A 111261-nucleotide genomic window follows, 5' to 3' on the forward strand; every position below is an offset into this window, starting at 1 on the left:
CGTTGATTGGAAATTCTGCTGTTTCGGATGCGGATCTGGCCCTAGCCGAAAACCTGCTATCTGCGGTCGGTGAGACGGTTAGATTGCAGGATGAGGCGCAGATTGATGCCGTTACCGGGCTGAGCGGGTCCGGCCCTGCCTATGTATTCCACCTTATAGAAACGCTCGCTGCCGCGGGTCAGGCTCAAGGCCTGCCACATGATTTGGCGATGAGGCTGGCCAAGTCCACGGTCGCCGGGGCAGGGGCCTTGGCCATGGCGTCTGACGAGGACCCTTCGCAACTGCGCGTCAATGTCACTTCGCCTAATGGAACCACGCAGGCCGCGCTTGAGGTCCTGATGCACGACGAATTCGGTTTTCCCGACCTGCTGCACCGCGCTGTTAAAGCCGCAACCGATCGGTCCAAGGAGCTGTCTCGTGAGTGAAATTACATTCGACGATTTTCTCAAGGTCGACATTCGCGTCGGCGAGGTTATCCGCGCCGAGCCCTTCCCCGAAGCGCGCAAGCCAGCGATCAAGATGTGGATCGATTTTGGACGAGACATCGGCGAGCGGAAAACCTCGGCCCAGATCACTGCGCATTATGATCCCGCCTCATTGGTGGGCAAGCAGGTGATGGCGGTGGTAAATTTCCCTCCGCGCCAGATCGGCAAGTTCATGTCCGAAGTGCTTGTTTTGGGATTGCCCGATGAGACTGGTGAGATCGTCCTGATCGGGCCGGATGGCAAGGTTCCAACCGGTGGGCGGATGCACTGATGCGTGTGTTCATTGCCCGACCGATGACCGCCTCCGTCGCAGCACGTGCACGCGCAGAGTTTGACGCAGAGATGCGCAGTGAAACCTTGCCGATGTCACCCGAGGAAATGGGGCATGCGCTGTCCGAATTCGATGTCGTGGTGCCGACCTTGGGCGACCTGTTTTCTGCCCAGATCTTTGCTGAGGTGCCGAAACCGCGATGCAAGCTGCTGGCAAACTTTGGGGTTGGGTACAATCACATTGATGTGGACGCGGCCCGTAACGCCGGAATTGCCGTGACCAACACGCCGGGCGCTGTCACAGATGCGACTGCCGATATCGCCATGACATTGCTGCTGTCCACGGCCCGCCGCGCCGGAGAAGGCGAACGGCTGGTACGTTCAAACCTTTGGCAGGGCTGGCACCCGACACAGATGTTGGGCCATCACGTGACCGGCAAACGGGTCGGCATTGTGGGCATGGGGCGCATTGGGCAAGCCATCGCGCGACGTTGCCACTATGGGTTTGGTATGCACGTCGCCTATCAATCGCGCAGTCCAAAGGAGTTAGAGTTTCCGGCGGATTATGTCCCAGGCCTCAAAGCTTTGGCTGCCGGTGTCGATTTCCTGATCCTGGCTGTGCCGGGCGGTGCCGAAACCCGGCATCTGATCAATGCGCAGGTGCTGCAGGCGATGAACGCTGCTGCCATCCTGATCAATATTTCTCGGGGAGAGGTAGTGGATGAATCGGCCCTGATTTCGGCGTTGCAAGAAAAGCAATTCGCGGGTGCGGGTCTGGATGTCTACGAATTCGAACCTGCAGTGCCGCAAGCTCTGATAGATTTGCAGAACGTGACCCTGCTGCCCCACCTGGGTACCGCGACTGAGGAGGTCCGCAGCGATATGGGGCACATGGCGCTAGATAATGTTGCGGCCTTTGTTCAGGGGCGTCCGCTGCCAAATCCGGTTTAGGTGCCCACGGCCTCGCGCCAATGCCTGCGGCACAGCGAGACATAAGTTTCGTTGCCACCAATTTGAACCTGAGCACCCTGGGTGATGGGATTTCCATTCTCGTCCTGACGAATCACCATTGTTGCCTTGCGGCCGCATTCGCAGATCGTGCGAACCTCACGCATCTCATCCGCCAGCGCCAGCAAGGCGGCCGATCCGGGAAACAGCCGACCCTGAAAATCGACCCGCAACCCATAAGCCAGCACCGGCACGTTCTGGTCATCTACGGCGCGGGCCAGTTGCCAGACCTGATCTTCGGTCAGGAACTGGGCTTCGTCGATAAAGACACATGCAATTTTGCCTTGCGCCAGACGGGCTTCGATCATGGCGAAAACATCATCATCGGTGTCAAAAGTATCAGCCTCGGATGATATCCCAATCCGCGAGGCAATTTTCCCAGCACCGGCGCGCCCATCCAATGCGGCCGTCATCAGGTAAGTATCCATGCCGCGCTCGCGATAGTTATGCGAGGCTTGCAGCAACACGGTCGATTTGCCCGCGTTCATAGTCGAATAGTTGAAGTAAAGTTTTGCCATGGCTCGGGTCTAATTCGCCAGCCCCGCCTGGGCAAGCCATCTCATGTGGCAAAATGAGCGACGCCGCCGTTGTCCAGTTAGGGGATGAGCTCACGCTCTTTGGGGATGGAGCCCCTGCACTCACAACAGCGACGCCTTCGGCCTATAAGCGGCCTAAACGAAGCGGGGCTAATATGTGCCCCGCTATCACTCGCTACCGGCATTATTGCCGCCACTCACTCACAAAACCCTCGCATATCTGAGGGATAGCCAACATATCGCATTTCAATTATGACTCAGGTATGGGAAATTTCATTTCCCTTTCCCCCGCAATGGCAGATGTAGTGGGGAAGGCAGGTAGCAAAGGTAAAAACATGGCAGATATCGGGGCCTATCTCAAAAAGCACACCGAAGCGTTGGTCAAGGACGTTGGAATTGAGTCCGCGTGCGAGATCACGGGTAAATCCAAAGCCACGCTTGGCCGATATTATTCAGATAATGCAGAGCATGCTGATCGGTTCATGCCGGTTGATGCAGTTGCACGCCTTGAAGCGGTGGCCAACTTTCCGCATGTGACGTCGGCTTTGGCCGACCTCAAGAACATTACGCTGTCATATGATGGCCGCAACACGGACGCTCCTCGCACCGGAGGTGTTAATTCGGATGTCATCGCGTTGAGCCAACGCTTTGCCATGCTTATGACCGAATACCAGTCTGCTATCGAAGACGGTATCATCACGGTGAACGAGGCCAAACGCCTGTTGAAGGAAACCAGCCTGCTGCAGCATGTTCTGATCGAGATGAAGCTGCACCTGGAAGAAGAAAGCGTGAGCTGAGGCAAGGGAAGCTGCGTGTCTTGATCCAGTTTGGTGTGCGTACCGATACTCATGACATGCTAGGTCAAACTTGACCCGATCTGAACGCTCGCATGCTGGGGCTTTTGCCGCTTGCCGCCGGACGGGGTGATGCCAGTGCTGAAACAAGGATCAAACAACCAAGCCGGGTCGAATGAGCCCGGTTTTCTTGTACGAATTTGTAGTTGCGCGGAGTGTTGTCTTAACCGTGCCGTTTCACGATTACCGAACCCACGGAATACCCCGCTCCGAAGGAACAGATAAGGCCGATCTCGCCATCGGTGAAATCGTCCGAGTATTTCGAAAATGCGATGATCGACCCTGCCGAGGACGTGTTCGCATAGTCTTGCAGGATGTTTGGCTGCTCTCCGGGGGCGGGCTCGCGGCCCATGACTTTTTTACCGATGAAATCATTCATCGTTTTGTTCGCCTGATGCAGCCAAAGACGTTTGAGATCGGCGTTGCTGATACCTTCGGCGTCCATATGGTCGGCAATGTGCTTGCTGACCATTGGAAGAACCTCTTTGAACACTTTACGGCCGTTTTGCATGAACTGCATATCGCGGCGGTCGGTCAATCCCTCTGGCCGAGTGCGACGCAGGAAGCCATTATTGTTTCGGATGTTGTTAGAAAAATCCGTGGCGCAGCTGGTCGACAAAATCTCGAAATGCGGTCCGGTCGCATCCTCGATCCGTTCAATCAAGGTGGCCGTTGCCACGTCACCAAAAATAAAGTGGCAATCACGGTCGCGCCATTCCAGGTGGCCCGTGCAAATCTCGGGGTTTACCACAAGCGCACATTTGACCGAACCGGACCTGACCATATCCGCCGCCGCCTGAATGCCGAACGTGGCCGAAGAACAGGCAACGTTCATATCGAACCCGAACCCTTTGCATCCCAGCGCCTGCTGGATCTCGATCGCGATTGCAGGATAAGCCCGTTCATGGTTCGAAGCCGCGCAGATTACCAGATCAACATCGTCCCCGTTGCGCCCGGCCTGTGCCAGCGCTTTCTTGCAGGCGTCAACGGCCATTTCGGTCATGATGCTAGGTTCATCGTCAGAGCGCTGACGAAACAGCGGGTGCATCACGTCGGGATCCAGAACGCCCGCTTTGTCCATCACATAGCGGTTCTCGATTCCGGAGGCCTTCAGAATGAACTCTTCAGACGAATGCTGCATCGGCTCAACGTCACCAGCGGCAATCGCCTCTGCGTTCTGGGTGTTCATCTTGTCGGCATATGCATTGAAGGCCGAAACGAGCTCGGCATTCGTAATGACATTATCTGGCGTGAAAACACCCGAGCCGGTGATTGCTGGCGTATACATGTTGGGTCCTGGATTTCTGGATTCACCCAAAATGCCGTTATGATTGGTATTGTTCAAGAGAGATTGACCCGAGGGAATGTTAAGCTTGGTTGGAAATTGAGCTTCAGTTCTTGAATAGTTCGTTTTTCGAAGTATATACGCGTCAAATTCTGCAAGGAATCATCCCATGGCCCATGATCATAACACTCTGTTGCATCGCTTAAGCCCCGAGATGCAGGCGATGATGGGTGTGTATGCGCTCTATTGGAAGCTCGAGGAGAGCTTTGATGCCATCGAAATAGAGCTGAGCCATCAGGAATGCCATATGGTGATCAAATTGGATCAGCCCAGGCGCATGGGCGTTTTAGCGGCTGACATGCTGTCAGTTCCTTCGACAATCACGTCGACCGCCGATGCCTTGGAAAAAGCGGGCTATCTGAGACGCGAACGCGATCCAGAGGATCGCCGTGCATGGCTTTTGGTTTTGACCGAAAAAGGCACAGAAACACGCCAGATGCTTGTAGCCCAAGCGGGCGCCCTGTTTCAGCGCGCGTCCGGACTGAACAAAGATGAAACCGCAGAATTCGCAAGACTGGCCCGGAAGATCCGGGAAAACATACTGAAAACTGGAATTCCCGAGGGACTGAAGAAATGAAACTGATCTCTGCTTTGGGCGTGGCCCTGATCTTCCTCTCCAGCTCAATCATGGCTGAAGAAGCTGCCAAGCCGGTAAAGCTGATGGTGGTAAAGGAAACCACACCTGGGTTCACACGTCAGTTCTTTGGTCGCGTCGCTGCGCGGCAAACGGTTGATCTGGCCTTTCAGGTGGCTGGACAGATTGTTGAAATGCCAGTGGCTGAAGGATTTGTCATCCCCAAGGGTGAGCTGATCGCCGAGCTGGATCGTGAGCCGTTCCAGCGCCGCTATGATCGTGCCGTTCTGCAGAAAGATCAGGCGGATCGGACCCTGGCCCGCCTGTCTCGGCTGCGGGGAACTGCGGCCAGCCAAGTGGCTGTGGACGACTCTGAGACTGCGGCGCAACTGGCTGATATCGCTGTGCGTGACGCGCTTTACGACCTGGAACAGGCGACATTGACGGCACCATTTAACGCGCTGGTGTCCAGCCGGGCGGTCGAGGCCTTTACCACTGTTTCCGCAGGTACCCCGATCGTGCGCATCCATGATATGTCCGAACTTCGGATTGAGGTCGACGTACCCGAAATTTTGTTTCAACGGTCGGGCCAGCAGGATGACATCACCATCACCGCGAAATTTCCGGTGAGCGACGAAGTCTTCCCGCTTCAGATCCGCGAATTCGATGCTGAATCTTCAAGCGTCGGTCAAACCTTCCGCATCCAATTTGGCCTGACACCGCCTGAAGGGCTGCAAATTCTGCCTGGTTCGTCGGCTACTGTGACCGTTCGGGTCAAGGACCAGAAACGGGGAATCTTTGTTCCGCCTACAGCCATTGTGGCCGATGTCGAAGGGGCGCTTGGCGTAATGGTGTTTTCTCCGACTGGGGCTGACCAAGGGACACTGCGCCGCGTCTCCGTTACCATCGAGCCCACGGAAACCGGTGATGTCAACGTACTGGACGGCCTAAGTGACGGGGAAGAAATCGTTGTCGCCGGCGGCGACGTTTTGATTGACGGTCAGGTGGTGCGCCGCTTTACCGGTCTTGCCAACTAAGGGGCGGATTGATGAACATCGCACGCGCATCCATTGATCGCCCTATCTATACATGGCTGGTCATCCTGATCGCCTTGTTCGGCGGCATCTGGGGATTTCTGTCGCTTGGCCGTCTGGAAGATCCAGCCTTCACAATCAAAAACGCCGTCATCGCTACCCAGTATCCGGGGGCAACGGCTGAACAAGTGGCGCTGGAGGTTTCAGAGCCACTGGAATCCGCCATCCAGCAGATGGGCGAGGTCAAGACAATCACATCAATGAACCAGCCCGGTTTTTCGCTGATCGAGGTCGAGATTAACTCAGCCTATGATGGGACCGAGCTGCCGGAGATCTGGACCAAATTGCGCGCCAAGGTCGGTGACGCCTCACGGGAGCTGCCATCGGGGGTGGGTGAACCGCTGGTCAATGACGGGTTTGGCGATGTGTTTGGCTTGTTTTATGCGGTCACGGCCGAGGGCTTCTCGGACGCTGAAAAACATGAGCTTTCCACATTTCTTCGGCGCGAACTACTGACGGTTGACGGTGTCGCGGATGTCGAGGTGATGGGCCTGCCGCAAGAGGCGATCTTTATCGAACCCGACCTGTCTATTTCGGTGAACCAGAACGTGCCTCTGCAGGCGCTTACCGACGCGATTACAAATGCGGACTCGGTAAACTCGTCGGGGTCATTGCGATCAGAAGATGGCCGGACCGCGATATTAACCGCCGAAGGATCCGATACGGTTTCCGCCATTGCTGGCCTTTCTGTTGGATCGCAGGGCCAGGTTATCAACCTGTTCGATATGTCGAATGTACATCGTGGTCGCCTAACCGATCCTAATGTCATCATCCGGTTCAACGGGACCGAAGCTTTCACTCTGGGTATCGCTGGGCTTTCGACTGATAATATCGTTGAGGTTGGCAAGCGTGCTGACGCAAAATTTGCCGAGTTGGATCCTCAGATCCCCTATGGTGTCGAAATCCTGCCGATTTACCAGCAGCACGTCGTTGTTGAGCAGGCATCGAACGATTTTCTGGTGAACCTCGCGCTGTCGGTCTCTATTGTTGTTGCGGTTTTGGCCCTGTTCATGGGTTGGCGCGCGGCTGTGGTAGTGGGAACAACTCTGTTGCTGACCGTGGTTGGCACGTTGTTGTTCATGGCATTGTTCTCGATCGAGATGGAACGAATTTCGTTGGGCGCTTTGATCATCGCGATGGGTATGTTGGTGGACAACGCCATTGTGGTGGCCGAAGGAATGCAGATTGCAATGCTGCGCGGCAAGAATTCGCGCGATGCGGCGGATGAGGCTGCGGCCAAAACGCAAATCCCGCTGTTGGGAGCAACGGTGATTGGCATCATGGCTTTTGCCGGGATTGGTCTTAGCCCTGATGCGACGGGCGAGTTCTTGTTTTCGCTATTTGCTGTAATCGGGATATCGCTGCTGCTGAGCTGGACCCTGGCGCTGACGGTGACTCCGATGCTTGGGCACTATTTCTTCAAGCAGGGCAAAGAAGGTGAAATTGATGCCTATGGCGGGATCATGTTCCGTGTTTATGGCGCGATCCTAAACTGGGCGCTGCGGTTCCGTTGGATGGTGATTGCAATGCTGGTGGGCATTACCGTGGTCTGTTTCGCAGGATTTGGTTTGGTCAAACAACAGTTCTTTCCAGACTCGAATACACCGCTGTTTTTCGTGCATTACAACCTGCCGCAGGGCACACCCATTGCGCGCACCGCCGAGGATATGGCTGTTTTCGAAAACTGGCTGGCGGATCGGGACGATGTGGTATCTGTCACGACATTTGTTGGGCAAGGAGCAACTCGTTTTTTGTTGACCTACTCTTCGGAAAAGCCGAACCCCAGCTACGGTCACATGATCATCCGGACGGAAACATTGGATGACATTCCGGCTTTGCGGGCGGATCTCGAGGCGTTTGGCTCGGCGCAGTTCCCCGAAGGCAAGTTCCGCACCAAGCGGCTGGTCTTTGGTCCTGGGGGCGGTGATCCAATTCAGGCCCGTTTCTCGGGAAGCGATCCGGCGGTGCTTCGGCAACTTGCGAATGAGGCTGTGCAGACGATGCGCGCGGCCTCGCCCAATGCGCTGAACGTCTATCACGACTGGCGCGAACAAGGGCTGGCTGTCCAGCCAATTTATGCGACCGAACGGGCGCAGACCGCAGGGGTGTCGCGCGAAGATATCGCGGCGACTCTGCAATTCTCGACCGATGGGATCACCGGTGGTGTGTTCCGCGAGCGCGACCGTCTGATTCCGATCATCTTGCGCCGCCCAGTGGACGGGGATTATTCGATCGTGGATCAGGTTGTATTCTCGGACCAGTCGCAGAAATTCGTGCCGATCGAGCAAATGGTCGACAGGTTCGAATATAAGGCACTCAATACGCTGGTTCACCGCCGGGATCGTGTGCTGACCATTACGGTAGGGGCCGACATCCCGCCGGATTTGACAGCTGCGCAGGTTCATTCCGAAGTCCGCACAGCTATCGAAAGCATGGAGCTGCCAGCGGGCTATCGACTGGAATGGGGTGGAGAGTTCGAGAATGCTGGCGATGCAAATAAAAGCCTGGGTCGTCAGTTGCCGTTGAGCCTGTTGATCATGGTTCTGATTTCGGTGCTGATATTCAACGCCATTCGTCAGCCGATCATTATCTGGCTGTTGGTACCGATGTCGGTAAACGGAGTGGTGATCGGTCTGCTGGGAACGGGTCTGCCGTTCACATTTACGGCGCTACTGGGACTGCTTAGCCTATCGGGGATGCTGATCAAGAATGGTATCGTTTTGGTCGAAGAGATCGACTTGGTACGTGCAACCGGGCAGGGGCTGCGTGAATCGATCATCGAGGCTTCGGTCTCGCGTTTGCGCCCCGTGATGCTGGCCGCAATCACGACGATTTTGGGTATGGCTCCGTTGTTGACGGATGCGTTCTTCAGGTCGATGGCGGTGACCATCATGGGAGGTCTGGCCTTTGCCACGGTCCTTACCATGGTGGCGGCCCCCGTGTTCTACATGGTGTTCTTCCTGCCGGAGGAACGGCGCAAGAAACCACCGCAGCCGGTTGTCTAAATGAAAAACCCCCGGTCATGGACCGGGGGTTTTGCTTTATTCTGGTGTAGTGGGAGAAGGTCAGCCTTGCAGGGACCTGACCTCGACATCCCCTTCGGCCTGCGCCTTTATCGCCAACGCGGCAGCGTGGCTGGCGGCGGCGGTGGTGAAATATGGGATCTTGTCATAGAGCGCGATGGACCGGATGGCCTTGCTGTCCTCGACCGCCTGTGCACCTTCGGTGGTATTCATCACCAACTGTACCTGACCATCTTTAAGCATGTCAGCCACGTCAGGACGGCCCTCATAGACCTTGTTGACCAGATCACAGGCAATACCGTGCTCGGCCAGCCAGCTTTGCGTTCCGCGGGTGGCGACAAGGGCAAAGCCCTGCGCGGCCAGAACCTGTGCGGCCTCAAGCATGGCAGGCGTCTTGTCGGCATCCTTGATCGAAATAAACGCACGTCCCGAGGATGGCAGCACCATTCCCGCACCCATCTGTGCTTTGAGGAAGGCGCGGGGGAAGTCGCGGTCCCAGCCCATGACTTCTCCGGTCGAGCGCATCTCAGGCCCCAGAATAGTGTCGACGCCGGGGAACCGGGCGAAGGGCAGCACCGCCTCTTTCACCGAGAACCACGGCATATCCGGGTCTGCCAGTGTCATCTGGTCGGCGATCTTGGTGTCGTCCACGGTCTTGTAAGCCGGGCGCAACGGGAAATCCGCCAGCTTCTCGCCGGCCATCACACGCGCGGCGATGGAGGCAATGGCGCTGTCCGTGGCTTTGGCCACAAATGGCACGGTGCGTGAGGCGCGCGGGTTGACTTCGATCAGGTAGATATCATCATCCTTGATCGCGAACTGAATGTTCATCAGGCCGACAACGTTCAACGCCTTGGCCAGCTTGAAGGTCTGTTCCTTGATCCGGCCAATCACCTCTTTCGACAGCGAGTAGGGCGGCAGCGAACAGGCGCTATCGCCCGAATGCACGCCAGCCTCTTCGATATGCTGCATGATGCCTGCGACATGTACGTCCGTGCCGTCGCACAGGGCGTCGACATCCAGTTCAACCGCGCCCGCCAAATAGCTGTCCAGCAGCACGGGGCTGTCGCCCGAGACCACCACGGCCTCGTTGATATAGCGCCGCAGCTGGTCCATATCGCGCACGATTTCCATCGCGCGGCCACCCAGAACATAGGACGGGCGGATCACCAGCGGAAAGCCGATATCCTCGGCGATTTTCAGCGCCTGCTCGTCGGTCGATGCGATGCCGTTATTGGGCTGTTTCAGGTCCAGTTCATTGACCAGCGCCTGAAACCTTTCGCGGTCTTCGGCGAGGTCGATGGCGTCGGGTGTAGTGCCGAGGATCGGAATGCCTTCTTCTTCCAGCGCGTTGGCCAGTTTTAGCGGGGTCTGACCACCGAACTGAACGATAACACCGTGCAGCGTGCCGTTTTCCTGTTCTTTCGTCAGGATTTCCATCACGTGTTCAAAAGTTAGCGGTTCGAAATACAACCGGTCTGAAGTGTCATAGTCGGTCGAAACCGTTTCGGGGTTACAGTTGATCATGATGGTCTCATAGCCCGCATCGGTCAGTGCGAAGCAGGCGTGACAACAGCAATAGTCGAATTCGATCCCCTGACCGATCCGGTTGGGTCCGCCGCCCAGGATAACAACCTTCTTGCGGTCACTCGGGCGCGCCTCGCACTCAACATCACCCATCATAGGGGCTTCGTAGGTCGAGTACATATAGGGCGTCTGCGCCTCAAACTCGGCAGCGCAAGTGTCGATGCGCTTGAATACTGCGTTAACACCCAGATTGCGGCGGGCGCGGCGTACATTGCCTTCGTCACGGCCTGTCAGGTTGCCCAAGCGCGCATCGGTAAAGCCAAGCATTTTCAGCCTGCGGATGCCTTCTTCGGTCACCGGCAGGCCGTCTTTGCGCAACTGACGCTCGGCCTCGATGATCTCGCGGATGCGGGCCAGGAACCAAGGGTCAAATTTGGTGACCCCAAAAATCTCATCATCGGTCAAACCATGACGCATGGCCTGCGCGATGGTGCGCAGACGGTCGGGGGTTTGCTTGCTGATCGCTTTGATCACCGCGACTTTGTCACTGACCTCGTCCCAGACACCAACGTTCAGGCCGGGGATTTCCACTTCATCAAAGCCAGTCAGGCCGGATTCCATCGAGGCCAGCGCCTTTTGCATCGATTCGTGGATCGTGCGGCCAATGGACATGGCCTCACCCACCGATTTCATCGCCGTGGTCAGGTAAGGTTCAGAGCCGGGGAACTTTTCGAACGCAAATTTCGGAATTTTTGTCACGACATAGTCGATGGTTGGCTCGAAGGAGGCGGGCGTGACCTTGGTGATGTCATTGTCCAGTTCGTCCAGCGTATAGCCAACAGCCAGTTTGGCCGCGATCTTCGCAATCGGGAACCCGGTCGCTTTGGACGCCAGCGCGGAAGAACGCGACACGCGGGGGTTCATCTCGATCACGACCATTCGGCCGTCTTCGGGGTTGATCGCCCATTGTACGTTCGAACCGCCAGTCTCGACCCCAATCTCGCGCAGAACGGCGATGGAGCCGTTGCGCATGATCTGGTATTCTTTGTCGGTCAGTGTCAGGGCAGGGGCCACGGTGATAGAGTCGCCGGTATGCACACCCATCGGATCGATATTCTCAATGGAACAGACGATGATGGCGTTGTCGGCCGTGTCGCGTACCACCTCCATCTCATACTCTTTCCAACCCAGCAGGCTCTCATCGACGAGGATTTGGTTTACCGGCGAGGCATCCATGCCCGAGCGGCAGAAGTGAATATAATCCTCGCGGTTATAAGCCACACCGCCGCCGGTGCCGCCCATGGTATAGGCGGGGCGAATGATGGCAGGCAGGCCGATGTCTTCCAGATCGCCCAAGGCAATCTGGACGCCAGCATCAAGATCGGTGGAGCCGTCGTCGCGCTTGGGGGCGGTAACGATGGTGGCCTTGGGGTTTTCGATGCCCAGCCGATCCATCGCTTCGCGGAATAGTTTGCGGTCTTCGGCCATTTCGATGGCGTCGCGGGTCGCACCGATCATCTCGACACCGAACTCGTCCAGTACGCCCATCTCTTCCAGTGCAAGTGAGGTGTTCAGTCCGGTCTGCCCACCCATTGTGGGCAACAAGGCGTCGGGGCGTTCTTTCTCGATGATCTTGGCGACAACTTCGGGCGTGATCGGCTCGATATAAGTGGCATCGGCCAGACCGGGATCGGTCATGATTGTAGCCGGGTTTGAGTTTACCAGAATGACCCGGTATCCTTCTTCGCGCAGGGCTTTACAGGCCTGTGCGCCTGAATAGTCGAATTCGCAGGCCTGACCGATGACAATGGGGCCCGCCCCGATGATCATGATCGACTGGATGTCGGTTCTTCTCGGCATAGCCTGTTTCCTTCGGTTAACTGCGAGTCAGGGCACCGCCCGCGTGCCCAAATTGTTCTGCGTTATAGGGACCGCGCCAAAAGGTTCAAGAGGTATCGGAAACAGGGGCGAAATTGCCGCTTTCCCCTCTTTCCCTTACCGCCGTATTGTCTATACCGCGCAGCACGACAAATGAGGATGCACGTGCGTATTCGTTTTGATCAGGGGCCGGCCGGATCGGGAACTTATTTCGAACGGCCAGACCGGGTGATCCGCGCAGACAAAGCGGAAGACGTGCCACAGGCTTTGGCGGCGCTGGATGAGGCACGCGCGGATGGGGCCTGGCTGGCCGGTTATGCAAGCTATGAGCTTGGATATGCGTTGGAACCCCGCCTGTTGGACCGGATGCCTGTTGACCGCCGCCTGCCACTGCTGTGTTTCGGCGCCTATGATGCGCCAGGCCAGTGCGATCTGCCCGCACCCCTGGGTGGTGTTGTCGAATTCACACCGCGCTGGGACGAGGCAAGATATGCACGCGCCTTTCAGCAGGTCCATGATGCGATCGGGGCCGGGGATATCTATCAGGCCAACCTGACGTTCCCCATTGACCTGACATTGCAAGGGGATAGCGCCTCGCTTTATGCAGCGTTGGCTGTGGGCCAGCCGGTCGGTCACGGAGTGCTGGTTCAGCAGGATGGTTTGCCCGATTTGCTCAGCCGCTCGCCAGAGTTGTTCTTTCGCACCGGTGCAGACCGGACGATCGAAACCCGCCCGATGAAGGGCACACAACCCCGCAGCGAAGACATGGCCGAGGACGCGCGCCGCCGCGATTTCTTGTCGAGAGACGAGAAGAATCGCGCTGAAAACCTAATGATCGTTGACCTTCTGCGCAATGACATCAGCCGGGTTGCGCTGCCGGGGTCCGTAAAGGTACCCGAGCTTTTCAAGGTCGAAACATATGCAACCGTGCATCAGATGATCTCGCTGGTGCAGGCGCAGCTACATCTGGGGGCAGAACTTTCCGATATCCTAAACGCGTTGTTTCCCTGCGGCTCGATCACCGGCGCGCCCAAAATTCGCGCGATGGAGATTTTGACCGATCTCGAACCCTGGCCACGCGATATCTATTGTGGTGCTATCGGCTGGGCCGCGCCAGACGGGCGATCCGAGTTCAACGTGGCTATTCGTACGCTGATGGTCGAGGGCAACAAGGCCACGCTGAATGTGGGTGGGGGTGTTGTCTGGGACAGCACAGCCCCATCCGAATATGAGGAAGCGCTATGGAAGGCACGTTTCGCCCACCAGCTGACCCTGACTTCCGTCTGATCGAAACACTGGCATTCCGGCCAGAGAGCGGGTTTGTGCGTGTTGGAAAACACTTGGCCCGGATGGAGCGTTCGGCACGGGCATTGGGGCTTCCTTTCGATGCAGGGCGCGCGATTGCAACGCTCGACCAAGTTGCGGGTTCAACCTCGTTGCGCTGTCGATTGACGATGGACATCAGTGGCGGGTTTGGTGTGACAACTGGTGCACTGGCGGATAACCCGTCCGTCTGGCGGGTCGCAGTTTCCAATACGAAGCTTGCCGCCTCTGATATCTGGTTGCAGCACAAGACGACGCAGCGCGATGTTTATGACCGGGCCCGGGCGGAACTGCCCAAGGGCGTAGATGAGTGGCTGTTTCTGAATGAGCGTGACGAAGTGTGCGAGGGCACCATCACTAACATCTTTCTGGACATGCCCGATGGTCGTTGCCTGACGCCGCCCTTGTCCTCCGGCTTGCTTCCCGGGATCTTGCGCGAAGACTTGCTGGAAAATAATAAAGTCAGCGAGGCGGTGCTGACCATGACCGACCTGCAAAGCGCGGAAAGGTTCTGGATGGGCAATTCCTTGCGAGGCCTGATCTGGGCAGAATTGGCGGTACTGTGAACAGGCAAACCGATTGGGCTGAAGCCGCAGCACCTTCCCGTTGGTTGCGACTGGAATTCGGTTTGTTCTTCATCGCCGTACCTGTGCTGATTGCCGTACTTTTCCCGCCCAACTGGATGTTTCCATCGCTGTTTACCTTTACGGCCATCGGGATCGTGTTGTTGCATTTCACGCACGGATTTGCCTGGGCGGAATTGCGATATAACTGGCGCAACTGGTCCTGGCCCGAAGTCGCCGGCTTTGCTGTGGGAATGACCCTGTTTTGTGTTGCGCTAGTACGACTGACCCGTCCCGAAGCTGCCTTTTTCCTGTTGCACAACCAACCCGAGCTGCTGGCGATGATTTGGGTGTTTTACCCATTCGTTTCCGCCCTGCCGCAAGAGCTGCTGTTCCGGTCGCTGTTCTTTCGTCGTTACCACGCGATCCTGCCCAATGGACGCACAGCTTATCTGCTGAATGCATCGCTCTTCTCGCTTGCGCATTTGATGTATTGGAGCTGGATCGTAGCTCTGATGACATTTGCCGGAGGGTTGCTGTTCACCTGGGCCTATCGCAAACGCGGATCGTTTTTCTATGCGGTTCTGCTGCATGCCATCGCGGGGAACATCATCTTTGCAGTGGGTCTGGGCATCTATTTCTACTCAGGCAACGTGCAAAGGCCGTTTTGACGGTGCGACTTGCCTTGACTTTCCCAGTCTGACGCGGTGTATCGGCCCGACCAATTCTGCGCCCGAAGGGATATGATCCATGCACGCCTATCGCAGCCACACCTGCGCCGCTCTGACCGCCGCCAATGTCGGTGAAACCGTTCGCCTGTCTGGCTGGGTGCATCGGGTCCGAGATCACGGCGGCGTTCTATTCATCGACCTTCGCGATCATTTCGGCGTCACACAGGTTTTGTGCGACGGCGACAGCGCGGCATTCGCCGAACTGGAAAAAGTCCGCTCGGAATGGTGTATCCGTATCGATGGCACAGTCAAAGCGCGCGCCGCTGATCTGGTGAACGCGAAATTGCCCACGGGCGAGATCGAAGTTTACGTGCGCGAGTTGGAAGTACTGGGCGCCGCTGACGAGCTGCCGCTGATGGTGTTCGGCGATCAGGAATACCCTGAGGAAACGCGCCTGCGCTATCGCTATCTGGACCTGCGCCGCGAAGTGATGCAGCAGAATATGACCTTGCGCTCGGACGTTGTTGCCTCGATGCGCCGCCGGATGTGGGATCAGGGCTTCCGCGAGTATCAGACGCCAATCATCACGGCGTCCTCGCCTGAAGGCGCGCGCGATTTCCTCGTTCCGTCACGTCTTCACCCGGGCAAGTTCTACGCGCTGCCGCAGGCCCCACAGCAGTTCAAACAGCTGATCATGGTGTCGGGCTTCGACAAGTATTTTCAGATCGCGCCCTGCTTCCGGGACGAAGACCCGCGCGCCGACCGCTCACCCACCGATTTCTACCAGCTTGACCTTGAGATGTCGTTTGTCGAGCAGCAGGACGTATTCGACACGATTCAGCCCGTTCTGACCGGCGTGTTCGAAGAGTTCGGCGGCGGCCGTAAAGTCGATCAGGACTGGCCGCAGATTTCCTACAAGGACGCGGCCTTGTGGTATGGCAGCGACAAGCCCGACCTGCGGAATCCTATTAAAATGCAAGTGGTCTCCGACCACTTCCGCGGGTCTGGGTTCGCGATTTTCGCGAAGCTGTTGGAGCAGGATGGCACCGAAATCCGCGCTATCCCTGCGCCGACGGGTGGCAGCCGCAAGTTCTGCGACCGCATGAACGCCTTTGCCCAGAAAGAGGGTCTGCCCGGTATGGGCTATATCTTCTGGCGCGATCAGGGCGAAGGGATGGAGGCCGCCGGTCCACTGGCCAAAAACATTGGCCCTGAACGGACCGAGGCGATCCGCCAGCAGTTGGGTCTGGGCGTCGGAGACGCTGCGTTCTTCCTTGGCGGCAAACCGAAAGCCTTTGAAAAGGTGGCCGGCAGGGCGCGCGATGTGATCGGTGATGAACTGAACCTGACCGAGAAAGACCGCTTTGCCTTTGCCTGGATCGTCGATTTCCCGATCTATGAGCAAGACGAAGAAACCGGTGCGATCGACTTTGAACACAACCCCTTCTCGATGCCGCAGGGCGGGATGGAGGCGCTGCAGGGTAATCCTCTGGACGTGCGCGGTTATCAATATGACCTGGCCTGTAACGGATACGAGCTGGTCTCGGGCGCGATCCGGAACCACAAGCCCGAGATCATGCTGAAGGCTTTTGAGCTGGCTGGCTATGGCGCGGATGAGGTGAAATCCCGCTTTGGCGCGCTGTTCAACGCCTTCCACTATGGCGCCCCGCCGCACGGTGGCTGTGCAGCTGGTATCGACCGGATCGTGATGCTTTTGGCCGATGAAGCCAATATCCGCGAGGTCATGATGTTCCCGATGAACCAGCGTGCCGAGGATCTGATGATGCAGGCACCGTCCGACCCGGCCTCGGACCAGCTGATGGAGTTGGGCCTGCGGATTATCCCTCAGGACTGATAGAAAACCCGCCACAGTCGCCTGTGGCGGATTTTTTTCTGTTTTCAACCCATTCCCAATTCTCTGTTAGCGGGTTTACAGGAAATGGTCCTTTTTCCTCTCGCGGCTGTTCCGAATGTCACGCGCGCTGACGCGTGTCTGTCTGTATGCCCACAGACAAAGGAGCGATGCGGTAATTAAATATCCGGTTGTCACTTCAGATAGCCTCGCGCTGTTCCAGACGGGCCTGCACTATTCCCGCAACCTGGGCTGTCAGAGCGGTGATGGGCATACCTGCGGCGCGTGAGGCAGCCAACTGCTGGGCGGCTTCGGCCAGAACCGTATCTTCAGCATCACGGGCAACGCCGCGCAGGAATTGGGCCGCATAGTCCAGTGACCGATGGTCATTCGGTCCGGCCAGAACATCGGCGATATGTGCCATGTCGTCCTGATAGGCCATAGGATCGGGGCATATCACCTCATCCCGAACGGCGTGGAGCGTGCAGGGGCGGCGGTCTTCAGGTAGACAATTCAGAATAGACGACTGGAAATAGGACAGTGAGTTAAGCGGTTTGGCAAGAAACCCGTCCGCGCCAACCTCTGTCGCAAGGGTTTCTGAATTGTCGTCGCCTGACATGCCCAGAATCGCTCCGATCCGGGGCGTAGTCATGGCCAATTCGGCAATCAGATCAGCACCAGAGCCATCGGGTAGTCCCATATCCACCAAGATCACAGAAGGCCGATAGATTTGAAGGTGGCGTCGGGCGGATTTCAGGCAATCGGCTCGCCTGATCCGCGCACCCGAATGCAAACACATTAACCGGATAGCGTCGCAGGCATAGCGGCTGTCTTCAACAACCAAAATGGTTTGTCCCAGCAGCGGCCGCGTGGCCGTTGGCTGTGCGGGTGAGGTGAAGGGGCTCGAATCGTCCATGGCAGAACTCCTATTCAGCAGATGCTTCACGCTAGGAACTTCTGGCTAACACGGGGTTAACGGCAATTTGGCGCACTTGTCCTTTGCCTGATCTGTCCCCATAACCGCTGCAACTCAGAAGGTAGGAGAGTTCCATGATTGGCCGCTTAAACCACGTTGCCATTGCCGTCCCTGATCTTATGGCGGCGTCTGAACAGTACCGCAGCGCTTTAGGTGCCAAGGTTGGCACGCCGCAGGATGAACCTGATCACGGCGTTACTGTGGTGTTCATTGAATTGCCCAACACCAAGATCGAGTTGCTTTATCCTTTGGGCGATGACAGCCCGATCAACGGTTTTCTAGAGAAGAACCCCGCCGGCGGAATCCATCATGTCTGCTATGAGGTAGAGGATATCATTGCCGCGCGTGATCACCTGAAAGAAACCGGCGCCCGGGTGCTGGGTAGCGGTGAACCCAAGATCGGTGCGCACGGGAAACCGGTTCTTTTCCTGCATCCCAAAGATTTCAACGGCTGTCTGGTCGAGTTGGAACAAGTATAAACACCGGAGGTGTACACATGACGATCACTGCAGGACTGGTTCTGTTTGCCGTCATCTGGTTCATGACGCTTTTGGTGATTCTGCCGATCCGCATCAAGACCCAGGGTGATTTGGGCGAGGTCGTTCCCGGCACCCATTCAGGGGCCCCGGAAGTGCATCACATGAAGAAAAAGCTATGGATCACCACCGGGGTGTCGGTCGTGCTCTGGGCTATCATTGCAGGGATCATTATTTCGGGCGTGATTTCGGTACGGGATTTCGATTGGCTAAATCAAATGGAACCGCGAAACTAAGCTTCAGGGCGTTGGCCCTGACAGCTTATGAAAGATATGCGTGAATGTAGCAGCTCCGATAATCGGGATCACAAGGTTCACCAGCGGAATAGACAGTGGGATGGCCATCAACGTGCCCGCAAGCCAAATTGTTGACGAATGTTGTGCCCGCAGTTTTCGCGCGCCCTCACGCCCGATACGGCGCATGGCTGCCAGCGTAAAATACTCACGCCCCAGCAGAAATCCGTTCATCGCCCAAAAGATAAACGGGGCCAGTGGCGTGAAGATCGCATAAAGGATCAGCGCCAGAAGGTTGGCCAGGATCAACACGCCCATAAATCCAAGCGCGTCAGTGATCGCATCGCCTATCGGGATGCGTGGAACCGCGGGCAGGCTCGGATAATGCCTGTCCTCTACAGCTTGCGTGACATCGTCCAGAAACACAGACGTGATGGCTGAGGCGACGGGAATCATCAGAAACACTGGCAGGATCAGCACCAGGAAAATGCCGGAATAGCTGAGGACGTCATTCAGCCAGGGAACTGCACCAATGAATGGCAGCGATATCTCGTCCCCTGACAGCCGGTTGATCAGCCAAATTGCACCGGCGCAGGCTGCGATCAGCATCAGGATGGTCAGGCCGATACCTCGCAGCAGAACCCTGCGGAATTTCGGGTCTCCGATCTGACCAAGCGCTGAAAAAAAAGCGTTGAGGATGATCATTCTGTGACCCATTCGGTCAGGGCATCAACATCCGGGCGGGGGCGTTCGGGCGGGGTCGAGCCTTCGGTCGCGATATGGATCAGACCGGCAACCCGTTCGTTATCCTGCAATTCAAACGCCTTGCGACAGAATTCCGGATCGTGGGTTTGCCAGCCAGACAACCAATTCGCGCCCCATCCTGCGGTCAAAGCAGCGTTCAGCAAAGCAAGGCAAACAGCCCCGGCGGAATAGGTCTGCTCGATGGCTGGAATCTTTTCCGAAGGCTTCTGAACCTCGATCACAGCGACGGCGAGATGGCCTAAATCAAACTGTCCGCGCGCTTTTTCAATGTCTTGAGGGGATTTGCCAAGCGCCTCACCGCATTCCTGCGTTAGCCCCGACAGGCGCCCCATTGCGCCTTTTTCAAGCACGATGAACCGCCAGGGTTCCAGTTTTCCGTGATCCGGGCTGCGGGCTGCTGCGGTCAGCAGGGGCATCAGCTGCTCACGGTCGGGGGCTGGTTCAATCAACGTTTTGGCTGGGCGCGACCGACGGGTCTGCAGAAACTCAAAAGCGGCCGGATTCTTCAAGGACATATGTTAACTTCCTTTACATAGGCTGTCTGTATCTGGTTGAACGTCTGGCGAGTTTCAAGTGCAATCGGCTGGACCAGTTGGATCAATTTCATTCCCCGCCCAACCGTGCAAGGGTCTTTGTTAACAGAAGGTGCCAATGGGAAAACCGAAACTAAGAAATCTTCCAGACCTGAGCGACCGTGTTGCACCGAATGCTGAGATTGCGGTCAGGGTTACCCCGAAAGCCGCAGCAGACAGGATTTTGGTTCAGGACGGAACGATCAGAATATATATCACTGCACCGCCCGAAAACGGCAGGGCAAATGAAGCCACACGTGAGCTTCTGGCGGTGGCGCTGGGGGTTGCTCCGTCCGCACTGATCCTGAAGCGCGGCCAGACATCGCGCGAGAAAGTCTTTGTGTGTCAGGCCTGATCGGGGGTTTCGCGAATTTGGTAAACACCTTCGGGCAGATCCAGTGCCGCAGCCAGATCACGAACCTGTTCGGGCGAAAGCGTAATCTTCTGAACCTGGTCAGTGCGCGGATCCAGTTGTTCCAGCGTTACGCATTCTGCAAAATTGTTAATAACCACATCCTCGTTCAAAGGCTTCTCGCCTTCGTCCACCAGGGTTATGACCGTCGAGTCGAATTCATGCTCAATCGAAAACATGTGTCCAGCTTGCCGGGCGGAACATTGCAATGCAACCCGTTCGTGGGAAATCGTCCGGTGGCGAACCGCCTAGTGTCGGGCTATGTTCGAAGAAAAGGCATGACCGGACCAAAGGAAATAGTATGCGTCGCCTGATCTTGTTGGTATTTGGTCTGGTTCTGTCGGCCTGTGACACCGGTTCGTTACGCGTTCAGCCGGTAGAGGAATGGCAACAACCCTCAACTGATTTTCAGGTCGATGTGCTGACCTTTCGCGAAATCAGTCAAAGGGTCGGGGATGTGGCGCGCGCAGAGTGCAAGCGGCGCAGTAATGTCAGCAACTGCGATTTTTCGATCGTGGTTGATCTGAACCCTCGCGCACCAGCAAATGCTTTTCAAACCTTGGATGACGACAATCAACCAGTCATAATCTTCACCCGCGCGATGATTCAATCGGTGGAAAACGCCGATGAACTGGCCTTTGTGATGGGGCATGAATCTGCTCATCACATCCTGCGCCATATTCCCCGCCAGTCCGAAAACTCACGAGAAAGTGCCGCGATTTTTGGCGAGCTTGCACGCATAGCGGGGGCAAATGACGCCGATCTTGAACAGGCGCAGAAGCTGGGCGCGCAGGTGGGTGCCCAGATATATGTCAAGGACTTTGAACTGGAAGCGGACCGGTTGGGAACGATCATCACGCACCGGGCAGGTTATAATCCCTTGTTAGGAGCCCGCTATTTTGACCGAATTCCTGACCCGGGCGATCGTTTTCTAGGCACCCATCCACCGAATGCTCAGCGCGTCGAAATTGTTTTGGAAACCTCGCGGCAGCTTGGGCTGACACAATGACGGGACTGAAACGGTTGGGGGTTGTCTTGACGGACCGCGGATCGAAATATGCCGTGTCCGGCGCTTTGGTCAGTTCCCGTGACGAGGTGGCTGCTGTCCTGCAGGACCTGAAATCTGACAAAAGCTATGCCAAGGCCACGCACAATACCTGGGCCGCAATCCTGCCTACTGGTGCGCTCAAAGCGGATGACGGGGAAAGCGGTGCCGGAATGGTGATTCTGCGCATGCTGGAAAGGGCCGAACTGAGCGGTCATATCGTCATTGTCACTCGATGGTATGGCGGAAAAAAGCTGGGCGGTGATCGATTCCGACGGGTGCAGGATGCAACACGGGCTTATCTGGACGAACTGGAATTGGGACTTTGACCTGCGTCAAGGCTTGGGCTGTTTCGTATTGCTAGTCTGATCAGACAAAGCGAAACGGAAAGGAATGCCAATGCCCGATCGCGAAACGCTTAGGCATCATGCTGGTCTTGTTGACCGTATGGCAGGCAAGCTGGGGGTTGATCTGCAGGAATCTGCAATCGCTGGACATATATCGGTGGATCAGATTACCGATGCGGTTCTGCGATGCACCGATTGCCCGAACCCGGGCCATTGCCAATCTTTTTTGAATCAACCGGTTCTGGCAGCGCAGACACCCGAATATTGCCGGAACCAGGATTTGTTAAGCAAGTTGATCCCTTAGGGGGGCCGCAATGCCGCGCCTTGGACACCTCATGACCCATTTGCGCCTTGTGTTGAGGATGGGGCAAGCGACGGGTACGGATATTGTACGGGCCCACAATAAAGGTCGGCTAAGTCAGGAAGACTGGGCTGAAATGATCCGCCTGTGTCAGGGATGTGGCTGGGCGGCTGCCTGCCCGGATTGGATGGAAAGACATCCAGATATTGCAGGAGCACCGCAAACCTGCCCGAACAAACATCAATTCGCCGCGTTGAAAGCAATACAAATGCAGGAATTGGGATGAAACACGCTGTACTGGGCGACGTGGAAAAGCACTTTTGGCTGACACGATCCGTGGCCCGATGCCTTAAGATCTCGTTGACCGAAGCCATGTCCGACGGGCGGTTGAGCCCGGATGAATACGCCGAGATGGTAACGCGTTGCCGGGCCTCGGACTGTCACGAGAAATGCACGATATGGCTGGCCGTACAGCAATCTGATCCCCGTTCAGCGCCCGGGTTCTGCGTAAATAGCCATGTTTTCAACCGGCTGAAGTGATCAGATCTTGGAATGTGTCCCGTCGCAAAACGGTGGGTTAGCGCAGTTTTTGCAGCCGCAGAAGAACAGTTTCTTGCTGGTATCAGCCGTGAACTTGACCGGTTCAAAGCCGGTTCCTTTGTGAGATCCATCACAAAATGGCTGCCGATTGGACCGGCCGCACGAGCACCAGAAATAGCTTTTTCCTTCGGTTACTTCGATTGGATAGGGCGCTTTTTGCGCAATGACTGGACCTTCTGGCATCTGATTTCTCCGTTCGCTGACTTTCCCCAGTCTATCGCCTGAACAGATGTGCCGAAAGCAGTAGCTGCCACGCGGCACCCATTCCCTGGGCAATCCCCCCGGCATGGTTTTGCCTGCTTTCGCAAACGCGCTGTTGATTTTATTGCAAAATTACCAACCACACCGTATTGTGAAGTCGGCCCCATGTTCAGGGCAATAACAGAAATTAATTAGAGGAATGACGGACATGAAACTCAAATTTGCTGCCGTTAGTGCGTTTGCCCTGGTTCTGGCTGCTTGCTCGCAACAGGAAGAGCCGACACCGGTATACATTACCCCAGATTATGACAAATACGGCACGCCGAGCTGCCCGGCAGGGACAGATCTGGCGACGACCGAAGCAGGTCAGACCGTATGTAATCCGACTGCTCAATAAGATTTTCTCGGGCGGATTCCGACATAGCCGCCCGCACAATCGAACAAAAAAGCCGCCCTATGGGTGGCTTTTTTATTGCCTGTCATACGGTGTTCGGGTTTCTGTTTGACCTATTGAATTACCGAGGTCGCATGAGAAAACTTGTCACCCATCTAAAGGACCGCATCCGCTGGAGCTGGCAGGGATTGGCTGCCACTTGGCACGGTGAATACTCGTTCCGCGCTTGGGTCTGCGCTAATCTTGTTTCTGCGGGTCTGGCCCTGTGGCTGCCCCTGAGCGATGGCGTTCGGGCTCTGATACTGGTGATCGGTCTGTTGGTTCTGGTGGCCGAACTGTTCAACACGGCGATCGAACGGGCGGTGGATCATACTTCGACCGAACACAATCTATTGGCCGGGCAAGCCAAAGACGCCGCCAGCGCTGCGGTGGCACTGTCTGCTTTGGCTGGCGGATTGGCCTGGGTTATCGGGCTGTTGAGCCTTTTCTGACTGCCGCTGGGTCGGTCAATTCAGTTAGGTGTGGTTAGCGCAGCTTGCCCCATAGATCATATTCCCCGGCCTCGTCCACCTCGACCGAGACAATGTCGCCCGGCTTCAGGGCCTCAAACCCCTCGTCGATGAACAGATTGCCGTCGATCTCGGGCGCATCTGCGGTGGTGCGACAGGTCGCGGCCTCATCGTCGATATCATCCACGATGACTTGCAGGGTATGGCCGACCTTGGCGGCCAGTTTGGCCTCGGAAATCGCCTGAGCCTTTTCCATGAACCTTTCCCATCGGTCTTGTTTGACATCGGCGGGCACATGGTCAGGAAGGTCGTTGGATCGGGCTCCTTCGACGTTTTCGTACTGAAAGCAGCCGACGCGATCCAGTTGCGCCTCGTCCATCCAGTCCAGCAGGGTCTGGAACTCAGCTTCGGTCTCGCCGGGATAGCCCACGATAAAGGTGGATCGCAGAGTGATATCAGGACAGGTCGCGCGCCAGGCGGCGATCTCGTCCAATGTTCTGGCAGCTGCAGCTGGGCGGGCCATTCGTTTCAAAACATCCGGATGTGCGTGTTGAAAAGGGATATCCAGATAAGGCAGCACGTTGCTGCCAGCATCCGCCATCAGCGGGATCAGTTCACGTACATGCGGGTAGGGATAGACATAGTGCAGACGAATCCAGGCATCCAACTGACCCAATTCACGCGCCAGATCGGTGATATGGCTGCGGACCTCACGGTCTTTCCAGGGATTCACGTCATATTTCCGGTCCAACCCATAGGCCGACGTGTCCTGAGAGATCACGAGCAATTCGCGCACACCGTTATCGACCAGCTTTTCCGCCTCGCGCAGAACAGCATGCGCCGGACGGCTGGCCAGTTTGCCGCGCATGTCCGGGATGATGCAAAACTTGCATTTGTGGTTACAGCCCTCGGATATCTTGAGATAGCTGTAGTGGCGCGGCGTCAGTTGAACGTTGGCCGCAGGCAGCAGATCCACGAAGGGGTCGGGATCAGGCGGCACGGCCTTGTGTACCGCGTCCAGCACCTGTTCGTATTGATGTGGTCCGGTGACGGCCATGATACGCGGGTGATGCTCGCGGATGTAATCGGGTTCGGCCCCCAGGCATCCGGTTACGATAACCTTGCCGTTTTCTACCAAAGCCTCGCCGATGGCATCCAGAGACTCCGCCTTGGCGCTGTCCAGAAATCCGCAGGTATTCACAATCACGGCATCTGCGCCTGAATAGTCCGGCGAGATGCCGTATCCTTCGGCCCTCAGGCGCGTCAGAATCCGCTCGCTGTCGACCAAAGCCTTGGGGCAACCCAGCGATACCATGCCGATGGTCGGCTGGTTCGGACGTGGTGTATCAGTGATCCGGGCAGCAGGTGCCAGGTCGGGGCGGAGGTTTGGCGGGTTTGTGGTCATGGCGCGGCATATAGTGGGGAAAGCTTCCCCTTGCAAATGCGCTGCCGTCTTTGAATGATCTTTTTATAGCGTGCCAAATAAGTCGGAGAGCAGAAAATGAAATGGCTAATGCGCATCCTGTTCCTTTTGGTGGCTGTGGTCGGTCTTGTCATCGGCGCGTTGCTGCTGATGCCGGGCGACAAGTTGGCGACCATTCTGGCCGAGCAGGTCAAGGCACAAACCGGGCGTGATCTGAAACTGTCGGGGGGCGTTAAGCTGTCCTTCTGGCCTGTGCTGGGCATGGAAACCGGGGCGGTTTCCTTCGGAAATGCCTCGTGGGCGGGGTCTGAGCCGATGCTGAGCGCCGAAAGCCTGGCGGTTGGGGTCGATACCTTGGCCATTTTGTCCGGCGATGTGCTGATCAAACGGATTATTGCCGAGAATCCGACCCTCAGACTTGAACTGTCAGACGGGCGCGGAAACTGGGAGTTTGACACGGCCGTCGCCCCGACAGCCAGCGGCTCGGGTGGATCAAAACCGGCCGATGCATCGCGTGCGGTGACACTGGAGCATCTGAAACTGACCCAGGCGCGTCTGATCTTTGTTGAAAATGGATCGGCCCGATTTGATGTCGCAGATGTGGATTTGTCTGCTAGTTGGCCAGCAGTCTCGGCCCCCATGGTTCTGGATGCACAAATGCCGGTTCCGGGTGGTGAGGCCCGCGTGGATATCAAGATACCCGACTTGCCGGCTTATGCCACGGGCGCGGCATCCGAGATTGAACTTGCACTTGCGGCCCCTGGTGGTGACATCGGATTTGACGGGCGCGTCAACCTTGCCGGAGAGATGGACGGCAAGCTGCAGTTGAAAACCAAAGACACGGAAAAAATGCTGGCCGCGTTCGGTCAGGAGGGCGTTGGAGTGCCGCACGGGTTGGGCCGCGCTGCGAACGTGTCGGGGCAGATGACCTATACCAAAGACGGTCGCATCTCGATGCGCGATCTGGTGGCTTCACTCGACAGTAACCGTTTTACAGGCGAAGTTGATATTGTCATTTCCAACCCGCCACAGATCACTGCTCGGTTGGATGCCAGTGATCTTGATCTTTCTCGCTATAATCAAAGTGGTCAGACGGTCTCGTCCAGTTCCGGCGGTTCCGGCTCGGGTGCTGCCTCGGAGGGGTGGTCAAGGGAACCGATCGACGCCTCGGCGCTGGCTTTGGCCAATGGTGAAATTCGACTGACAGCCAAATCTATCGCGCTGCCCGAGCTGACGCTTGGCCCCAGCGACCTGACATTGCGGCTGGACCGGTCTCGGGCTGCATTGGAGATGAACCCGGCAACCTTGTTTTCCGGAACGCTGAACGGGCAGGTGGTGGCCAATAATCGGAATGGGTTGTCCGTTGGCGGCAAGATAAAGGCCAAGGGCATTGACCTCAAACTAGCTCTGACAGCCTTGGTCGGGGTCGAGCGGCTGTCCGGGACCGGGTCGGGATCATTCGAGTTTCTGGGCGTTGGCCAGAACGAGAATCAGATCATGCGCTCGCTCAGCGGTAAGGGCCGCTTGGATGTAGGAAAGGGGCTGATATCGGGTTTTGACCTTGATCGTCTGATGGGACGAGGCAAAGGTTCGGGTGGCACCACCGTGTTCAACAGCCTGACGGCTAGCTTCACCATTGATAAGGGCGTTTTGCAGAACAACGATCTGTTGATGTCGCTGGACAATTTCCGCGCGGATGGCAAAGGAAAAGTCGGGATCGGAGCGCGCAATATCGACTATCTGTTCACGCCAGTCGCTCTGCGTGCGAATTCGGGAGAGGGCCTGTCGGTTCCGGTGCGTATCGTTGGACCATGGAGCAATCCGTCGATCAAGCCGGACTTGACCAAGGTGATCGAAGCGGCCGCCGGAGGAAAGGTCAAAGAGCTTGAGGATGATGTCAAAAAGAAAGTCATCGACAAGATAGGCGGCGATACGGGTACGGCCGGGACTGACGGTGACAGCGTCGAGGATGCGCTGAAGAACAAGCTTGAGGACGAGGCCAAGAAAGGACTGCTTAAGCTGTTTGGCGGCAATTGAAGTGTCGGGGCCAGCGCCCCGACATCAATGCTCAGATGGTCTGGTCGTAATCTCCGACACCCGGTTCGGTTCGGATGACTGCGTCGATATCCGCAAAAATGGCACGCATCTCTTCTTCGCTTTCGCTGCTTTCGCAGACGACCACCAGATTGGGCGTATTCGACGAGGCGCGCACCAACCCCCAGCTGCCATTGTCCAGAATGACTCGGGCACCGTTGACAGTGACCACTTCCTTGATCGGGCGACCTGCAAGCGTCTCTCCGGCTTCGGATTTGGCGACCAGCTTTGCGACCAAACGGTCGAGTATGTCGTATTTTTCGGTATCCGCTGCATAGGGGGACATGGTCGGTGTCGACCATGTTTTCGGTAGCGCCTTTCGCAGGTCGGACATGCTTTGGTCCGGGTTGCGGTCCATCAGTTTACAGATCTCAACCGCGACGCGCATGCCGCAATCATAGCCACGGCCAATCGGTTCGGCCAAAAAGTAATGCCCCGACTTTTCGAACCCGGCCAGCGCGTTGATCTCTTTGACTCGCCGCTTCATGTGGCTGTGGCCGGTTTTCCAATAATCTGCCTTGACCCCGCGGGCCTTCAACTCGGGGTCGCTGGCAAAAAGGCCGGTTGATTTCACGTCGGCGACAAAGGTGGCATTGGGGTAAATCTTGGCCAGATCGCGGGCCATGATCACGCCGACCTTATCAGCAAAAATCTCCTCCCCCTCGTCATCCACAACGCCACAGCGGTCACCGTCACCATCGAACCCCAGCGCCATGTCGGCACCGCTGGCTTTCACGGTATCGGACATGTCGTGCAGCATTTCCATCGCTTCTGGGTTCGGGTTGTAATGCGGGAAGGTATAGTCCAGCTGGTTATGGCTGGGCACGACTTCGACCCCCATGCGTTCAAAGATTTCCGGGGCAAAGGCGGATGCGGTGCCGTTCCCTGTGGCACAGACCACTTTGAGAGGTCGGGATATTCTGAAATCGCCGACCAGATCGTCGATATAGGCCTCTTTCACGCCATCAACGAATTCGTAGGACCCGCCAGGGTGGGTCTGCCCTTCGCCATTCAGAACAATGTCTCGCAGTTCCGACATCTCGTCCGGGCCATGGGTCAGGGGACGTTCAAACCCCATCTTGACCCCGGTCCAGCCATTTGGATTGTGGCTGGCCGTGACCATGGCCACCGCTGGAACGTCCAGATGGAACTGAGCGAAATAGGCCATCGGGCTAAGCGCCGGACCGATATCCTTTACCTGAATTCCCGCCTGCATCAGGCCCAGGATCAGGGCATTTTTAATGGTCAGAGAATAATCACGATAATCATTGGCTACAGCAATCACGGGTTCAATCCCACGCTTGCGCATCTGTTTGCCCAGACCCAACCCCAGTGCGGTCATGCCCGGCAGGTTGATCTCTTCTGGATATTTCCAGCGGGCATCATATTCGCGAAAGCCGGTTGGCTTGATCATTGCGTCGCGCAGAAAGCTCCAGGTGTTCGGAGTCACCTCGGGGTTGGGTTTGGTCATGGGAATACTCTTGTTCAGATCTGGATAGGGTTGGCCTTGGCCAACGCATCAAAACGCATCAATGTATCGATGAGCTGCGGCATCTGGTCCAATGGGATCATATTAGGACCGTCGGAAGGTGCAGTATCAGGGTCCTGATGGGTTTCGATAAAAACCGCACCGATGCCAAGCGAAACCGCAGCGCGGGCCATCACGGGCGCGAATTCTCGCTGCCCACCAGTAGAACCACCTTTGCCGCCAGGCTGCTGTACTGAGTGTGTGGCATCCATTACGACCGGGTATCCCGTTTTGGCCATCTGCGGCAGGCCGCGCATGTCAGCGACCAACGTATTATATCCAAACGAAGTTCCGCGTTCTGTCAGCAGGATGTTTGTGTTCCCAGTGCTTTCTACCTTGCTCACGATGTTGCCCATCTCCCATGGGGCCAAAAACTGTCCTTTTTTGACATTAACCGCCTTGCCGGTTTCGCCAGCTGCGAGCAGCATATCTGTTTGTCGGCATAGAAAGGCAGGGATTTGCAGCACGTCCACAGCCTCGGCCGCAATCGCGCACTGGGCTTCGGTATGTACGTCAGTCAGCACTGGAATGCCCAAGGTTTTGCGGATGTCATCCAGAACCTTGAGCCCTGTGTCTATTCCCATACCACGCGCACCCGACAGCGAAGTTCGGTTCGCCTTGTCGTACGAGGCTTTAAAGACGTACTGCGCCCCGGCGGCGTCGCAGGCCTCTTTCATTTTTCCTGCGATCATTTGGGCATGATCGGCAGTTTCCAGTTGGCAGGGACCGGCGATGATCGTCAGCGGAAGATCATTGCCGACCGTGAGATCGGAGATTTTTACATGTTTCATGTGTCTTACGAGGATACCTGTTCACGAAGGACCGACGCGGTAAGCGAGATCATCAGGTAGATACCAGCAAACAACAGGAAAGCCAAAATCGTATTTTCGAACTTGCGCGGATAGCTGGGTTCCTGACTGGGAACAGGATTGACGGAAACCGTCAGATACCGAACCTGACGATTGGCTTCGGTCCTGGTTGTCTCCATATGCTGCATAGCTGATTGCAGGATCATATCCCTAGCGGCCAGATCGGCCTGTGCCATCTGAATCCGAACACTCAGCCTGGCCAGCGAATTCTCGCCGGCAGAGACATCCAGCATTTCGGCGTTCAATTCCTCCAGCACAACCGTAAGCCGTGCGATATCGGCCTGTGCGCCATCCACCTTGGCTTTGTTTGGGCGGCGATTGTCCAACAAGGCTGCAAGCTGCAGTTCTTTGTCCTGAATAAGCGTCTCGATTTCGTTTATGCGGCCCCGCAACCCGGCAATGACGCTTTCAGGGTCAAGGATTGCGCCTTGCAGCTGAAGCTCGATCAGGTCTTCCTGAGCTTTCTTGCGTTCTTCCTGAGCGCTTACAAACCCTTCCCGGGCATCTTTCATCTGGTCTTCGCGTTTCTTTTCGGTCAGCGCGTTTACCCGTTGCTCGGCATAGGAAATCAGTTCTCGTGAAAACGCGGCCGAAGTCTGGGGGTCAGGTGTCGCCACCTCCATCCGGATCAGGCCATCGGTCGGGTCATATCCGACCGTGATCATGCGTTTGTACAGCTTGTAAGCCTCTTCGAGACTGGCGTCCGGGGACAATCGCTGAATGGGGTCGATCCAGTCCTGTTTGAACACATCAGCGAAACCGGCCTCTGTGTCCAAAAGTTCAAGCGCATCTTTCGATTCCAGAAACTCCTGGGTGGCAACCGAATCCTGCGTGGTCGCAAATTGGGTCCCTGCCAGAAGCCCTCCGATAGAGCCTGCGCCCCCGTCCGCCTGAAGGATCAGAAAGGCAGAGTTGCTGGCGTACATTGGGGTCGCAATCCGATAGAAATAGAGACCCACGACAAAGGTAGGTAGCAGGACAAAGGCCGCAAGCCGCGCAAACAGAGCGAACAGTTTGCGACGGCGGCGGCGGGCGATGTCCCTCTGAATCTGTCCGATTTCACGTTCACGCCGCTCGGCCGGGCTCATCTCGGGTCCGGGCAGATTCTCTGGTGCATCTTTCACGGTCTGGGGCAGGTGGATCGTGATGCGATCATTCGTCTGCTCGTCCGAAGTTTTCTTTTCCGAGGCAAGGTTCAGCAGACTGGAGCGTTCAAACGGATCAATTCCCTTTTTGCGCAACAACCGAACTGCATCATAGTCCGAAGTCGCCGCAAGACCGTTTTTCTGGGCAAGACGACGTGCCACCCGCAGTTGGCGGCCGGTCAGTCCTTCGCGTTTGATAGCGTCGATCTCGGTTCCTACTGGTGGTTCATTTTCTGCGCCGGGCGCCTGTGTGGCCTGGCGAATGCGCGAGATCGCGTCTTCGCGCGTTTCGGCATTTCCCGCAGACCGCCGTTTGCGGCGCCAGTTGTATTTATCAGCCCTGGGTTTGGTAGTCATATAACTGCTTTGCCTCTTCCAAGGTTTCGAACAAGTGAAGCTGACCATCCACTAATACCGCCGCCTGACGCGCGAATTTTTCAAGCAGGGCCGGGTTGTGAGAGACGATGACCAGTGTTGTTGTGCGCAGCCGTTCCTGCAGAATGTCGCCTGCCTTTTTGTTGAATTCAACATCCGTTGTGGCCGGCATCCCTTCGTCGATGAGGTACATGTCGAAATCCAGAGCCAGCATCAACGCGAATGTGAACCGCGACCGCATACCGGATGAATAGGTCGCCAGCGGTTGATTGAAATATTCACCCAGGCCACACAGCCAACTGCAATATGCCTCGACATAGTCCGGGTCCATACCATAGATCTTGGCGATATAGCGCGAGTTCTCCAGAGCCGACAGCTTGTTTGAAACTCCGCCGGTAAATCCCATCGGAAAAGAGACGCGGCAGGATTTGCGAATGACCCCTTCGTCGGGTTTCTCTAGTCCGGCCATCATGTTGATCAGGGTGGTTTTCCCGGTACCGTTCGGGGCCAGAATACCGATGGATGTGCCAAGTTCGACGCGAAAAGACACCCTGTCCAGAATCACCTTTCGGCGCGTCCCGGTCCAAAAGGACTTGCTGACATTTTCAAACTCAAGCATCCAAAGCCTGCGGGTTTATCTTGTTGTTGCGCCGTTCGGATCGGCGAAAGAACGGTACCTCTACGGCGCCATATAGGCCACATTATGTCGAATTATGAAACAAATGATCAATGCGTTCCGGGGGTCGTTTTTGGTAATGTGACTTTTGCATCTGTTGGCGTCTGGATGTGTGTTACCTATCTTGCTTTCAGAACACCAACCATCTGATGCGGCACTGATTGCGATCTCATGAACCCACTCGAAAAAGAAATAGAGGCCTGCCGTATTTGTGCCGACCGATTTGCGGCAACCGAAACCGCGCATGAACCAAGACCCATTGTCTGGTTCCGCAAAGACACGCCTATTTTGGTCTGTGGTCAGGCTCCGGGGGCACGTGTGCATGCGTCGGGTCGCCCTTTTACCGACCCTTCCGGTGATCGGCTTCGGGCGTGGTTGGGTGTTGATGAGGAGCTGTTTTATGACCGTTCACGTGTCTCGATCGTTCCAATGGCGTTTTGCTTTCCCGGCTATGATGCGCGCAAGGCAGATTTGCCTCCTCCGCCAGTATGCGGTCAGACTTGGCATGATCGGGTCATGGCGGATCTTGGGCCTGTGCCGTTGACCATTCTTGTCGGGGGGCACGCCCATAGATATCACCTGAAGTCACGTGGGTCAGTCACCGAAACCGTCCGCAACTGGCGGGACTATGCGCCGCGGGTCTTTGCCTTGCCTCATCCGTCCTGGCGGAATACGGCATGGATGAAGAAAAACCCGTGGTTCGAAGCCGATCTGTTGCCGGTTTTGCGCGCACGGGTGCAAGAGGTTCTGAATGACTGAGATTTCGGCTCTGGACGCCGCCCATGCCGCGGCTGAGGCCGCTCCGCAGGATGATGCGGCCCGTCTGCGTTTCTTTGAGCGGCTGGCTGACAGTGAGCTGTTCCTGATGCTGACGGAAGAGGCAAAGAACGAGAATATTTCGCCCGAATTGTTCGACGTGGCAGACGGGCGTTTTGTGCTGGCTTTCGATCGCGAAGACCGGCTGGCCCGCTTCGCAGACCGCCCGGTACCCTATGTTGCGCTGTCGGGGCGGGTTTTATCGTCTATGTTGTCGGGGCAGGGGATCGGGCTGGGGTTGAACCTTGAGGTTGCCCCGTCCTCGATGTTGATCCCGCCCGAGGCATTGGGCTGGTTGGTGGAAACTTTGCAGCATGGTCCCGAAGAGGTGCAACAGCACCTGTCCGAGTTCTTGGCTCCATCGGGGCTGCCTGACGAACTGCTGACAGCTTTGGACGCCAAGCTGGCTACGGCCATTGGGTTGGCGCAAGCCGCCTATCTGGTCAGCACCAAAACGGCTGAAGGTGGGTTCGGGCATTTGCTGGGTTTTGTCGATGCCGTCGAAGGGGCAGAGGCAGCTCTGGCTAAGGCCGCGTCCGAAGCGCTTACCTTTTCCGGGGTCGAAGCTGGGGCAATGGACGTAGGTTTTTTCAAATCAAGTGACACGGCCGCAGCGTCTTTGGCGCGGGTGGGTTTGCGGTACGATCTGCCGCAGCCTGAGGCGCGTGTGAATGCGCATATCGCTCCTGGGCGCGATCCGGATAAACCGCCTTTGCTCAAGTAATGGCAGAATGGGGCTTCGCAGATTGATCCGCGAAGCCCGGTTTGTTTACTCGGCTGCCGGCTCCAGCTTGTCCTGTGTACGCGTTTCAAAGTCACCGGCCTCGTGGCGTTCGTGAAGCTGTGTATGCTTTTCGCCAAAGGCACGATTGACCATGCGACCACGTTTCACGGCGGGACGGGCGTCAATCTCCTTGGCCCAGCGCATGACGTTCTTGTAGGATTCGACGTCCAGGAACTCGGCTGCGCTGTACAGGCGCCCAAGAACCAGTTGTCCGTACCAGGGCCAGATCGCGATATCGGCGATAGAGTAATCCTCGCCTGCGATATAGGTTTTCTCGGACAACTCCCGATCCAGAACATCCAGCTGCCGCTTGGTTTCCATGGCAAAGCGGTTGATGGGATATTCCCATTTCTCGGGCGCATAGGCGTAGAAATGGCCAAACCCGCCACCCAGATATGGTGCACTGCCCATTTGCCAGAAAACCCAGTTCATCACCTCTGTCCGTTCGGGCCCGGATTGGGGTAGGAAAGCGTTGAACCTTTCAGCCAGGTGAAACAGAATCGAGGCACTTTCGAACACGCGCACTGGTTTTTCACCGGACCGATCCCACAGGGCAGGGATCTTCGAGTTCGGGTTGGCCTCGACAAAGCCCGAACTAAACTGATCTCCCTCCCCGATGTTGATCAGCCAAGCGTTATACTCGGCCTCTTCATGGCCTAGCGCCAGAAGCTCTTCCAGCATGACGGTTACTTTTACCCCGTTCGGAGTGGCAAGCGAATAGAGCTGCAGAGGATGGCGCCCAGCAGGCAAATCCTTGTCATGAGTTGCCCCCGCAATCGGGCGGTTGATATTAGCGAATTGTCCGCCGTTTTGGCTGTCCCATGTCCAGACCATCGGGGGCGTATAGGTCGATTGCTCGCTCATTTCTTGCCTTTCTCAGCAAAGTTCGGGTGAATTATCCGTTCGCTTCAACAGCTAATATTGCAAAGGGCAAAGTCCAACCCTGCCCGTTGGGAAGATTTTGTAACATTCAGTGCAAAAGACTTCACGTTTTCTCATTCGATGTCACAGCGACGCGAGCGGGACTGCGTTCGATCGAGGAATCACCTATTCTCTGCACAGCCCCGTATTCCGGGCCGATCACCCATCCAATAAAAAAGGACCGCCCTTATGAAACGACTTGCCTGGACCTTAGCTGCGACCTTGGCATTTGCCATGCCTGCCCTTGCAGGTGATCAGTATGTGGACGGCACCGGCTATGCGGTGTCGGGATATGACGTGGTTGCCTATCGCAGTCTGGATCAGGTTGCTGTCGGTCAATCACAGCCCGAAGCCGTCCGCGGAAGGTCAGATATTACGGCCGAATACAACGGCGTTACCTGGGCATTCTCGACCGAAGAGAACCGGGACAAGTTCTTGGAAAACCCTGCTTATTATGCGCCGCAATATGACGGTCACTGCGCCTATGGCGTGTCACGCGGCGGCAAGGTGCCTGCGAACCCGAACCTGTGGCGGATTGTTGATGACAAGCTGTATCTGAACATTACCGATGTGGTTGTCGGGTTCTTTGAAGAAGATATTCCCGGCAATATCAATCTGGCTGAAGGAAACTGGCCGGGCATCGAGGCCGACGGGGCCTCCAGCAGCGTGATCCCGAAGTTTACCTCCGAAGGCCCGGTCGCAAACTGAGAGTTCTGCAACGGATGCAAAGCCCGGCATTGATTTGCCGGGATTTTTGTTTGTCATCCGGCCAACCAGTACTCATCCTGCGTTTGCTGGTCGGCGTTGAATCTGATCCGCACGCTGCGGGCGCCCGGAAATTTCTTGGTCGCAAGCGCAGCGGGTACGACAACTTCACCAGTGCCCGCATCTTTGGACTGAAAGCTCAGAATCTCTGTCTTGACGCGCTTGGAGCCAGCAAGAACACTCGTCGGCAATGCGACGCGGTTAGCACCTTCGCAGACAGGTGCGGAAATGAAATAAGTCAGGTTGCGGCCATGCAAGCCGACAGCGTCCGGAATGTGGTCAGCATCTTGCAGGCGATCCACATCTTGACTGTCCACCCGGGTGTCCTGCAAGTGGGGCAGCGCCGTATTCAACATTGCACGACAGGCATCAATATCTTGGGTTTCCAGCTGAATAACGCGTTTGCGCAATCGGGGGCGGCGTGGTTTCCCCGCCGCCGAGCCCGCCAGACCTTTCCCGGCCAGCCCCTCGCTGCGCAGCAAATCATAGGCCGCCTTGGCGTTGGCCAAGGCCGCACCGTCTCCGCCATTCTTATCGGGGTGGGCTTCGAATGCGATGTCGCGCCACGCTTCTCGAATGTCATCTGAACTGGCGCTTTGAGCCAGACCAAGTGTGCCGAATGCATTGGCGCGGGCACTAACCTTGTCAAAAGGTTCCATACTAAATTCACTCATAAACAAACTATACGGCCCCACAATGAATTGGCGGCTGCTAAAGTCAAATTTGTAACAGAATTGAACGGTTTACCGCGACAATGAATAAGGCTTCAGTTGGATTGTTCAAGTGGCCCCTGTTAGGCAAGGCAATCCCAACTTGTTCCACAAAAACACCCGGGGTTTTGGCCCCGGGTGCACAGTCTGAAACAAGCGGATATCAAGCGACGTTCTGAAGCTCGGCCTTTGGTGTGACTCCAAGGGCAAAGCACACATCCCGGGTCAGTTCCGGCCGGTTCAGGGTGTAAAAGTGGAGCTTGTCTACTCCGCCCTCGATCAGGTCTGAACAAAGTTCTGTGCACAACGCGGTGGCCAGCAGGTCTTCGCGGTCGTCACGAATGGCCTTCTCAAAGGCATTCTCGATCCAATCCGGAATATGTGTCCCGCATCTGCGGGCAAAGTTGCGCGCCCCTTTCCAGTTTTCGATTGGCAGGATGCCCGGAACGATGGGCTTGTCGATCCCTGCCTTTTCACAGGCATCGCGGAAACGGAAAAAGGTCTCGGCCTCAAAGAAGAACTGTGTCAGCGCTTCGTCGGCACCCGCGTCCAGCTTGGCCTTTAGCCAGTCGATATCAGCGGCAAAATCCTGTGCTTCCGGGTGTTTGTCCGGATAGGCGCCAACACGGATGCTGAACATCTCGGTTTCTGCCAGCGCTTCGATCAATTCGACCGAGTCCGCGAACCCATCCGGGTGCGGCGCGAACCGATCCTGACCCTTGGGTGGATCGCCGCGCAATGCGACGATGTTCTCCACGCCCGCCCGAGCAAAGGTATCTGCGATTTCCAGTGTTTCCTGACGTGACGCATCCACACAAGTCAGATGTGCAGCAACAGGCAGGCCAGAGGACTTGTGCAATGTGGCCACCGCATCGCGCGTCAGCTCGCGCGTGGTGCCCCCCGCGCCATACGTGACAGAAACAAAGCGCGGTTCAAGCGGTGCCAGTGTTTGCACCGTATCCCAAAGGCGGAATGAAGCCTCAAGTGTCTGTGGCGGGAAAAATTCAAATGAAACTTCTGGTCTTGTCATCTCGGCCTCACGGGTGAAATCTCTGACCCTTGTGCCAGCTTACGCATTGTGAGACAAACTCATATTATTCAAGAACAACATGAGTTCCGCGCAATGCATATCGAATTCCGCCACCTGCGTACGATCAAGGCGATCCATGAATGTGGCGGGCTTGCCCGTGCCGCAGATCAACTGAACATCACTCAATCCGCGTTGAGCCATCAAATCAAAGGCCTAGAGGATCAGGCCGGGGTCGAATTGTTCTTGCGCCGGTCCAAACCGATGAAACTTTCGGCGGCCGGTTTGCGGCTGTTACGCCTGGCCGAGCAGATCCTGCCGCAGGTCGAGGCAACACAGCAGGAGTTCTCTTCTTTGCGCGACGGGCGCACGGGCCGTATGCATATCGCCATTGAATGCCACGCCTGTTTTGAGTGGCTGTTCCCGGTGCTGGAATCCTTTCGTAAATCCTGGGGCGATGTGGATGTCGATATCCGCCCCGGCCTGGCCTTTGATGCCTTGCCGGCTTTGCAAAAAGAAGAGGTCGATCTGGTCGTTTCCTCGGACCCAGAAGATCTGCCCGGTGTCGAATTCATCGAACTCTTTGACTATGACGCGGTGTTTGTCGCGGCTTCGACACACCCGCTTGCCCAGAAAGAGTTCATTGAGGCCGAAGATTTTCGGGGCCAGACCCTGATTACCTATCCGGTCGAACGTACACGGTTGGATGTATTCAGCCAGCTGCTGATCCCTGCGCGGGTTGAACCGGCCGCAATCCGGCAGGTTGAGCTGACCGCTGTGATCCTATTGCTGGTCGCGTCGAACCGGGGGATATCTGTGCTGCCGGACTGGGTCGTGCGTGAGGTGAAGTATAATTCTGACTATGTTACCCGCCCGTTGACCAAAGACGGAATTACGCGCAGGCTGTACGCCGCAGTGCGCACCGAGGACCTTGAAAAACCCTTTGTGCAAGAGCTGATCAAGCTGGCCAAAACCGAGGCGCGCAAGCTGCAGGAGCAATAGGCACAAAACGCGGGTCTGCTATGCGTATCATTCCTCTTGGCAAGGGCGCATTGCCCCAGTATACGCGCGGTTTGACCGGACAGGAGCCTTTGGACAATGGTTGGCAGTGCAAACCTCAACATCATGATCAAAGCCGCGCGCAAAGCGGGGCGTTCACTGGTCAAGGATTTTCGTGAAGTCGAGAACCTTCAGGTGTCGATGAAAGGCGCCGGGGATTTTGTGTCCAAGGCAGACATTGCAGCCGAGTCGATCCTGAAAGAGGAACTGCTTGGCGCGCGCCCGACCTATGGCTGGCTGGCCGAAGAGGGCGGCGAGATTGCCGGCGAAGATCCCACCCGCCGCTGGATTGTGGATCCGCTGGATGGCACCACGAATTTTCTGCACGGCCTGCCGCACTGGGCGATCTCGATCGCGTTGGAACATAAAGGCAAAATTGTTGCCGGTGTGATCTATGACGCCGCCAAGGACGAGATGTTCTTTGCAGAAAATGGCGAAGGCGCCTGGATGAACGACACCCGTATCCGCGTTTCGGGTCGTCACCGCATGATCGAGTCGATCTTTTCGACCGGGCTGCCTTTTGGCGGACGGTCTGACTTGCCTGCGACCCTGCAGGATCTGGCGCGTCTGATGCCAGTCTGCGCCGGTGTACGTCGGTGGGGCGCAGCAGCGCTGGACATGGCTTATGTTGCTGCTGGCCGGTATGAAGGCTTTTGGGAACGCCGTCTGAATGCCTGGGATGTTGCCGCCGGGATCATCATCGTGAAAGAGGCTGGTGGCTTTGTGCAGGCTTTGAACCCGGAAGGTAACGTGCTGGAGGATGGCGAGGTCATCTGTTCCAACGAGCCCATCTTTGATCAGTTTTCCAAGGTCATCCGGGGCTGAGCCACCAACAGACAGGTCAAGCAAGCGCGCCCGATTGAGGCGCGCTTTTTCGTTTCAGAGGGTCGCGCGCTGGGCTAGATCGGCCTCTTCAGCCAATCTTGCAGCGACAGAGGCGACTGCAAGATCCTGCAACCCGACCCCGGTTCCATCAAACAGAGTGATCTGATCGTCGCTTGTCCGACCGGGGTGGTCACCATTGATGACGGCGCCGATGGGCGCGATTGCATCCTCGGTCAAGGCGCCAAGGCTGATGGCATGTTGGGCCTCGCCGATTGTCACGGACTGGGCGACCTCGTCGGTAAAGACAGACGCCGCGGCGACGAGATCCGCGTCAACCTCCTGTTTGCCTTTGGTGTCGGTGCCCATGCAAGCCAGATGCGTGCCGGGCTTGATCCAGTCTTTCATCAAGAGCGGCTCAAAAGCCGAGGTGATGGTGATGATCACATCCGCTTGTGCGCCAAGCTCCTGTTGGCTGACGGCCTCGAATTCCAACCCAACCTCAGTGGCCACAGCTGCAAGTCGGGGCAGCATGTCGGGATGCGGGTTCCAGGCAATGACCTTTTCGAAGTCGCGCTGTTCCGCCGCCGCCCGCAGCTGGAAAGTTGACTGATGTCCGGCCCCGACCATACCAAGTACTCTTGCGTCTTGCCGCGCCAGATGCGCGATCGAAACCGCCGAAGAGGCCGCTGTGCGCACCGCTGTCAGGTAATTGCCCCCGACAAGCGCGGACAATCGCCCGGTATCGGGGTCGAACAGAAACACCGTGGATTGGTGGTTGGTCAGGCCCTTCGCCGCATTGCCCGGCCAGTATCCACCGGATTTGAGGCCCAGCACCTGACCGTCGCGGTCAAATCCCGATTTGAACCCATAGAGTGCGTCGGCATGGCCCAAAGCCTCGCGGATAACGGGAAAGTTCCACGCGCCACCTTTAGCCATCGCACTGAACACAGCTTGTACAGCGTCAAAGGCCTGCTGGCGTCCTACCAGTTTCTCACACAGATCTTCGCCTACAATCAGCAGGCCGTCGCTTTTCATAACATCCCTCATCTCAATAGGCTTTCCCGCGGGCCGAGACCGGCCACAGGGCTTCGACTTTGCCGCCCCGTACGCCCACGTACCAATCATGGACATTGCAGGTGGGGTCACAATGGCCCGGCACCAACCGCAGCTTGTCATTGACCTTCAGTACGCCGTCTGGATCCCCGATAACCCCATGCTCGTCCGAGCACTTGAGGTATTCGACATCATCACGCCCGAACACAAAGGGCAGGCCGCTATCGACCGACTGCGCCTTGAGGCCGGCGTCGCAGATGGCCTTGTCTGCTTTGGCGTGGCTCATGACGCTGGTCAGGATGAACAGCGCATTTTCCCATTCTCCCTGATCAATCCGCTGGCCGTTCTGATCCAGAATCCGCCCATAATCCGCGTCCATGAAGGCGTAAGAGCCGCATTGCAATTCGTTGTAAACGCCCGAGTTACTTTCGAAGTAATAGGAACCGGTGCCGCCGCCCGAAACCAGTTCGCACTCGATCCCTTCTGCTTTCAACCCGGCGACAGCGTCTTTGACCATGGCAATGGCAACATCCAGCTTCTCTTTACGGGCCTCATAGGTGTCGAGATGTTGCATCGCACCCTGATAGGCCTGAATGCCGGTGAATTTCAGATTTGGCGCTGCTTGCACAGCTTTGGCAATCTCGATGACCGCCGGTGTCGTGGTTACACCACAGCGCCCTGCGCCGCAGTCGATCTCGATGAACACTTCCAGTTCTGTGCCGTGACGCGAAGCGGCAGCCGACAGGTCGGAGATATTGTCGATGTCGTCCACGCAGACAATGATACGTGCGCCGAAATTGGGCAGCCGTGCCAGTCGGTCAAGCTTGGCCGGGTCGCGCACCTGGTTGGATACAAGGATGTCCGTAATGCCGCCACGGGCAAATACCTCGGCTTCCGACACTTTCTGACAGCAGACGCCGACCGAACCGCCCAACCGTTCCTGCAGCTTGGCCACATCGACCGATTTATGCATCTTGCCATGAACACGATGGCGCATCCCATGGGCCTTTGCGAAATCGCCCATCTTTCGGATGTTGCTCTCTAGCGCGTCCAGATCAAGGATCAGGCAAGGCGTCTGTATCTCGCTTTCGTCCATGCCGATCGCGGCAGGGATGTCGAAGCCGACCTCGAGGTCTTCAAAATTTACGGTCTTGTTCATGTTGTTTCTCCTTACCCTTTCAGCCAGGGCAGTTTGTCCAAGTCTACATTGCCACCGGTCACGATGACGCCAATGCGCTTGCCTCGGAAAACCTCTGGGTTCTTCAAAATGGTTGCCAGAGGAACCGCCGAAGACGGCTCCATCACCACGCGCAGGTGCTTCCAGGTCAGTTTCATCGCTTCGATGATTTCCTCTTCCGAGGCGGTAAAAATATCGGTCACGTGGTTGGATACGAAATGCCAGGTGTTTTCTTTCAGGGGCACCAGCAGCCCATCCGCGACTGTCTTGGGGGCGTCGTCTGCGATGATATGACCGGCCTTGAAGGACCGGTAAGCGTCATCCGCCTGTTCCGGTTCCGCTGCATAAATTGCGGTCTCGGGCGCAAGGTTCGAAACCGTCAGACAGGTGCCTGAAATCATGCCGCCACCGCCGATGGGCGCGATAACGGCGTCCATACCACCAGTCTGTTCCAGCAGTTCGGCGGAGCAGGTGGCCTGACCGGTAATCACACGCGGGTCGTTATAGGGGTGAACAAATTCGCCACCGGTTCGGGCCTGAACCTCGGCAAATGTTGCTTCGCGCGAGCTTGTCGAAGGGTCACATTCGGTGATTGTACCGCCATATCGACGAACTGCATCCTTCTTGGCCTGCGGGGCTGTGCGCGGCATGACCACGTTGCACGGAATACCGCGGCGGCCGGCCGCATAAGACAAAGACAAGGCGTGGTTGCCGCTGGAATGCGTGCAAACACCCTTGGGCATCAAATGGTCTGCAAGGCCGAATACAGCGTTGCAGGCCCCACGCACCTTAAAGGCCCCGGCTTCTTGGAAATTTTCGCATTTGAAGAACAGCTGCGCGCCGGTCAGGTCATTCAGGTGGTCCGAAACCATGACCGGAGTTCGGCGGATATGCGGTTTGATCCGATCATGCGCGACACGCATGTCCTCGATCGTCAGATCCGCGGCAGAGGGGTGATCCAACATTGTCATTCTCCTTACGCCGCGGCCTCGGTTCGGTTGCCGGGTGTGGCGCGAAAGTGTTCCTGGGCTGCAGCGACGCCAGAGCCCAACGTGATCGGATAGCTTAGATCGGCCATTGCCATCTCGATCGTACAGAGTCCGGACAGGACCATCGCATCTGTCAGACTGCCCAGATGCCCAATACGGAACGCCTTGCCGTGCAACTGGCCCAAGCCAACACCAAAGGACATCCCGTAGGTGTTAAAGGCATGGTCGGTCAGAATGTTGCTGTCGAACCCTTCGGGCACGTAGATTGCGCTGACCGTGTCTGAGTAAAGGTCTGGCGATTGAGCAACCAGTTCCAGCCCCCAAGCATCGACGGCGCGCCGGACACCCTCGGCAAGCCGATGATGACGGGCGTAAACATTCGGTAAGCCTTCTTCAAACAGCATCTTCAGGCTTTCACGCAGCCCGTAGATCAGTTGCAGAGGTGGTGTATAGGGAAACCCTCCGGTCGCATTGGCCGCCATCATATCCCGGAAATCGAAAAAGGTCCGGTGCAGCTCTGCGGTTTCCATCGCGTCCAGCGCTTTCTGGCTGACGCAAAGGATGGCCATGCCAGTGGCCAGCATGAATCCCTTCTGCGATCCCGAAACCGCGATGTCGACGCCCCAGCGGTCGAACTCGAACGGTACAGAGGCCAAAGAGCTGACGCAGTCCACCATCAAAAGCGCCGGATGATTGGCGGCATCCATCGCCCGTCTTACAGCCCCGATATCCGAAAGCACCCCTGTCGCCGTTTCATTATGAGTGACCAGAACGGCGCGAATTTCATGCGCTTTGTCCCCAGTCAGAACCGTCTGAAATTGGTCGGCGGGGGCGCCGCTGCCCCAAGGGCAGTCGATGACCTGAACGTCAAGCCCGTGACGTGTGCACAGATCAATCCAGCGGTGGCTGAAAACGCCATAGCGCGCAATCAGGACCTTATCACCGGGGCTGAGCGTGTTGGTGATTGCAGCCTCCCATCCACCTGTGCCGCTGGCGGGAAAGGTAACGATCTGGGCCGCAACGGTATCAAAGACCTTCTTGGTGTCTTCCAGTACGGGTGCAAATGTCTGGACAAAGTCCGGCGCGCGATGATCCTGCGTCTGGACCTGCATGGCCAGGCGCAATCTATCAGGTATGTTGGTCGGGCCGGGAATGAAAACCGGGTTTTGGTTCGACATGGCTTGTTCCTCTGCTTTGGAGATAAGTGTCCGGGAAAAAGCTGCATTACGCAATTTTCTTGAAAAATATTTTCATTTATTGAAGATAAATATTAAGCTACTGATATATTACACTTTTCCGTTTTTCATTTTTACGTACAAGAAATCCGGACGCGAGAAACTTTGGACAGCTGAAAGGAAATGCCTGGGATGGAAACGCAGAAAAGGCCACGCGGCAGACCAAAATCGCTGTTCAAGGAAAGCTCGGCCGGGACCATGCAATCGCTGGATCGGGCGCTTAGCGTTTTGACCACAGTGGCCCGTCTGGAACGCGCAGCACTCAGCGATTTGGCGCGCGAAGTTGATGTGCCCACGGCAACAACACACCGAATTCTGGTGACGCTGCAGAAGCACGGTTTCGTCGCCTTTGATGAAGAGCGTCAAGAATGGATGATCGGGATCGAGACCTATCGCACCGGAGCGTCCTTTCTACGCCGTAATGGTGTTATCGAAATCGGAAGGCCCATTTTACGCCGGCTGATGCAAGATAGCGGCGAGACGGCGAATCTAGCCGTTCCGGACGGGGCCGAAGTGGTGTTTGTGGGGCAGGTCGAAACGGCCAATCCGATCCGGGCCTTTTTTCCTCCGGGCGCGCGGACACCGATGTATGCCTCGGGCACCGGTAAGGCGATCTTGGCCGCGTTGAACGAGGCTGCATTGATCAAAGCGCTGGGCACGTTGGACACAAAGGTCTTCACGCCTCAAACACTGGTGCCCGGCGATGCACTACAAAGCGATCTGGATCAGACCCGGGCCCGCGGGTGGTCGCATGATCGGGAGGAACGATACGAGGGGATGTCATGCATCGGTGCGGCCATCTTCAACGACCGGGGGGAACCCTGTGCGGGCATTTCCGTATCTGGCCCTACCGCCCGGTTCAGCACTGAACGCGCGTCGGAATTGGGCCAATTGGTACAAGCCGCCGCGCAAGAGGTTACCTTGCTCAGCGGTGGGCGCTTACCGGCGCGGGATGCGGGGGATGCGGGATTGTGACAGCTTGTATTTGTGCTCTGGATGGGGCGGATGCCCATGGGTGCGGTTCCAATAGTCACTCGCGCCGCGCCGCAACCAAAGGGGTATGCACAAGAGCAAACCAACAAGGAAGCCCCCGGTATGGGCCCAATAGGCGACGCCGCCCTCGTCGGGGTTGCTTGACAGGCTCCCAATGAACTGCATACCCAGCCACACGCCTAGCATGACAAACGCCGGGATCGAGAAGACACGGAAATAGATCACCAGAACAAGCAGGATGTCCACGCGCGCTTTGGGGAACATCAACAAATAGCCACCCATGACGCCAGCTATTGCGCCAGACGCACCAATCGTAGGGACCAGAGATTGTGGCGCTGTGACGACGTGGATCAGACCGGCCCCGATACCGGCGGCAAGATAGAACAGCAGAAAGGGCAGGTGGCCCATCTCGTCTTCGAGGTTGTCGCCGAAGATCCACAGGAACAGCATGTTTCCTGCCAGATGCATCCAGCCGCCATGCAGGAACATCGAGGTCACGAGGGTCTCAAGCGTATAGCCGTCCGTAATCCGGGCGGGCACCACCGCAAAGTCGGTATACAGCTGGGTGATCAGCCGCTGGTTCTCCATGCTTCCCGCATAGCTGAGGAAAATCAGGATATTTGCAGCCATCAACAGATAGATGACATACGGTGTGCGTCCCGAAGGGTTATGGTCACGAATTGGAAACATGGTGCGACGCTGGGCGGTTGGCTGCCCAGCGTCAAGGCCTGTTTAGGCCGCACCCCCCAGCAATGCGGCATTCCCACCCGCAGCAGTGGTGTCGACACAGACATGTCGTTCTCCCAGAACGCGGGTGCGATCTGGCAGGCCGGGGATCAGAGGGATGATTGGGCCTGCACGCCGGGACAGATGACGCTCGATTTCCTGACCGGTTGCGTCGTCGCCCCACCACAATACGCCCGAGAAGCCAGTCAGGTTTTCAAGCCGGTGCAGGTCTAACGCGCCGATAGCAGTGATAGCCCGCCCGCCCAGTGCTTTGACCGCGTTGGCCTGCGCTTGTGCGGCTTCAACTCCGGGGCCCATACACAATAGCGGTGCGCGTGAGAATTCACTCAGGCGGTTCGATTCACCCGTCGGACCGGGCAGCAACCGCGCCTTGATCTCAGCAGATTTTCCTTCTGGCAATGGTAGATCGGTTATATCGGTGGACCATTGCTCGGGACTGACCTTCCGGTCCGGGGCGCAGAAACGGGTCAGGTAGTTCGGCCCGCCCGCCTTTGGGCCGGTCCCCGACAGGCCCTCGCCGCCAAAGGGTTGCGATCCAACTATGGCGCCGATCTGGTTGCGATTGACGTAGATGTTTCCGGCATGAACAGCTTCGGTGATGTGCTGAACGCGGTCGTCGATCCGTGTGTGCAGGCCAAAGGTCAGCCCGTATCCTGTGGCGTTGATATCGGCGATGATCTGATCCAACTCCGAGGAATTGAACCGCACTACATGCAGGACGGGGCCAAACACCTCGCGCTCCAACTCGGCAATGCCGGGGATTTCGATAAGGGTTGGGGCGATGAACGTGCCGTCGCCAGGGACGGACATCTCTTTCAGGACACGCCCTTCGGACCGTGCCAATGCGATGTGATCAGCGATTCCAAGGCGGGCATCTTCGTCGATCACGGGGCCGCAATCGGTTGAAATCGGCCAGGGATCGCCAACCAGCAGCGCGTCCATGGCCCCTGTCAGCATAGTCAGAAGATCATCGGCAATGTCTTCTTGGACATAAAGACAGCGCAACGCCGAGCACCTTTGTCCCGCTGATTGGAATGCGCTTTCGATGATCGACTGAACCGCCTGTTCGGGCAGGGCGGTGCTGTCCACGATCATCGCATTCAAGCCACCGGTTTCCGCGATCAGAGGCGTTCCCGGTCGCAAGTTTCCGGCCATGGCCGCACGGATTTTCAGGGCGGTCCCGGTCGAGCCGGTAAAGGCCACTCCCGACACCCTCGGGTCCGAGGTCAGGGCTGCGCCCACCGATGGACCGCCCGGCAGCAACTGTAGCGCCCTGCGTGGCACTCCGGCCTCGTGCAGCAATTCAACGGCGCGATGCGCGATCAATGGTGTCTGCGGTGCGGGCTTTGCCAATACCGCATTCCCAGTGGCCAAAGCGGCGGATATTTGACCGGTGAAAATGGCCAGCGGAAAGTTCCACGGGCTGATGCAGGTGAACACACCCGCTGGTTCTGCGTCGGGTATATTCACCGCATAATAGCGCAGGAAATCTACCGCCTCGCGCAGTTCGGCGACTGCATCGGGCAGGGACTTACCAGCCTCACGGGCCAGCAGGGCGAAAAGCTCACCGAAATGGGTCTCGTAAAGGTCGGCGGCGGCGTTCAGAACCTGCGAGCGTTGATCTGCCACTACCTGCCAGGGGGTGGCTGCAGTCAAAGCAAGCTCGACATCTTGTGCGCTGGCCGGGGCAACAGCACCGGGGCGATCCCGCGACTGTGCGGGGTTGACGATGGGCTGATCGTCATCGGGCCGCGCATCGCCGGACAACAACGGGCGCGCATACCAGTGATGCGTCCGAAACGCGTCCCGCGCGGCGTTGACCCGGTCCAAAGTGGGAATGTGCCGTAGGTCAAACCCCTGCGAATTGGGCCGCTCGGGTTGAAACAGCTCGGGTCCGGTTGGAATGGGGAGCGCCGGTTCGAGGAGAGTGAGAAACGGATCGGCTGCAACCTCCTCCGGGGGAACAGTATCATCCACGATTTGGTTCACGAATGAAGAGTTCGCACCATTCTCAAGCAGTCGTCGCACCAGGTAGGCCAGCAAGTCACGATGGGCCCCGACAGGCGCGTATATGCGGCAGCGTGTGTTGTTTGCGTCCTTAACCAGATGGTGCAGGGTTTCTCCCATCCCGTGCAGCCGCTGAAATTCGAAAGGCTGATCAGTTGCCATTTGCAGAATTGCACTGACCGTATGGGCGTTATGGGTGGCAAACTGCGGATAAATCCGGTCGGTCATGCCCAGCAATTTTCGCGCATTAGCAATATAGGAAACATCGGTCACGGCCTTGCTGGTAAACACCGGAAAACCCTCGACGCCTTCAACCTGAGCGCGCTTGATTTCGGTATCCCAATAGGCGCCTTTGACCAGCCGCACCATCAGTTTGCGGTCATAGCGCTCGGCCATTCCATAGAGCGCGTCCAGAGCGATTCCAGCACGCGGACCATAGGCCTGAACCACAATTCCGAATCCGTCCCATCCTGCGAGTGCAGGCTCGGCCATCACCGCTTCGATGACCTGCAGGGACAGCGACAGGCGGTCGGCCTCTTCGGCGTCGATGTTCAGGCCCATGCCAGCGGCTTTGGCCAAAAGGCACAGGGCGCGCAGGCGGGGGACAAGCTCAGCCATCACCCGCTGTTCCTGTGCTAACTCATACCGAGGGTGCAGCGCTGACAGCTTTACCGAGATGCCTGGATTGGCACGAATGTCATCATGGGTGCAGGCCTCTGCAATGGCGGTGATGGCACGGGAATAAGACAAATGATATCGGGCCGCGTCGGCCTCGGTCCGTGCGGCTTCACCCAGCATATCGTAGGAATAGGTATAGCCCTTGGCCTCCATCCCGCTGGCACGTTCCATCGCCGACTGGATGGTCTCGCCCAGCACGAACTGACGGCCCATTTCCTTCATCGCGCGCCCGACGGCCGTGCGGATAACCGGTTCACCCAGTCTTTTGATCGCGCCACGCAGGGCACTTACAGGCGAGGGCTTGCCGTCGTCGAGAACTTTACCGGTCAGCATCAGCGCCCAGGTCGAGGCATTCACCAGCGGCGAGGAGGATTGCCCAAGATGCTTGCCCCAGTCGGACGGCGCGATCTTGTCTTCGATCAGAGCATCGATCGTGTCGGCATCCGGCACGCGCAGCAGCGCTTCGGCCAGACACATCAGCGCCACTCCCTCATCGGTGGACAGGCCATATTCGGCCAGAAACACCTCCATCATGCCCGGCGATGTACTGGATCGAATATCACGCACAAGCTGGGCGGCTGCCGCACAGATTTGGGCTCGATCAGTTTCAGACAGCGCGGCATGATCGATAAGATTGTCGAGAACGGCGGTTTGATCAGCGTAGGTTTGGCTGTCGATATGGGTGCTCAGGCTGTGTGACATGAATCCTCCAGGCTTTTGTTGAATATAATGTCGATTTCTCAGGACGATTGCCGTATTTTTTAATTCATCTGGTCGGATAGACTGTATTTAGGGGATAATGCCGTGCAAATGAACTTTCCGGATTTGGATCGGTTTGATCGAGCGATCTTGGCGATTCTCTCAGAGGATGGGCGCATATCAGTTGCCGACCTTGCGCGGCGGATCGGGCTGTCGAAATCCCCAACCCAGGCGCGTCTAAAGCGACTTGAGGCTAGCGGGGTGATCACCGGGTATCGCGCCCTACTGGACCCGATCCGACTGGGGCTGGACCATGTGGCTTTTGTCGAGGTGCGCCTGACCGACACGAGAGAGAAGGCACTGGCCGAGTTTAACGCCGCAGTCCGCAAGGTGCCCGAAATCGAGCAAGCCCATATGATCGCGTCGAATTTCGACTATCTGCTGAAAATCCGCACTGGTTCAATGTCGGAATACCGCGCCGTTTTGGCTGAGAAGATATCCTCGCTTCCGCATGTGGCGAATACCTCGACCTTTGTGGCGATGGAGGCAGTTAAGGAAACCGTTGTTTCAGGCGCTTTGGACAGGGTGGGTTGACGAATTGCGCAAGCGCGTCACCATACGCGTATGAAGCGTTTTGTGTTCCCTCTGCTAGTGTTGGCGGCCCCTCCGGGTGTCGCCTGGTCTGAAGAATGCCCGTCCTCGCCGGATCATACCGAAAGCATCTCGGCCGTAATCGCGCAAATTCAGGATGTTGGAAACGAGGCCGAAGCCCAGACATTTTCCAATCAATTATGGGAGTTCTGGACCGATGCGCCCGACGCTGTTGCGCAGGCCGTGCTGGACCGGGGTATGACCCGCCGCAGTGGCTGGGACCTTCGGGGCGCCATCGAGGAGTTTGACAAGCTCATCGAATACTGCCCGCACTATGCCGAGGGGTACAATCAGCGCGCCTTTGCATATTATCTTAGCCAGGATTTCGCATCTGCGTTGCCGGATCTGGACAAGGCGATCGAGCTGTCTCCGAACCATGTCGCGGCGATCAGCGGGCGCGCCCTAACGCTGCTTGGCTTGCATCGGATTGATGAAGCCCGTGCGGCACTGTCACATGCTTTGGAGCTTAACCCCTGGCTGTCCGAGCGCCACCTGATGGCTCCGGGCGGACCGTTGGAGCCGCCGGGTAAGGATATCTGAGGAATAGACCTCCCCGACCCATAGGACCGGGGACAATCTGGAACAGCTTAACCGACCAGCCCGTTGTCGGTGCGCTTGATCGTGATCACCGACGAGCGCGGTGTGCCTCCATCCGGCCATTCGCTGCCGGGATGCTGAATGCCGACAAACATGGTGCGCAGATCGCTGGACCAAGCCAGCCCCGTGACCTCACATCCTTTCGGACCGGTCATGAAACGGGCGATTTCGCCAGTGACCGGATCGCCGACCAGCATCTGGTTGTTGCCGTGGCCTGCAAAGTCTTCTTCGTTGTCGTCATTGCCGTCGGTCTGGATCCAGACCAGACCAGTCGAGTCAATGGTCATTCCGTCGGGTGAGTTGAACAGGTTGCCCTCGTTCACATTGGCCGACCCGGCGCGGGCGTCAGAGTGCACCGTCGGATTTCCCGCCATGACATAGAGATCCCAGACGAACGCGTCGGCTGCGTGATCGTCATCGGCGGGTTTCCAGCGGACAATCTGGCCGTATTTATTGGCTTCACGCGGGTTGGGGCCGTTGGTCGACGTATCATCACCCCCGGCATTTGGTTTCACGCCGCGGTTCTTGTTGTTGGTCAGGCAGCAATAGGCTTCGACCGCTACCGGGCTGGACGCGACCCATTCAGGGCGATCCATGGTCGTGCCACCCGCCTTGGACGCCGCCATTCGGGTGAAGATCGCAATATCCGCCGCATCCATGCCGGTTGCATCCGGCGTCAGCGGCAGCCAGGTGCCTGTCATGTCGTCATTGAATTTCGCCACGTAAAGCGTGCCGTCGTTCAACAGGCTCTGGGTTTCGCCGCCGGGCTGATAGGTTCCGTTCGAGACGAATTTGTACAGATACTCGCCCCGCTCATCATCGCCCATATAGACAACCACGCGGCCATCAGCGGCCAGAGTCACCTCGGCATTCTCATGCTTGAAGCGACCCAGACCAGTGTGTTTGACCGGGGTGCTGTCCGGTTTGGTCGGGTCGATTTCGACGATCCAGCCCACCCGGTGCGGCTCATTGGGGTTTTTGGAGGTATCGAACCGTGGGTCGAACAGCTCGTAGCCGTTCCAGCTTTCGGTTTTGACACCATAGCGCTTGAAGCCGTCCGCGACCTTCTGATCGTAGCTGGCGTTTTCGTCGCTGGAGCCGAAATAGCCGTTAAAGTTCTCTTCACAGGTCAGATAGGTGCCCCAGGGCGTCTTGCCTGCACCGCAGTTGTTCATAGTGCCCAGCGAGGTTGTGCCGGTCGGGTCGGCCTCGGTCTTCAGCAGGTCGTGGCCAGCGGCGGGGCCGACGATAGCCATCGGCGTGTTGTGGTGGATGCGCCTGTTGAACGGGCTGTCCTTGACCACCGACCAACCTTCGGGGCCTTCGGTGATTTCCATCACGGTCACGCCTTGCAGGTTCTGCAGTTTGCGCACGTCGTCAGCACTGGCCGGAACACCTTCCTGCGCGGCTGGCAGGTTGATTTTACCGTTCGGATATTCGTGATTGATCGCAATCAGCTCGTGACCCTGGAAGGTAAAGGTCTCCATGCCGTCGGTATTCTCGCCAAAGATGCGGTCCGAGTTCTCAACCGGGCCGCCCTCGGCGAGGTCATAGCCATCGGCATCCGAAAACAGTGGATCACCCCAGCGCATCAGGATCTGCCAGTCGTACCCTTCGGGCACATGGACGGTGCCGTCGGTCTGTGCGGCGATTGGTTTGAAGGCAAAGCGGGATGCAGCCTGTGCCTGCGCCGAGGTCGAGCCAAGCAGGCTGGTTCCCAACGCAGCCGCGCCAGAGCCGAAAGCCACGACGCCGGACAGAAATCCACGGCGGGAAATGGCGCTTTCGACGACACGGTCAAAGTCGTTTTCTTCAGGGCGGGGGAAATGCAGCTCGTCCCAATCGTCGGCGGAAAGTGTGGTAGGGTCAACGTCTTTCATGGATTGCTCCTGGCTGTCTGTGAAAAGTCGATGAAACGGATTTAGGGGGCATCTGTGACAGGGTAATAACAGCACCATTAACAATGGTGCCGGGATACTCAGGAAACAGATAAACTTTGGATGCGTTAGGATACGCCGATGTGATCAGCCCGTCAAAACGGGCTGATCACATCTTGTTTTTATTGGCTTTTTGACAGGAAAAGCGGTCAGGTAAGGCGCTGACCGTCCGCATTGAACCGATAGGCCTTGCCCGGAGAATAGGCGAAACGCAATTCCTGCCCTTCGGATATCGCATGCTGGCCAAACAGCCGGGCGGTTATGGCGTGTTCGTTGATCTGCGCGATGACATTTGTGTCTCCGCCCAGCTTCTCAACATGGCTGACGCGTGCAGTGAGCGGGCCGTCATCTGCAAGGAACAGATCCTCGGGCCGAATGCCGATCGTGTTCCGGCCGCTTTCGTTGAGCAATCCTTGAGGCAGAAAATTCATTGACGGCGAGCCGAGGAACCCTGCCACAAACTGGTTCGCGGGATTGTTATACAGTTCCATCGGGCTACCGATCTGTTCTACCCGGCCGTCACGCAGAACGACGATCTTGTCGGCCAATGTCATGGCCTCGGTCTGATCATGGGTGACATAGATCATCGACGCATCCAGCGCTCGGTGCAGGTTGGCGATCTCGATTCGCGTATTCATGCGAAGCGCGGCATCCAGATTGGACAGAGGCTCATCAAACAGGAACAGTTTGGGTTCGCGCACGATGGCGCGGCCAATGGCAACCCGCTGACGCTGACCGCCCGACAATTCCGAGGGGAAGCGATCCAAATAGGGCTCGAGGTTCAGCATCCGGCTGGCTTTGGCCACGCGGCCTTCGATTTCCGATTTGGGCTGCTTTTCCTGCTTCAGCGCCAGGGTCATGTTGCCGTGCACGCTGAGATGCGGGTAAAGCGCATAGCTTTGGAAGACCATCGCGATGCCGCGCTTGGATGGCGGCACCAGATTGACCTGCTGCCCGCCAATGTTGATCTCACCGGACGATGCATCCTCGAGCCCCGCAATCACCCGCAACAGGGTGGATTTGCCACAGCCCGAAGGGCCGACAAAGACGACAAACTCGCCGTCTTCGACTTCAAGCGTGATGTCTTTTAGGACATGCACATTGCCGAAGGATTTATTGATTTTGTTCAGCGTCAGGGCGGTCATGTCGCTTGCTCCTCAAAGGAAACGGGCTGGCCAGTGCGGATGCTTTCATCTGCGGCCAGGCAAATGGCAAGGGATTGGACAGCGTCATTCATATGACGCGTCAGGTCTATGTCTTCGGCGATGGCGCGCAGCATATAGCCCTGTTCGGCATCGCAGAGTTCCTGGTGACCGGGTTCACCGGGCATGTCGATTGTGTGGTCGCCTTGCGGTGTGTGGACTAGCAGACCGCCAACCTTTGTGTGGCCGTCAATATCCGCCGAGGCGCCCTTGTTCCCGTCGGTGATCGAGACCGAACCGTTGGGCGACACTATATCTTTCACGAAGAACGCGGTTTCCGACATCATCGGGCCCCAGCCGGCCTCATACCAGCCGACCGAGCCGTCATTGAAAACCACCTGAAACTGCCCGTAATTGTACATGTCGGGCGCGATCTCATCTGACAGGCGCAGACCCATTCCGTGGACACGGACGGGCCGGGCATCGGTGATCTGACACATCACATCGACATAGTGAACGCCGCAATCCACGATGGGCGAGGTGGTCTGCATCAACGCTTTATGCGTCTCCCATTCCGCGCCGCTGGATTGCTGGTTCAGGTTCAGGCGGAATACATAAGGCCCACCCAGGTTGCGGGCCTCGGCAATCAGCCGCACCCACGAGGGGTGGTGGCGCAGGATGTAGCCAACAACCAGCTTGCGGTTCAGTCGGATGGCGGTTTCGACCACGCGCCGCGCATCAGCGACATTGGTGGCCAGCGGTTTCTCTACAAAGACATGCGCCCCGGCTTCCATCGCCGCACAGGCATAATCCGCATGGCTGTCGGAATGTGTGGCGATCACGACCAGATTCGGGTTTGTTTCGGCCAGCGCGGTTTCGAAATCCGAATAGGCAGGATAATCCGCCAGATCGGGGTGATCCACGCGCCCGGATCGGTTCACCAGCCCGGCAATTTGCACGTCCGGGTGATGGTGATGGGCCAGCGCGTGGCTGAACCCCATATTGCCAAGACCTGCGATCAGAACACGTGTCATTTGACAGCCCCTGACGTGATGCCGCGGATCAGCTGGCGTGAGAATATGACATAGAGAACCAGGACCGGCAGGATTGCCATCGACAAGGCTGACAGGACCGCGTTCCAGTCGGTGACAAATTGACCGATAAAGACCTGGCTGCCCAGCGTCAGGGTCTTGGTCTCTTCGGCGGGGGCCAGGATCAGCGGGAACCAAAGGTCGTTCCAGATCGGGATCATGTTGAACACCGCCACCGTCGCCATGGCGGGCCGCACCAGTGGCAGCACCAGGCGGAAGAAGATCGTATATTCCGACAGCCCATCAATGCGCCCGGCGTTTTTCAGATCGTCGCTGACCTGCCGCATGAATTCGGAAAGGATGAACACAGCCAGCGGCAAACCCTGTGCCGTATAGACCAGGATCAGCGCCCAAAGTGAGTTCACCAACCCGGTCGCCACCATCATCTCAAGGATTGCGACAGTGCCTATGCGGATCGGAATCATGATCCCCAGTGCCAGATACAGGCCCATCAGCAGGTTGCCTTTGAACTGGTATTCGGACAGCGCATAGGCCGCCATGGCACCGAACAGCAGGATAAAGAACAACGACGCCACGGTGACGATCATCGAGTTCTGGAAGTACAGGAAGAAATCCCCCTGCTTCATCACCGTCTCATAGCCGATCAGCGAAAAACTGTCTGCGTTGGGCAGGGCCAGCGGTTCGCGAAAGATCGACCGGCGGGTTTTGAAGCTGTTGATCAGGATCACAAAGACCGGGAACAGCGCGATCAGCGTGTACAGGATCAACCCGGCATGCATTGCTGCGGTGTTGAGGGGGTTTTGGCGTGCTTTGTTCATCACTTGGCCCTCACAGTTGATACCGGCGCATCCGGGTCTGGATGCCGAACAGATAGATGCAGACGCCCACCAGGATGATTGCGAACATGGCCCCGGCGATGGCGGACCCCATATGCGGGTCGCCCAGCTGCAACTGGAAGCCAAAGAAGGTGCGGTACATAAAGGTGCCCAGAATATCGGTTGAGAAATCGGGACCGGCCAGCGCGCCTTGAGAGGCATAGATCAGGTCGAATGCGTTGAAATTACCCACAAAGGTCAGGATCGAGATGATCCCGATCGAGGGCAGGATCAGCGGTAGTTTGATCTTCCAGAAGGCCGAGGCCCCGGTGATGCCGTCGATCTCTCCAGCCTCAAGGATTTCTTCGGGGATGGTCAGCAGGGCGGCATAGATCAGCATCATCGGGATGCCTACGAACTGCCAGACCGAGATCAGCGCCAGCGTGGTCAGTGCGTATTCCTCTTTTCCCAGCCACGGCGCAAAGAGGGACTTCAGCCCAACAGCATCCAGCATCGAAGGCGCAATGCCCCAGATCGGCGACAGGATCAGTTTCCAGGCAAAGCCCACGATTACAAAGCTGAGGATCGTAGGAATAAAGATCGCCGAGCGATACAGGGCAGCAAACCGTAGACGGGGGTGGCTGAGAAGGGCGGCCAGCGCGATGCCGATCGGGTTCTGAACCAACATATGGATCAGGAAGAACCAAAAATTATTACCCAGAGCATTCCAGAACTGATCCGACCAGTTGGGATCGAAAAACAGCGTCCGGAAATTCTGCAATCCGACAAACACGCGAGCCTGATCAACCTCTGTATACAGTGCAAGGCGCAGTGTGTTGAACAGCGGGAAAATCATCACAGCGGTATAGACGAGTACGGCAGGTGCCAGAAATACAACGATATGCCAGCGGATGCGGGGGCGGGTCATGGGATTGCTTTCAAAGGGGTGTCGGAGTTACCCGGGCGGTCGGCACCGCCCGGGTATGGATCAGCTTACTGATGCGGAGCGTACCAGGAGGCCAGGCCTTCCTGCAGTTCGGCACCCAGTTCCTCGGGGGATTTTGCGCCTTTGATGGCGGCAACCGAAGCGCCCCAGGTATCGTTTTCTAGGTTCGGTGTGCCACGCGACAGGATTTGATAGGTCGAGCGGATGGTCGATTCACACTCTTCGCGCCAGCCTACGATTTCCTTGGCCAGCGGGTCCTGCAGCTCGACCGGAGTGTTCGAGAGCGGGAAGAAGCCAGGCAGGGCGTTGCCGAAGATTTCGGCGAATTCCGGGCTTGCGACCCAGGCCAGGAACGTCTCGGCAGCTTCGGGATTCGCGGTGGCCGCATTCATACCAATGCCAATGTCGGTGTGGTCCGAGATATAGCAGGTATCGCCCGCATTCTGGACTGGCGGCTTAAAGGCGCCCATTTCGAAATCGGCCTGCGCATTGAAGCCCGAAATTTCCCAGGATCCCGCAGGGTAGACGGCTGCGCGACCCAGGGTAAAGATGTTCTGGCTGTCGGGATAGGTCTGCGCCTCATATCCGTCACCCAGATAAGCGCCCCAACGGGCCAGGGTGGCATAGGGGGCGGTCCAGGCTTCATCGGTCAGCTTTTGCTCGCCTGCGATCAGCGCCTGGCGGCCCTCTTCGCCTTTCCAATAGTTCGGGCCGATGTTGTTATAGCCCATAGTGGCGGCTTCCCACTGGTCGTTGGTGCCCATCGCCATCGGGATATACGTGCCGTCTTCCTTGATCTTGTCGAGGGCGGCAAAGAACTCGTCCTCGGTTGTGGGAACTTCGATGCCCAGTTCGGCAAACGCGTCCTTGTTGTAGATGAACCCGTGGATCACCGATGCCATGGGAACGCAGAAGCTGGCCGAGCCGTCATCCGTCTGCCAGGCCGATTTGGCCACATCCGAGAAGTTGCCCATCGCTTCGACACCCGACAGGTCGCTCAGGTGGCCGGCCTCATAGAGGGCCAGTGATGCATCGAAAGGACGGCAGGTGATCAGATCGCCAGCCGAGCCCGCATCCAGTTTCGAGTTCAGGACAGCGTTGTATTCTGCCGGGGCCGAGGGTGTGAATTGCACTTTGATGCCGGGGTGTTTGGCCTCAAACGCAGGGATGATCTGGTCCTGCCATAGCGTCAGGTCGTCATTTCGCCAGCTTTCGATGGTCAGGGTCACATCTTCCGCATAGGCAGCCGACGCCATCAGCGTCGTGCCCAGCAGAGCAAGTTTCAAGCTATTCTTGGTCATCCATATTCTCCCGATTGATGGTTATTATTCTATGGCCAGTGCGGCCGTTAGGATTCCGTCTGATGTTCGTAGGCGTTCGGTGGCTTCGGATGCCGAAACACCTTTTGCGGCGACAAGCACGGCGGGCTTCACATCACCGCGCGTTGCTTCCAGTGCGCGCTTTGCAGCGCCTGTGTCCACCTCGGCAATGCGGGTGACGATTCCGGCCGCGCGGGCGCGCAGTTTGTCATTGTCCGCGCGCAGGTTGACCATCATGCCGCCATGTACGTGGCCAAGGTCCAGCGCCATCAGCGACGACAGCATATTCAAGGCGATCTTTTGTGCCGTTCCCGCGCCCATCCGAGTTGATCCAGAGATCAGTTCGGGCGGTGTGGCAAGCAGGATCGGGATGTTGGCCTGTATCAGCAGGGGGCTGTTGGCGTTATTGGCGATGCCGATCAAGGTCGCGCCGTTTGCGCGGGCGATGCCTGCCGCTGTCATCGTGTAAGGTGTGGATCCGCTGGCGGATACGGCAATTACCGTATCGCGGGCTGTTAACGCGTTCAGCGCCTCACGCAGGTCTCCGTCGGCATCTTCGGAGTCGCCAGGCATCTCAACACCCGTCGGAAGGCCGCCAGCCATGTGAATCCGCAACTGGTCTGGCGTGATTGAGAAGGTTCCGCCCAGCTCTTGCGCGTCAGCTGCAGCCATCAGTCCGGAGGATCCCGCCGCAACATAGTGCAACATGCCGCCCGAACGCAGAGTCACAGCCATCGCTGCAGCACCCGAGGCGATGGCCTCTAGGGCCGGGCGCACTGCTGCCGCCGCTGCGATCTGACCCTCGGCCAGCAGCAAGGCTGACCCCGTCAGGTCATCGCGACAAAGGCTGGCGGCATTATGATGCAGTTGTTCGGTCGACGGCAGCGTCAAGAGAATCCCCTCCCAGGTTTCCTGATTACAATACCTATTTAATACCACCTGTCCAACATTTTATTTTCAGTGAAGGTTTTGTGCGGTTTTTATAGGAAAAATTGCAATATTTGCGAGCTATGCCAAAATCTAGGCTTTTCTAAATCAAATAGGTATTGTATTGGTATTGTCATGATTGAGTCCCTGCATAATGCTGTATTGGCCGTTGATGGCGGTGGAACGCGCTGTCGTGTGGCCTGTGAAGTTGCTGGAATCGCTCACAGCGTTGAAGTTGGCGCTGCAAACGTCTCGACTGATTTTCAGGCTGGCGTTTCACAGATAAAGCTGGGGTTAGACCGGCTGTCTGGCAAGCTTGGCATCGGGGTTGAGGGCTTGTTGGCAAGTCCTGCCTTTGTTGGTTTGGCTGGGGTCACGGATCAGGCGATCGCAACTCGTTTGAGGGATGCGCTTGGTCTAAAGCACGCCCGGATAGAGGATGATCGTCCCGCAGCCTTGCGCGGGGCGCTGGGTGCGCAGGACGGGCTGATTGCCCATTGTGGTACAGGCTCATTTCTGGCCAGACAAACTGGTAGAGACATGCGCTTTGCCGGTGGCTGGGGCTCGGTCTTGGGGGATGAAGCCTCGGCCCAGTGGGTTGGAAGGATGGCATTGTCCTTGGCATTGCGTGCGTTTGATGGAACGCAGGCCCGTTCGGACCTTTTGACCACTTTGCTGTCCGAGCATGACGGACCTGCCGGGATCGTTCGCTTTGCGGGGGCTGCAGACCCTGCGCAGTTTGGTGCGATTGCACCAAAAGTGACCATGGCTGCCCAAGATGACGACGTGGTTGCGCAACAAATCATGCGGGCAGGTGCTGCCTATCTGGCGGATACTGCCACGCATTTGGGGTGGAGCCCGGGAACCGCGCTGTGCCTGACGGGCGGTATTGGTGGTCAATACGCGTCGTATCTGCCCGAAAACATGCAATCCGACCTGCGCGCGCCGTTAGGAGAACCGCTCGACGGGGCGCTCGCCTTGGCAAAGGAGGTCGAACATGAGCATTGCTGATTTTCTGCGTTCGGATTCCTGGCTGACCGCTGATAATGGGCCGAGATATGTCCAACTGCGGCGAAGGCTGCAGGAGGGCATTGATACGGGTGTTCTGCCCCCCAAATCGTCGCTTCCGTCCGAGAGAGAACTTGTCGAGATCACGGACCTTTCGCGCGTCACCGTGCGAAAGGCGATTCAAGAGCTTGTCCAGGAGGGCGTGATCGAACAGCGTCAGGGCTCGGGCTCGTTCATCCGCGAGCGCATGCCACGGGTCGAACAATCGCTGACACATCTGACTTCGTTCACCGAAGACATGTCCAGCCGTGGAATGAAAACCGCGTCGAAATGGCTGGAGCGGGGGGTCTTTGCGCCGACCCAAGAAGAGATTTCCGCCTTGAGCTTGTCCGAGGGTGAGCAAATCTCTCGTATCTACCGGTTGCGCGAAGCCGATGGCCGTCCACTGGCGCTGGAAAAAGCGGCGCTACCTTTGGATATCCTGCCGAACCCGATCGAGGTGACCACCTCTCTGTACGAGGTCTTGGATCGGTTGGGCCGCCGTCCTGTTCGGGCCGTTCAGAAGATCTCGGCCCTGAATTTGGCCGCGCGTGAGGCTGAACTGCTTGATGTTCCCGAGGGAGCCGCCGGGCTGAATATTGAACGTGTTTCTTTTCTCAGAAACGGACGCGTCGCCGAACTGACACGCTCGCTTTATCGCGGCGATGCGTATGATTTTGTCGCTGAATTGCGGTTGTAACCTGAAAGGACGGAACTTGATGTCCGTAGAACTCTCGAAGATGCGTCAGGAAATTCTGGAAATTCCTGATGCCGTAGACCGATTGCTAAGCAATGGGGCTGACAATATCCGCCACGCTGCCCAGTTGGCGCGCGACGCAGACCCGCGTTTTCTGGTCTCGGTGGCGCGAGGATCTTCGGATCACGCCTGCACCTATCTGAAATATGCATGCGAACTGTTGCTGAATCTTCCTGTTGCCTCGGTCGGGCCCTCGGTCAACTCGATCTATGGTGCCGAGCTGCGGGCGCAGGGTGCGTTGAGTATATCGGTGTCGCAATCTGGTCAAAGCCCGGACATCGTTGGCATGACGCGCGCGCTGAAACGATCTGGTGCCGTGACGGTCGCCATTACGAACAATACGGAATCCCACCTGGCAGATGCCACGGACGCCGTCCTGTCTCTTCATGCGGGACCGGAATTGAGTGTGGCAGCAACTAAGACCTTTGTGACGTCTCTGGTGGCGGGGCTGTGGTTGCTGGCGGAAATCGCGGATGAGGCAGAACTGAAGCAGGCCATATGGTCACTGCCCGGGTATCTTGGGAAGGCTGCCCAATGCGACTGGACCCCGGCCGCCAATGCGATTTCCGGCCGGTCCCTGTTTACCTTGGGTCGCGGTCCATCGCTGGCGATCTCGAATGAAGCGGCGCTGAAAATCAAAGAGACCTGCCAGATCCACGCCGAGAGCTATTCGACTGCCGAAGTTCTGCACGGGCCGGTCTCAATCGTTGAAGAAGGGTTTCCAACCATTGTGTTCGCCGCCGGTGATGCCGCTGAACAAACAACGGCAGAAGCGGCTGATGCGTTGGCGGCAAAAGGGGCTACCGTTTTTGCCGCAACCTCGGCGGTGAAACGGGCGCAGCCTCTGCCGGTCGTCAGAACGGACCATTGGCTGACCGATCCCATCAGCACCATCACATCGTTCTACAGCATGGTTGAATCGGTCGCCTGCAATCGCGGAATTGACCCTGATGCCCCGCGTCACCTTAAGAAAGTTACGGAAACTGTATGACCTCTCAGACGGTTGTATTCAGAAACGGCGCCTATTTCGACGGCACACACCTGCTGGAGGGGCAGGCGGTTGTGTTTCGCCAAGGTAATTTGTCCGAGATCACCCCGGCAGACGGAACCAAAATCGCCGGGCAGCAGGTCGATCTGAACGGTGATATTCTCTGCCCCGGATTTGTGGACCTACAGGTCAATGGCGGCGGAAGTGTCATGTTCAACGATGACCCTTCTGTCGAGACTATCCAGCGCATTTCTCAAGCGCATAGAAAGCTTGGCGTCGCATCCTTTTTGCCCACCCTGATTACCGACACTGCGGCCAAGACCCAGCAGGCAATAGAGGCCGCGATCAAGGCTGTGGATGTCGGTGTTCCCGGTGTCGCTGGACTGCATCTGGAGGGACCGCATCTTTCGTTGGCGCGAAAAGGGGCGCATGACGCGGCGCTGATCCGCCCGATGGATGAAGATGATCTGACCACCCTGATAGCCGCGGCCAGCCGATTGCCTTGCCTCAAAGTAACCCTGGCGCCAGAAGCTGTGTCTGAGCAACAGGTTACCTCTTTGGCTGAGGCCGGAATTCTGGTGTCTCTGGGTCATAGCGATGCGGATTTTGCGACCTGTCAACGTTATGCTGCGGCGGGCGCGCGCTGTGTCACACATCTGTTCAACGCCATGAGCCAGCTTGGAAACCGCGAGCCTGGTCTTGTGGGGGCGGCGCTGGCCAATGCGGGTTTGTCTGCGGGTCTGATTGCCGACAGTATACACGTACACCCTGAGGTCATGCGGGCGGCATGGGCGGCAAAGACCGGCCCGGCCCGGATATTTCTGGTCAGCGATGCCATGGCTGTTGCCGGAACAGAGGATGCCGAATTCAACCTTGAAGGGCGCCGTATTACCAGAACGGATGGCCGCCTGACGCTTGAAAATGGAACGCTGGCAGGGGCTGACCTGGATCTGACGACGGCTGTTCGCATACTTGTTAAAAATGTCGGTGTCCCGCTGAAGGATGCGCTGAGCGCCGCAACGACCTATCCTGCGAAGTTGATTGGTTTGGACGAATCTTCCAGTAAGAATCTGGCATCCATGATCCGTATTTCGGCGGATCTTGAATCTTGCGAATGGGCGAATGCCGCGCGTTGAATAAGCCGCGCGCTGCCGAAGCGACCCCTGGATTACCGATGCGCCGGGGTCCGTCCCCGGGTGTCATATGATTTTGAATTTCACGTGCGAACTGTGCTTGACGACACCTTGGGCATGGCATAAACCAGCCACCGCTGAGCGGGCGTCGTATACTGGCTATTACCTCAGCCTTCCAAGCTGATGAAGCGGGTTCGATTCCCGCCGCCCGCTCCAAATCAGCCCCAAAAATCTGCGTCAAATAGCCTTTCGTTTGGGCCATTCGGCTGCACCGCTTGACCCGGCGGGTTGTAGACGCCAAGAAGCGGGATACCGGAATTCGAACACGATGTAAGGGCCTGACATGGCAAAACCCGTCTCAGCCAGTCCAACAGCAAAACCCGCACCCGGTGCGGCTGAGGAACGGGCCAGGTCCAGGAAGATCGGTGTTCTGGCTTCGCTCTGGCCATTCATGAAGCCTTATCGATTGCAAATGATTGGGGCCTCTTTGGCCTTGGTTCTGACCGCCAGCATGACGCTGACATTGCCTTTGGCTGTCCGCCGTGTGGTCGACAACTTTCGGATCGAAGACGGAGAGCTACTGGATTGGTACTTTCTGGCGGCGCTGGGCATCGCCGCGATTCTGGCCGTCGGAACAGGCATCCGCTACGCGCTTGTTACGCGCCTGGGTGAACGCGTTGTCGCCGATATCCGCAAAGCCGTTTTTGATCGCGTCATCGGGATGAGCCCCGAATTCTATGAACGTATCATGACGGGTGAGGTGCTGAGCCGGATCACGACCGACACCACGCTGATTCAATCCGTGCTGGGCTCGTCGGTCTCGATCGCTCTACGCAATATGTTGATGTTTCTGGGCGGGCTTGTGCTGATGCTGCTGACCTCGGCCAAGCTGACCGGGATGGTCTTGCTGCTGATTCCGCTGGTTGTGGTTCCGATACTGGTATTGGGGCGGCGCCTGCGGGTTATTAGCCGGGAAAACCAAGACTGGATCGCAGCCTCATCGGGCAACGCCGGTGAAGCGCTGAGCGCGGTTCAAACCGTTCAGGCCTTTACCCATGAGCAGGCCAGCCGAAATCAATTCGGTGAGATGACCGAAACGTCCTATACTGTCTCGCTGCGCCGAATTCAGACCCGGGCCGTGCTGACCGTCATCGTCATATTCCTGGTGTTTTCCGGAATCGTGGGCGTGTTGTGGATGGGGGCGAATGATGTCCGCAACGGTGTCATGACCGAGGGCGTTCTGATCCAGTTCGTGATCTATTCGATCATCATGGCCGGTTCGGTCGCAGCCCTGTCCGAAATCTGGAGCGAATTGCAGCGTGCGGCCGGTGCGACCGAGCGGTTGGTCGAGTTGTTGAATGCTCAGGACACCGTGAACGATCCCGGCCAGGCGCAAGCTTTCCCCGCGCCCGTGCGCGGCGAGATTCAGTTCGACGATGTGACTTTCCGCTACCCGGCGCGTCCGGATGTCGTGGCATTGAATGAACTGTCGCTGACAGTCAACCCCGGGGAAACCGTCGCATTTGTCGGCCCCTCGGGGGCTGGAAAAACAACCGTGATCCAGATGATTCAGCGATTCTATGATCCTGACTCGGGACGCGTTTGTTTGGATGGCATTGACCTGCGAGATTTGGATCGTTCCAATTTCCGCCGTCATATGGCACTTGTGCCTCAGGATCCCACGATATTCGCAGCATCGGCGCGCGAAAATATCCGATTTGGGCGGCTCGATGCGACGGATGCCGAGGTTGAAGACGCAGCCCGCGCAGCTGCGGCCCACGAATTCATCTCGACGCTGCCCGAAGGCTATGACAGCTTTGTAGGAGAGCGAGGCGTCATGCTGTCCGGGGGACAAAAACAGCGGATCGCCATCGCCCGCGCCATTTTGCGCGATGCTCCGATCCTGTTGTTGGATGAGGCGACATCGGCATTGGACGCTGAAAGCGAGCGCGCTGTGCAAGGGGCTGTCGACAGGTTGCGTGCAGGGCGGACGACGCTGATTGTTGCGCACAGATTGGCAACCGTGAAAAAAGCCGACCGCATCATCGTCCTGGAGAACGGGCAGATCGTTGCGCAGGGAACGCATGACGATCTGGTATCGCAGGATGGGCTGTACGCGCGTTTGGCACGGTTGCAATTTACCGATGGTGTTGCAGCAGAGTAACCTGATGGCGAGATATTTTGTTTTGCGCCCCAGCGTCATTCTACATTCTGGGTTGTTCTGCCGTTAAGCCCTTACTTGCACATGAGCGGGTTTTACTTTCATCCTAGATGAGAGCCTGCGCGTGACGCAGTAAAAGTACAGGGAGGAACTAATGGCATTCGCGGGATTAGACGATAAGGCAAGAATAGAAAATGAAATGCCGTGGGAGGATCGAGACGTACCGGTAACCTTTCATCAGTTACTTTCTCGAACGTCGGCCAAGTTCCCCGACCACAAGGCCATTAGCTTTCAGCTGTTTTCCGGCCCAACCGATAAGGCCGAGACCCTGACGTGGTCTGATCTGCTGGGTAAGGTCAATCAGGCCGCCAATCTTTTCAGATCTCTGGGTATCGGTGAAAACGATGTGGTGGCCTATGTGCTGCCCAACTGCAACGAAACTCTGGTGACCCTTATGGGAGGAGCCGTCGCAGGGATCGTGAACCCGATCAACCCGTTGTTGGAGCCCGAGCAAATCGCAGCAATTTTGCGCGAGACGAAAGCCAAGGTTGTTGTGACGCTAAAATCATTTCCCAAAGCCGATGTTGCACAGAAGGTGGAAGAGGCCGTACGCCACGCGCCCGGTGTGAACACAATTCTGGAAATCGACCTGAATCGCTATCTGACACCTCCGAAATCGTGGATCGTGCCCCTTGTGCGTCCCAAAATGGGCGACAAGGCTAAATTGGCTCATGCGGACTATTTGAATTTCAGCAAAGAGCTGGCGAAACAGCCCAAGACACTGACATTCGAAGACAGTAAATCAGACCGTGTTGCGTGCTATTTCCATACTGGTGGTACAACTGGCATGCCCAAGGTTGCACAACACAAATATTCCGGCCTGATCTATAATGGCTGGTGTGGTGGCACCTTGTTGTTCGACGAAAACGATGTGGTCATGTGTCCACTGCCCATGTTCCACGTCTTTGCTGTGCATGTGATCGTCATGGCTGCGGTGAGTTCGGGTGCGCATGTGGTCTTCCCGACGCCTCAAGGATATCGCGGGGATGGCGTTTTCGACAATTTCTGGAAACTGATCGAGCGTTGGAAAGTCAGCTTTATCATCACGGTTCCGACAGCGATCTCTGCCAAAATGCAGCGCCCTGTCGACGCTGATATCTCGTCAGTGAAAACGGCCTTCTCAGGCTCGGCTCCTTTGCCGGTTGAACTGTTCCGTCGCTTTGAAGAGGCCACCGGCGTCACTATAGTCGAAGGCTATGGCCTGACCGAAGCCACCTGCCTTGTGTCGTGCAACCCGGTGGATGGCGAAAAGAAGATCGGTTCGATTGGTGTTCCGTTCCCTTATACGGATGTGAAAATCCTGCAGGATGGGCCCGACGGTCCGACCGAATGTGGAACTGATCAGATTGGTGAGATCTGTATCTCGAACCCCGGCGTATTTGCGGGCAACACCTATACAGAGGTCGAAAAGAACGTGGGCCTGTTCCACTATGACAAATATCTGCGCACCGGTGATTTGGGCCGGTTTGACGATGATGGCTATTTGTGGATCACCGGTCGTGCCAAGGATTTGATCATTCGCGGCGGGCACAATATCGACCCGGCCGAGATCGAAGAGGCGCTGTTGGGGCATGAGGCCGTGGCATTTGCCGGTGCGATCGGTCAACCAGACGCCCATGCGGGCGAAGTGCCCTGTGCCTTTGTCGAACTGGTCTCTGGGGCCAGTGTGACAGAGCAGGAGTTGATGGAATACTGCAGAGTTCACGTTCACGAGCGCGCCGCGCAACCTAAGCACATGACCATTCTGGACGAACTGCCCAAGACGGCAGTGGGCAAAGTCTTTAAGCCCGAGCTACGTAAGCAGGCAATCACACGCATCTACAATGGTGCGCTTGAAGACGCAGGCGTTGCTGCGCGTGTGGTTTCGGTTCTGGATGATAAAAAGCGCGGGCTTGTCGCGCAGCTTGACGCCAACGGTTCCTCGGACGACGATGTCAGCAAAGTGCTGGGATCGTTCACCCGGCCATGGGAGTGGGCTGCCTGATCGCGGAGGGGCTATGGACTATGAACGTCTGATTGATGAAGAAACCTGGGCGTTCATAAGACGAACGGCTGAAAGCTATCCTGATGACGCGGTCGAATTGTCGATCGAAGATCAGCGCGGCGTCTATGACGTAATGTGCAAGGATTTTCGCCAACCTCGCCCAATGGGTGTTGAAACAGAAGACAGGCGCGCCGATGGCGTGCCTGTTCGCATTTACACCGCAGGCAATCCAAGCCGGACGGTGATCTATTTCCACGGCGGCGGGTTTGTCGTCGGCGGGCTGGACAGTCACGACGATGTCTGTGCCGAACTTTGTGCACAAACTGGGTATCGGGTGATTGCCGTGGATTACCGCCTGAGCCCCGAACATATTCATCCTGCCCAGTTTCACGATAGCTGGGCTGCAACCAACTGGGCGGTGCAAGAGTTCCAGGACCCTTTCGTTCTGGCGGGCGACAGCGCGGGTGGAAATCTGGCCGCCGCAGTTTCACAGCACGGACGGACACAGTTCGACAATCTTCTTGGTCAGGTCCTCATCTATCCAGGCTTGGGCGGAGATTCATCCCGTGGTTCCTATAAGGAACATGCCCATGCGCCTTTGCTGACGCTGGAGGATGTAAGTTTTTACGAGAAGATGCGCTGTGGTGGAGATGTGCCGGAAAACGACCCGACATTCGCTCCATTGCATGACACGGATTTCTCGGGGCTGCCCCCAACCGTGGTGGTAACTGCAGATTGTGATCCCTTACGTGATGATGGTGCGATCTATTGCGAACAGATCAGGGCTGCAGGTGGGCAAGCTCATTGCATCAATGAACCCGGCCTTGTGCACGGCTATCTGCGGGCGCGCACCATGGTCAAACGTGCGGCGGACAGCTTCGAGAGGATCTCGGTGGCGATAGAGGCGTTGGGCCAGCAGATCTGGCCCTACGACTGATCCCCTACTTCAAGAAGGGCTGACCCTTCATGGTTTCGGCAATCGGGGCACCCAAACGGTCCAGAATCGTGGGCGCCAGCTGTAGCTGGTCGATCACAGCGTCCGCATCGGGGCCTTCGGCGTCACCGAAGTAATACAGCGCGGTTTCCTGCTGCAATGCGCCACGCCCACCGTGATGGCCACGATCGTCCTGGCCGTGATCTGCGGTGACGATGACGTCGTAACCCAACTGCCGCCAGCGCGGGATAAACGGGGCCAGCATTTCGTCCATCACGAAACAGGCATGGTCCATCTCTTCACATTCATGAAAGAACCTATGACCCATGCTGTCCAAAGTGCTGGTATGCAGCAATCCATAGTCCAAGCCATGGCGTAGGCAGAGATTTGTCAGCGTCGCGAACAGATCGACGTCACAGGGCGTCATCTGGTTGGCTTTGCCATAGCCTGTCATCGTGTGGAACCGACCATGATTGATCGTTTTGCTGTTGGGCTCGTCATATTCAACATCGCGGACATAGTCGAATGGATGGCGATTAAAGAATTGCGACCAGAAGCTGTGGGCCACAGCCCCAGTCACGCCGCCGGCTTCGCGCACTTGGCTGAAGATGTCCTTCTGACTCAGGCGGAACACGTTGCCATTGCCGGTACAGCCATGCTCCTGCGGTGTAACACCGGTATGGATCGAGGCATAGCAGCTTGCCGAGATTGACGGCAGCACAGCGCGCTTCTTCCAAACGCGCGCCTCGCCGGTGTCGACCCAGCCTTCCAGGTTGCCGAACAAGCGACGGAAATTGCGCCATGGAACACCGTCCAGAATGATGAGGAGAAGTTTGCGGTCCATGCTCTGACCCTTTTTCAGATTGCTTCAGCCGACCCTAAAAGATTCGGTGCGGTCTGGCTGCCTGATCCCGCCCCGAATGGCAAAATCCCGACACCTTGATCGAATGGCGCCGGGATTTCATAAACTTACGGGAAGGGCCGGGATCAGTTCCCGGCGCTTTCCATTTTGCGGTGGGCGACGACCTCTTCCAGCCAGCCCAGATGCATTTCGGGGACAGAGCTGAGCAGTAGGTCGGTATAGTCATCAAACGGTGGGCTCAGCACCTGCGACTTGGGGCCGTAGCGGACGACTCGGCCCTGATACATCACCGCAATACTGTCGCTGATCGCGCGCACTGTTGCCAGATCGTGGGTGATGAACAGATAGGCCACATCCTCGATCTTTTGCAGGTCCAGCAGCAGTTTGAGGATACCATCCGCGACTAGCGGATCCAGCGCCGAGGTGACTTCGTCACAGATGATCATCTTGGGCTTGGCCGCCAATGAACGCGCAATGCAAACACGCTGTTTCTGGCCGCCAGACAGTTCCGCCGGATAGCGGTCCATGTATTTTTCGCCCAGCTCGATCTCATCCAGCAGTTCCACGATCCGCTTGCGTTTTTCCGCGCCGCGCATACCGAAGTAGAACTCCAGCGGGCGCCCGATGATAGTGCCGACGGTCTGACGCGGGTTCATCGCCACATCTGCCATCTGATAGATCATCTGCAACTCACGCAGGTCTTCTCGGCTGCGGCCCTTCAGATCGCCACTGAGCTTGCGTCCGGCGAAATTGATCTCGCCATCGCGCGGTGGAAGCAGCCCGGTGATCACCCGTGCCAGCGTGGACTTGCCGGAACCGGATTCGCCCACAACCGCTAATGTTTGGCCTGGATGGAGCTCGACATTGACGTTGTGCAGCACGTCGAAATTCAGCCCCTTATAGCGCGCAGTGATCCCGTCAACTGTCAGCACTGGTTCGGATGTTGGCTTCTTTTCTTCATGTTCGATGGAGCGGACCGAGACCAGCGCCTTGGTATACTCTTCCTGCGGGTTGTTGATGATCTGATCGGTGTTGCCGTACTCGACCGTGTTACCCATGCGCAGAACCATGATGTCGTCGCTGACTTGCGCAACGACTGCCAGATCGTGGGTGATATAGAGCGCGGCAACGCCGGTATCACGAATGGCTTCCTTAATGGCCATCAGAACATCGATCTGGGTGGTCACATCCAGCGCAGTTGTCGGTTCGTCGAACACCACCAGATCAGGCTCAGGACAAAGCGCCAGTGCTGTCATACACCGCTGTAGCTGACCGCCCGAAACTTGGTGCGGATAGCGATCACCAATATTGTCCGGATCGGGAAGCCCCAGCTTGTCGAATAGTTCCCGCGCGCGGGCTTCGGCCTCTTTACGCGAGAACTTCTTGTGCTCCACGGCGGCTTCGATCACCTGATCCATGATCTTCTTGGCTGGGTTGAACGATGCTGCGGCGGATTGCGAAACATATGCTACCTCGCCTCCGCGCAGATTACGGATATCGCTATGCGGGGTTTTCAGGATATCGCGCCCGTTAACCCAAACCTCTCCGCCGGTGAGTTCAACACCACCACGGCCATAGGCCATTGAGGCCAGACCAATGGTGGATTTACCGGCCCCGGATTCACCGATCAGCCCCAACACCTTGCCGCGTTCAAGGTCAAAGCTGACCCCGTGCACGATTTCGATATCATGGGGTTTTTCACCCGGCGGATAGACGGTCGCGCCGATTTTGAGGTCGCGGACCTTGAGAAGGGTATCACTCATCCCCGGCCTCCTTTCAGCGATGTGGTACGGTTCAGGACCCAGTCAGCAACAAGGTTGACCGAGATGGCGAGGGTCGCGATGGCAACAGCCGGATATAGCGCCGCGCCGATGCCATAGACGATACCGTCTTTGTTTTCCTTCACGATTCCACCCCAATCCGCCAGCGGCGGTTGGACGCCCAGACCCAGGAACGAGAGGGTCGAGATAAACAGAACCATAAAGATGAACCGTAATCCGAACTCGGCCACCAGAGGCGACAGAGCATTGGGCAGGATTTCCCGGAAGATGATCCAGATACGACCCTCACCGCGCAGCTTGGCAGCCTCAACATAGTCCATCACATTGATATCCACAGCGACAGATCGCGACAGGCGATAGGGGCGCGTTGCGTCCAAAAGGCCCATCACCAGGATCAGGATCGGGACAGTCACCGGGACAATCGCCAGAATGACCAGCGCCAGAATCAGTGTCGGGATCGACATGACCAGGTCAACCGCTCGGCTGAGGACCTGATCGGCCCAGCCACCAAGAACAGCGGCCAGCAAGCCCAGCGTGGTGCCGGTGGCAAAGCTGAGGATCGTGGCAGCAGCAGCGATAAAGATGGTCGTGCGCCCGCCATAGATCATGCGAGTTAGCAGATCGCGCCCGATATTGTCCGTACCCAACAAGTGTTTGGCGCTGGACGGTTCCCAGACATCACCGACCACCTCAGCCATGCCGTAAGGAGCGATCAGAGGTGCGGCGAGCGCCACGAAAAAGTACAGCCCGGTGAAAAACAGACCGATCATGGCCGAAATAGGAAGATTCTTCATCATTTCGGGTGCCTCAGTCTTGGATTGGCAAGGATGGACACGATATCGGCAACCATGTTCAGCCCGATATAGACCGCAGCGAAGACAACGCCGCAGGCCAGAACCACAGGCACGTCACGCTTGGTCACCGAGTCCACAAGATATTGCCCCATGCCAGGGTAAACGAACACCACTTCGACCACGACGACGCCCACGACCAGATAGGCCAGGTTCAGCATAACAACGTTGACAATGGGCGAAATCGCGTTGGGGAAGGCATGTCGCGCGATGACCTGAAAACTGGACAAACCTTTCAGCTCAGCCGTTTCGATATAGGCCGACTGCATCAGGTTTAGGATTGCGGCGCGGGTCATCCGCATCATCTGTGCCAATACCACCAGCGTCAGCACAAAGGCCGGCAAGGCGATTGCATAGAGCTTTTCACCGAAGGACATCGAATCGTTGATCATCGCAAGCGAGGAAAACCAGCCCAGTTTTACGGAAACGAAATAGATAATCACGTAGCCGATCAGGAATTCGGGGATCGAAACCGTGGTCAAGGTCACAGCCGAGATCAATTTGTCCGGCATGCGGTTGCGATAGCGGACGGCCAACAAGCCAAGGAAGATAGCGAGTGGTACGGAGACGACGGCGGCGGCACAAGCCAGGAACAGCGTGTTGCCCAGGCGCTTGCCGATGCTTTCAGCGATATCCAGTTTGTTGGTCATCGATTGGCCCAGATCGCCTTGAACGATCCCGCCCAGCCATTCGGCGTATCGGGTCAGGGCAGGGCGGTTCAGCCCCATTTCCTCACGTAAGTTAGCAAGAGCCTCAGGAGTTGCGGACTGTCCCAGGACGGCTTGCGCGGCGTCTCCGGGCAGGGCTTCGGTCAGGCCAAAAATCAGGGCCGAAGCGCCAAACAGCAATAGGAGTCCCAGCGCAAGGCGCTGGGAAACCAATTTGATGATAGGATGCATGATCCGTGGTCCTTATCAGGAGAACCACATCTTGCGGGACATGTTGCCGTTCATCATCTCTTGGGTCGGGTCGCTTTCCCAACCTTCCAGCTGATTGCTGACACCTTCGACGAAATCATTGAACATCGGGCAGATTACGCCGCCTTCGTCGCGGACCATCATGCCCATCTGTTTGTAGATGTCTTTGCGCTTGTCATTGTCCAGCTCGGCGCGGGCTGCAAACAGCATCTCGTCAAAGGCCGGAACCTTGAACCGCGTGTCGTTCCAGTCTGCGGTCGACAGATACGCGGTCGAATACATCTGGTCCTGCACCGGACGGCCACCCCAGTACGAGGCGCAGAACGGCTGTACGTTCCAAACCTCGGACCAGTAACCATCGTTGGGTTCACGCTTGATTTCCAGCGGGATACCAGCCTGAGCCGCGGTCTGCTGGAACAGGGCGGCCGCGTCCACTGCACCAGGGAAGGCGCCATCAGCGACCTGCAGAATGATTGGCGAGCCGTCATGACCCGACTTCTTGTAATGCTCAGCTGCTTTTTCGATGCTGAATTCACGCTGCGGGATCGAACCGTCAAACAGCGGGTAGGCCGCGTTGATCGGCATGTCATTCCCAATCGAGCCATAGCCACGCAGAACCTTGTCGACCAGATCCTGACGGTTAATCGCGTGTTTCAGGGCCAAACGCAGTTCATTGTTATCAAACGGTGCCGTGTCGCAATGCATGATAAACACATAGTGGCCACGGCCTGCGGTTGAATGCACAGTCAGGTTCGGTGCGCGACCCAGCAGATCAGCAATCTTGGGCTCAACCCGGTTGATCGCGTGGACCTGACCGGATTGCAGCGCGGCGGTCCGGGCGGTTGCGTCATTGATAACAACCACTTCGACGCTGTCGAAATTGCCATAATCGCTCCAGTGGTTGGCGAACTTTTTGAACACGTGGCGGACGCCGGGTTCGTTGACTTCCACTTGGTAAGGGCCGGTGCCAACCCCTGCGCCAGGATCTTCCATGCCGCCATCCGGCTGGATGATCAGATGATAGTCTGCCATCAGATAGGGCAGGTCGGCATTTGGTTCATTCAGCGTAACCTGGAAATTGTCGCCATCAGCCTTCATCGATTCGATGCCGCGCATGATTCCCAGAGCACCGGATTGGGAATCCTCGTTCGAGTGACGCTCCATGGTTTTCAGCACGTCTTCGCTGGTCATGGTCTTGCCGTTGTGGAATTCCACGCCCTGACGCAGTTTGAAGGTCCAGACCCTGGCATCCGCGCTGCCTTCGACGCTTTCTGCAAGGCGCGGTTCGATCGATCCATCGGGCGCAACCTCGACCAGTTGGTCGCCGAACTGCTTGCCGTTCTGGAACGGAACCGAGCTGGCATAGGTGGCCGGGTCAAGCGAGTTGGTGGATTCCCCGCCCTGCAGGCCAAATTTCAGATCACCGCCCTTTTTCGGGCCAGCCGCGCGTGCAGCATCGGCAAACATTGTGCTGGCCATCGCAGCAGACACACCAAGTGCTGCAGCTTTCCCCATAAATTCGCGGCGGGTCAGCTTGCCAGCTGTAACCTGCTTGGCCATGTGAGTGATTTGTTCGTTCATTCAGATATCTCCCAGTGATTTATCTCGTCAGCCCCTGACGGGTTTTTTTATTGACGCGCCAGTCAAGTTAGGCGCAATTCGGTTGGTCGAGCAAGAAAAAAGTCCGGCTCAGACCTGCTTGAATTTCACATATGATTACGCGGTACGGTATCCTCCTTAGTCTTTGAAAATACCAAACTGCCGTTTTCAAATGCCTTGAGTTCAGCACAGAGGTAGAAGTTTCCGGCGTCTGACCACATTTCGCAAGATGTTTCTGTACGCAGCTCTGTGCCGTCACGGATTATCTCTTGTGTCCAATGGCAATATCCGCGCGCAGATAACGGGTCATCAGGGCGAATCGACCAACGTTCAAAGGCTGTTCCGCCATGTGTCAGGCCGTGGTGGTTGTCTGTAACAAGGCCAAAGTCATCTTCTATAATCAGATGAGTTTCCCCCGAGTTCATGTCAGTTTCGACCTGTCGAGAGTTCCGGCTGTCTCGGACATTCGAGATGTCGTGTGCGGCCTCGGCTTCCGGGGGAGGGAATACATATGCCTCGCTCGCCGCGTGACGGATGGGCAGCTTGATTTGGCCCTCGGTCAGATGCAGTTCTGCAGACTCGGGTGAAGGCCAGATCAGCGGCCAATAGGCGCTGGATACCGCAATCCGCAAGCGGTGTCCCCTTGGCACCCGATATGCGATATGGTCCAGATCCAGCGTGACCTCGTAAACCTTGCCGGGGACCAATTCGGTCGGTTGCGAATGGGTATCGCGATGGCACAGGTTAAGGACACCGTATGTTATGCGTGTTGTTGCCCCATCGGGATGGACGTGATTCAAGCGCACTGCCATCTGTGCATAGGGACGATCGGCACTGATGTGCAGGCATATTTGCGGCGCGCCCACGATGTTCAGATCATTGACTAGTGGGGCGCTGTCGAAACAGGCCGAAAATGCATCATCCGCACGCTGATCGCCCGGCATATCCGGCCCCAACCAGATGGCGCAGTATTCTCCGCCTTCCATCCCGCAGGTCTGGGGGGATCGGATGCACATGTCCAGCCGTCCGGGTTGGTCCAGCCCAGCATTAGAAATATTCAGAGTTTGAATAGGAAGATGCGAGGTCGCGCCTTTATCCTCGGTTATCCAGCAACCGGGCCGTTCCTTGTACCAGCGCTGGGGGCGTACCCCATCCATAAGATAGGCGCGATAGTCGGGTTCCTGGTCGATGCCAGTATCCTGGCCTTTTAACCAGTGGTCCCACCAACGCAGGGCCTCTTGCAGAAATCCGATTCGGGGCTCCGGAACAGCAAAATGCGGATACTTGTGAACCCAAGATCCGACTATCCCCTTGACCGGAGAATCAAGCTGTTCAACCAATAAAGGCACCGTATTCTTATAGGCGTCACCCCAGCCGCCAACAGCCAAAGTCGCCGCCCGGATAGCGCTGAAATCCTCGCAGACTGACCCGTGACGCCAATAGGCATCCCGAGTCTGATGGCGCAACCAGACAGAGGGCAGAAAGGGCTCGTTCTCAAGGCGGTCCAGCCACAGCTCGCGCCAGTTCGGACGCAGGGCCGGATCGGGAGCGCGCGATGAATAAGACCACATGGTCGCACCCCAGCCGAGATTTTCGTTCAGCAGGCAGCCTCCCTTGTAGTGGATGTCGTCCGCATACCGGTCGGCGGTCGAGCACAGCGTGATAATCGCCTTCAGCGCCTCTGGCTGTAGTGCTGCCACCTGCAAAGCATTGAAACCGCCCCAACTGATCCCCATCATTCCTACAGAACCAGAGCACCACGGTTGCTGCGCCAGCCACTCGATAGTTGCAACTGCATCGTCCAGTTCCTGCTGGGTATACTCATCCTCCATCAGCCCTTCGCTGTCACCATTGCCGCGCATGTCCACGCGGATGCAGGCGTAGCCGCGCTTGGCAAACCATGGATGGGTCAGGGCGTCTCGTGTCGCAGTGCCGTCGCGTTTGCGATAGGGCAGGAACTCCAGAATGGCAGGTACAGGGTGGCTTTCTGCATTCGACGGCTTCCATATCCGGGCTGAAAGCCGGCACCCATCCGGCATGTGAATGCCGACATCTGGACGGTCTTCGATGTCGAGTAGCGAATTGTCGGCTGGATTCATTCGGTCAGTCTCGGGGCCAAAAGGGATTTGGTGCAGGTGAAAATCGTCAAATCAGCCTCGGATTGCGACAATAAGGTCCATTACGTTGGTTCCGGTCGGTCCGGTGACGAAAAGAGCATTTACGCGTTCCAGATAGCTGCCGCTGTCAGCATCCCGCAGCGCCTTTTCCGCACCATCGCCCCAGGTGGTCCCGTCAACAATCGCCCCCGCGGCCTGGGTTGGCCCGTCGGTGCCGTCGGTGCCCCCGACAAGCAGCGTCAGCCCAGCAATACCCGCGATTTCTCTGGCCAACGCTAAAGCGAGGGCCTGATTGCGCCCACCCTTGCCTGGATTTCTGGGCAGCACGACAGTTGGCTCTCCACCGAAAACCATGACGCCCTCGGGCATATTGCGCAGCCGTGGCCCCAAACGGGCTGCTATGCTTTTCAGGTCATCGTGCAGGCATTCCTCATTCGCTAGAACGGGTGCGCCCTCGGCCATGGCCTGTCGGACGGCGGCAGCACGGGCATGCTTGTTCGATGCAACGATGTGCGCAACTCCCTGAAAATCGCGCGGCTCAGGAAGTGCGCCAATGCCCGATCCGATAACGTTCAGGTCATCGCCGGGCACATCGGAAATCGCCAGTACAGTCGCCTTCGCTCCTTTGAACTGGGCCAACAGGCCAGACCCTTTGATCTGGGACAGTTTGCGCCGTTCGGCGTTCATTTCAGAGATATTCATCCCTTCCGACAGCAGTTTTCGGTTCAACTGCTCCAGATTCGCCAGCGTTTTGCCGGGTACAAGGTCCTCGGCCAAAGACGAGGCCCCACCCGAAGTCAGAAGTAGCAAATGCGAAGACGATCCCATCGACTGGACCATCTCACGCAGTGCGCGGCCTGCTTGCAGACTGCGAAGATCTGGAACGGGATGAGAGGCCTCGATCACCCTGACATGGTCAGGCAGGGCGTCCCCGTGGCCATCTTTGGTGACAACCAAAGCGGGGAGGGGGCCGAAATGGTCCAGCGCTGCGCGGGTCATCGCCGCCGCAGCTTTGCCGACAGCCAGAATTTGGTCGGGAGCCTCGATATCATTCAGCGCCGTTAACGTCGCCGCATATCCACTAACCGCGTCAACCCCGGCCTGCCAAATCCGGGTTGCCATTTGCCTTTGCACCATCAACTTTCGACCCAGATCGTAACTGGTCCGTCATTGACCAGTTCCACGGCCATATCCGCCCCGAACTGGCCGGTTTCGACAGGGACGCCAAGACCACTTAGCCGATGCGCGAAAACCTCATACAAGCGTTCTCCAACCTCTGGCGGCGCCGCTTCAGAAAACCCCGGGCGGTTCCCGCGCGAGGTATCAGCGGCAAGTGTGAACTGGCTGATTACTAGGGCCGAGCCGCCCATATCCAGAACCGATCGGTTCATCTTGCCGGCCTCATCCTTGAATATCCGCAGCTTCGAGACCTTGGCAGCAAGCTGTTCGGCCTTTTGTTCGTCGTCTCCTTGCATCGCGCAAACCAGTATCAGCAGGCCCGGACCGGTTTGTCCGATCACCGTACCCTCGACCGAGACTTTTGCCTGCGAGACCCTCTGCAACAGCGCACGCATTTGGTTCCTCCATTTGATGGTCAGTCGACCCACTCGACAAACGCGTCGGGCGCGGCGCGACTGGTTCTAAACCTGTTGGCCGGGTGGTCTTTGTCTGCATAGCCGAAAGAGATCGCACATAGGATCAGACGGTCATCCGGGATGTTGAAGTATCGGTGCAGAAAAGGGCCATAGCTGGCCACTGCGGCCTGCGGAATTGTCGCTATGCCCAGAGCCTGCGCCGCCAGGGTGAAGGCCGTAACAAAGCCACCACAATCCATGGCGCCATAAGCGCCGAGTTCCGTTGGGCTGGATATGATTGCACAATGGGGCGCTCCGAAAAGGACGAAATTCTCCATCATCTGCCGGGTGGACCCGGCGCGATCTCCGCGTTCAACGCCAACGGCTTCGTAAAGGGCCCAGCCGCATTCACGGCGTCGTTCCTGGTAGATGCCCGAATAGGAGGCAGGAAAGGGCAGGTCCGGGGATGGCGTGTCCGCGGTTACCTCATCCTGCAGTGCCTTCCGAAACTTATCGGTCTCTGGCCCGCTGGTGATGGTCACGTTCCAGGGCTGCGCATTGCACCAGCTTGGAACGCGGGCTGCGCTGGTCAGGATCTGATTAATCTGATCCTTTGGCACCGGGTCAGAAAGGAAGGCGCGGCAGGAATGCCGTTGATCCAGTAGATTGTTCAGAGCGGATAGTGTCACACAGGCCTCCCCATCGGCGTTGACAGGGCGCAAGATGATGTCAGACCGGCGGATGTTCAAGGGCTGATGCGGTCGGCAGGGTCACTGTTGACCGGTTGCCACCAGATAGCCAACACCGGCTGCCACCAGCAGGCCAAGGCACACGGCGACCGAGATTTTGAGCGCTGACCAGGGACGTTCACCCTGAACGCGCCCGGTGCGGCCGTTGACCACAAACCTGTAGGTCTGCCCCCGATATTTGTAGGCGGCCATCCAGATCGGTAATAGGACATGCTTGAAGGTCACATCCCGCACATCGGTCTCAACCGCATGAACGCGCTGCCGATCGCCACCAATATCAAAGCGTACATCCCGTTCTATCACGCGGGACATATGTGTGCGGGCTTCGGTGTAGCCGTTATTCAATTCGACTGTATAGGCCTCGGCCCGAAAACCGGCGAGGTACTCAGGCTGATACGGTTCCAACGCGGGTAAATCCCAGGGTTCCAGCGCGTCGGTGTACTTCTTGGGCAAAGACCGCGATGCCAAAACCAGAACGTCATCAAAGAACCGTGCGACCCGGCCCGATTTCGGGGACCATCTCACCTTGGCGACCCTTTGCTGTACACGCTTGCCATCGCGCATGACACTGCGTGTTTCATAGTAAACTATACCGCGCTCGCCCCGATATGTGGATTTCGTATCCGCATCGAAGGTCCAGTATGGAACATAGATACCCTGCATCTTGCGCCCTTTGCGGGCATAATCCTTCAACCCGTTTGGGGCGAACCATAACCGTCCCAGCCAGTCTCCCATCGCTTTATGCGCAGTGCGTTCATCCAGCGCAAAGGGCAGCACGCCGCGGGGTTTGATGTGACGGCTGATGCCGGTATCCGTCACTACTGGGGTTGCGCAAAAGGGGCATTCGGCTGCGTGCGTAGCCGGGTCGAATTCAACCTGAGCCGCACAGTTGGGGCAGGTCAGAACACGCGTTTCCTCGATCTCATCGTCAGGCAGCTGATCCGAAAGCGCACTGTTGAAATCCAGCTCTTTCAGGCTGGCACCGCCCCACGGTCCGGCGCCAATCGCCTCGGAGTGACCGCAATGGTCACAGGTGAGCGTACCATCATCGGGATTGAACCGATAATCCGCCCCGCATTGATCGCAGGGAAAGCGGTATTCGTCTACAATGTTAGGGTCGGTAGGGGCCATTGAAGCCTCGAATTTGCGTTATCGGCCAGAGGACAGGCGCATCCGGTTCAGCACCCCGTCCCGTTTGATGAAATGATGCCAGATGGCAAAGGCAGCGTGACCTAATGCGACGAACAACAGGGCATTGCCCACGGTTTCGTGGACCTCACCAGCAACATGGATTCCCCCGAACCAGGCCAGCATACCAAAGATCGGAACGGCGACCATCAGCGCATACAGCAACAGATGTCCCAACTTTGCTGCAGTCGCCATCAGGGCCGAGCTCTCCTCAACCGGGGCAGGCGCGCCCTGTCGCCACCGAAGAAGGATGCGGACCAGGATCAGCGCAAAGACGATGCAGCCAAGCCAGACATGAGGGGTGGCGCCTTCTGTCCAGACCGTGTTGCCCTCGAGCCGGGCGTGCAGGGCCCGTCCCATGCCATCGCTGCTGATCCATTCGCCGATGATGATCACAGCGATCAGCCAGTGCAATACAATTTGGGGCTTTGAGTAGCGGTCCAAAGTAGACATTCGTTTGCTCTTTCAGAGAGGTTGCGGATACGCGTTAAACGTTGCTGCCTAAGCTTTCCGTCACTTCAGGCTCCGGGCGGAGGGGGCGGGAGGATCGTGAACAACTGTGCCAGTTCCTGTACCTCACCCGCCTTTTTCCAGCCGTCCTGACCCGCGGTCCAGACATGGGTGTCACGGGTGATCTCTCCCTCTGTCGCCATGCGGCCCATCTTGGCCTTGGAAAATGGCCCGCTGGTTTGCCCGTCAACAGCGATATGCCAGACATGTTCCACTGGCGGTGGCGGCGGAGGCGCCGTATGCGCCGCAGGTTGCTGGGCAGCGGGGGCGGAACCGCCCCACGGACCGCTCGGCTGACCCGCTGCCATGTTTGACATCTGCTGTGCCATGGCCATGCCCATTCCCATGCCAAGGCCAGCGCCCATGCCACCGCCCTGACCGGGATTGTTGGCCGCGGCTGTCATCGCCTCAGCGGCTGAATACTGGGTGAATTTACCCAGATCACCAGCCAGCCCCATCGATGTCCGCTTGTCCAGCGCCGCTTCAACTGCGGGTGGCAGTGAGATGTTCTCGATATAAAATTCAGGCATCTCCAGCCCGTACCCGTCCAAGACCGGGGTCACTTCTGCCGCGATCAACTTGCCCAGATCGGCGGTATTGGCGGCCATGTCCAGAACTGGAATGCCTGATCCTGCGATGACCCGGCTGAATTCCTGAACGATGATATTGCGCACCTGAAAGCTGATCTCATCCATCGTGAACTCACCATCGGTGCCGACGATTTCGATCATGAATTTTGCTGGGTCTTTGACCCGGGTTGTATAAGTACCGAAAGCGCGAATGCGGGTCGGTCCGAATTCCGGATCGCGCAGCATGATCGGATTCTTGGTGCCCCATTTCAGGTCATTGAAGCGAGTCGTGTTGACGAAATAAATCTCGGATTTGAACGGAGACTGAAAGCCATGGTCCCAATGCTGCAGTGTCGTCAGGATCGGCATATTGTTGGTCTCAAGCATATAGAGACCGGGAGTGAAAACATCCGCCAGCTGCCCCTCATGCACGAAAACGGCCGCCTGGCCTTCGCGCACGGTCAGTTTGGCACCGTATTTGATCGCATGGCCCTCGCGTTCGAACCGCCAGACCATCGTATCGCGGGTGTCGTCGACCCAGTGGATGACGTCGATGAACTCGCCGGTCAGAAAATCGAAAATACCCATTTGGGGTCTCCTTATCTTGGGCTCACAGCTGCTGGCCCATCAGTTCGCGCGCAATGATCCGCACCACGGGACGCGCGTCTTCGACAGCCACGCCAGGCTCAAGACGCGGGTCATAGAGCATTGTCAGTAATTTCTCGTCATGGCTGGTCAGCAGCGCAAATTCATCGTCATCATTAAAGATGGATGGTCGCGCAGCGTTGCTGTCATTGGAGAGTCCCAGCCCCTGCGCCATTTCTTCGTGGATGCAACTGCGCCGCAGCATATCAGGCAATTCAGCACGGATCAGCACCACCGCCCGAACAAATCGGTGCAGGGACCGGTTGGTCGGAGACGCGATGACAAAACAGTCAATATTTGAACGCGGGTTTGCAACCAGGTCAAGCAATGGCTGATCGATGCCAGGTACAAGCTGTTTCAGGCGGGAGACCACGTATGCACTGTCATCCTTTCCCGCGAAAAAGACATGGAAATTTGCCTTGCGGGTAACGACAGACATCGGATGACCGGTCACTTTGGACAGCCGCGCGGTAAAGGTCTCGACCTGTTCGGCATCCTTTGCCCGCATTTCGGGGGACACAGACGGGGCGAATTCTGTCTGAACACGGATGGGGGCGGACCATCGGCTAAGCTGGCCCTCGGTCGAGTATGTGGTCGCGGTGACGGCGTGATCTGGATACTCGTTGAAAAAGGCAATCGTCTCGAAATTGCGCTCCAGATCGCTGGCATCATAGGGTGTGTCCGGCCCGCCGCCATCGCTGCGCAGCATACCACGCGTTAGCAGGTCACGTTCTACCCGCTGATAGAACCGCGCCAGATCCTGACTGGCCGCAGATGGAGGTACATAGACATTAGGGGCAGGCGCTGGGGGGACTACGGGGCGCGGTTGAGTGGCAACCGAAGACGTCAGGGCCTCGTCGCAGTTGGCCAGCGCCAGCAATGCGACCAGACCCAATACGGGCTTCAGATATCCCTGTGACCGCACCTTCAATCCACCATTAGCCCGGAACAGCTGTTCCGGCGTTGTCACCGATACCGTCCTTGCGCGCTTTGGCTGCGGCCAAAGTGTCGCGCAGTTCGGTTTCCATCTTCTGCAGCTCTTGCTCGGCAGCGGCGCGTTTGGCCTTGCCTTCATCCGCAATCTCCAGGCTTTCATTGATGGTTCCGATCAGATCGGCATTGGCCTGTTTTACGGCCTCGATATCAAAGACACCGCGCTCCATTTCCTGACGGATCACCTTGTTCGACTCGCGCAGGTTGGCGGCATTCGCGGTCAGAAGGTCGTTGGTTAGGTCATTCGCATCGCGCACGGCGGCGGCGGCCTCGGCGCTGCGCTGAATGGTGACGGCTTGTGCCAGCTGGGTTTCCCAGAGCGGTACGGTGTTCACTAGGGTCGAGTTGATCTTGGTCACCAGGGATTTGTCATTTTCCTGAACCAGACGGATCGAGGGCAGCGACTGCATGGTTACCTGTCGCGTCAGCTTCAGATCATGCACCCGGCGTTCCAGATCATCGCGCGCAGCACGCAAATCGCGCAGCTCCTGCGCTTTCATCACCTGATCCTCTTCGGGCGCGGCCTGAACCTCGGCCTCTTTCTGAGGAATGTCCCGGCTGTCCAGTTCGTTCAATTTCTCTTCGCCGGCCGCGATGTAAAGCGCCAGCTCATCATAAAAGCCCAAGGTTTTTTCATACAGGATGTCCAGGGACTTGATGTCCTTCAACAGCGTATGTTCATGCGAAAGCAAGTCATCCGTGATCCGGTCGATCTGGCCTTGAACCTGTTCGTATTGGGCGGTGAACTTGGCGAACGGGGCGGCCTTGCCCAACAGTTTTTCCCACCAGCTACGCTCGCGCCGCACGTCGAGTTCGCTGACCGAGAATCCACGGATCGTGGTCACGATATTACGCAGGCTGTCACCTGCCGGACCGACATCCTTGTTGCGGACATCCGCCAGCATCGCCTGGCTGATTTCCTGCAACTCGGCCTGCGCACCCGAGCCGAAGGACACGATCGAGTTCGTGTTCCCCATGTCGATCTCGCCCATGCGTTTACGAATTTCAGCACCTACAGGCTCGTCGGCCTCTTTCAGAAGGACAACTTCCGCCGTGGGGTCGGGCAGGGCTACGGCGGTCACTTCCTGTACCAGCGTTTCGGCTTCGACTGCCTTGTTCTTTACTTCCTCGGACATGGGGTAATCCTCTCTGTATACTTTGGGCCGGTCAGTCCAACCGAACGCCTTCGCGCTGCAACCGTTCGCGCAGCACGTCAATTTCAACCGTCAGATCGCTGCGGTCATCCAATAGCATCTTACGGGTCCTGGCAGAGAAATTCTGTTCCAGGTCATCCAGTAGAGACGAGTAATCCTGCAGTGACTGCGCATCACGTGTTCTGGCATAAACATCCGAGAACTTGACCGTCGCGTCACGGGCCCCCTGCAGATAGACGGTCAGGTATTTTCTTGCTCCGGCCAGATCGCGCGGGTCTTCTTCGACGGTGCGAAACAAATCGCGGGCAGTTTCCTGAAATCGCTCGACCCGCGCTTCGATCCGGCGGTCCCCAGCACGTTTGATGGCGTCGGTCATTTCGGTCAGATGCGCCTCAGCGTCTTCGACTACCCGTGCGACACGGTCCTGCTGAAAGGTATCGATGCCTTCCATGCCTTTGTCTGACATAGGGTCCAGGCCGAAGGAAACGGAATGCAACACAGCAGCGGCGGTGCCGAATAAAACTGGGGCGATGAGGCTGGCGTCAGACACGGTTGCCGCATCGAGAAACTCGGATCGGTATGAGGCCAACCCGGCCCCAAGGCCGGTCAGAGCGCTGGAAAATATCTTGCGGGGAATGGCCGGGCGCCGGGCTGTGCGCCGTGCGTTATAGGCCGCCTCTGCCCGCAATCCTTCGCGCAGCAGAAAGGCCGCCCCGGTCAGCAAACCAGCGGCAACAAGTCCAATGGTCATCCCGATCGCACCGTCGTTCAGCGACAGAAACACCAATGGAACAGCCGGGATAAACAGGATATTAGCTCGCGCGCCAGCCGGTTCTACGCGCGCGCCATCAAACTGACCGCGCGCCGGTTGATCTGTCGACGAATCTGAGTCGTTTGGGCTGTATTTGCCGCCAAAGCGTTTGGCCATGTGCTTACAGCCCTCCCAGTAACCCGGTGCAGACGCCGAACAACAGAACCAACAAGGCCACGTAAGCCAGTTTTTGTACTCCGGACCCGGACATGATGCTCCCTGAGTTTCTCTTTGCGGAAAACTTAGGGGATGCGCGGCCCCGGCGCTAGGGGGAAGGTTACCTAACCCTTATCATTTGCGAGATTTCTTGCCGATCGGAGGCCGTTTGCGCTGTGGTCGTGCAGGGCGTTTGGCCGGAGCCTCTGGCTCAGCCTCAAGACCAAGCTGATCACGCATGACCCGGCGGCGAATTTCCTCGACCTCTCCGGGTTTCAGTTTGCCCAACTGAAACGGGCCGTACGAGACGCGCAGCAACCGGTTCACGGCAAAGCCGATATCCTCGATCGCGCGGCGGATTTCGCGGTTTTTACCTTCGCGCAGGCCAATGGTCAGCCAGGCGTTTGCGCCCTGTTGCCGATCGAGTGTTACATCCATCGGTTGGAACCGTTCACCCTCGATCACCAGCCCCTTTCGGAGCGGCGCGAAATCCTCGTCTTTTGGACGCCCGTTTACACGGACGCGGTATCTGCGCAGCCATCCGGTGGCAGGAAGTTCCAGCTTGCGCTTGATGCCGCCATCATTTGTCAGCAACAGCAACCCTTCCGAGTTCAGGTCAAGCCGCCCGACACTCATGACGCGGGGCATGTCCTCGGGCAGTTTGTCGAAGATCGTCGCGCGGCCTTTTTCGTCCTTCGTCGTCGTAACCAGACCGGGTGGCTTGTGGTACAGCCAAAGACGTGACGGTTCCGGCTCGGAGACCGGTTTACCGTCGACGGTGATCTTGTCTTTGGCGGTAACGTTCAGCGCGGGGCTGTCGATGGTCTTGCCGTTCACAACCACACGACCTGCTTCGATCATGCGTTCCGCTTCCCGGCGCGAGGCGACGCCAGCGCGGGCAAGGACTTTGGCGATCCGGTCGCCTGGAGGAGGGGTATTAGTCATTTGCAGCCCATAGCGCATCCCGCCGCCTTGCGAAAGGCAGGTTTCTGATGCAGTCAGAGGCATGGAGTTCAAATCGTACATGGATATCGCGCTTGAGCAGGCGCGCGAAGCCGGTGAACGCGGCGAAGTTCCGGTAGGGGCTGCTATCGTGCTGGGCGACCGGGTTGTCGCCGTGGCAGGCAATCAGACACGCGAGTTGAACGACCCAACCGCACATGCCGAGATACTGGCCCTGCGCGCCGCCTGTGCTGCGACCGGATCGGAACGCCTGATTGACCACGACCTCTATGTCACACTGGAACCCTGTGCGATGTGCGCCGCGGCTTTGGCCGCCGCTCGTGTTCGGCGGATCTATTACGGGGCCTCTGACCCCAAATCGGGTGGGGTAGCTCACGGGGCGCGGGTGTTTTCCCATCCACAGTCGCACCATAAACCCGAAGTGTTTGACGGTATTGCCGCCAAGGATTGCGAAGCCCTGCTGCGCGAATTCTTCACCAAAAAGAGAACCGGTAAATAATCTGGGTTGGGACCGGCCTGCGGTGCAAGGGTTTGGCCCAGTCCACGCGATAGACCGTCTGTGGCCCACCGAACCCCTTTAGTTGAGCCGAAATCGGAGCGCTGAACTGCAGCCCGGCGGTCGCGCCCAGCAGCAATCGGGTAACGTCGGTGACAAGAATTTCATTTGCGCCACAAAGGCCAGTCACCCGTGCGGCCTTATTGACCACCGATCCAAAGAAATCCTCGTCCCGCTGAATGACATCGCCGGTATGAATGCCAACCCGAAGACCCAAGGTATATCCGACTGTAGGGCCGCATTTTCCCTCTGGAATTCGGTCGCCGCTTGGATCGCGTCGTGGACAGAGGAGAAGATCGACATCGTGCCATCCCCAAGTGATTTGACCAGTCGGCCGCCATGGGTGTGAATCAGGTTTTTAGCCAGATCGAAATGGCTGGATATGAGCGCGGTCCATTTGTGATCTCCGACCTGACGCGTGATTTCAGAAGAACCCGCGATATCAGTAAACATGACCGAAGCCGCGCCCTCTTGTTGATCCTGAGTGAATTCCTGCCGAGCTGCCGCGACCAATGCGTTCAGCGCTTCATGCTCGATCCCGATTTTCTCCATGTTCGAAGTTGGGTTGGAGACATGCATCAGGATCATCTTCCAGACACCGTTTTCCAGATGCAATACAAAGGTGAACCTATGGAGCGCGGCTTTGCCGTTTGATGTGAATGCAAGTGTTGCTTCGCAATGGGCCCATCCTATGTCACCGCATTCAAACGCCTCGAGCGAATGTTCGTCCCAGCTGAAATCCGGAATTTCGCGAGTGTGGTCGGCAAAGCCCTGGCGGAACACCTGTCCGGACCAGCTTTCGCCATCTGCCGACCCCTGATACCGCAGATGTTCAGATGACGAGAGCAGGTTCATCAGCGCGGCGCGATCCTTGAGGCGAACCGCATCATTCCAGCGCCGTATGACAGCGACCAGTTCTGGAGAGGGTGTTACCGCGTTACTCATCAAGCGGCTACAGCTTGATGGCTTGCATCAGCTGCGGTTCGATCACCTCGACACCCGGCAAACCGTCCTCCAGCACCTGCGCGGATTGCTCCAGAATCGGGAAGGTCTTGTAATGGCAGGGAATCACGGTTTTGAAATTGAAATAGCGCTTTGCAGCATAGGCGGCGCCTTTCATGTCCATGGTAAAATGGCCCCCTGCGGACAGGATACCAATATCGGGATTATAGTAATCCCCCATCCAGTCCATATCGGCCATGATATCGGTGTCGCCCGAAACATAGAGCATGTGCCCCTCGGATGAGATCATGAAACCGACCTCGCTGCCACCGGTGCGCAGCCCGTCTGGGGTCGAAAATGTCGAGCTGTGCGAGGCGGGTACCATCGAGACCATAACGCCGTTCAGGTTGACCGTGCCGCCTTTGTTGAAGCCGACTGTTTCCAGACCTTCGGCTTCGCTCCAGTACCCCATCAGGTCATACTGACCGACCACGGGGACGTTCAGATGTTTGGCCAATGAGACAACGTCAACAACATGATCGAAATGCGTGTGTGTCAGCAGGATATGTGTCGCGCCTTCCAAAGCAGCGTCATGCTGATCTTCAGGCAAAACGGGGTTGCCGGTCAGCCAAGGGTCGATCAGCAGAACCTGTCCTGCTGTTTCAATGCGAAAGCTGCCATGCCCAAGCCAGATGATATTCATGAAAAGCACTCCCAAATGAACTGTTGGCTGCAGACTAGCATCGGGTATGTAAAATTTCATGGATTGGTTTCGGGAAATTGACAGTTATTGCGAGCGTTTATCGCCTGCCTATTGGGCAGAGCCGATAAATGCGGTTACGAATGCCGCCTTTTTGATTGCGGCTTTCATTATGTGGCGGCGGGTGCGCGGGCCGGGGATGCCATTGGCAAAAATGCTTGTGGTTATCCTGGTAGGCATCGGAATTGGCAGTTATTTGTTTCACACCCATGCACAGGTCTGGTCCGCGTTGGCGGATACTGCACCCATCCTGCTTTTTATTCTGACCTATATATTTGCAATGAATCGCGACGTCTGGCAGTTGCGCCCGCTTTACGCGGGGATCGGCGCGGCCCTGTTTGTGCCATATGCCGCTTTGACGATTCCGGTGTTCCAACTGATTCCGGTTTTGGGCGGATCGGCCGCCTATGCTCCGGTGCCGCTATTGATCCTGATTTACGCCGTCCTGTTGTCGAAACGCCTGCCTGATACCGCCCGCGGGCTGGCGACCGGCGCAGTGATCCTGATCGTGTCGATTACCTTTCGCGCTTTGGACGCTCCGATTTGCACGCAGTTCCCGACTGGCACGCATTTTCTGTGGCACATCCTGAACGCCACGATGTTGGGCTGGATGATCGAGGTCTACCGCAGGCACCTAAGCCGTGCGTCTCAGGCCTGAAACGCAGCAGCCAGTTCTGCGGGCAGGTCAAATTCGGCCAGAACCCTGGTGCGTGCATCGGATGACATCTTACGCGCGGTTTTCTCGACAATGCTGAGGATTTTTTCCTGCGAGTGCTTTTCGGCGAAGGGAGCGAAATACCATTTGAGGAACACAAAACAGGCCACATCTTCCAGCGCCTGCACCTCGTTGTCACGTTTGATACCCTGCTTGCGCACCATGCGTCCGGCGTCTTGGATTTCGTTTTCTTCAAATCCGCACTGCTTCATCAAGGTCATGACGGTTTGCGCATGGTGTTCGCCCTGCGCCTTGCGCCAAGCCAGATACCCGGCGCGCCCTTCGGGATATTCACTTCGGGCCAGCTTCCAGCGTTCAACATGTTGCCCGCGTGCGGCGATCTCAAGCGAGTTCGATGCATCGGGAAAAAGCCTGGCCAGTTCAGCGCTCATGCGTTGTCCGTAAAGCAACGCTGCGGGTTGGCCGTTCTCTAAGGTTGGATCTTGGGTGTTGGCTGCGTCGATTGCGTCCAGGACTGCCTGTTTTCGCGCGCTCATTCTATGCTCCGTGGGCTTGCCGGAAATCCGGCGGTGTGTTCGGACGCATCGTAGCGAGTCGGCAAATCAAACGCAGCAGTCAAATGCGAAATTCCGGGTCGGAGAGGGGGGATCCGACCCGGACGAAGTTGTGGCGTCAGTTACCCAGCTTCGTTTTGTCCTGTGTAACTGGTTCGGAAACCTGATCGGGGAAAGACAGGTCGCGGGTTAGCGAACCCATGGTGGGTCCGAATGCCTGAGCTTGCGCAGCAAGAACAGTAGTGGCCAACACAAATGCGGTCATGAGCGTTTTCATCATCTTACTCCAGTTAGTGGCTGTGCCATGCTGTAAGAAGTGAACGGCGCAGTTCACTTTTTCAAGGCGGATTCTGAACTAATTGGTTTACTTTTGTGCATAGGCGCTATGCATTTTTGTATGGCTAAGCCACCTCCTTGCATAGAAGGGGCAGAACAACCGCCTGCTACCCTTGCGACCGAGGCATCAGACAGGTAAATGCCCCCTGACGCATATGAGGTTTTCCGATGTCGATTGACCAAAGCACCGCCGCAAAGGTGGCCAAACTGGCCCGGATCAAGGTCGAGGATGACGCGCTGCCTGCGCTGGCATCCGAGTTCAACACCATTCTTGGGTTCATCGAACAGTTGAATGAAGTGGATGTCGACGGTGTCGAGCCGATGGTTTCGGTCGAACCGATGCGCCTGAAGCGCCGCGAGGATGTGGTCACCGACGGCAGCCAGCAGGACAAGGTTCTGGCCAATGCCCCCGACGCACGCGAGGGTTTCTTCGCAGTCCCCAAAGTGGTGGAGTAAGACATGAGCGAACTGAACAAACTGGGCCTGGCCGAGGCCCGCGACGCGCTGCGTGCCGGTGATGTCACCTCGGTTGAACTTACCGAAGCCTGCTTGACCGCCATTGATGCCGCCGATGCGCTGAACGCTTTTGTCCACAAAACGCCAGAGCTTGCGCTGGAACGCGCCAAGGCTGCGGATACGCGGATCAAAGCAGGGGATGCCCCGTCGATGTGCGGTCTGCCGATCGGCATCAAGGATCTGTTCTGCACCAAGGGCGTGCCCTCGCAGGCGGCCTCGAAGATTCTGGAAGGCTTCAAGCCGGAATATGAATCCACCGTTTCGCAGCAACTGGCCGACGCCGGTGCCGTGATGCTGGGCAAGCTGAACATGGATGAATTCGCCATGGGCAGCAGCAACGAAACTTCGGTCTATGGCAATGCGGTTAGCCCGTGGCGCCGTGGCAATGACGACGCACAGCTGACACCGGGCGGGTCCTCCGGCGGATCGGCTTCGGCGGTGTCGGCTGATCTGTGTCTGGCCGCCACTGGCACCGATACTGGCGGCTCGATCCGTCAACCAGCGGCTTTTGTCGGGATTACTGGCATCAAGCCGACCTACGGCCGGTGTTCGCGCTGGGGCATCGTGGCCTTTGCATCCTCACTGGATCAGGCCGGGCCGATGACCAAGAATGTCCGCGACGCGGCGATCATGCTGGAAACCATGTGCGGTCATGACCCCAAGGATTCCACCAGCGCCGAGTTGGCCGTCCCGAATTTCGAGGCTATGCTGACCGGCGACATCAAGGGCAAGAAGATCGGTATCCCCAAGGAATACCGGATGGACGGCATGCCCGCCGAGATCGAAAAACTCTGGGCAGATGGCGCTGCGATGCTGAAGGACGCAGGGGCCGAGATCGTCGACATTTCGCTGCCGCATACCAAATACGCGCTACCCGCCTATTACGTGATTGCGCCTGCCGAGGCGTCCTCGAACCTGGCGCGCTATGATGGTGTCCGCTATGGCCGCCGCGCGCAGTTGGGGCAAGGCGACGGCATCACCGAGATGTATGAGAAAACCCGCGCCGAGGGCTTTGGTCACGAGGTTCAGCGCCGGGTTATGGTCGGGACATATGTTCTGTCGGCGGGTTTCTATGACGCCTATTACAACCGCGCCCGCAAGGTCCGCACGTTGATCAAGAAAGATTTCGAGGACGTTTTCGCCGCCGGTGTTGACGCCATCCTGACCCCGGCCACGCCTTCGGCGTCGTTCGGTCTGGGTGAAATGACCGAGGCGGATCCGGTTCAGATGTATCTGAACGACGTCTTTACCGTGACGGTCAACCTTGCTGGTTTGCCGGGCATTTCGGTTCCTGCAGGTCTTGATTCTCAGGGTTTGCCGCTTGGTCTGCAGCTGATTGGCCGTCCATGGGACGAAGGCGATTTGCTGAACACAGCCTATGCGCTGGAAAGCGCTGCGGGCTTTGTGGCCAAGCCGGGGAAATGGTGGTAATCCTCTGATCAACAAGACAACGTAGAACGGAGCAGCTGGATGCGCTTTTCGATTCTGATCCCCGCAATCGGGTTGATGGCCGCCTGTAACACGGTGGCCCCGGTTCAGGGTACAGGGTTCAACACCCCGACTTATCAGGCGCAAAGAGAAGCTGAGCTGGCAGGGCAGGGCGGCACTGGAAGCCCTCTACCAGAACCCTATGAGGTCTCGCAACAACCTCTGGGGTCGTCCACATCGGGCGCGGATGGCGCTGACCTGGCTACGGCCACTGCAGCAGCGCTTGCAAGCACCTCGACGCAGGCGACCGCCACTTCAGCATCGGTGCCGACTGCCAGCAACAGCGGCATCTCCGACGAACAGGATTTTGCTGCGGTTTCTGAACGTCGCAGTATCGAAACCGATGCTGCTCGAATCGAACAGAACAGCCAAACCTATGAGGTTGTCGCCCCAACCGCGGTTCCGCAACGCGGAGCGGATGGTCAGCCAAACATCGTCCAATACGCGCTGAGCACATCCAATCCGGTCGGTGCCCAGCTTTACAGCCGTGCGGGGTTCAACCTGCAGGCCAAGGCACAGCGGAATTGCGCGAAATTCCCATCGGCGGACCAGGCGCAGATCGAGTTCCTGTCGAATGGCGGTCCCCAGAAGGACCGCAAGGGGCTTGACCCTGATGGCGATGGATATGCTTGCGGCTGGGATCCCAGCCCGTTCCGCAGTGCCGTCAACAACTGATCCAAAGCCCATCTGGCATCCTTCACCCAATTTCGGAGACCGCCGAGATGGGTTGGTGCCGTCATTGATCGTTTTGCACTATACCGCAATGGACAGCGCGCAGGCTGCGCTGGATCGCTTGTGTGACCCGGCCTTCGAAGTCTCTGCGCATTACCTGATCGGTTCCGATGGCACGCTTTGGCAAATGGTGCGCGAAGAGGACCGGGCCTGGCACGCCGGAGCAGGGGAGTGGCGCGGGCGAACCGATATCAATTCGCGTTCGATTGGGATAGAGCTGGATAGCCTTGGCACCTATCCTTTTCCCGAACCTCAGATGACCACGCTTGAGTGGCTTCTGGCCCGTATCATGGCCCGATGGGCGATTGCACCGGACGGGGTTATCGGCCATTCCGACATGGCTCCGGGGCGCAAGGTCGACCCCGGCCCGCGCTTTCCCTGGCAACGGCTCGAACATCTCAATCTTGCTGGCCAACGTGGCCAGGATGACGGCCCGCAAGAGGCCTCGATGCCGCTGTTCCGTGCGTTGGCGCAACAGATGGGCTTTCCGCCCGAAACGGACGACGACACGCTGCTTGCCACCGTGCGTCTCAGATACCGCCCTTGGGCCAAAGGCCCGTTGGTACCTGCGGACTTCACCCCGCTCGGCCATGCGGCGCTCTGGACCTGATCCGCTTTTCATCTGGCCAAAAAATATCTCGGGGCTGAATTGACCGCAGGCCAAGAACGGGTTGCCCCTTAACGCCCTATCGGCCCTTGACGCGGCCTGACACTGCGCATACCCACGTCTCCGCGCGGAGGGCCGGATGGCCGCTGGGGCGTAAGCCCGAGAGGAAAGTCCGGACTCCACAAGACAACGGTGCCGGGTAACGCCCGGGCGGGGCAACCCGACGGAAAGCGCCACAGAAATCAGACCGCCATGCGTGCATGGTAAGGGTGAAACGGTGGGGTAAGAGCCCACCGCGCCCCTGGCAACAGGGGTGGCACGGCAAGCCCCACCGGGAGCAATGCCAAATAGGGTCCCCACGCGGGCAGGTCGGCGTCCGCCGATACCGCCGCTAAGTGCGTCTTGGCCGAGAGGGACCGGGTTGGCAGCTTGAGCCGTGCAGCAATGCACGGCCTAGAGGAATGGTCATCGAAGGGGGCAACCCTGGAACAAGATCCGGCTTACAGGCCCTCCGCGCGTTAATATTGCTAAGACGAATCGCGTTGTTCCACAGGTGGGTCACGGCTGGAGTCATCCTTTGATATAGGTCTTGCTGTGGCTGCTGAGCTGGCATCCCTTGTGGCCGAAATGGCCGCGTTAAGGTCTGCGATAAGCTGGGTGCAGGGACGATCTTGTGTTTTGATGAAATCTGCGCCGATCTACCCGAATTCAGGTTGACTCGGCTGCATGACCGGGTAAAAGCGCACGCTCATAGGAATTCAACCGAAAGGCCCCTGCCTTTTCGGACGCAGGAGATAACCATGGCGAAGCCGACGACAATCAAGATCCGTCTGAACTCGACCGCGGGCACGGGCCACTTCTATGTGACCAAAAAGAACGCGCGCACCATGACCGAGAAAATGACCGTTCGTAAATACGACCCGGTCGTTCGGAAGCATGTCGAGTACAAGGAAGGCAAGATCAAGTAATCTGCCGTCCTGCTTGGACAGAATGACAAGGGTCCTGTTTCGACAGGGCCTTTTTCGTTTGCGCGACGATGTTTCATACCTGAATCTATCGGCTCAAGGCAGCCGGAGCGCGCTTGGAGGCCGTTGCAGCGAAGCATCAGCAGCCGAGGCATTCGTTTGCCCGCTGGGTTGCTTTTTGGAATGTATTGCAACTACGCTTGAGCTAACCGTTCCAAAATGTTGGCCGTCATGAAAAAAATCTTGTTATCCACAGCAACTATTCTGGCTCTCGCAGCCTGTGAAGACCCCTATAACCGCGAGGGTGTTGGCTTTACGGGCATTGATGGTGAGCCGCGGAGCATCAGCGAAGTGCCGGGTGCGGCGGCGTTTGTTCCAGAGTCCACCAATGTTCCCGCAGAGTTGGCAGAGCTGCCCCCGGTCAGAGTTTCAACGGACGAGACCGATCCGGGTAAAATTGCACGTGTTGCAATAGAAAATGGCGCGCGCAGCGATACCAGCGCAGTAGTCGTTTCCGGCTCAGATACAAACCTGTTCCTGAGCACTGTTGAAGTGAACGGAACGCTTTTCGGCGTCGTGCGTACCGAAAATAGCCGCACCAGGGTTCCGAATACGATTGGTGCAAACTTTGGTACTAGCGCTGAACAATTCACTGGCTGCTTGCCTGTCGGCGACGTTTATCGCAAAGGTTCAGAAAAGCGCAGCTCCGGATTTGCTGTTCAGTTGAACTGCAGCTAAATTCATATTGCTGTGGAATTGAAGGGCCTCTCATCGTCAGGATGAGAGGCCTTTTTTGTTGCGGCATTCGAGCCTAAAGCCAGTGCTAACCAGAAAGAACAAAGGCGGACCAATCGGCCCGCCTTTGACATTTTCAAAATGGTTGGTGGTCCGGACTATTCACGGCTTCCAAACAACTGCAGCAGGAACATGAACATGTTGATAAAGTCCAGATACAGGCTCAGCGCGCCCATGATTGCGGCTTTACCCAACCATTCCTGGTCGCCCGAATGAGCCATCTGCAGGTAGGTGGTTTTGATCTTTTGCGTGTCATAGGCGGTCAGACCAGCAAAGATCAGAACGCCGATCACCGAGATCGCGTACATCATCGCGGGTGACTGCAGGAAGATGTTTACAACCATCGCCACGATCAGGCCAATAAGACCCATGATCAGGAATGTACCCATTCCGGACAGGTCTTTCTTGGTGACGTAACCGTACAAGGATAGTCCTGCGAAAGCGATCGACGTGATCAGGAACACCTGAATGATCGACATGCCGGTAAAGGCAATGAAAATCCAACTGATCGACAGGCCCATCACTGCTGCGAATGCATAGAACACCAGCTGTGCAGCTGCGGCGGACAAGCGGTTGATACCGGCGCTAAAGCCAAAGATGAACGCCAGCGGTGCAAACATGATCACCCAGCGCAGAGGCGATGTATAGATCGCGGCACCCAGCGACGTCAGATAGGTGCCCGAGTTTATTTGCCCGGCTGCCGCCGATGGGTCGGTTGTGGTAGCTAGCCCGGAAACGGCCCAAGCCGCCATGAATGTAATCAGCATGCCCACGGACATTGTGCCGTAGACTTTGTTCATATGGGCGCGCAGGCCCTCGTCAATCTGGGCAGCGCGCGTACCGGTCGCCGTCCGGATCGTGTCAAATTGTGCCATTAAAAGGTCTCCCTCCACATATTCTTTTTGCGTCCCGATGTCAGGCCGCGCTCCTCGCAAATATCGGCAAGTGCGGGCTGTGTTTCAAGGGTTTAACGCGGGAAACAGGCTAAAACACGCAACAAAAATGGCGGCTTCGAGGTGTCAGCCGCCATTCAGTGGTAAAAGTAGTGGATTAGGTTCATTTTTGCCAGAATTCCGGAGCATCCCATATGCGGCGTTTTGCTTCGGCTTCGGCCTCTTCACGGGTAATGCCGATATCGAGAAGGGCGCGGTCGTCCAATCTGGCGAGCTGACAGCGTTGGCGCCGTAGCGATAGCGCATCCAGAACAGAAGTGAGCTTAAAGCGCTGCCGTGGCTTGCAATATGTTGAAGCTGTGATTTGCGTCATAGCCTTGTCCTTTCGGTTTTGCTGATGTGTTGTGCCTATTGCATCAACTTCCTTGATTTATATGGAGGGCTGTGACACATTTTGAAAATGAATATTATTGAACACATCCATAAGGAATCGTGAAGATGCGAAATCTGGACATCACCACTCTCCGCTCCTTTGTGGCAGTTGCCGATCAGGGTGGCGTGACGCGGGCAGCCGGTTTCCTGCACCTGACACAATCTGCCGTATCGATGCAGCTAAAGCGGTTGGAGGAGCTTTTAGGTCTGGAGCTGCTGGACCGAAGTGGCAGAACCATCGCGCTGACAGCGTCGGGCGAACAGCTTTTGGCCTATGCCAGACGCATGATCTCGTTGAATGACGAGGTGATGTCCAAGCTGACGGATCAGGCCTATGAGGGCGAGGTCGTTCTTGGTGTGCCGCATGATATCGTCTATCCGGCGATCCCCCGGGTGCTGCAGCGGTTCAACGCGGATTTCCCACGCGTCCGTGTGCAGCTTATCTCCTCCTATTCGCTGCAACTGAAGGATATGTTTAAGCGCGGAGACTGCGATTTGATCCTAACGACCGAGGCGACAGTGGGGCAAGGGGCCGAGACGATTGCCGAGCTTCCTTTGCGCTGGATTGGTGCGCCGGGCGGGTCTGCCTGGCGAAAACGCCCCATTCCGCTAGCGCTTGGGCGTCGGTGTCTGTTCAGGCCGCAGGTCATTGCTGCGCTGGACGCGGCTGGAATTCCCTGGGAGCTTTCGGTGGAAACCGAAAATGACCGTACTATCGAGGCAACGGTCAGCGCCGATTTGGCGGTTCATGCCATGCTCGAAGGGACAGAGGCCGCACATCTTGCCCAGATCGATTCAGGTGGCGTCCTGCCAGAGCTTCCCGCGCATATGATAAATTTGTATGGCGGCGAAACCGGTCGCGGAGCCGTGGTTGAGGCGTTGGCGACGCTGGTGCGCCAGAACTTTCGTTTGCTTGGGGGGGTGCCGCTCAAAGCCGTTGTCGGTTGATCATCCCTCAGGGGGTTATGACGACTTTCCCGGTGGCCGTCCTGTCGCGCAGCATGGCCAGTCCGCGTTCGACTTCGGACAGGGGCAGGACATGGCTGATATGCGGTTTGATGCGGCCCTCGCTATGCCAGCGAAACAGCGTTTCAAAGCTGTCCGTCACAATCTGAGGTCGAAACTTCAAGTAGCCTCCGATGTAGAGCCCAATGACTGTCAGGTTCTTGACCAGTAGGTGGTTGGCCGGAATTTGCGGCACCTCACCGCCCGCAAAGCCAATGGGCAAGATGCGACCTTCGGGGTTGGTCGCGCGAAAGGCGGCTTTAAACACATCGCCGCCGATCGCGTCATATACGACATCCGCGCCTCCTAATGCCTGGACACGGGCGCGGAGATCTTCGGATGCGTCGATCAGATGATCGGCCCCGGCCCTCTGTGCCACCTTGAGTTTCTCACTGCCGCGCGCCTGCGCAATAACCGTGGCGCCCATAAGCTTGCCGATCTCTACCGCCGTCAGGCCGACGCCACCTGCCGCACCGGTCACCAGCAGGGTTTCGCCGGGCCTGAGCCGCGCACGATGACCCAAAGCAATATGGCTGGTGCCATATGTGATCTGAATTGCGGCAGCGTCTTCAAAGCTCATAGAGTCAGGGATTGCGATTGCACGATCGGCGTCGAACACTCCGAATTCAGCAAGGCCGCCCTGGCCGGAATAGACAGCGACGCGGTCACCCGGGTTCAGGTGGCGTACATTGTTTCCAATTTCGCGAACAATCCCTGCGACTTCCATGCCCAAGGAAAAGGGCGCCACCGGGGTGTCCTGATACGTCCCCTTCTGCATAAGGAGATCCGCAAAATTCAAACCGCAGGCTTTGATTTGAATGCAGACCTGGCTGTCGCCGGGTTCTGGCGGGTCAATACTGCAAAGCTGGGCCTTGGCCCCGTTGGTCTGGATATGAAACGCCAGCATGATTTGGCTCCGTCTTTTCGGGCATAGGTCAGTGCTGTCGTGGTCTTGTCAATCTGTTACCCTGCTGAAGACCCCGTTAATCCGGTGTTGATCAGGTGATTGTTTCCAGATTGGAATCAACGTGTGCGCGGTATTCACAACACAACTATAAACCATTGTTTGTGGAATCAGATTCAACCTTCTTGAAAAAAGCGCCAAAAAACGTAATAGTGCGCTATGGTGCTGATTTGGGGGGCATGTTCCAAATTAGGGAGTGGTTAAGTCGGGCTCGCTAATGTTGCGGTAACAAAGCATGTTGCGCACCCGTATCAGTTGTGTGTGTAAGGGAGGATAGTACCAATGACCCATCACGTCGATGTCCATGTGGGCAAACGCGTCAGGCATCGCCGCTGGCTGATTGGCATGACCCAACAGCAGTTGGCACAGCAAGTTGGTATCAAGTTTCAGCAAATCCAGAAATATGAAACCGGTGCCAATCGAATCAGCGCGTCTCGTCTTTGGGACATTGCCGAGGCATTGGATGTTCCCGTCAGTTTCTTCTTTGAAGGCCTGGAAGAGGTCGAGAAAGGAAGCTCGGATAAGAAATCGGTTCCTGCAGACCTTATGGGCGACAAAGAGGCCCTGGATCTCGTCCGCTCTTACTATGCCATACCGGAAAACCAGCGTCGCCGCCTGTTCGAGCTTGCGCGCGTTCTGAGTGATGTTGCCTGATTTCGCGGGTTGACTCTGATCCTGACGGAACGCACGGGTAGCGTATGGATAAGATGTCGCTGAGTGATCTTGAAGTAGCTGAAGAAATGGCCGACGCGGCGCGTGCGGCCATTCTTCCTTTTTTCAGGCAGTCTAATCTTGAGACTTCGAATAAGCTGGATCAGGGATTTGATCCGGTCACTGTCGCCGACCGCGCAGCCGAAAAAGCCATGCGCGCGGTTTTAGCCCGACATCGGCCCCAAGATGGAATATTTGGCGAGGAATATGGGCAGCACGAGGGGCAAAGTGGCCGCACCTGGGTTCTGGATCCGATCGACGGCACCCGAGGGTTTATCAGCGGGACACCGACTTGGGGCGTTCTGATCGCACTCAGCACGCAGGACGGCCCATTCATGGGGATCATCGACCAGCCGTATATCGGGGAACGCTTCATCGGCTCGGCGGATATCGCGCGAAGCCATGGCCCTACGGGCGATATGTCCCTGAAGACCCGGTCAACGCCCTCGCTGGATCAGGCGATTCTGTTCACGACCTTCCCCGAGGTCGGCGCACCCGAGGATCGCGCCGGGTTTGAGGCGGTGTCGCAGCATGTGCGCCTGACCCGCTATGGGATGGATTGCTATGCCTATGCCTTGCTTGCGGCGGGGCAGGTGGATTTGGTGATCGAGGCGGGTCTGAACGCCTATGACATTCAGGCGCCAATCGCTGTGATCCAAGCCGCCGGCGGTATCGTCACCGACTGGCAGGGCGGCCCCGCCCATAATGGCGGTCGGGCTCTGGCGGCGGCAAACCCGCAGATCCACGCGGCGGCGCTGGAAATTCTGCGCAACTTCTGAAAACTGTTGCGGCGACCCGGCGAGCGGATTAGCCTTAATCCGGCTGGTTCTTGTGCCCGTTTTCCGCCAGCTTTTGCACTCCATGCATGAAACGGGCGATGCAAGGAGAGCACGATGACCGATATCCTCATCAAAAATGCAGACACGATCCTGACCATGGATGACCAGCGCCGTGAGCTTTCTGGCGCGGATATTCTGATCCGAGATGGACAGATTGAACAGATCGGCCATGGGTTGCAGGCGAGCGCTGAGATCCATGATGCAAGCGGATGTGTGGTTACGCCCGGCCTCGTGAACACGCACCACCATCTGTACCAGACCCTGACCCGCGCCGTTCCTGGCGGGCAGGATGCGCTTTTGTTCGGATGGCTGAAAACGCTCTATCCGATCTGGTCGCGATTTGGCCCCGAAGAGATGTTCGTATCCGCCCAGATCGGTTTAGCCGAGCTGGCGTTGACGGGATGCACGCTCAGTTCCGACCACTTATATTTATATCCGAACGGTGCGCGTCTGGATGACACTATTGCTGCGGCTGCCGAGGTTGGCCTGCGGTTCCACCCAACACGCGGCGCCATGAGTATTGGTGAAAGTGATGGTGGCTTGCCGCCGGATTCACTGGTCGAAGCCGAAGCAGATATTCTCGACGACATGATGCGTGTGGTCGACGCGTTTCACGACCCGTCAGAGGGTGCAATGTGCCGGGTCGGGTTGGCACCTTGCTCGCCGTTCTCTGTCAGTCGTGACTTGATGCGTGACACGGCCATTCTGGCCCGTGACAAAGGCGTAATGCTGCACACACATCTGGCCGAAAATGACGAGGATATCGCCTATTCTCAGGAACAATTCGGGTGCCGTCCTGGTCAATATGCCGAGGATTTGGGATGGACCGGGTCAGACGTTTGGCACGCCCATTGCGTGAAACTGGACGGGGCAGAGATTGATCTATTTGCCCGGTCCCGGACTGGCGTGGCCCACTGTCCCTGTTCGAACTGCCGGTTGGGCTCGGGGATAGCACCGGTAAGGTCGATGCGAGATAGTGGCGTGCCTGTGGGTCTTGGCGTCGATGGGTCGGCCAGCAATGACAGTGGCAATCTGATCCTCGAGGCGCGGCAGGCCATGTTGTTGCAGCGTGTCGCCAGCGGTGCCGATGCCATGTCCTCTCGCGAGGCGCTTGAAATTGCCACGCGGGGTGGGGCGGATGTCTTGAACCGACCTGATTGCGGCCGTCTGGCTGTCGGAAAGCGTGCCGATATAGCCATTTGGAATACGCGCGGCATCGAAAGCGCGGGCAGTTGGGATCCGGCAGCCCTGTTACTTGCCGGTCCGACGAGGGTAAAGCACCTGTTTGTCGAAGGCCGTCAGATCGTGCGGGACGGGCAGATCGCAACGCTGGATCTGCCCCGGGTGATTGAACGGCAGAACCGATTGGCCCTTGCCTTGCAATCCTAGGTCCTGACAGGTTGACCTGCGATCCAAACCTCGGCAATCGCCCTGTCATCGCCCATCATGATGGTGGGAAAGAGGGCCTCCCACAGGTCATCGGCGCAGGCCTCGCGCTGAGCTATGGCCGGGGTGGAGGCGAGATCGAGCACGATCAGGTCGGCCTCCATTCCCGGGGCGATATTGCCGATGCTGTCATCCAGCCTCAGCGTTCGGGCCGACCCTACGGTGCCCAGCCACAGCAGTTGCGCGGCGTGCAGCGGCGTTCCGCGCAGTTGTCCGATCTCATAGGCCGATGCCATCGTGCGCAGCATCGAGAAACTTGAACCGCCACCAGTATCCGTTGCCAGACCAACCCGGTGTCCGTCGCGCATCAACCCTGCCATGTCGAACAGGCCTGACCCGATAAAGGTGTTTGAGGTCGGACAATGGATCAACGCAGCGTCGACCTCACGCAGTCGGTCGCGTTCACGTGCCTCAAGGTGGATGACGTGGCCATACAGGCCGTTGGGGCCCAGCAGGCCGAACTTTTCATAGGTGTCCAGATAATCGCGGGCGTCGGGAAACAGCTCGCGTACCCAGGCAATTTCATCAGTCTGTTCGCTGAGATGGGTTTGCATCAGGCAATGGGGATGCTCTGCCCATAATGCGCCCATGGCCTCTAGTTGTTCGGGTGTGGAGGTGGGTGAGAAACGCGGCGTAATCGCATAGGACAGGCGGTCGATCCCGTGCCATTTCTCAAGCAAAGTCTGGGATTGGTCATAGGCAGTTTGCACGGTATCTCTCAGGCCATCGGGTGCGTTGCGATCCATGCAGGTTTTGCCCGCAACCACACGTTGACCGCGTTGTTTGGCCGCAAGGAAAAAGGCATCAACACTCTCGGGATGGATGGTGCAATAGCTGCACATCGTGGTGGTGCCGTGTGCCGCTGTCAGGTCCAGATACCGGTTGGCAATCTCAGAGGCATAGGCTGCATCCCCGAATTTCATCTCTTCGGGGAAGGTATAGGTGTTCAGCCAGTCGATCAGGCGTTTGCCCCAACTGGCGATCATGGCGGTCTGCGGATAATGCACATGCGCATCAACAAATCCTGCAAGGATCACGTGCTGACCATGATCCACGACTTTTGCCTCGGGGTGGGCATTGTTCAGACTGTCGGCATCCGATACGCTGGAAATCCGACCGTTTTCGATCAGAACCGCTTCGCTGATTTTGACAGCCTCGGTCGGTTCGCCCTCGAACGGGGTGCCAGTGAAACTCAGGACACGCCCTTTCAGCAGCGTTTTTTGCGCCATACTCATTCATCTCCGCCTGTCTGGGACTGCGAAACAGCATAGGGGCAGGAAAGTTGTCGGTAAATCGGCGCATTGTCATTGTTTTCCGGTAGCTGCTTCTTCTATTTAGGGGCCAATGGGCGAACAGAGCGGGGGCAGATATGACAACAGGTATTAACGAACCCGTAACTGAACCGACTTCTGATGATGACGCCTATGCGCTGGATCGTCGAACGGTAGCATCCATTCTGTATGCAGTTGATGTTGATGACCGCGACAAGCTGGTCGAATTGATGGACCCGCTGCACGCTGCCGACATTGCCGACCTTCTGGAACAGATCAACCCCTATGACCGCGCCCGGTTGATCCGTCTGTATGACAAAGAGTTCGACGGCGATATTCTGTCTGAACTGGACGAAGGTGTCAGGGAAGAAGTTATTGAAGTCCTGCGTCCCGATGTTCTGGCGGATGCGGTACGCGACATGGAAAGCGACGATGTCGTCGATCTGCTGGAAGACCTTGAAGAGCCCCAGCAAGAAGCCATCCTGGGTGCGCTGGAGGATTCCGAACGGATCGCGGCCGAACAGGCGCTGTCCTATCCCGAAAACTCGGCCGGTCGTCTTATGCAACGCGAGGTCGTCATGGCGCCCGAGCATTGGACTGTCGGGCAGGCGATTGATTTTATGCGTGCCAATGACGGGCTGCCGGACCAATTCTACCATGTGGTCCTGGTTGACCCGCGTCTGAAGCCAACCGCGCAGGTCACGCTGGGCAAGCTGATGGCCACTCGGCGCGAGGTGGCTCTGCATGAGATTGCCGAAGAAGAATTCTACACCATCCCGGTCGATCAGGACGAAGAAGATGTGGCTTATGCGTTCAATCAGTATCACCTGATCTCGGCCCCGGTGGTGGATGGTGACGGACGGCTGGTCGGGGTGATCACCATTGATGACGCGATGGTGGTTCTGGATGAGGAATACGAAGAGGACATGTTGCGTCTTGCCGGCGTCAGCAACGAAAGCTCGCTGTCCGACAGTGTGGCCGCGACCAGCAGGCGCCGCCTGCCGTGGTTGGCGGTAAACCTGTGTACTTCGATCTGCGCCTCGCTGGTGATTTCCCAATTCGAGGCGGCGATTGATCAGTTGGTGGCATTGGCCATTCTGATGCCGATTGTGGCCTCGATGGGGGGCAATGCGGGGACACAATCGCTGACCGTCGCAGTGCGAGCCCTGGCAACGCGCGACCTGACAGGTGCGAACGTGATGCGGGTGATCCGACGGGAACTGCTGGTGGGCATGTTGAACGGGCTGTGTTTTGCCACCGTTCTGGGCGTGGTGGGAATGTATTGGTTCGGCTCGCCGTTGTTGGGTGTCGTGATTGGCTCCGCCCTGGTCGTGAACATGGTGATCGCAGGCTTTGCCGGTACGGTAGTACCGGTCGTGCTGGACCGGATGGGTATTGACCCGGCGCTGGCGTCAGGAACCTTTGTGACGACAACGACGGATGTCATGGGATTCTTTATCTTTCTTGGGCTTGCCAGCGTGGTGCTATTGTGACCGATCTGACCGAAATCAAAGCTGCCGCGCGCAAGGCGGCCTTTGCCCGGCGCAAATCTGCGTTTGATGCAAATCCGCCCGGTGCCGCCGGGCGACTGTCTGAAATTCTGGCCGGGCACCGCGGAGTACCCCTGTCGGGTTATATGCCCATCCGGACCGAGAGTGACCCGCTGCCCGCCATGGCCGAGGCGTCCGCTTATGGCCCGGTTGGCGTACCAGTCATTCAGGCGGCCGGGCAGCCGCTGAAATTCTCTCGTTGGACGCCCGAAGGCAGGCTGAAGGATGGTCCGTTTGGCGCCAAAGTGCCCGAGGTCGATGACTATTTCGATCCCGAAATTCTGATCGTGCCACTGGTGGCATTCGATGCAAATGGAGGGCGTCTGGGTTATGGGGGTGGGTTCTATGACCGGACATTGGAAGGGCTGCGCGCGAAACGCCCGACTCTGGCCATCGGTTTTGCCTTCGATGCGCAAGAAGCAGACGGGTTGCCGCTGGAACCGACGGATCAACCGCTTGATATGGTTATCACCGAAAGCCGCGTGTTGACCTTTTAACCAGCCTATCAGCCCTGGTTTTTGGCGCGGAAATATTCCCAGGCGTTTTTCTCGGTCCCATCAGGCAATATGCACACGCCGGTCTGGCCATTCTCTCCGTCCCGAATTTCATACCTCCCACCGCTGTCGATGCAATAGATGGCCGAGGGGTTTGGCAGCTGTGGGTTTGAGTTGACCGCTTGCTCTTCCGAGCAGGCAGCAAGGGTGGCACAGACACCAAAGGTCAGACCGATCCGAAACATAAAGAATCTCCTAAATAAAGAGTTTTGCCGTTCATTGGGTCAGCTTAACGGCTTGTACTTGCGAATTGCCACACTTAGACGGTTTCTATGAGGATACTTTTTCTGGGTGACGTTATGGGCCGCGCTGGACGCGCGGCTGTTCAGCAACATCTGCCACGTCTGCGCGACGAATGGCGGCTGGATTTCGTGGTGATCAATGGTGAGAACGCCTCGAACGGAATGGGTTTGACCGGGGATCATGCCAAGCTGCTGTTAGATGCAGGGGCGGATTGCCTGACGCTGGGCGACCACGCTTTCGACCAGAAGGACATGTTGCAATTCATCGAGAGCGAACCGCGCATTGTGCGCCCCGTTAACTTTGCCAAGGGTGCTCCGGGACGCGGGCATCGTCTCTATACCGCCCCTGGCGGGCGCAAAGTTTTGGTCGTACAGGTGCTGGGGCAGGTCTTTATGAAGCGGCCCTTCGATGATCCGTTTTCGGCGATCGAGCCAATTCTGAAGTCGCACCCGCGCGGCGGTCAGGCCCAGGCGATCATCGTTGATATGCATTGCGAGGCCACATCCGAAAAGATGGCGATGGGGCACTATTGCGACAAGCGCGCCAGCCTGGTGGTTGGGACCCATACGCATGTTCCGACCGCGGATGCTCAGATACTTCCGGGGGGAACAGCCTATCTGACCGATGCTGGGATGTGCGGAGACTACGATTCTGTCATTGGGATGGACAAGCTGGAACCGATGCGCCGGTTCATCACCGGGATGCCCAAGGCGCGGTTTACGCCTGCAAATGGCGAAGCAACGCTGAGCGGTGTGTTCGTGGAAACCGATGATCGCAATGGTCAGGCAAAATCCGTGCAAATGGTGCGCGTTGGGGGTTGCTTGCAACAAGCCGGGCTGCAATAGCGCGACGTTGGGCTTGCCCTGCTGCCCGCAATACGGGAAACTGCCCGACGGGCGCGCAAGCTGGGCCAGGGTTCGGACTGAATACCACGAATGCAATTTCTTCAACTGACAGAAACGGGCAGCGCGATCGTGGCGCTATTGGTTGTCGCAGGCATGTTTGTCATGTTCCTGCGCGAGGCTTACCCGACCGAGGTTGTCGCCATCGCGGGCGTTGCCCTGATGCTGGTGACCGGTATCCTGCCCTATCAAAGCGCGTTGGCAGTTCTGTCCAATCCTGCGCCATGGACGATTGCGGCGATGTTCATCGTCATGGGGGCTCTGGTCAGAACCGGGGCATTGGATTCCTTTACCGCAACTGCGCAGAAACAGGCACAGGTTAACCCGCGTATCGCGATTGCCATGCTGATGGGGTTTGTGGTTCTGGCCTCGGCGGTGGTGTCAAACACACCCGTGGTCGTCGTGATGATCCCGGTTTTTGTACAGATTGCCCGCACGTTGAACGTGCCGGCCTCGAAATTGCTGATCCCGCTCAGCTATGCTGCCATCATGGGGGGGACGCTGACACTGATCGGCACCTCGACCAACCTGCTTGTGGATGGTGTCGCGCGATCTCAGGGTCTGGCTGCATTCACGATTTTCGAAGTCACGCCCTTGGGCATCGCAGTAGTGATCTACGGCATGATCTATCTGCGCTTTGTTGCGCCGCGCCTGCTGCCGGAACGCGACAGCATGGCCTCGCTTCTCAGTGATCGCTCTAAGATGAAGTTCTTCACCGAGGCCGTCATTCCGCCCGACAGCAACCTGATCGGGCGCGAGGTGACAGGGGTGCAACTGTTCAAACGCCCCGGCGTACGCCTGATTGACGTGGTCCGCGGGGACGAGTCTTTGCGGCGCAACCTCAAAGGGGTGACGCTTGAGGTTGGGGATCGCGTGGTCCTGCGGACCGAGATGACCGAGTTGCTGAGCCTGCAAAGCAACAAAGAGTTAAAGCGTGTTGATCAGGTTTCTGCGGTCGAGACCAAAACGGTCGAGGTGCTGATCACACCGGGGTGCCGTATGGTTGGGCGAACGCTGGGCGTGATGCGCCTGCGCCGCCGCTATGGTGTCTACGTTCTGGCGGTACATCGGCGGAACCAGAATATCGGTCGTCAACTAGACGACCTCGTGGTGCGAGTCGGGGATACTCTGCTGTTGGAGGGATCACCTGCCGATATCCAGAAGCTTGCCGCTGATATGGATATGGTCGACGTGACACAGCCCTCGGCGCGGGCGTTCCGCCGCAATCACGCTCCGGTGGCGATTGGCGCACTTATCGGGATCGTCGTATTGGCTGCTTTAGGTGTGGCGCCAATTCTGCTGCTGTCCATTCTTGCGGTCGCTCTGGTTCTGGTCACCCGCTGCATAGACGCGGATGAGGCGTTTTCCTTTATCGAAGGGCGACTTCTGGCATTGATATTCTCGATGCTGGCCATCGGGGCCGCGCTTGATAAGTCCGGGGCGGTTTCCCTGATCGTCGATGCAATCGCACCTGGGCTTAGTGCGCTGCCACCGTTCCTGATCGTTTGGGCCATCTATGTTTTGACCTCGGTGCTTACCGAACTCGTCTCCAACAACGCCGTTGCGGTAGTGGTCACGCCGATCGCAATCGGGTTGGCGCAGGCCGTCGGCGTAGACCCAAGGCCGCTGGTAGTTGCGGTGATGTTGGCGGCATCTGCATCCTTTGCGACACCAATCGGATATCAGACCAACATGATGGTCTATGGTCCGGGGGGATATCGGTTTGTCGATTTCATGAAGGTTGGCATCCCTTTGAACCTGACGGTAGGGCTGCTTGCTTCGTTGCTTATTCCGATCATCTGGCCGTTGTAACACCGGCGCGAACCCGCCGGTTTTGCTCTGACGGTCTTGTAAAGGCTGATCCAGACACAATCTTTTCCTCTAGAACTTGGACGAAAGGACGGGATTATGCCTTTTCCAAAATTTGGTCAATTGATCGTGATGGGTGCGATTATGGTGGCGCTGATTGGCAGCGATGTATCGGCCGGTTCGGTGACCGGTACCGCCTCCTATCGCGAACGGATTGCCGTACCTGAAGACGCGACGCTTTATATCGAGCTGCAGGATATATCGCTTGCGGATGCGCCAGCGGTAACGCTGGCTGCGCAGCGCTACGTGCTGAGCGGGGTGCCTGCCGAGTTTGAACTGACCTATGATGATGCTCTGATCCGTGACGGGATGACCTATGCGGTGCGGGGGGCAATATATCGTGGGTCACAACTGCTGTTTACGACCGACACGGTGTATCCGGTCCTGACCAATGGTGCGCCGGATACGGCCGACCTTTTGTTGGTCAAGACGGGCGGCCCCACGTCGGCGGGGCTGGAAAACACAAGCTGGACGGCGATTGGTGTGGATGGGGCCGTGCTGAACAGCGAACGCGCACCGCAACTTGATTTTGCGCAAGGCGGTGCCTTTAGCGGCTCAGGCGGTTGCAACCGGTTCACCGGGCAGGCCGAGATATCGGGCACTTCGCTGACGTTTCCAGACAATATTGCGGCCACTTTGATGGCCTGCCCGCCCGAGATGGAGCAGGTGGAGGATCAGTTCTTTGCCGCCCTGCAAAACGTGGTGTCCTATGCGGTGGCGGGCGATAGCCTTGCGCTGCTGGACAGCGCAGGCGACCCGGTTCTGAAATTCATACGCACGCAGTAATCAGGCCACAGCGCGCGACCGTCCTGCGTTGCGCCCGGAAAAGATGCAGCCGCCCAGAAATGTGCCTTCCAGCGCGTTGTATCCGTGATAGCCGCCGCCGCCGAAACCGGCGACCTCTCCTGCGGCGAACAGCCCGGGAACGACCTGACCGTTTGCACCGATCATCTGACTGTCGAGGTTGGTCTGCAAACCGCCCAGCGTTTTGCGCGTCAGCATGTGAAGTTTGACCGCGATTAGCGGCCCATTGGCAGGATCAAGGAACTTGTGTGGTTTGGCGGTGCGGATCAACCTGTCACCCCGATAGTTGCGGGCCGCCAGAATAGCCGCCATCTGCGCGTCCTTGGTAAACGGGTTGTCGACCTGTGAGTCCCGCGCTTCGATCTGGGCGCGCAAATGCGCCTCATTGATCAGATCGCCACCCAGTTGGTTCATGCCGCTGACCAGTTCGGTCAGAGTGTTGGCAACGATGAAATCTTCCCCGTGCTGTTTGAAGGCCTCGACCGGCGCGGTGGCTTGCGATCCTGACAAAATGCGCTGACGGATAACCTCTTTCCAGCTGCCCGAGGTGAAATCCGGGTTCTGTTCCGATCCCGATAGCGCAAATTCCTTTTTGATCACCTTTTGGGTCAGCACAAACCAGCTGTATTCATAGCCGGTCTTCAGGATTTCTTTCAGCGTGCCCAGCGTGTCGAACCCCGGCAAGCAGGGGGGCAGCAGACGATTGCCGCGCGCGTCAAACCACATAGAGCTGGGGCCGGGCAGGATGCGGATGCCATGCGAGGGCCAGATCGGGTTCCAGTTTTTGACGCCCTCGGTGTAATGCCACATCCGGTCGCCGTTGATCAAATGCCCGCCGGCCTTTTCGCTGATGGGGATCATGCGGCCGTCAACGTGGAACGGCACGCCCGCAATCATGTCCTTGGGTGGTTCGCCAAGGCGGTCCCGCGGCCAGTTCTTGCGCACCATTTCGAAATTGCCACCAATACCGCCCGAACTGACGATGACCGAAGGAGCATAGACCTCGAATTCCCCAACCTCTTCCCGGTTGGTCTTGGCGCCATGCGCGGCTGCGTCCTCAGCCAAGACCTCTCCCGAGACGCCTTTGGCACAGCCGTTTTGCATAATGATATGGCTGACTTGGTGGCGGAACTTCAGCTGGATCAGGCCTGTGCTGACATGTTCGCGCACGCGACGGATGAAATGTTCCAGAACACCAGGGCCGGTGCCCCATGTGATGTGGAACCGAGGTACCGAATTGCCATGCCCATCGGCATAAGAACCGCCACGTTCGGCCCATCCAACCACAGGAAACCATCGCAGCCCCATATCGTGCAGCCAGGGCCGCATTTCACCGGCGGCGAATTCGACATAAGCCTCGGCCCATTTGCGGGGCCAAGCGTCTTCTTCGCGGTCAAACTGCGCGCTGCCCTGCCAGTCACGCAAGGCCAGTTCGTGGCTGTCCCTGATGCCCATCCTGCGCTGTTCCGGCGTGTCGACCATGAACAGTCCACCGAGGCTCCAGAACGCCTGACCGCCGAGGAAATGACCGGGTTCCTGATCCAGTATGATCACCTTTTTTCCACGGTCGCCTAGCTCGGCCGCGGCCGCAAGCCCGGCCAGCCCAGCCCCAACGACAATGGCATCTGCGGTGTTATTGGACATGTTTTTTCCTCTCAGCTGCGGCGCAGCCAGGCGATAAATGGCAGGGCGACGACATACATCAAGATACCATAGACGGCCGATGGCAGAGCAAGAGGGCTTAGCCCGTTTTCCGTGCTGGTAATCAGCGCTGCCAATGTGATGCCAAGAGTCGAGTTTTGGATGCCAGTTTCGATCGAGATCGTCTTGCTCTCGTTCCATGACAGGTTCACGGCGCGGGCCAGTCCCAGCCCGATCAGCAGCAGCGCAATGTTCAGGGTGATCAACGCCGACCCCATCAGCCCCAAATTTTCGACGAACATTTCCCAGTTCCCGGCCAGCGCGGCGAGAACGATCAGGACGAAAAGAATCGAAGCCAGTTTGGACAATGGGGCATCGACCCGCTCTGCGAATCCTTTTGCGAAATGCCGTATACTGACGCCGATAGCGACGGGCAGGGTGGTGATAAGGAACATCGCTATGGCCAGCCCGGCGATCGAAACCTCGGGTGCGTCCTCGCCCATGAAGTGATTGATCGACCATGCGGCCAATACGGGTACCGTCACCATCGACAACAAGCTGATGATGGCTGTCAGGCTGACGGAAAGAGCGACATCACCCTTGGCCAGTTTAGTCAGGATATTGCTGGTAACACCGCCGGGGCAAAAGCTGAGGAGCATAACACCGACTGCTATTTCCGGTGGCAGTGCAAAGAGTTTGACCGTCGTAAATGCCGCAATGGGAAGCAAGATCACCTGGCAGAACGCCCCTATCGAAAAAGGGTATCGTCTGCTGACAACCCGGCGGAAATCGGCGATCTCAAGCCCGACACCCAAGGACAGCATGATTATGGCCAACGATAGTGGCAGGCCGACATTAATAAGCAGATCCAACTACAACTCCTCCCAAAGCCGTTCGGACCAGCGTAAGCGAGGGTCAAAGCCGCAGGCAACCGCGCCGTAGGGTCAGCCGTAGCGTTGGGCGAACCTGCGCAGGATTTCACCGGGCAGAGTGACATTGGCGGCGTGGCAAATGTCGATCAGACGCTGCGCATCTTCGGGCGGGAAATAGCCGTGGTGTTTGTAGATGGTGATACGTTCTTCAAAGTCGCGGGCATCAGCCTCGGGGTGGAACTGTGTGGCATAGACATTCTGGCCCCAGCGGATCATCTGGAAGGGGCAAGGGTCCGAGGCAAGCAGATGCACGCACCCTTCTGGCAGGGATTGCACAGCCTCTTTATGGCCCACAAACGCATCAAAACTCTGACCCAGCCCCGAGATCAGTGGATCGGTCGCACCGTCCTCTGTCACGTGGCAGGTCGAGGGGCCGACGGGCTCTCCGAACTGGTCCTTGCTGACATCGCCACCCAGATGCGCGGTAAGAATACCTAGCCCATAGCAGCACCCCATGAACGGATGATCGCGCGCGGTGATCTGCGGCATCAGGCCCATGATCGCGGCTTCGATGCGGGCATCCATGTGCGACTTTGCAGTTGGATCATCGCTGACACAGCCGGGGCCGCCGCCGACGATCACTCCGGCATAATCTGTCACGTCCAAACCCTCGGGCAGGTCTTCGCAGTCCAGCCGGATGCGATGAGTTTGATCAGGGCTTAGGCCGGTCTTGTCCAGAATCGAGGCATATTCGGCATCCGACGCATCGGTTTCCGGGCGTAACTGCAGGATCAGAAATTGTTTCATGGAACGGCTCTTACCCGTCACAACGGCCAGAACACAAGGATGGCGGGTATCGAAACCGCAATGATCAGGATTTCCAGCGGCAGGCCCATGCGCCAGTAGTCTCCGAACCGATAGCCACCCGGACCCAGAACCAGCGTGTTGTTCTTATGCCCGATAGGTGTCAGGAACGCGGCCGAGGCTGCAACGGCGACCGTCATCAGAAACGGGTCGGGGGAAACCTCAAGCGTGCGGGCCATCTGAATGCCGACCGGGGCCGCCACAATCGCCGTAGCGGTGTTGTTCAACACGTCCGACAGGGTCATGGTGACCACCATCAGAACGGTCAGAATAGCCCATGCAGGCAGGCCGTTAGTTAACTGGATCAGCGCATTGGCGATCAGTTCGGTGCCGCCCGAGGTTTCCAGTGCGCTGCCCAGGGGGATCATCGAGCCCAGCAAAACGACCACCGGCCATTCGATGTGAGTATAGAGATCCGCGATTGGCATGATCTTGGTCAGCACATAGGCAACCACAACAAGCCCCAATGCGACCGGCAGGTAGATCAGCCCAACACTGGCCGCCAGCACCGCGGTGGCAAACAGGCCAATCGCAAGCCACGCCTTTTCATTGGCGGTGACGTTCAGACCGCGTTGGGCCAGCGGTAGGCATCCCAGCCATTCGGTCACATCGGCGCTGCGATCACGCGGGCACAGCAACAACAGGATGTCGCCAGCCTCAACCTCGGTTTTGCGGACCTGTTCGGTGATGCTGCGGCCCTGGCGCGAAATGCCCATCAAAACGGTGCTCTGCCGCCATGCCAATCCCAACCCCTGCGCCGTACGCCCGGTGATGCGGGCGTTTTCGGTCACGACAACCTCGACGACTTCCAGCCCGTCGCCTTCAGCGGTCAGAAGCTCCTGTCGACGTGTGTCCGAAAAATCCAGCTTCAGCGCCGCGCGGAATTCATCCAGCGCCTCGGGGCGGGCCTCAAGCACCAGCGCGTCACCCTGATTCAGTGTTGCATGGGCCGACCGGCCATAGCGGCGCTTGCCGTCGCGGATCAGGCCGATGATGGCGACGTCGGATTTCTCGGCATCTTCATAAAGCTCGCTGACCCGTTTGCCGATCAACGGCGATTCCGGTGGGACGGTCAGTTCTGCGATATATTCGGCCA

General features: G+C 57.5%; 112 protein-coding genes, 1 tRNA gene, 1 other RNA gene and 1 pseudogene (2 of these 115 only partly in view). 56 read left to right on the forward strand and 59 right to left on the reverse strand.

The features are described from left to right. The 3 genes in view from proC to AC2FLE_RS00305 are tightly spaced (each overlapping or abutting the next) and all read left to right on the forward strand, a layout consistent with a single transcriptional unit that may run on beyond the window. Positions 1 to 425, forward strand: the 3' portion of a protein-coding gene (proC, locus tag AC2FLE_RS00295; protein WP_142636570.1) for a pyrroline-5-carboxylate reductase. The gene continues 391 nt to the left of window position 1, outside the view; the window shows 425 of its 816 coding nt (coding positions 392-816); the start codon falls outside the window, past its left edge; the stop codon is at positions 423 to 425. Beyond that, on the forward strand, positions 418 to 756 hold the full coding sequence (locus tag AC2FLE_RS00300; protein WP_496694714.1) for a tRNA-binding protein: 339 nt from the start codon (positions 418 to 420) through the stop codon (positions 754 to 756). The genes proC and AC2FLE_RS00300 overlap by 8 nt, the downstream gene beginning before the upstream one ends. Beyond that, complete coding sequence (locus tag AC2FLE_RS00305; protein WP_496694715.1) at positions 756 to 1706, forward strand: 2-hydroxyacid dehydrogenase; 951 nt, start codon at positions 756 to 758, stop codon at positions 1704 to 1706. Before AC2FLE_RS00300 ends, AC2FLE_RS00305 begins: the two co-directional genes overlap by 1 nt. On the opposite strand, the gene AC2FLE_RS00310 is transcribed toward AC2FLE_RS00305, so the two are convergent. Beyond that, a complete protein-coding gene (locus AC2FLE_RS00310; protein ID WP_496694716.1) occupies positions 1703 to 2281 on the reverse strand; it encodes a thymidine kinase in 579 nt (192 codons plus the stop codon). The genes AC2FLE_RS00305 and AC2FLE_RS00310 overlap by 4 nt on opposite strands. Positions 2282 to 2634: 353 nt before the next feature. Here AC2FLE_RS00310 and AC2FLE_RS00315 point away from each other — a divergent pair, with 353 nt between their 5' ends. Next, a complete protein-coding gene (locus tag AC2FLE_RS00315; protein WP_142636888.1) occupies positions 2635 to 3096 on the forward strand; it encodes a hypothetical protein in 462 nt (153 codons plus the stop codon). 220 nt (positions 3097 to 3316) lie between these two features. Here the strand turns inward: AC2FLE_RS00315 and AC2FLE_RS00320 are convergent, their stop codons facing one another. Continuing rightward, positions 3317 to 4441 (reverse strand): beta-ketoacyl-ACP synthase III, encoded by a 1125-nt coding sequence (locus AC2FLE_RS00320; protein WP_496694717.1) that lies wholly within the window; start codon positions 4439 to 4441, stop codon positions 3317 to 3319. A gap of 166 nt (positions 4442 to 4607) precedes the next feature. Between AC2FLE_RS00320 and AC2FLE_RS00325 the strand changes: the two genes are divergently transcribed. From AC2FLE_RS00325 to AC2FLE_RS00335, 3 genes are read left to right on the forward strand one after another with little or no spacing between them, the layout of a single operon-like run. Then, on the forward strand, positions 4608 to 5075 hold the full coding sequence (locus AC2FLE_RS00325) for a MarR family winged helix-turn-helix transcriptional regulator (RefSeq protein ID WP_185956678.1): 468 nt from the start codon (positions 4608 to 4610) through the stop codon (positions 5073 to 5075). Beyond that, a complete protein-coding gene (locus tag AC2FLE_RS00330; protein ID WP_496694718.1) occupies positions 5072 to 6109 on the forward strand; it encodes an efflux RND transporter periplasmic adaptor subunit in 1038 nt (345 codons plus the stop codon). Before AC2FLE_RS00325 ends, AC2FLE_RS00330 begins: the two co-directional genes overlap by 4 nt. Before the next feature lie 11 nt (positions 6110 to 6120). Then, positions 6121 to 9171 carry an efflux RND transporter permease subunit gene (locus AC2FLE_RS00335; RefSeq protein ID WP_496694719.1) on the forward strand — a complete coding sequence of 1017 codons (3051 nt, stop codon included), beginning with the start codon at positions 6121 to 6123 and terminating at the stop codon, positions 9169 to 9171. Between the two features lie 60 nt (positions 9172 to 9231). On the opposite strand, the gene carB is transcribed toward AC2FLE_RS00335, so the two are convergent. Beyond that, positions 9232 to 12576, reverse strand: coding sequence for a carbamoyl-phosphate synthase large subunit (carB, locus tag AC2FLE_RS00340; RefSeq protein WP_496694720.1), 3345 nt, complete (start codon positions 12574 to 12576; stop codon positions 9232 to 9234). Between the two features lie 177 nt (positions 12577 to 12753). Here carB and AC2FLE_RS00345 point away from each other — a divergent pair, with 177 nt between their 5' ends. From AC2FLE_RS00345 to aspS, 4 genes are all read left to right on the forward strand, one after another. Further along, complete coding sequence (locus AC2FLE_RS00345) at positions 12754 to 13881, forward strand: aminodeoxychorismate synthase component I (RefSeq protein ID WP_496694721.1); 1128 nt, start codon at positions 12754 to 12756, stop codon at positions 13879 to 13881. Further along, on the forward strand, positions 13836 to 14483 hold the full coding sequence (locus tag AC2FLE_RS00350; protein WP_496694722.1) for an aminotransferase class IV family protein: 648 nt from the start codon (positions 13836 to 13838) through the stop codon (positions 14481 to 14483). Before AC2FLE_RS00345 ends, AC2FLE_RS00350 begins: the two co-directional genes overlap by 46 nt. After that, entirely contained in the window at positions 14480 to 15151 is a 672-nt protein-coding gene (locus tag AC2FLE_RS00355; protein ID WP_496694723.1) for a CPBP family intramembrane glutamic endopeptidase, read from the forward strand. Before AC2FLE_RS00350 ends, AC2FLE_RS00355 begins: the two co-directional genes overlap by 4 nt. A 79-nt stretch (positions 15152 to 15230) precedes the next feature. After that, positions 15231 to 17006, forward strand: a complete 1776-nt coding sequence (gene aspS / locus AC2FLE_RS00360; protein WP_496689571.1) for an aspartate--tRNA ligase — start codon at positions 15231 to 15233, stop codon at positions 17004 to 17006. A 196-nt stretch (positions 17007 to 17202) separates the two neighbouring features. Here aspS and AC2FLE_RS00365 read toward each other — a convergent pair whose 3' ends face one another. Continuing rightward, on the reverse strand, positions 17203 to 17919 hold the full coding sequence (locus AC2FLE_RS00365; RefSeq protein ID WP_496694724.1) for a response regulator: 717 nt from the start codon (positions 17917 to 17919) through the stop codon (positions 17203 to 17205). A 134-nt stretch (positions 17920 to 18053) separates the two neighbouring features. Between AC2FLE_RS00365 and mce the strand changes: the two genes are divergently transcribed. Together mce and AC2FLE_RS00375 are read left to right on the forward strand one after the other, a co-directional pair. After that, entirely contained in the window at positions 18054 to 18458 is a 405-nt protein-coding gene (gene mce / locus AC2FLE_RS00370) for a methylmalonyl-CoA epimerase (RefSeq protein ID WP_281972677.1), read from the forward strand. Between the two features lie 17 nt (positions 18459 to 18475). After that, positions 18476 to 18751, forward strand: a complete 276-nt coding sequence (locus AC2FLE_RS00375) for a DUF1467 family protein (RefSeq protein WP_142636598.1) — start codon at positions 18476 to 18478, stop codon at positions 18749 to 18751. A 3-nt stretch (positions 18752 to 18754) separates the two neighbouring features. Here AC2FLE_RS00375 and AC2FLE_RS00380 read toward each other — a convergent pair whose 3' ends face one another. Next, positions 18755 to 19453 carry an EI24 domain-containing protein gene (locus tag AC2FLE_RS00380; RefSeq protein ID WP_496694725.1) on the reverse strand — a complete coding sequence of 233 codons (699 nt, stop codon included), beginning with the start codon at positions 19451 to 19453 and terminating at the stop codon, positions 18755 to 18757. Next, a complete protein-coding gene (locus AC2FLE_RS00385; RefSeq protein WP_281972678.1) occupies positions 19450 to 20028 on the reverse strand; it encodes a nitroreductase family protein in 579 nt (192 codons plus the stop codon). The genes AC2FLE_RS00380 and AC2FLE_RS00385 overlap by 4 nt, the downstream gene beginning before the upstream one ends. Before the next feature lie 136 nt (positions 20029 to 20164). Between AC2FLE_RS00385 and AC2FLE_RS00390 the strand changes: the two genes are divergently transcribed. Beyond that, positions 20165 to 20440, forward strand: coding sequence for a DUF167 domain-containing protein (locus tag AC2FLE_RS00390; RefSeq protein WP_496694726.1), 276 nt, complete (start codon positions 20165 to 20167; stop codon positions 20438 to 20440). On the opposite strand, the gene AC2FLE_RS00395 is transcribed toward AC2FLE_RS00390, so the two are convergent. Then, positions 20431 to 20676: a DUF8831 family protein gene (locus AC2FLE_RS00395; protein WP_271949269.1), complete on the reverse strand. Its 246-nt coding sequence runs from the start codon at positions 20674 to 20676 to the stop codon at positions 20431 to 20433. The genes AC2FLE_RS00390 and AC2FLE_RS00395 overlap by 10 nt on opposite strands. A 122-nt stretch (positions 20677 to 20798) precedes the next feature. Here AC2FLE_RS00395 and AC2FLE_RS00400 point away from each other — a divergent pair, with 122 nt between their 5' ends. From AC2FLE_RS00400 to AC2FLE_RS00420, 5 genes are all read left to right on the forward strand, one after another. Continuing rightward, positions 20799 to 21506: a M48 family metallopeptidase gene (locus tag AC2FLE_RS00400; protein WP_496694727.1), complete on the forward strand. Its 708-nt coding sequence runs from the start codon at positions 20799 to 20801 to the stop codon at positions 21504 to 21506. Next, a complete protein-coding gene (locus AC2FLE_RS00405; RefSeq protein WP_142636608.1) occupies positions 21503 to 21871 on the forward strand; it encodes a YigZ family protein in 369 nt (122 codons plus the stop codon). Before AC2FLE_RS00400 ends, AC2FLE_RS00405 begins: the two co-directional genes overlap by 4 nt. A 70-nt stretch (positions 21872 to 21941) precedes the next feature. Continuing rightward, positions 21942 to 22193, forward strand: coding sequence for a DUF6455 family protein (locus tag AC2FLE_RS00410; RefSeq protein ID WP_496690996.1), 252 nt, complete (start codon positions 21942 to 21944; stop codon positions 22191 to 22193). A gap of 10 nt (positions 22194 to 22203) precedes the next feature. Beyond that, on the forward strand, positions 22204 to 22476 hold the full coding sequence (locus tag AC2FLE_RS00415; protein ID WP_496694728.1) for a DUF6455 family protein: 273 nt from the start codon (positions 22204 to 22206) through the stop codon (positions 22474 to 22476). Next, complete coding sequence (locus tag AC2FLE_RS00420; protein WP_496689582.1) at positions 22473 to 22730, forward strand: DUF6455 family protein; 258 nt, start codon at positions 22473 to 22475, stop codon at positions 22728 to 22730. Before AC2FLE_RS00415 ends, AC2FLE_RS00420 begins: the two co-directional genes overlap by 4 nt. Here the strand turns inward: AC2FLE_RS00420 and AC2FLE_RS00425 are convergent, their stop codons facing one another. Beyond that, positions 22731 to 22973, reverse strand: a complete 243-nt coding sequence (locus tag AC2FLE_RS00425; protein ID WP_142636614.1) for a CDGSH iron-sulfur domain-containing protein — start codon at positions 22971 to 22973, stop codon at positions 22731 to 22733. Positions 22974 to 23199: 226 nt separating this feature from the next. Between AC2FLE_RS00425 and AC2FLE_RS00430 the strand changes: the two genes are divergently transcribed. Then, positions 23200 to 23388: a hypothetical protein gene (locus tag AC2FLE_RS00430; protein ID WP_142636616.1), complete on the forward strand. Its 189-nt coding sequence runs from the start codon at positions 23200 to 23202 to the stop codon at positions 23386 to 23388. 131 nt (positions 23389 to 23519) lie between these two features. Next, positions 23520 to 23876, forward strand: coding sequence for a diacylglycerol kinase (locus AC2FLE_RS00435; RefSeq protein ID WP_142636618.1), 357 nt, complete (start codon positions 23520 to 23522; stop codon positions 23874 to 23876). A gap of 34 nt (positions 23877 to 23910) precedes the next feature. Here the strand turns inward: AC2FLE_RS00435 and rimO are convergent, their stop codons facing one another. After that, on the reverse strand, positions 23911 to 25299 hold the full coding sequence (gene rimO, locus AC2FLE_RS00440; protein WP_142636620.1) for a 30S ribosomal protein S12 methylthiotransferase RimO: 1389 nt from the start codon (positions 25297 to 25299) through the stop codon (positions 23911 to 23913). A gap of 96 nt (positions 25300 to 25395) precedes the next feature. Between rimO and AC2FLE_RS00445 the strand changes: the two genes are divergently transcribed. Beyond that, positions 25396 to 27354, forward strand: coding sequence for an AsmA family protein (locus AC2FLE_RS00445; RefSeq protein WP_496694729.1), 1959 nt, complete (start codon positions 25396 to 25398; stop codon positions 27352 to 27354). Between the two features lie 31 nt (positions 27355 to 27385). Here AC2FLE_RS00445 and AC2FLE_RS00450 read toward each other — a convergent pair whose 3' ends face one another. Genes AC2FLE_RS00450 through AC2FLE_RS00465 form a run of 4 tightly spaced genes read right to left on the reverse strand, consistent with a single transcriptional unit; the run spans position 27386 to position 31947 of the window. Then, entirely contained in the window at positions 27386 to 28882 is a 1497-nt protein-coding gene (locus tag AC2FLE_RS00450; protein ID WP_496694730.1) for a phosphomannomutase/phosphoglucomutase, read from the reverse strand. 14 nt (positions 28883 to 28896) lie between these two features. Continuing rightward, complete coding sequence (gene kdsA, locus AC2FLE_RS00455; protein ID WP_142636626.1) at positions 28897 to 29730, reverse strand: 3-deoxy-8-phosphooctulonate synthase; 834 nt, start codon at positions 29728 to 29730, stop codon at positions 28897 to 28899. 5 nt (positions 29731 to 29735) lie between these two features. Beyond that, entirely contained in the window at positions 29736 to 31310 is a 1575-nt protein-coding gene (locus tag AC2FLE_RS00460; RefSeq protein ID WP_282027572.1) for a KpsE/RkpR family capsule polysaccharide export protein, read from the reverse strand. Next, positions 31288 to 31947: an ABC transporter ATP-binding protein gene (locus tag AC2FLE_RS00465; RefSeq protein WP_142636630.1), complete on the reverse strand. Its 660-nt coding sequence runs from the start codon at positions 31945 to 31947 to the stop codon at positions 31288 to 31290. Before AC2FLE_RS00465 ends, AC2FLE_RS00460 begins: the two co-directional genes overlap by 23 nt. A 228-nt stretch (positions 31948 to 32175) precedes the next feature. Between AC2FLE_RS00465 and AC2FLE_RS00470 the strand changes: the two genes are divergently transcribed. Both AC2FLE_RS00470 and AC2FLE_RS00475 read left to right on the forward strand, forming a co-directional pair. Beyond that, positions 32176 to 32763, forward strand: a complete 588-nt coding sequence (locus AC2FLE_RS00470) for a uracil-DNA glycosylase family protein (RefSeq protein ID WP_282027571.1) — start codon at positions 32176 to 32178, stop codon at positions 32761 to 32763. After that, positions 32756 to 33544 (forward strand): SseB family protein, encoded by a 789-nt coding sequence (locus AC2FLE_RS00475; RefSeq protein WP_281972684.1) that lies wholly within the window; start codon positions 32756 to 32758, stop codon positions 33542 to 33544. Before AC2FLE_RS00470 ends, AC2FLE_RS00475 begins: the two co-directional genes overlap by 8 nt. A 45-nt stretch (positions 33545 to 33589) precedes the next feature. Here the strand turns inward: AC2FLE_RS00475 and yghU are convergent, their stop codons facing one another. Beyond that, on the reverse strand, positions 33590 to 34468 hold the full coding sequence (gene yghU, locus AC2FLE_RS00480; protein ID WP_496694731.1) for a glutathione-dependent disulfide-bond oxidoreductase: 879 nt from the start codon (positions 34466 to 34468) through the stop codon (positions 33590 to 33592). 246 nt (positions 34469 to 34714) lie between these two features. Here yghU and AC2FLE_RS00485 point away from each other — a divergent pair, with 246 nt between their 5' ends. After that, positions 34715 to 35233, forward strand: a complete 519-nt coding sequence (locus tag AC2FLE_RS00485; protein ID WP_496689615.1) for a YHS domain-containing (seleno)protein — start codon at positions 34715 to 34717, stop codon at positions 35231 to 35233. Positions 35234 to 35286: 53 nt separating this feature from the next. Here AC2FLE_RS00485 and AC2FLE_RS00490 read toward each other — a convergent pair whose 3' ends face one another. Together AC2FLE_RS00490 and metF are read right to left on the reverse strand one after the other, a co-directional pair. Beyond that, complete coding sequence (locus AC2FLE_RS00490) at positions 35287 to 35949, reverse strand: J domain-containing protein (RefSeq protein ID WP_496694732.1); 663 nt, start codon at positions 35947 to 35949, stop codon at positions 35287 to 35289. A gap of 214 nt (positions 35950 to 36163) precedes the next feature. After that, entirely contained in the window at positions 36164 to 37030 is an 867-nt protein-coding gene (gene metF, locus AC2FLE_RS00495) for a methylenetetrahydrofolate reductase [NAD(P)H] (protein WP_496694733.1), read from the reverse strand. Positions 37031 to 37123: 93 nt separating this feature from the next. On the opposite strand from metF, the gene AC2FLE_RS00500 reads away from it, so the two are divergent. Both AC2FLE_RS00500 and AC2FLE_RS00505 read left to right on the forward strand, forming a co-directional pair. Continuing rightward, positions 37124 to 38029 carry a LysR family transcriptional regulator gene (locus tag AC2FLE_RS00500; RefSeq protein WP_271949308.1) on the forward strand — a complete coding sequence of 302 codons (906 nt, stop codon included), beginning with the start codon at positions 37124 to 37126 and terminating at the stop codon, positions 38027 to 38029. Between the two features lie 96 nt (positions 38030 to 38125). Further along, the gene (locus AC2FLE_RS00505) at positions 38126 to 38911 is read left to right on the forward strand and encodes an inositol monophosphatase family protein (protein WP_496694734.1); all 786 of its coding nucleotides are present in this window, start codon (positions 38126 to 38128) and stop codon (positions 38909 to 38911) included. A 54-nt stretch (positions 38912 to 38965) separates the two neighbouring features. Here the strand turns inward: AC2FLE_RS00505 and bhcD are convergent, their stop codons facing one another. The 4 genes from bhcD to bhcA are packed head-to-tail and all read right to left on the reverse strand — an operon-like array spanning position 38966 to position 43308. Beyond that, on the reverse strand, positions 38966 to 39946 hold the full coding sequence (gene bhcD / locus AC2FLE_RS00510) for an iminosuccinate reductase BhcD (RefSeq protein WP_496694735.1): 981 nt from the start codon (positions 39944 to 39946) through the stop codon (positions 38966 to 38968). Between the two features lie 13 nt (positions 39947 to 39959). Beyond that, on the reverse strand, positions 39960 to 41123 hold the full coding sequence (gene bhcC, locus AC2FLE_RS00515) for a 3-hydroxy-D-aspartate aldolase BhcC (RefSeq protein ID WP_496694736.1): 1164 nt from the start codon (positions 41121 to 41123) through the stop codon (positions 39960 to 39962). Between the two features lie 11 nt (positions 41124 to 41134). Further along, the gene (gene bhcB / locus AC2FLE_RS00520) at positions 41135 to 42106 is read right to left on the reverse strand and encodes a beta-hydroxyaspartate dehydratase BhcB (RefSeq protein ID WP_496694737.1); all 972 of its coding nucleotides are present in this window, start codon (positions 42104 to 42106) and stop codon (positions 41135 to 41137) included. Between the two features lie 11 nt (positions 42107 to 42117). Further along, positions 42118 to 43308 carry an L-aspartate--glyoxylate aminotransferase BhcA gene (gene bhcA / locus AC2FLE_RS00525; protein WP_496694738.1) on the reverse strand — a complete coding sequence of 397 codons (1191 nt, stop codon included), beginning with the start codon at positions 43306 to 43308 and terminating at the stop codon, positions 42118 to 42120. 189 nt (positions 43309 to 43497) lie between these two features. Between bhcA and AC2FLE_RS00530 the strand changes: the two genes are divergently transcribed. Continuing rightward, positions 43498 to 44340, forward strand: coding sequence for an IclR family transcriptional regulator (locus AC2FLE_RS00530; protein ID WP_496694739.1), 843 nt, complete (start codon positions 43498 to 43500; stop codon positions 44338 to 44340). On the opposite strand, the gene AC2FLE_RS00535 is transcribed toward AC2FLE_RS00530, so the two are convergent. Then, complete coding sequence (locus tag AC2FLE_RS00535) at positions 44305 to 45048, reverse strand: rhomboid family intramembrane serine protease (protein WP_496694740.1); 744 nt, start codon at positions 45046 to 45048, stop codon at positions 44305 to 44307. The two genes, AC2FLE_RS00530 and AC2FLE_RS00535, sit on opposite strands and share 36 nt — an antisense overlap. Positions 45049 to 45090: 42 nt before the next feature. Further along, entirely contained in the window at positions 45091 to 48492 is a 3402-nt protein-coding gene (putA, locus tag AC2FLE_RS00540; RefSeq protein WP_496694741.1) for a bifunctional proline dehydrogenase/L-glutamate gamma-semialdehyde dehydrogenase PutA, read from the reverse strand. Positions 48493 to 48600: 108 nt separating this feature from the next. Between putA and AC2FLE_RS00545 the strand changes: the two genes are divergently transcribed. Then, a complete protein-coding gene (locus AC2FLE_RS00545; protein WP_425595921.1) occupies positions 48601 to 49083 on the forward strand; it encodes an Lrp/AsnC family transcriptional regulator in 483 nt (160 codons plus the stop codon). Between the two features lie 30 nt (positions 49084 to 49113). Continuing rightward, positions 49114 to 49680 carry a tetratricopeptide repeat protein gene (locus AC2FLE_RS00550; RefSeq protein ID WP_271949329.1) on the forward strand — a complete coding sequence of 189 codons (567 nt, stop codon included), beginning with the start codon at positions 49114 to 49116 and terminating at the stop codon, positions 49678 to 49680. Positions 49681 to 49727: 47 nt separating this feature from the next. Here AC2FLE_RS00550 and AC2FLE_RS00555 read toward each other — a convergent pair whose 3' ends face one another. The 7 genes from AC2FLE_RS00555 to AC2FLE_RS00585 all read right to left on the reverse strand — a co-directional run bounded on the left by AC2FLE_RS00555 (position 49728) and on the right by AC2FLE_RS00585 (position 57839). Then, positions 49728 to 51617: a PhoX family protein gene (locus AC2FLE_RS00555; RefSeq protein WP_496694742.1), complete on the reverse strand. Its 1890-nt coding sequence runs from the start codon at positions 51615 to 51617 to the stop codon at positions 49728 to 49730. 206 nt (positions 51618 to 51823) lie between these two features. After that, positions 51824 to 52819, reverse strand: a complete 996-nt coding sequence (locus AC2FLE_RS00560; RefSeq protein WP_496694743.1) for an ABC transporter ATP-binding protein — start codon at positions 52817 to 52819, stop codon at positions 51824 to 51826. Continuing rightward, entirely contained in the window at positions 52816 to 53850 is a 1035-nt protein-coding gene (locus tag AC2FLE_RS00565; RefSeq protein ID WP_496694744.1) for a Gfo/Idh/MocA family protein, read from the reverse strand. Before AC2FLE_RS00565 ends, AC2FLE_RS00560 begins: the two co-directional genes overlap by 4 nt. Continuing rightward, positions 53847 to 54686, reverse strand: coding sequence for a carbohydrate ABC transporter permease (locus tag AC2FLE_RS00570; protein WP_142636672.1), 840 nt, complete (start codon positions 54684 to 54686; stop codon positions 53847 to 53849). The genes AC2FLE_RS00565 and AC2FLE_RS00570 overlap by 4 nt, the downstream gene beginning before the upstream one ends. Before the next feature lie 10 nt (positions 54687 to 54696). Next, positions 54697 to 55611: a carbohydrate ABC transporter permease gene (locus tag AC2FLE_RS00575; protein ID WP_142636674.1), complete on the reverse strand. Its 915-nt coding sequence runs from the start codon at positions 55609 to 55611 to the stop codon at positions 54697 to 54699. Positions 55612 to 55676: 65 nt separating this feature from the next. After that, a complete protein-coding gene (locus AC2FLE_RS00580; protein WP_142636676.1) occupies positions 55677 to 56930 on the reverse strand; it encodes an ABC transporter substrate-binding protein in 1254 nt (417 codons plus the stop codon). Positions 56931 to 56954: 24 nt separating this feature from the next. Beyond that, entirely contained in the window at positions 56955 to 57839 is an 885-nt protein-coding gene (locus AC2FLE_RS00585; protein ID WP_496694745.1) for an N-acetylmuramic acid 6-phosphate etherase, read from the reverse strand. Positions 57840 to 58010: 171 nt separating this feature from the next. Between AC2FLE_RS00585 and AC2FLE_RS00590 the strand changes: the two genes are divergently transcribed. From AC2FLE_RS00590 to AC2FLE_RS00625, 8 genes are all read left to right on the forward strand, one after another. After that, positions 58011 to 58886: a glucosamine kinase nucleotide-binding domain-containing protein gene (locus AC2FLE_RS00590; RefSeq protein WP_496694746.1), complete on the forward strand. Its 876-nt coding sequence runs from the start codon at positions 58011 to 58013 to the stop codon at positions 58884 to 58886. Next, positions 58873 to 59622, forward strand: coding sequence for a GntR family transcriptional regulator (locus AC2FLE_RS00595; protein WP_496694747.1), 750 nt, complete (start codon positions 58873 to 58875; stop codon positions 59620 to 59622). The genes AC2FLE_RS00590 and AC2FLE_RS00595 overlap by 14 nt, the downstream gene beginning before the upstream one ends. 19 nt (positions 59623 to 59641) lie before the next feature. Further along, entirely contained in the window at positions 59642 to 60670 is a 1029-nt protein-coding gene (locus AC2FLE_RS00600) for an SIS domain-containing protein (protein ID WP_496694748.1), read from the forward strand. After that, positions 60667 to 61803, forward strand: coding sequence for an N-acetylglucosamine-6-phosphate deacetylase (gene nagA / locus AC2FLE_RS00605; RefSeq protein WP_496694749.1), 1137 nt, complete (start codon positions 60667 to 60669; stop codon positions 61801 to 61803). Before AC2FLE_RS00600 ends, nagA begins: the two co-directional genes overlap by 4 nt. Before the next feature lie 138 nt (positions 61804 to 61941). Beyond that, positions 61942 to 62016 (forward strand) — tRNA-Gly (locus tag AC2FLE_RS00610). A gap of 127 nt (positions 62017 to 62143) precedes the next feature. Beyond that, a complete protein-coding gene (locus tag AC2FLE_RS00615) occupies positions 62144 to 63964 on the forward strand; it encodes an ABC transporter transmembrane domain-containing protein (RefSeq protein ID WP_496694750.1) in 1821 nt (606 codons plus the stop codon). A gap of 151 nt (positions 63965 to 64115) precedes the next feature. Beyond that, positions 64116 to 66005 carry an acyl-CoA synthetase gene (locus tag AC2FLE_RS00620; RefSeq protein WP_496694751.1) on the forward strand — a complete coding sequence of 630 codons (1890 nt, stop codon included), beginning with the start codon at positions 64116 to 64118 and terminating at the stop codon, positions 66003 to 66005. A gap of 13 nt (positions 66006 to 66018) precedes the next feature. Beyond that, the gene (locus AC2FLE_RS00625; RefSeq protein ID WP_496694752.1) at positions 66019 to 66942 is read left to right on the forward strand and encodes an alpha/beta hydrolase; all 924 of its coding nucleotides are present in this window, start codon (positions 66019 to 66021) and stop codon (positions 66940 to 66942) included. Positions 66943 to 66946: 4 nt separating this feature from the next. On the opposite strand, the gene AC2FLE_RS00630 is transcribed toward AC2FLE_RS00625, so the two are convergent. The 16 genes and pseudogenes from AC2FLE_RS00630 to AC2FLE_RS00705 form a co-directional block, all read right to left on the reverse strand. After that, the gene (locus AC2FLE_RS00630; protein WP_496689647.1) at positions 66947 to 67783 is read right to left on the reverse strand and encodes an alkaline phosphatase family protein; all 837 of its coding nucleotides are present in this window, start codon (positions 67781 to 67783) and stop codon (positions 66947 to 66949) included. Between the two features lie 143 nt (positions 67784 to 67926). Further along, entirely contained in the window at positions 67927 to 69564 is a 1638-nt protein-coding gene (locus AC2FLE_RS00635; RefSeq protein ID WP_496694753.1) for an ABC transporter ATP-binding protein, read from the reverse strand. After that, on the reverse strand, positions 69561 to 70376 hold the full coding sequence (locus AC2FLE_RS00640; RefSeq protein WP_142636698.1) for an ABC transporter permease: 816 nt from the start codon (positions 70374 to 70376) through the stop codon (positions 69561 to 69563). Before AC2FLE_RS00640 ends, AC2FLE_RS00635 begins: the two co-directional genes overlap by 4 nt. After that, on the reverse strand, positions 70376 to 71332 hold the full coding sequence (locus AC2FLE_RS00645) for an ABC transporter permease (protein ID WP_142636701.1): 957 nt from the start codon (positions 71330 to 71332) through the stop codon (positions 70376 to 70378). The genes AC2FLE_RS00640 and AC2FLE_RS00645 overlap by 1 nt, the downstream gene beginning before the upstream one ends. A gap of 15 nt (positions 71333 to 71347) precedes the next feature. Next, complete coding sequence (locus AC2FLE_RS00650; RefSeq protein ID WP_142636703.1) at positions 71348 to 72931, reverse strand: ABC transporter substrate-binding protein; 1584 nt, start codon at positions 72929 to 72931, stop codon at positions 71348 to 71350. A 125-nt stretch (positions 72932 to 73056) separates the two neighbouring features. Beyond that, complete coding sequence (locus tag AC2FLE_RS00655) at positions 73057 to 75048, reverse strand: CocE/NonD family hydrolase (RefSeq protein WP_496694754.1); 1992 nt, start codon at positions 75046 to 75048, stop codon at positions 73057 to 73059. A 51-nt stretch (positions 75049 to 75099) separates the two neighbouring features. Further along, the gene (locus AC2FLE_RS00660) at positions 75100 to 76188 is read right to left on the reverse strand and encodes a glycerate kinase type-2 family protein (protein ID WP_496694755.1); all 1089 of its coding nucleotides are present in this window, start codon (positions 76186 to 76188) and stop codon (positions 75100 to 75102) included. A 14-nt stretch (positions 76189 to 76202) separates the two neighbouring features. After that, complete coding sequence (gene dtd, locus AC2FLE_RS00665; protein ID WP_496694756.1) at positions 76203 to 76640, reverse strand: D-aminoacyl-tRNA deacylase; 438 nt, start codon at positions 76638 to 76640, stop codon at positions 76203 to 76205. Between the two features lie 20 nt (positions 76641 to 76660). Next, complete coding sequence (locus tag AC2FLE_RS00670; RefSeq protein ID WP_496694757.1) at positions 76661 to 77329, reverse strand: nitroreductase; 669 nt, start codon at positions 77327 to 77329, stop codon at positions 76661 to 76663. A gap of 81 nt (positions 77330 to 77410) precedes the next feature. Further along, positions 77411 to 78520: a TFIIB-type zinc finger domain-containing protein gene (locus tag AC2FLE_RS00675; protein ID WP_496694758.1), complete on the reverse strand. Its 1110-nt coding sequence runs from the start codon at positions 78518 to 78520 to the stop codon at positions 77411 to 77413. An 18-nt stretch (positions 78521 to 78538) separates the two neighbouring features. Next, positions 78539 to 79030, reverse strand: coding sequence for a cytochrome b (locus AC2FLE_RS00680; protein ID WP_281994944.1), 492 nt, complete (start codon positions 79028 to 79030; stop codon positions 78539 to 78541). Positions 79031 to 79095: 65 nt separating this feature from the next. Further along, entirely contained in the window at positions 79096 to 80244 is a 1149-nt protein-coding gene (locus AC2FLE_RS00685) for an SPFH domain-containing protein (protein WP_496694759.1), read from the reverse strand. A 22-nt stretch (positions 80245 to 80266) separates the two neighbouring features. Further along, complete coding sequence (locus AC2FLE_RS00690; protein WP_496696055.1) at positions 80267 to 81172, reverse strand: DUF2927 domain-containing protein; 906 nt, start codon at positions 81170 to 81172, stop codon at positions 80267 to 80269. A 67-nt stretch (positions 81173 to 81239) separates the two neighbouring features. Further along, entirely contained in the window at positions 81240 to 82430 is a 1191-nt protein-coding gene (locus tag AC2FLE_RS00695; protein ID WP_281994942.1) for a toxic anion resistance protein, read from the reverse strand. A gap of 31 nt (positions 82431 to 82461) precedes the next feature. Then, a complete protein-coding gene (locus tag AC2FLE_RS00700) occupies positions 82462 to 83376 on the reverse strand; it encodes a 5-bromo-4-chloroindolyl phosphate hydrolysis family protein (protein WP_496694760.1) in 915 nt (304 codons plus the stop codon). A 177-nt stretch (positions 83377 to 83553) separates the two neighbouring features. After that, positions 83554 to 84360: pseudogene (locus tag AC2FLE_RS00705) on the reverse strand (pseudouridine synthase); the annotation flags it as partial. Between the two features lie 61 nt (positions 84361 to 84421). Here AC2FLE_RS00705 and AC2FLE_RS00710 point away from each other — a divergent pair. Beyond that, a complete protein-coding gene (locus AC2FLE_RS00710) occupies positions 84422 to 84877 on the forward strand; it encodes a nucleoside deaminase (RefSeq protein ID WP_496694761.1) in 456 nt (151 codons plus the stop codon). Here AC2FLE_RS00710 and AC2FLE_RS00715 read toward each other — a convergent pair. From AC2FLE_RS00715 to AC2FLE_RS00725, 3 genes are read right to left on the reverse strand one after another with little or no spacing between them, the layout of a single operon-like run. Further along, on the reverse strand, positions 84852 to 85151 hold the full coding sequence (locus AC2FLE_RS00715; protein WP_496694762.1) for an adenylate/guanylate cyclase domain-containing protein: 300 nt from the start codon (positions 85149 to 85151) through the stop codon (positions 84852 to 84854). The two genes, AC2FLE_RS00710 and AC2FLE_RS00715, sit on opposite strands and share 26 nt — an antisense overlap. Next, positions 85061 to 85879 carry a nuclear transport factor 2 family protein gene (locus tag AC2FLE_RS00720; protein WP_496694763.1) on the reverse strand — a complete coding sequence of 273 codons (819 nt, stop codon included), beginning with the start codon at positions 85877 to 85879 and terminating at the stop codon, positions 85061 to 85063. The genes AC2FLE_RS00715 and AC2FLE_RS00720 overlap by 91 nt, the downstream gene beginning before the upstream one ends. A gap of 7 nt (positions 85880 to 85886) precedes the next feature. Further along, positions 85887 to 86579: a metal-dependent hydrolase gene (locus tag AC2FLE_RS00725; RefSeq protein ID WP_496694764.1), complete on the reverse strand. Its 693-nt coding sequence runs from the start codon at positions 86577 to 86579 to the stop codon at positions 85887 to 85889. A 58-nt stretch (positions 86580 to 86637) separates the two neighbouring features. On the opposite strand from AC2FLE_RS00725, the gene AC2FLE_RS00730 reads away from it, so the two are divergent. Further along, positions 86638 to 87294 (forward strand): ceramidase domain-containing protein, encoded by a 657-nt coding sequence (locus AC2FLE_RS00730; protein WP_496694765.1) that lies wholly within the window; start codon positions 86638 to 86640, stop codon positions 87292 to 87294. On the opposite strand, the gene AC2FLE_RS00735 is transcribed toward AC2FLE_RS00730, so the two are convergent. Both AC2FLE_RS00735 and AC2FLE_RS00740 read right to left on the reverse strand, forming a co-directional pair. Then, positions 87285 to 87848, reverse strand: coding sequence for a DUF4202 domain-containing protein (locus AC2FLE_RS00735; protein WP_496694766.1), 564 nt, complete (start codon positions 87846 to 87848; stop codon positions 87285 to 87287). The genes AC2FLE_RS00730 and AC2FLE_RS00735 overlap by 10 nt on opposite strands. A 136-nt stretch (positions 87849 to 87984) precedes the next feature. Then, positions 87985 to 88143, reverse strand: coding sequence for a hypothetical protein (locus AC2FLE_RS00740; RefSeq protein ID WP_496677714.1), 159 nt, complete (start codon positions 88141 to 88143; stop codon positions 87985 to 87987). Between the two features lie 227 nt (positions 88144 to 88370). Here AC2FLE_RS00740 and gatC point away from each other — a divergent pair, with 227 nt between their 5' ends. From gatC to AC2FLE_RS00775, 7 genes are all read left to right on the forward strand, one after another. Then, positions 88371 to 88658, forward strand: coding sequence for an Asp-tRNA(Asn)/Glu-tRNA(Gln) amidotransferase subunit GatC (gene gatC / locus AC2FLE_RS00745; RefSeq protein WP_170562049.1), 288 nt, complete (start codon positions 88371 to 88373; stop codon positions 88656 to 88658). Between the two features lie 3 nt (positions 88659 to 88661). Then, on the forward strand, positions 88662 to 90149 hold the full coding sequence (gene gatA / locus AC2FLE_RS00750) for an Asp-tRNA(Asn)/Glu-tRNA(Gln) amidotransferase subunit GatA (protein WP_496694767.1): 1488 nt from the start codon (positions 88662 to 88664) through the stop codon (positions 90147 to 90149). 39 nt (positions 90150 to 90188) lie between these two features. Further along, positions 90189 to 90881 carry a hypothetical protein gene (locus AC2FLE_RS00755; protein WP_496694768.1) on the forward strand — a complete coding sequence of 231 codons (693 nt, stop codon included), beginning with the start codon at positions 90189 to 90191 and terminating at the stop codon, positions 90879 to 90881. Beyond that, the gene (locus AC2FLE_RS00760; RefSeq protein ID WP_496696057.1) at positions 90832 to 91548 is read left to right on the forward strand and encodes an N-acetylmuramoyl-L-alanine amidase; all 717 of its coding nucleotides are present in this window, start codon (positions 90832 to 90834) and stop codon (positions 91546 to 91548) included. Before AC2FLE_RS00755 ends, AC2FLE_RS00760 begins: the two co-directional genes overlap by 50 nt. 124 nt (positions 91549 to 91672) lie before the next feature. After that, an RNA gene (rnpB, locus tag AC2FLE_RS00765) (RNase P RNA component class A) lies at positions 91673 to 92064 on the forward strand. Positions 92065 to 92345: 281 nt separating this feature from the next. Then, on the forward strand, positions 92346 to 92513 hold the full coding sequence (gene rpmG, locus AC2FLE_RS00770; RefSeq protein ID WP_007799108.1) for a 50S ribosomal protein L33: 168 nt from the start codon (positions 92346 to 92348) through the stop codon (positions 92511 to 92513). 228 nt (positions 92514 to 92741) lie between these two features. Beyond that, positions 92742 to 93248 carry a hypothetical protein gene (locus AC2FLE_RS00775; protein ID WP_496694769.1) on the forward strand — a complete coding sequence of 169 codons (507 nt, stop codon included), beginning with the start codon at positions 92742 to 92744 and terminating at the stop codon, positions 93246 to 93248. 155 nt (positions 93249 to 93403) lie between these two features. Here AC2FLE_RS00775 and AC2FLE_RS00780 read toward each other — a convergent pair whose 3' ends face one another. Together AC2FLE_RS00780 and AC2FLE_RS00785 are read right to left on the reverse strand one after the other, a co-directional pair. Beyond that, positions 93404 to 94180, reverse strand: a complete 777-nt coding sequence (locus tag AC2FLE_RS00780; protein ID WP_496694770.1) for a Bax inhibitor-1/YccA family protein — start codon at positions 94178 to 94180, stop codon at positions 93404 to 93406. A gap of 181 nt (positions 94181 to 94361) precedes the next feature. Beyond that, the gene (locus AC2FLE_RS00785) at positions 94362 to 94571 is read right to left on the reverse strand and encodes a DUF1127 domain-containing protein (RefSeq protein ID WP_142636743.1); all 210 of its coding nucleotides are present in this window, start codon (positions 94569 to 94571) and stop codon (positions 94362 to 94364) included. A gap of 125 nt (positions 94572 to 94696) precedes the next feature. Here AC2FLE_RS00785 and AC2FLE_RS00790 point away from each other — a divergent pair, with 125 nt between their 5' ends. Next, positions 94697 to 95578, forward strand: a complete 882-nt coding sequence (locus AC2FLE_RS00790) for a LysR family transcriptional regulator (protein ID WP_142636745.1) — start codon at positions 94697 to 94699, stop codon at positions 95576 to 95578. Between the two features lie 7 nt (positions 95579 to 95585). Here AC2FLE_RS00790 and AC2FLE_RS00795 read toward each other — a convergent pair whose 3' ends face one another. After that, entirely contained in the window at positions 95586 to 96542 is a 957-nt protein-coding gene (locus AC2FLE_RS00795; protein WP_496694771.1) for an NADPH:quinone oxidoreductase family protein, read from the reverse strand. A 339-nt stretch (positions 96543 to 96881) separates the two neighbouring features. Between AC2FLE_RS00795 and AC2FLE_RS00800 the strand changes: the two genes are divergently transcribed. From AC2FLE_RS00800 to AC2FLE_RS00810, 3 genes are all read left to right on the forward strand, one after another. After that, entirely contained in the window at positions 96882 to 97253 is a 372-nt protein-coding gene (locus tag AC2FLE_RS00800) for a helix-turn-helix domain-containing protein (RefSeq protein ID WP_142636749.1), read from the forward strand. Between the two features lie 44 nt (positions 97254 to 97297). After that, positions 97298 to 98089, forward strand: coding sequence for a histidinol-phosphatase (gene hisN / locus AC2FLE_RS00805; protein WP_496694772.1), 792 nt, complete (start codon positions 97298 to 97300; stop codon positions 98087 to 98089). 114 nt (positions 98090 to 98203) lie between these two features. After that, the gene (locus AC2FLE_RS00810) at positions 98204 to 99538 is read left to right on the forward strand and encodes an 8-oxoguanine deaminase (RefSeq protein ID WP_496694773.1); all 1335 of its coding nucleotides are present in this window, start codon (positions 98204 to 98206) and stop codon (positions 99536 to 99538) included. Here AC2FLE_RS00810 and guaD read toward each other — a convergent pair. Continuing rightward, on the reverse strand, positions 99535 to 100824 hold the full coding sequence (gene guaD / locus AC2FLE_RS00815; protein WP_496696059.1) for a guanine deaminase: 1290 nt from the start codon (positions 100822 to 100824) through the stop codon (positions 99535 to 99537). The genes AC2FLE_RS00810 and guaD overlap by 4 nt on opposite strands. 140 nt (positions 100825 to 100964) lie before the next feature. Between guaD and mgtE the strand changes: the two genes are divergently transcribed. Then, positions 100965 to 102359 carry a magnesium transporter gene (mgtE, locus tag AC2FLE_RS00820; protein WP_496694774.1) on the forward strand — a complete coding sequence of 465 codons (1395 nt, stop codon included), beginning with the start codon at positions 100965 to 100967 and terminating at the stop codon, positions 102357 to 102359. After that, positions 102356 to 102913 carry a 5-formyltetrahydrofolate cyclo-ligase gene (locus AC2FLE_RS00825; RefSeq protein ID WP_496693840.1) on the forward strand — a complete coding sequence of 186 codons (558 nt, stop codon included), beginning with the start codon at positions 102356 to 102358 and terminating at the stop codon, positions 102911 to 102913. Before mgtE ends, AC2FLE_RS00825 begins: the two co-directional genes overlap by 4 nt. An 8-nt stretch (positions 102914 to 102921) precedes the next feature. On the opposite strand, the gene AC2FLE_RS00830 is transcribed toward AC2FLE_RS00825, so the two are convergent. After that, positions 102922 to 103155 (reverse strand): putative hemolysin, encoded by a 234-nt coding sequence (locus AC2FLE_RS00830; RefSeq protein WP_142636759.1) that lies wholly within the window; start codon positions 103153 to 103155, stop codon positions 102922 to 102924. Between the two features lie 87 nt (positions 103156 to 103242). On the opposite strand from AC2FLE_RS00830, the gene AC2FLE_RS00835 reads away from it, so the two are divergent. The 3 genes from AC2FLE_RS00835 to AC2FLE_RS00845 all read left to right on the forward strand — a co-directional run bounded on the left by AC2FLE_RS00835 (position 103243) and on the right by AC2FLE_RS00845 (position 106770). Beyond that, positions 103243 to 104058: a TIGR00282 family metallophosphoesterase gene (locus AC2FLE_RS00835; RefSeq protein WP_496694775.1), complete on the forward strand. Its 816-nt coding sequence runs from the start codon at positions 103243 to 103245 to the stop codon at positions 104056 to 104058. A 90-nt stretch (positions 104059 to 104148) separates the two neighbouring features. Then, on the forward strand, positions 104149 to 105927 hold the full coding sequence (locus AC2FLE_RS00840; RefSeq protein WP_496689672.1) for an SLC13 family permease: 1779 nt from the start codon (positions 104149 to 104151) through the stop codon (positions 105925 to 105927). Positions 105928 to 106023: 96 nt separating this feature from the next. Next, a complete protein-coding gene (locus AC2FLE_RS00845) occupies positions 106024 to 106770 on the forward strand; it encodes a YbaY family lipoprotein (RefSeq protein ID WP_496694776.1) in 747 nt (248 codons plus the stop codon). Here AC2FLE_RS00845 and AC2FLE_RS00850 read toward each other — a convergent pair whose 3' ends face one another. The 4 genes from AC2FLE_RS00850 to AC2FLE_RS00865 all read right to left on the reverse strand — a co-directional run. After that, entirely contained in the window at positions 106771 to 108432 is a 1662-nt protein-coding gene (locus AC2FLE_RS00850; protein ID WP_496694777.1) for an FAD-binding dehydrogenase, read from the reverse strand. It lies immediately after the preceding gene. Between the two features lie 11 nt (positions 108433 to 108443). After that, positions 108444 to 109301, reverse strand: coding sequence for a bile acid:sodium symporter family protein (locus AC2FLE_RS00855; RefSeq protein WP_496694778.1), 858 nt, complete (start codon positions 109299 to 109301; stop codon positions 108444 to 108446). Between the two features lie 72 nt (positions 109302 to 109373). After that, positions 109374 to 110108 carry a glutamine amidotransferase gene (locus AC2FLE_RS00860; protein ID WP_496694779.1) on the reverse strand — a complete coding sequence of 245 codons (735 nt, stop codon included), beginning with the start codon at positions 110106 to 110108 and terminating at the stop codon, positions 109374 to 109376. Positions 110109 to 110125: 17 nt separating this feature from the next. Continuing rightward, positions 110126 to 111261, reverse strand: partial view of an SLC13 family permease gene (locus AC2FLE_RS00865; RefSeq protein ID WP_142636773.1) — the 3' portion only. 637 nt of this gene lie beyond the right edge of the window; only the last 1136 of its 1773 coding nucleotides appear in the window; its start codon lies beyond the right edge, outside the window; its stop codon occupies positions 110126 to 110128.

The organism is Ruegeria sp. CDSA077 (assembly GCF_059612265.1).

Coding starts and splice junctions, on each gene's coding strand:
- AC2FLE_RS00305 (WP_496694715.1), top strand. CDS start 756: ATGCGTGTGTTCATTGCCCGACCGATGACCGCCTCCGTCGCAGCACGT.
- AC2FLE_RS00310 (WP_496694716.1), bottom strand. CDS start 2,281: ATGGCAAAACTTTACTTCAACTATTCGACTATGAACGCGGGCAAATCG.
- AC2FLE_RS00315 (WP_142636888.1), top strand. CDS start 2,635: ATGGCAGATATCGGGGCCTATCTCAAAAAGCACACCGAAGCGTTGGTC.
- AC2FLE_RS00320 (WP_496694717.1), bottom strand. CDS start 4,441: ATGTATACGCCAGCAATCACCGGCTCGGGTGTTTTCACGCCAGATAAT.
- AC2FLE_RS00325 (WP_185956678.1), top strand. CDS start 4,608: ATGGCCCATGATCATAACACTCTGTTGCATCGCTTAAGCCCCGAGATG.
- AC2FLE_RS00330 (WP_496694718.1), top strand. CDS start 5,072: ATGAAACTGATCTCTGCTTTGGGCGTGGCCCTGATCTTCCTCTCCAGC.
- AC2FLE_RS00335 (WP_496694719.1), top strand. CDS start 6,121: ATGAACATCGCACGCGCATCCATTGATCGCCCTATCTATACATGGCTG.
- carB (WP_496694720.1), bottom strand. CDS start 12,576: ATGCCGAGAAGAACCGACATCCAGTCGATCATGATCATCGGGGCGGGC.
- AC2FLE_RS00345 (WP_496694721.1), top strand. CDS start 12,754: ATGCACGTGCGTATTCGTTTTGATCAGGGGCCGGCCGGATCGGGAACT.
- AC2FLE_RS00350 (WP_496694722.1), top strand. CDS start 13,836: ATGGAAGGCACGTTTCGCCCACCAGCTGACCCTGACTTCCGTCTGATC.
- aspS (WP_496689571.1), top strand. CDS start 15,231: ATGCACGCCTATCGCAGCCACACCTGCGCCGCTCTGACCGCCGCCAAT.
- AC2FLE_RS00365 (WP_496694724.1), bottom strand. CDS start 17,919: ATGGACGATTCGAGCCCCTTCACCTCACCCGCACAGCCAACGGCCACG.
- mce (WP_281972677.1), top strand. CDS start 18,054: ATGATTGGCCGCTTAAACCACGTTGCCATTGCCGTCCCTGATCTTATG.
- AC2FLE_RS00375 (WP_142636598.1), top strand. CDS start 18,476: ATGACGATCACTGCAGGACTGGTTCTGTTTGCCGTCATCTGGTTCATG.
- AC2FLE_RS00380 (WP_496694725.1), bottom strand. CDS start 19,453: ATGATCATCCTCAACGCTTTTTTTTCAGCGCTTGGTCAGATCGGAGAC.
- AC2FLE_RS00385 (WP_281972678.1), bottom strand. CDS start 20,028: ATGTCCTTGAAGAATCCGGCCGCTTTTGAGTTTCTGCAGACCCGTCGG.
- AC2FLE_RS00390 (WP_496694726.1), top strand. CDS start 20,165: ATGGGAAAACCGAAACTAAGAAATCTTCCAGACCTGAGCGACCGTGTT.
- AC2FLE_RS00395 (WP_271949269.1), bottom strand. CDS start 20,676: ATGTTTTCGATTGAGCATGAATTCGACTCGACGGTCATAACCCTGGTG.
- AC2FLE_RS00400 (WP_496694727.1), top strand. CDS start 20,799: ATGCGTCGCCTGATCTTGTTGGTATTTGGTCTGGTTCTGTCGGCCTGT.
- AC2FLE_RS00405 (WP_142636608.1), top strand. CDS start 21,503: ATGACGGGACTGAAACGGTTGGGGGTTGTCTTGACGGACCGCGGATCG.
- AC2FLE_RS00410 (WP_496690996.1), top strand. CDS start 21,942: ATGCCCGATCGCGAAACGCTTAGGCATCATGCTGGTCTTGTTGACCGT.
- AC2FLE_RS00415 (WP_496694728.1), top strand. CDS start 22,204: ATGCCGCGCCTTGGACACCTCATGACCCATTTGCGCCTTGTGTTGAGG.
- AC2FLE_RS00420 (WP_496689582.1), top strand. CDS start 22,473: ATGAAACACGCTGTACTGGGCGACGTGGAAAAGCACTTTTGGCTGACA.
- AC2FLE_RS00425 (WP_142636614.1), bottom strand. CDS start 22,973: ATGCCAGAAGGTCCAGTCATTGCGCAAAAAGCGCCCTATCCAATCGAA.
- AC2FLE_RS00430 (WP_142636616.1), top strand. CDS start 23,200: ATGAAACTCAAATTTGCTGCCGTTAGTGCGTTTGCCCTGGTTCTGGCT.
- AC2FLE_RS00435 (WP_142636618.1), top strand. CDS start 23,520: ATGAGAAAACTTGTCACCCATCTAAAGGACCGCATCCGCTGGAGCTGG.
- rimO (WP_142636620.1), bottom strand. CDS start 25,299: ATGACCACAAACCCGCCAAACCTCCGCCCCGACCTGGCACCTGCTGCC.
- AC2FLE_RS00445 (WP_496694729.1), top strand. CDS start 25,396: ATGAAATGGCTAATGCGCATCCTGTTCCTTTTGGTGGCTGTGGTCGGT.
- AC2FLE_RS00450 (WP_496694730.1), bottom strand. CDS start 28,882: ATGACCAAACCCAACCCCGAGGTGACTCCGAACACCTGGAGCTTTCTG.
- kdsA (WP_142636626.1), bottom strand. CDS start 29,730: ATGAAACATGTAAAAATCTCCGATCTCACGGTCGGCAATGATCTTCCG.
- AC2FLE_RS00460 (WP_282027572.1), bottom strand. CDS start 31,310: ATGACTACCAAACCCAGGGCTGATAAATACAACTGGCGCCGCAAACGG.
- AC2FLE_RS00465 (WP_142636630.1), bottom strand. CDS start 31,947: ATGCTTGAGTTTGAAAATGTCAGCAAGTCCTTTTGGACCGGGACGCGC.
- AC2FLE_RS00470 (WP_282027571.1), top strand. CDS start 32,176: ATGAACCCACTCGAAAAAGAAATAGAGGCCTGCCGTATTTGTGCCGAC.
- AC2FLE_RS00475 (WP_281972684.1), top strand. CDS start 32,756: ATGACTGAGATTTCGGCTCTGGACGCCGCCCATGCCGCGGCTGAGGCC.
- yghU (WP_496694731.1), bottom strand. CDS start 34,468: ATGAGCGAGCAATCGACCTATACGCCCCCGATGGTCTGGACATGGGAC.
- AC2FLE_RS00485 (WP_496689615.1), top strand. CDS start 34,715: ATGAAACGACTTGCCTGGACCTTAGCTGCGACCTTGGCATTTGCCATG.
- AC2FLE_RS00490 (WP_496694732.1), bottom strand. CDS start 35,949: ATGGAACCTTTTGACAAGGTTAGTGCCCGCGCCAATGCATTCGGCACA.
- metF (WP_496694733.1), bottom strand. CDS start 37,030: ATGACAAGACCAGAAGTTTCATTTGAATTTTTCCCGCCACAGACACTT.
- AC2FLE_RS00500 (WP_271949308.1), top strand. CDS start 37,124: ATGCATATCGAATTCCGCCACCTGCGTACGATCAAGGCGATCCATGAA.
- AC2FLE_RS00505 (WP_496694734.1), top strand. CDS start 38,126: ATGGTTGGCAGTGCAAACCTCAACATCATGATCAAAGCCGCGCGCAAA.
- bhcD (WP_496694735.1), bottom strand. CDS start 39,946: ATGAAAAGCGACGGCCTGCTGATTGTAGGCGAAGATCTGTGTGAGAAA.
- bhcC (WP_496694736.1), bottom strand. CDS start 41,123: ATGAACAAGACCGTAAATTTTGAAGACCTCGAGGTCGGCTTCGACATC.
- bhcB (WP_496694737.1), bottom strand. CDS start 42,106: ATGTTGGATCACCCCTCTGCCGCGGATCTGACGATCGAGGACATGCGT.
- bhcA (WP_496694738.1), bottom strand. CDS start 43,308: ATGTCGAACCAAAACCCGGTTTTCATTCCCGGCCCGACCAACATACCT.
- AC2FLE_RS00530 (WP_496694739.1), top strand. CDS start 43,498: ATGGAAACGCAGAAAAGGCCACGCGGCAGACCAAAATCGCTGTTCAAG.
- AC2FLE_RS00535 (WP_496694740.1), bottom strand. CDS start 45,048: ATGTTTCCAATTCGTGACCATAACCCTTCGGGACGCACACCGTATGTC.
- putA (WP_496694741.1), bottom strand. CDS start 48,492: ATGTCACACAGCCTGAGCACCCATATCGACAGCCAAACCTACGCTGAT.
- AC2FLE_RS00545 (WP_425595921.1), top strand. CDS start 48,601: ATGAACTTTCCGGATTTGGATCGGTTTGATCGAGCGATCTTGGCGATT.
- AC2FLE_RS00550 (WP_271949329.1), top strand. CDS start 49,114: ATGAAGCGTTTTGTGTTCCCTCTGCTAGTGTTGGCGGCCCCTCCGGGT.
- AC2FLE_RS00555 (WP_496694742.1), bottom strand. CDS start 51,617: ATGAAAGACGTTGACCCTACCACACTTTCCGCCGACGATTGGGACGAG.
- AC2FLE_RS00560 (WP_496694743.1), bottom strand. CDS start 52,819: ATGACCGCCCTGACGCTGAACAAAATCAATAAATCCTTCGGCAATGTG.
- AC2FLE_RS00565 (WP_496694744.1), bottom strand. CDS start 53,850: ATGACACGTGTTCTGATCGCAGGTCTTGGCAATATGGGGTTCAGCCAC.
- AC2FLE_RS00570 (WP_142636672.1), bottom strand. CDS start 54,686: ATGAACAAAGCACGCCAAAACCCCCTCAACACCGCAGCAATGCATGCC.
- AC2FLE_RS00575 (WP_142636674.1), bottom strand. CDS start 55,611: ATGACCCGCCCCCGCATCCGCTGGCATATCGTTGTATTTCTGGCACCT.
- AC2FLE_RS00580 (WP_142636676.1), bottom strand. CDS start 56,930: ATGACCAAGAATAGCTTGAAACTTGCTCTGCTGGGCACGACGCTGATG.
- AC2FLE_RS00590 (WP_496694746.1), top strand. CDS start 58,011: ATGATTGAGTCCCTGCATAATGCTGTATTGGCCGTTGATGGCGGTGGA.
- AC2FLE_RS00595 (WP_496694747.1), top strand. CDS start 58,873: ATGAGCATTGCTGATTTTCTGCGTTCGGATTCCTGGCTGACCGCTGAT.
- AC2FLE_RS00600 (WP_496694748.1), top strand. CDS start 59,642: ATGTCCGTAGAACTCTCGAAGATGCGTCAGGAAATTCTGGAAATTCCT.
- nagA (WP_496694749.1), top strand. CDS start 60,667: ATGACCTCTCAGACGGTTGTATTCAGAAACGGCGCCTATTTCGACGGC.
- AC2FLE_RS00615 (WP_496694750.1), top strand. CDS start 62,144: ATGGCAAAACCCGTCTCAGCCAGTCCAACAGCAAAACCCGCACCCGGT.
- AC2FLE_RS00620 (WP_496694751.1), top strand. CDS start 64,116: ATGGCATTCGCGGGATTAGACGATAAGGCAAGAATAGAAAATGAAATG.
- AC2FLE_RS00625 (WP_496694752.1), top strand. CDS start 66,019: ATGGACTATGAACGTCTGATTGATGAAGAAACCTGGGCGTTCATAAGA.
- AC2FLE_RS00630 (WP_496689647.1), bottom strand. CDS start 67,783: ATGGACCGCAAACTTCTCCTCATCATTCTGGACGGTGTTCCATGGCGC.
- AC2FLE_RS00635 (WP_496694753.1), bottom strand. CDS start 69,564: ATGAGTGATACCCTTCTCAAGGTCCGCGACCTCAAAATCGGCGCGACC.
- AC2FLE_RS00640 (WP_142636698.1), bottom strand. CDS start 70,376: ATGAAGAATCTTCCTATTTCGGCCATGATCGGTCTGTTTTTCACCGGG.
- AC2FLE_RS00645 (WP_142636701.1), bottom strand. CDS start 71,332: ATGCATCCTATCATCAAATTGGTTTCCCAGCGCCTTGCGCTGGGACTC.
- AC2FLE_RS00650 (WP_142636703.1), bottom strand. CDS start 72,931: ATGAACGAACAAATCACTCACATGGCCAAGCAGGTTACAGCTGGCAAG.
- AC2FLE_RS00655 (WP_496694754.1), bottom strand. CDS start 75,048: ATGAATCCAGCCGACAATTCGCTACTCGACATCGAAGACCGTCCAGAT.
- AC2FLE_RS00660 (WP_496694755.1), bottom strand. CDS start 76,188: ATGGCAACCCGGATTTGGCAGGCCGGGGTTGACGCGGTTAGTGGATAT.
- dtd (WP_496694756.1), bottom strand. CDS start 76,640: ATGCGTGCGCTGTTGCAGAGGGTCTCGCAGGCAAAAGTCTCGGTCGAG.
- AC2FLE_RS00675 (WP_496694758.1), bottom strand. CDS start 78,520: ATGGCCCCTACCGACCCTAACATTGTAGACGAATACCGCTTTCCCTGC.
- AC2FLE_RS00680 (WP_281994944.1), bottom strand. CDS start 79,030: ATGTCTACTTTGGACCGCTACTCAAAGCCCCAAATTGTATTGCACTGG.
- AC2FLE_RS00685 (WP_496694759.1), bottom strand. CDS start 80,244: ATGGGTATTTTCGATTTTCTGACCGGCGAGTTCATCGACGTCATCCAC.
- AC2FLE_RS00695 (WP_281994942.1), bottom strand. CDS start 82,430: ATGTCCGAGGAAGTAAAGAACAAGGCAGTCGAAGCCGAAACGCTGGTA.
- AC2FLE_RS00700 (WP_496694760.1), bottom strand. CDS start 83,376: ATGGCCAAACGCTTTGGCGGCAAATACAGCCCAAACGACTCAGATTCG.
- AC2FLE_RS00710 (WP_496694761.1), top strand. CDS start 84,422: ATGGAGTTCAAATCGTACATGGATATCGCGCTTGAGCAGGCGCGCGAA.
- AC2FLE_RS00720 (WP_496694763.1), bottom strand. CDS start 85,879: ATGAGTAACGCGGTAACACCCTCTCCAGAACTGGTCGCTGTCATACGG.
- AC2FLE_RS00725 (WP_496694764.1), bottom strand. CDS start 86,579: ATGAATATCATCTGGCTTGGGCATGGCAGCTTTCGCATTGAAACAGCA.
- AC2FLE_RS00730 (WP_496694765.1), top strand. CDS start 86,638: ATGGATTGGTTTCGGGAAATTGACAGTTATTGCGAGCGTTTATCGCCT.
- AC2FLE_RS00735 (WP_496694766.1), bottom strand. CDS start 87,848: ATGAGCGCGCGAAAACAGGCAGTCCTGGACGCAATCGACGCAGCCAAC.
- AC2FLE_RS00740 (WP_496677714.1), bottom strand. CDS start 88,143: ATGAAAACGCTCATGACCGCATTTGTGTTGGCCACTACTGTTCTTGCT.
- gatC (WP_170562049.1), top strand. CDS start 88,371: ATGTCGATTGACCAAAGCACCGCCGCAAAGGTGGCCAAACTGGCCCGG.
- gatA (WP_496694767.1), top strand. CDS start 88,662: ATGAGCGAACTGAACAAACTGGGCCTGGCCGAGGCCCGCGACGCGCTG.
- AC2FLE_RS00755 (WP_496694768.1), top strand. CDS start 90,189: ATGCGCTTTTCGATTCTGATCCCCGCAATCGGGTTGATGGCCGCCTGT.
- AC2FLE_RS00760 (WP_496696057.1), top strand. CDS start 90,832: ATGCTTGCGGCTGGGATCCCAGCCCGTTCCGCAGTGCCGTCAACAACT.
- rpmG (WP_007799108.1), top strand. CDS start 92,346: ATGGCGAAGCCGACGACAATCAAGATCCGTCTGAACTCGACCGCGGGC.
- AC2FLE_RS00775 (WP_496694769.1), top strand. CDS start 92,742: ATGAAAAAAATCTTGTTATCCACAGCAACTATTCTGGCTCTCGCAGCC.
- AC2FLE_RS00780 (WP_496694770.1), bottom strand. CDS start 94,180: ATGGCACAATTTGACACGATCCGGACGGCGACCGGTACGCGCGCTGCC.
- AC2FLE_RS00785 (WP_142636743.1), bottom strand. CDS start 94,571: ATGACGCAAATCACAGCTTCAACATATTGCAAGCCACGGCAGCGCTTT.
- AC2FLE_RS00790 (WP_142636745.1), top strand. CDS start 94,697: ATGCGAAATCTGGACATCACCACTCTCCGCTCCTTTGTGGCAGTTGCC.
- AC2FLE_RS00795 (WP_496694771.1), bottom strand. CDS start 96,542: ATGCTGGCGTTTCATATCCAGACCAACGGGGCCAAGGCCCAGCTTTGC.
- AC2FLE_RS00800 (WP_142636749.1), top strand. CDS start 96,882: ATGACCCATCACGTCGATGTCCATGTGGGCAAACGCGTCAGGCATCGC.
- hisN (WP_496694772.1), top strand. CDS start 97,298: ATGGATAAGATGTCGCTGAGTGATCTTGAAGTAGCTGAAGAAATGGCC.
- AC2FLE_RS00810 (WP_496694773.1), top strand. CDS start 98,204: ATGACCGATATCCTCATCAAAAATGCAGACACGATCCTGACCATGGAT.
- guaD (WP_496696059.1), bottom strand. CDS start 100,824: ATGGCGCAAAAAACGCTGCTGAAAGGGCGTGTCCTGAGTTTCACTGGC.
- mgtE (WP_496694774.1), top strand. CDS start 100,965: ATGACAACAGGTATTAACGAACCCGTAACTGAACCGACTTCTGATGAT.
- AC2FLE_RS00830 (WP_142636759.1), bottom strand. CDS start 103,155: ATGTTTCGGATCGGTCTGACCTTTGGTGTCTGTGCCACCCTTGCTGCC.
- AC2FLE_RS00835 (WP_496694775.1), top strand. CDS start 103,243: ATGAGGATACTTTTTCTGGGTGACGTTATGGGCCGCGCTGGACGCGCG.
- AC2FLE_RS00840 (WP_496689672.1), top strand. CDS start 104,149: ATGCAATTTCTTCAACTGACAGAAACGGGCAGCGCGATCGTGGCGCTA.
- AC2FLE_RS00845 (WP_496694776.1), top strand. CDS start 106,024: ATGCCTTTTCCAAAATTTGGTCAATTGATCGTGATGGGTGCGATTATG.
- AC2FLE_RS00850 (WP_496694777.1), bottom strand. CDS start 108,432: ATGTCCAATAACACCGCAGATGCCATTGTCGTTGGGGCTGGGCTGGCC.
- AC2FLE_RS00860 (WP_496694779.1), bottom strand. CDS start 110,108: ATGAAACAATTTCTGATCCTGCAGTTACGCCCGGAAACCGATGCGTCG.